The sequence below is a fragment of the Pigmentiphaga sp. GD03639 genome, from assembly GCF_029845405.1.
GTDB lineage: Bacteria > Pseudomonadota > Gammaproteobacteria > Burkholderiales > Burkholderiaceae_B > Pigmentiphaga > Pigmentiphaga daeguensis.
In genome coordinates this window covers 1-113,427 of the sequence record NZ_JAOCLR010000018.1, presented here as the reverse complement: position 1 = coordinate 113,427, position 113,427 = coordinate 1, and the positions used below count along the sequence as shown (strand labels likewise).

Here is a 113,427-nt window from a genome sequence, read left to right as displayed (position 1 = left end):
CCCAGCATCAGGAACGGACTGAGCCTCGTGTACATCAGCGTCAGCGTCGAGGCGGCCGCCACGCCCCAGGCCCAGGCGCCGCCCTCGGCGGCGCGCAGCACGGTGCACGAAGCAGCCAGAACCATGCCCGCCGCCACCGGCACCAGGCCCGCCTCGATCGCGCGTATGCACCGCGTGCCCTTGAACCGGGTCCACAGATGCGCCAGGGCGTACACCAGCAGCGAACTCGGAATGAAGATCGCGGCCGACGCCACCAGCGCGCCCGCCAGCCCCGCCGCCTGCCAGCCCACCAGCGTCACCAGCAGCGCGCCGGGACCGGGAATGATGCGCGACAGGGCATACAGGTCCATGAACTGCGGATTCGTCACCCAGCCATAGACGTCCACCGACTGGCGGTGGATGTCGGCCACGATGCTCTGCCCGCCGCCCACCGTCAGGAAGGACAGCGGAGCGAAGACCAGGACCACTTCCACCAGTTGCGCGAACCTCATGCCTGCCCGCCCGCGCGCAGGCGCAGATAGGCCAGCCCGATGGACAGCGGCGCCATCGCGCCGACCACCCACAGCAGGGGCAGCTTCAAAAGGAAGATCGCCACGAAGGTGACGACCATCACGGCCAGGGCGGGCAGGCCCCGCGCGGCCCGGCGCGCCGCCCGCAGTCCCGTCTGCAGCGACAGCCCCACGGCCGCGGCCGCCACGCCGGCCAGCGCCTGGTGCACCGAGTCGGACTTCGCCATCGTCGCGAACGCGGCCACCACGACCAGCGCCAGCACCATGGCGGGCACCACCAGCCCCAGCGCGCCGGCCAGCGCGCCCACGCCGCCCCGCAGCCGGAAACCGACCCAGATCGCCAGGTTGACCACGTTGACGCCCGGAAACGCCTGGGCCAGCGCGAGGCCGCTCAGGAACTCGGCCTCCGACAGCCAGTTCCGGCGCTGCACGAACTCCCGCAGCATCCAGCCGCTCAGCCCGCCGCCGAAGCTGGTCAGGCCGATCTTGGCGAAGGCAAGGAAGATCTGGAGCACGGAAGGAGGCGGGGAACCACTGTCGACGGAAACGGGCGGCAAGGTCTGGGGCATGGCGGGCCTATCGCGGGAAGTACCGTCATATTACGGATCCGGGTTGTCGAATAGCTTAACGCCCGGACCGGTCCGCCACCGGAGGCTAGAATACGGCCCCGCCTTCGCGCGGGCAGCCATTCCCTGCCTAGGAGGAAACGTCCTTGACCACTCGCCGCTCGTTCCATGCCCTCGTCCTTTCCAGCCTCGCCTGCGGCGCACGCGGCGCCTGGGCCGGCCAGCCGGCGGGCACCCTGCCGGTCGCGGCGCGCAACGCCGCCCTGGACGAGCTGGCGCGCCTGGAGCGGCTGATCGACGGGCGGCTGGGCGTGTGCATCGTCGATACCGCCTCCGGCGAGGAACTGGGCCGCCGCGCCGACGAACGCTTCCAGATGCTCAGCACCTTCAAGCTGCTGGCCGCCGGATTCGTGCTGGCCCGGCATGACCGGGGCGAAGATTCTCTGGACCGGCGGATCCGCTACACCCGGCAGGATCTGGTCAATTGGTCGCCCGTGACCGGGAAACACGTGGGCGATCGCGGCATGACCCTGGCCGAGCTCTGCCATGCCACCGTGACCACCAGCGACAACACCGCCGCCAATCTCATCCTGCGCAGCTTCGGCGGCCCGGAGGCGCTGACGCGTTTCATCCGGGGCCTGGGCGACGGCGTCACGCGCTGCGACCGCTACGAACCCGAGCTGAACGTGCCTCATGCCACCGGCATGCTCGACACCACCACGCCCCACGCCATCACGCGCACGCTGGGCAGGCTGACGGTGGGCGAGGCCCTGTCGCCCGAGTCGCGCGAACGGCTGCAGGCATGGCTGGTCGGCAATACGACGGGCGACAAGCGGCTGCGCGCGGGCATACCGGCCGGCTGGCGCATCGGCGAGAAGACCGGCACCTATTCCAAGGTGGGCGCCAACGACATCGGGCTCGCCTGGCCGCCCGCACGGCCCGCGATCCTGATGTCGGTCTACGTCGCCAGCACGCGGGCCCCGGACGAGGTCAAGGAGCAGGTCATCGCCAAGGTGGCGGAACTGGCGGGGCGGCTCTACGGCCGGCCGGAAAACAGATAAGCTAACTCGAATTCATTGGTTCCCCGCCCAGGGGGTGCATGCCTATAGTGGCGCCCTTCCCACGCCACGCTTTTCTTCATCATGCATCTCCCGCGGCTGATCCCGCTGCTCGTCCCGTTCGCCGGCCTGATCGCGCCGGCAGCCGGACACGCGCAAACCTATCCCTCGAAACCCATACAGATCGTCGTCCCGGCGGCCCCGGGCGGCAGCCCCGACATTCTCGTGCGCCTGCTCGCGCCGTCCCTGGCCGCGCAACTGGGCCAGCCCATCACCATCGAGAACCGGCCCGGCGGCGCGGGCAACATCGCCTCGCAACACGTGGCGCGCGCCGCGCCGGACGGCTACACGCTGCTGTTGGCCACCGACATCATCTCGATCAACCAGTCGCTGTTCACCAAACTGCCGTTCGATGCGCGCACCAGTTTCGCGCCCATCGTCCACGCCATCTCCTCGCCCCAGGTCTTCGCGGTGAACCCGGCCGTACCCGCGCGTAGCGTGCAGGAATTCCTGAAGCTGGCAAAGGCCGCGCCAGGCAAGTATTCGCTTGCCTCGCCCGCCATCGGCACCACCGGCCAGTTGGGCGTGCTGCTGCTGCAAAGCCAGGCCGCCATCGAGGTCAAGCCGGTGGTCTACCGCAGCGCCCAGCCCGCGCTGACCGACGTGCTGGGCGCCCACGCCGACGGCATCATCGTCACGATCGCGCCCGCCCTGCCCTTCATCCGCGAAGGCCGGCTGCGCGCGCTGGCCGTCTCCACCGCCAGGCGTTCGGCCGCCCTGCCCGACGTGCCCACCTTCGCCGAACAGGGCCTGCCCGATTTCGTCTTCGACTCGTGGCAGGGTTTCGTGGCGCCGGCAGGCACCAGCCCCGAGATCATCGACCGGCTCAACCGCGCCTTCAATGCCGTCCTGCGGGAACCCGAGATCCGCAGGCAATTGCAGGCCCAGGCCTTCGATCCGGCCGGCGGCTCTCCCGATGCGCTGCGCAAGGTGATCGACGACGGAATCGTCAACTGGGGCAAGGTCATCCGGGCTCACGACATCCGCGTCGAGTAACGCACCGCCGACAGGAGCAAGAACATGCCCAGCCCGGACATCTCCCGTATCGACCGCCTGTGGTACACCCGCTGCCCGGTGCCCAGCGCCTCGGGCATCGCCATCCACCACGGCTGGATCGATGCCGAATTCGCGCCGGACGGCATCGCTGTCTCGTCGCTGCGCGCCTCGCCCAGCCGGGCCGTGCGCGAATCGCATTTCGACCACCGCCAGGCCAACTCCTTCCGCCAGGGCGGCAACGCGCCACCCATCTGGTCGCGCTCGGAAGGCCAGGACGTCGTGGTCGTCGGCCTGACCTGGCTGCCCCAGTACCAGGCCATCCTGGCCCTGCCCGGCGCTGGCATCCGCGATGTCCGCGACCTGAAGGGCAAGCGCCTGGCGCTGCCGCGGCGGGTGAATGAAAAGATCGATTTCTGGCGCGCCTCGGCGCTGCAAGGCTATCTGCAGTCTCTGGCCGCGGCGGGCCTGGGCGCTGACGATGTCAGTTTCATCGATCTGCCGGTCGAGGCGCCGTACATAGGCGACCAGGCCGCCTCATCGTCCGGCCCGCTATTCGACGCGCGCCAGACCGCCAGCCAGTCGCGGGCCGAGGCCTTGGCGCTGATCCGCGGCCAGGCCGATGCCCTGTACGTCTACGGCGCGCACGGTCCCGCCCTGCGCGAATTCCTCGGCGCCGACATCGTGGTCGACATCGGCCACCACGCCGACCGGCGGGTCGCCATCAACAACGGCACGCCCAACGTGCTGTCGGTCAGCGGCGAACTGGTACGCACCCGTCCTGACCTGGTGGCGCGCTACCTCGCCCAGGTCCTGCGTGCCGCGCAGTGGGCGCGCGAGCACCGCGCCGAAGCGGCCGGCATCATCGCGCGCGAAGTGTCCGTGGTCGAGGAGTGGGTGCCGGCGGCGTTCGGCGCCAGCCTGTATGAAAACCTCGAACCCAGCCTGGCCCCGGACCTGATCGAGGCACTGTCGATCCGCAAGGATTTTCTCCATCGCCACGGATTCATCCGCCACGATTTTTCCGTGGACGACTGGATCGATCCGGCGCCGCTCGCCCAGGCACGCGAACTGCTGCGCCGGACCGAACCGCTGGCGGCCGCCGGGCGTTGAGGCCTTCGTCATCCGTGCGCGGCGGGTGACCGCGCGTGCGCGCGGTGCGCCAGCAGGGCCAGCATCACGTCCAGCATGGGCGTGTCCACGCCGGCCGACCGGGCCAGGTCCTGGACCGCGAATAGCTGGGCGTCCAACTCCAGCGGACGTCCGGCCAGCAGGTCCTGCAACATGGAGGGCGGATGCGGGTTCGATCCCGTGGCCGCCACCTGCCCCTCCAGGTCGAACGCCATGGCGACGCCATGGCGGGCCGCCACCGCGCGCGCCTCCCGGGCCAGGCGGGCATACAGTTCGCGCGTGGCGGGATCCGCAAACAGGGCCGACGATGGCGAGTGGGTCAGGCTGGACAGCAGCGAACTGGGAACGTTGAGCAGGAGCTTGCCCCAGATCTCCCGGCCGATGTCCCCGGTGGCCGCCGCGCCCGGCAGCCCGCGCCGCATCAGCGCCACCACCTGCTCGAGCCGCGGCGACAGCGCGCCGCCGGGCTCGCCCACCACGAAACTGCTGGCGCGCGAATTGTTGCGCACCACGCCGGGCGCGACGACCTCGTTGGGCGAACGGATCACGCAGCCCAGCGTCCGCGCCAGGCCCAGTTCGCGCGCCAGCGTGCCGTCGGGATCGAGCCTGGACGCGGAGGGAGCACCGCCGCGCAGGTTCGCCAGGTACCACCACGGAATGCCGTTCACCGCGAAGACCACGGGCGTATCGGGTCCCAGCAGGGCCCGCATCGATGACGCGGCCGGCGGCAGACCGTGGGCCTTGAGCGTGGAGATGACCAGATCCTGCGGCCCCAGGTCGGCGGGACGGTCGCTGGCCGCCACGCGCACGGTGAACTCGCCGTCGTGGCCGATGAGCCTCAGACCGTCGCGGCGTATGGCCGCCAGGTGCTCGCCGCGGGCGACGACCGACACGTCGACGCCAGCCCGGGCGAGATGAGCCGCCATGTATCCGCCCACCGCCCCGGCGCCGAAGATGCAAACCTTGTTCATGATGAAAAAGTATCCAGAGAATCTATGCCTCGGCCTCGACGAAGACCTGCCGCCGCCTGGCCTTGATGAACGACAGGCTCATCAGCGCAAGCGTGCCCGCGCAGATGGCCAGGAACGTCGCCGACAGCGGGCGCTGGACGAACACCGACCAGTCGCCGCCCGACAGCGTCAACGACCTGCGCAGGTATTCTTCCATGTCGCCGCCCAGGATGAAACCCAGCATGAGCGGCGCACCCTCGAACTGCAGCCTGCGTGCGGCATAGCCGAAGAAAATGAAGAAGGCCAGCAACAGGACCGCGAACGCGCTGTTCGAGATGCAATAGACGCCTATCGTGCAGAACAGCACGATGGCGGGAAACAGCCATTTGTACGGCACGGTCAGCAGCCGTATCCAGATGCCGATCAGCGGGTAGTTCAGGATCAGCAGCATGAAATTGCCGATCCACATCGACGCCACCAGCGCCCAGAACAGGTCGGCGTTGCGGGTGAGTATCTGCGGCCCGGCCTGGATATCGTGGATGGACAGGGCAGCGATCATCAGCGCCATGACGGGACCCGACGGGATGCCCAGCGTCAGCATGGGAATGAAATTCGTCTGCGCCCCGGCGTTGTTGGCGGACTCCGGTCCCGCCAGCCCACGCAGGTTGCCCTTGCCGAAATCGGGCTCGCCCGGCTTGGGGCCGAGTTTTTTCTCGACCGTGTAGGACGCGAAGGACGCCAGCACGGCGCCGCCACCGGGCAGCACGCCGAACAGCGTACCGATGGCCGACCCGCGGAAAATGGCGGGCATGGCGGCCTTCATGTCCTCCCGAGAGATCCTGAGCCGGGAAACCCGCTGCGGCGCGACGTGCCGGGAGGGATCGGCATTGTGCAGGTTCCAGATGATTTCGCCGAAGCCGAACCAGGCCATCGCGACGATGGCGAACTCCAGTCCATCCTCGAGATCCAGCAAGCCGAACGTGAAGCGGGTCTCGCCCGAGGTGACGTCGCTGCCCACCATGCCGAACAGCAGGCCCAGCACCGTCATCGCCAGGGCCTTGAGCATGTCGCCCGAAGACAGCGCGATGGCGCCGATCAGGCCCAGGCACATGAGCGAGAAATATTCGGGCGCCCCGAAGTGGAAGGCCACCTTGGCCAGTTGCGGCGAAAAGGCCGCCAGGATCAGCGTTCCCACGCAGCCGGCGAAGAACGATCCGACGGCCGCCAGCGCCAGCGCCGTGCCGGCCTTGCCCTGGCGCGTCATCTCGTAGCCGTCCAGCGTCGTGATCAGCGACGACGACTCGCCGGGAAGCTTGATCAGGATGGCGGTGGTCGAACCGCCGTACTGCGCGCCATAGTAGATGCCCGCCATCATGATGAGACCGGGAATCGGGTCGAGCGCGTAGGTGGCCGGCAGCAGCATGGCGACGGTGGCCACGGGCCCCAGGCCCGGCAGCACGCCCACCAAGGTGCCCAGCAGGCATCCCGCCAGCGCGTACATCAGGTTGGTGGCGGAAAGGGCCAGCGAAAAACCGGTGGCGATGTTGTGCAGCAGGTCCATGGGTAGTCCGGTTCAGTACGACCACGGCCACAGCGGGATGGCCAGGCCGAACAAAGCGACGAAAATCACCAGCGAGATCGCGGTCAGCAGCGCCGAGAGCAGCAGGTTCTCCCTGAACGACAGTTGCTGATTGGCAAGCCCCGTGATGAACACGAGCACGAACATGGCGGGCACCAGTCCGGCGCCCCGGAATCCCAATGACCGGCCGCCGCCCAGCAGCACCGCGAACACGATCAGGCCGCCGATGATGCAGGCGAGCGGCCGCACCGGCCACCGGCCGATGGCAGCCGCCTCCCGCCGCCCCCGGAATTCACGCACGGCGATGGCGGTGCCCAGGACGGTCAGCAATACGCCGAGGATCATCGGGAAGTAGCCCGACCCCGGCTCCAGCGAATTGCCGATGCCGTAGCCGATCGACACATGGACGGCGCCCGCCCCGACGAGGACGAGAAACACCGCTGCATAGACTCTTTCCACTCGACTGCCTTGAAATGTGATGGATGGATCGCCGCGCGCCGCCCGGCCGCGCTAGCGCCTCAGGACCCTCAGCCCTCGCAGGTCCGCCAGCGTGGGCGTGCCCAGCAGGGCCATGTTGGTGCGGATCTGCCCCCGCAGCGCGGACAGATAAGCCGCCAGGCCGGTTTCGCCATCCAGGGCATACGCGTACAGGTAGGCGCGGCCCAGGGCCACCACGTCGGCCCCCAGCGCCAGTGCCTTGAGCACGTCGTTGCCGGTCTCGAAGCCCCCGTCCACGATCAGCGTCGCGCTGCCGTCCAGCGCCCGCGCGATCGGGCCGAGCAGAGCCAGCGTCCCGGCGCCCTGGTCGAACTGCCTGCCCCCGTGGTTGGAGACATGGATGCCTGCCACGCCCAGATCGCGGGCGCGAACGGCATCGTCGGGATCCTGGATGCCCTTGATGAAGAACGGGATGCCGGGATGGGCGACAACCAGCCGCCGCAGCGCGGCCCAGTCGAAGGAGCGGCGATGCGTGCCGGTATCGCGGACGCTGCGCAGCGCAGCGTGATTGCCGGTCCGCACGTCGGCGGGACGCACCGGGAACACCGGCGCATCCACCGTGATGACGATGCCCGAATATCCCCTGTCGATGGCGGCCGCGCACTGCTCGTGCAGCCAGTCCTGGTCGCCGTCGACGTAAAGCTGGAACAGCGCGCAGGCCCCCGGCGCCACGCGCAGCGCACCCGCGTCCGGCAGGGCCGACCCGAGCGCATAGGCCACGCCCGCCGATTCGGCAGTGCGCTGCACGCCCGCGGCGCCCTGCTCGTGCACCGTGTGCAGCGACCCCACCGGCGCCAGCATGATCGGGCAAGGCAGGACGTGACCCAGCAGGGTCGCCGTGCACGCGACTTCCGACACGTCCACCAGCACGCGGGGAACCAGCGCCACGGCGTCCAACGCGTCGCGATTGCGGCGCAGCGCCGCGCCGGTTTCCGCGCCCCCCGACAGATAGGCCCACAGTTCGGCGGGCAGCGTCCGGCGCGCGCGCTCGGCGCGATCCTCGACGAAGCTGCGATCCGGCGCGGCGTCCCCGTTCACGTCCGCGCGCTCACTTCGCGCCGTGCGTCCGGTAGAAGGCTTTCCAGAAGTCGATGTCCTCCTGGGTCTTCTTCGTGGCGTAGGCGGGGCCGGCGGTCAACAGGACGCCGCCGGAGTTGCGCACGAAGGCAGCCACCGGGCCGGCATCGTGGATGGTCCCGGCCGCCTTGACCAGCGCGTCCTTCACCGGGGCCGGCAGCCCCTTGGGCGCGAAGATGCCGAACCACGACGAACCGACCGGCGCAAGATCGGGATAGCCGGCCTCGACGATGGTCGGTACGTCGGGGTAGATCTCGCTGCGCTGGTCCGAGACGATCGCGATGGGCCGCAGGGTCTTGCCCTCGACGTAGGGCTTGATGAAGGCCGACGTCAGGTAGCCGGAAGCCAGTTCCCCTGACATCACGGCCAGGGCCTGCGCGCCGCCTCCCTTGTAGGGTACGTGGACCAGCTTGATGCCGGCGCTCTTCTCCAGCGTCTGGCCGATGATGTGTGCCGAGGTGTTCGGCCCCACGCTGCCATAAGTCAGCTTGCCGGGATGGCGTTTCGCGTACTCGACGTAATCCTTGATCGTCGTGATCGGACTGTCGGGCTTGACGTAGAGCAGGAAGGCCTGCGACGTGATGGCGGTGATCGCCTCCAGTTCGGCGAAGGTATCGAACCGCCCCTGCGCGGTCTCCTGCGTCAGGCCGGACGTCACGACCAGCGTATAGCCGTCGGCCGGCGCGCGCGCCGCGTACTTGCCGCCGATCACCCCGCCCGCGCCCGGCTTGACCTCGACGATGACGGACTTGCCCAATACCTTCTCGAGTTCGGTGGCGTACAGCCGTCCTAATTGTTCGGTGATGCCGCCCTGGTAGGGGATGACCAGCGTGACGGGCTTGGACGGATAGTCCTGCGCCAGGCCGGGCAGGGGCAGCGCGCCGGCCGCGACGCCGGCCGTGGCGGCGGCAAGCAGCCGGCGCCGTGCGATGTTGGTATTCATGTGAAGAACCTCTGATGCATCCCGGATGGGGATCTAGTCGATGTCGAAATAGGCTTCGGGCTGGGAACCGGCGATGGTCACGCGGTTCAGGTAGCGCGGATAGTCGCCGTAGTCATGCACGGCGTAGTGCGTCGTACAGCGGTTGTCCCAGATGATCGCGTCGCCCGCCGACCACCGGTGCCGGTAGCTGAACGCCGGCTGGCCGTTGTAGCGGCGCAGCCAGTCCAGCAGCAGCGCGCTCTCTTCCCTGCCTATCCCTTCCAGGTGCTCGGCGTGGGCGCTCAGGTAGAACACCGGCCGGCCGCTGACCGGATGCCGGATCACCAGCGGATGCGCAAAGCCGGGCAGGTCGTCGCGGCTCGCGCCGGTGCGCACCTTGACCTGTCCGCGGTTGTAGTGCACCGCGCGGATCCGCTTGATGAGCCGTTTCACGCCCTCCGGCAAGTACTCGTAGACCAGGTACTGGTTGCACCACATCGTGTCGCCCCCGAGCGGCGGCAGATCGATCGCCGTCAGGAACGACAGGTATGGAGGAAACTGATCGTAGGTGCTGTCGGCGTGCCAGCGCTCGGAAATGGCGAGCGCCTTGCCGTTGTTCTTGATGGGAATCGCATGGCGATGCCCGTCGATGGGCTTGAGGAAGGAACCCAGCCAATGTTCGCCGAAGCGTCCGGCGAAATCCTCCAGGCCGCCGGCGTCCAGGAACTGGCCGGGCAGATGGATCACGCAATGCTCGGCGATGAGGGATTTCAGCCGTTCGACGTCGGACGGCGTCGCCTCGGACGCCTTGAAATCGGTAATGCGCACGCCTACGGTCGGCGTCAGGGCCTGGACTTCCATGAATCTGTCTGTCGTCGTTGCGAAGACCGGCAAGCTTAGTCAGCTTGTCCGTTGAAGCGAACAAATAAGATCGACTATCGACATGCGTTTTTCGCACCGGCCCGGCATGCCCGGAAGCGGATAAGGTCATGCGCAATCCTTCGTTCGCCGCGACCTGCGCCGCGTGCATCATGCGGGCTCCCCATGTCGTTTGCCGCGATGCCCGGCCCCGGGCGCCGCACGAGGCCTCATCCGCGTGTCCGCACCAGACTCCCCCTCCTTCCCCGCGCCGGCGGACGACGGCCTGCGCATGCCGCGGCGCGCCGTGGCGGTCGGCGCCATCACCCTTGCCGCCATCCTGAGCGTGCTGGACGGCAGCATGCTCAACGTCGCGCTGCCCTTGATCTCCGCCGAGACCGGCATGTCTCCCGCGGCATCCGTCTGGCTGCTCAACGCCTACCAGCTCACCATCGTGGCCAGCCTGCTGCCGCTTGCCGCGGCGGGAGAACGCGTGGGCTATGCCCGCGTCTTCCGGCTGGGACTGCTGCTGTTCACGCTCAGCGCGCTGGCCTGTGCCTTCGCGCCCGATGTCCGGACGCTGGTGTCGGCCCGCATCGTCCAGGGCCTGGGCTCGGGATGCATCATGAGCAGTGCCGCGGCGCTGCTGCGCGCCGCCTACCCCGCACGCCTCTTCGCCACCGGCCTGGGCATCAACACCATGGCCGTGACGCTGGCCGCCGCCGCGGGCCCCGCCCTGTCGTCCGCCATCCTCGCCGTCGCGCATTGGCGCTGGCTGTTCTCGATCGCCCTGCCCGCCGGCACCCTCGCCTGGTTCTGCGCTTTCGCCCTGCCCGCGACGCCTCGCCGCCCGACCCGGCTCGACCTGCCCAGCATGGCCCTGAACGTCGCGGCCCTGAGCCTGACCGTCATCGGCCTGGACCGGCTGGGCGTCCACCCCGCCACGGGCCTGGCCGTCCTGCTCGCGGCGGCGGCCGCCTGGCAGGCCTGGATACGCCGGGATGCCCGCCGCTCCCGCCCCCTGCTGCCGCTGGACCTGTTCGCCATCGTCCGCTTCCGCCTGTCCATCTTCACGTCCCTGCTGATGTTCGCGACGCAGATGGCCAGCCTGATCGCGCTGCCCTTCCATTTCCACGGCGACCGGGGCCTGACCCTGCCGCAGGCGGCGCTGCTGCTGACCGCATGGCCCATCGGCGCCACCGTCACCACCTTCTTCGCCAGCCGCCTGCTCGCGCGCTTCGGCGCGGCCACGCTGTGCGCCACGGCCGCCATCGTCATGGTGGCCGGCCTGTCGTGGATACTGCTGGCCCCGGACCACCTCTTCCTGCTGCTGGCGCCGGGCCTGGCGCTGGGCGGCATCGCCGTCGGCCTGTTCCAGGCGCCGAACACGCACGACATGCTGTCCAGCCCGCCGCGCGACCGGGTCGGCGCGGCCGGCGGCATGCAGGCCATCGCCCGCGTGGGCGGCCAGTCGCTCGGCGCCACGCTGGCGGGCATCGGCCTGGCGCAATCCGACCGCATCGGGCCGACCCTGGCGATCGCGTTCGCGATGGGATTGGCGCTGATGGTGCTGGCGGTGAACCTGCGGCGGCGGCGCTTACTGCCGGCCATGGAACGGACCGGGACGATGGCCCGCCCTTGACATCATGATGTCATGCCGTCATGATCACTACACATCATGACGGCATGACCTACGCATGAACCTTCCCAATCCGCTGCTTGCCGAAGGCGGCGCACCGCTGTACCGGCAGGTGGCCGAGCACCTCATCCAGCGCATCGCCAGCGGCCAGCTCGCCCCCGGGGATGCCCTGCCCCCGGAAGACAGCCTGTGCCGCGAGTTCGGCGTCAGCCGCATCACCGTCCGCAAGGCCGTCGAGGAACTGCTGGCCCGCCACCTGATCGTCCGCCGCCGCGGCGTCGGCACCTTCGTCAACGATCCGCGCCGGGCCACCAAGGACGTGACCTTGGTAGGCGTGATCGACGAGGTCCTGCCGCGCAACCAGGTCACCGTCGTGGACGAGGCCTGGACGCCCCTGCCGGCCAGGCTGCGCGAACTCTTCGGCCTGGGCACGCAGCAATGGAAATGCGTGCGCGCGGTCAACCACGTGGCGCCCGCCGAACCGCTGGACTACGCCCACTTCTACTTCGCCGAACACGTGGCCGACGGCATAGGCGCCGCCGAGGTGGCCGGTCCGCTGCCGCCGGTCAAATACCTGCAGACCCGCCTGAACGTCCGCATCGACCACGCCGACCAGCTCGTCGAGCCCCTGGCCGCCACCCGAGAGATCGCCGCCCGCCTGGGCATCCCCCGGAACACGCCGGTGCTGCGCGCCACCCGCATCTACTACGACATACAGAACCGGCCGGTGGAGATCGTCGATGCGGTCTATCACCCCGAACGCTACCGATACACGGCCACCCTCTATCCCAAGACGGGAGCCGGCAACTGATTCCTCGTCGTCTTTCCAAGGACACGCCATGCGCTCGAGCAGATGGAACGGCAAGTTGTCGAAGTGGTCACGCTACCTGTTGCTGGGGGTAGCCATAGGAAGCAGCCAGGCGGCCGCGCAGGACTATCCGGCGCGACCGGTCAAGCTGGTCAGTCCGTGGGCGCCCGGCGGCGCCAACGACATCTTCTGCCGGGCGCTGGCGCAGAAGCTGACCGAATCGCTGGGCCAGCCCGTGGTCGTGGAAAACCGCCCCGGCGCGGCCGGCACCATAGGCTCGGACTACGTGGCCAAGGCGCCGGCCGACGGCTACACCCTGGTCATGGGCAGCTCGCCCACCCACTCCATCGCGCCCGGCCTGTATCCCCGGCTGCCCTACGATCCCATGCGCGACTTCGCGCCCGTTACGCTGGCCGCCGTGGTGCCCAACATCCTCGTGGTCCATCCCTCGCTGCCGATCCGGTCGGTGCCCGAGCTGATCGACTATGCCAAGGCCCACCCCCGCCAGCTCAACTTCTCGTCCACCGGCAACGGCTCCTCGCAGCACCTGTTCGGCGAACTCTTCAAGTACCTGGCCCGCGTCGACATCGTCCACGTCCCCTACAAGGGCACGGGCCCGGCGCTGAACGACCTCCTGTCCGGCCAGGTGCAGATGGCCTTCGAGAACCCGCCCGCCCTGCTGCCCCACATCCAGGCCGGCCGCCTGCGCGCGCTGGCGGTGGCGGGCACCAAGCGGTCGGCGTCGCTGCCCGACCTGCCCACGGTGGCCGAGGCGGGCCTGCCCGGCTACGACGTGGCCGTCTGGTTCGGCATCTTCGCGCCGGCCGGCACGCCCAGGCCCATCGTCGAACGGCTGCACAAGGACATCGCCGCGGCGCTTGCCTCGCCCGACATCAAGACGCGCATGGACGGCTTCGGCGCCGAGATCATCGGCGCCGGCCCCGGACAGTTCGATGCCTACCTGCGCGCCGAAATCCCCAAGTGGGCCGCCATCATCAAGGCGGCCAACGTCAAGGTCGACTAGCCACCACCCCGCCCCAAGGAGGTATCCATGACGTTTTCCGTGATCGCCCGCTGCCCGCGCACGGGCATGTTTGGCATCGCCATCGCCACGCGTCCCATGGCCATCGGCGCCAAGTGCCCGTTCCTGCGGCCCGGCACAGGGGGGCTGGTCGTACAGGCCAACGGCGACCCCCGCCTGGGGCCGCTGGGCCTGTCGCTGCTGGAACAGGGTTATTCCGCCCGCAAGGTGCTGAACGACATCATCGAGAGCGACGGCGAGGACAACATCGCCTGGCGGCAGATCGCCGTCATCGACAAGGACGGCCGGACCGCCGCCGTGACCGGCAAGGACAACGAGGACTGGAAAGGGCACATCGCCAAACAGGACTATGTCGTGCTGGGCAACCGCCTGACCAGCGAACGCACGCTTACCGCCATGTCCGAGGCCTTCGAGCGGCACACCGATCTGGAACTGGCCGACCGCCTGGTGCGCGTGCTGGAAGCGGCGCGCGACGCCGGCGGCCAGGTGGCCGGCCAGCACTCCGCCGCGCTGCTGGTGCACAACAGGAAATCCTATGCCTGGGTGGACCTGCGGGTGGACGAACACGACGAACCCATCGGCGAGCTGCGCCGCCTTTACGGCCTGTATGTGCCCCTGATTCCGTACTACGACCGGCGGCCGGCCAACCCCAGCATGCCCCGGGACGATGTATGGAGAAAGGAAACCGGCATCCAGGGAGGACCAAGATAAGGGTTCCTGACAATACCGTTCCACCACGTCAAGGATCGATCATGCGATTACACTTTTGAAGCCAGACCGTAATCCGCCGCGCCGGGGGTGAGGAGTCGCACCTTCCGCGCGGGAACGTATGAACACCCTGTTCCCCCTCCTTTTGTCCGCCTTGACTCCGATCGCGCTGACTTCGGTCTATGTCGCGCTCAGGGCGTGGCTGCCCGGCGGCAGGCAGGGGAACCTCCACATGTCGGTGCTGTTCGGCGCCGCGATGTGGCTGGCCATGATGTCCTCGGTCCACCACGGCCAGCACACCATCGCCGACATGCGGGGCGCCATCCTGGTGCTGGCCTACCTGTTCGGCGGCCCCCTGCCCGCGGTCGTCGCCCTGGCCATCGGCGCCGTCACCCGCTTCTGGATAGGCGGCCCCGTGGCGCCCATAGGCGTGGCCGTCCTGGCCACCATCTTCCTGGGCATCGTCTTCCTGGCACGCTGGCGCGGCCTGGTACCCGAGTCCGGCGCGGTCTCGGCGCGCGCCCTCGCCACGATGGGCGCCTGGGCCTCGCTGAACCAGATCGCCGCGCTGTGGCTGGCCCAGGTGCACGGATCGCTGCTGATCGTCATGCCGCTTTCCCAGTTCTGCGTGACCATGATCGCGGGGGGCATGCTGATACTCATCCAGCAGAAGACCAACCTGGGCCTCAAACTCAACGAACAGCAGGACCTGGTCAGGACGCTGCTGGTCCGGGATCGCGCCTCCGGCCTCCTGAACCGGGCCGGCTTCTGGCTCGAACTGGATGCCGCGCTTCGAAAACTCGCCGGCTCCGACGACAAGATCGTCGTGCTGCTGATATCCATCCGCAGGCTGCGCAACGTCAGCGTGACGCTGGGACCGCGCCTGTCCGAGTCCCTGCTGACCGAGGCGGCCCGCCGGCTCGAGGCCGTGGTGAAGAACCCCACCCTGGCGCGCTTCGACGACGGCACCTTCGGCCTGTTCGTCATGGCCGATCCCCTGGACGAGACCGTCGCGCTGGTCGACGACGTCTTCGCCGCCTTTCGCCGCCCCTTCCACTCCCATGGCCGCGACCTGCACCTGAGCCTGAACATCGGCATCAGCTCGTCCTCGGGCGACCACGATGCCCTCGAAACCCTCATCGCGCACGGCAACCAGGCCCTGGCGCGCTCCATCACGCTGGGAGAAAACCGGCTGCAGGTCTACGACGAAAACACCGTCGTACAAGCCGTCCGCCCCATGAAACTGGAGGTGGAACTGCGGCGCGCGGTCGAGACCGGCAACGAATTCCTCCTGCAATACCAGCCCAAGGTCCACCTGGACACCGGCAAGCTCCACGGCGTCGAGGCACTATGCCGCTGGCATTCACCCGCCCTCGGCAAGGTGGCTCCCGACGAATTCATTCCCGTGGCAGAAACCTCGGGCCTGATCGTCCCGCTGGGGGAATGGGTGCTCCAGGAAACCTGTCGCCAACTCGTCGCGTGGCGCCGGCATGGCTTCACTCCGCCGGTAACGTCCGTCAACCTGTCCGCCAAACAGCTGCTCGACAGCGAATTTCCCGAGCGGGCATTGCGCTGCGTGCTGGGCCACGGCCTGAGCCCGTCGCAGATCGAATTCGAGCTGACGGAATCTTCCGTGATGACGGATCCGAGCCTGTCCATCAACGTACTCAATCGCATCAAGGCCCTGGGCTTCCCGCTGTCCCTGGACGATTTCGGCAGCGGCGCCTCGAACATCGGCCACCTGAAATCCCTGCCCTTCGACTGCATCAAGATCGACAAGAGCGTCATCGACGACCTGGGCACCAGCAATGACGCGGAAATCGTCTGCCGGGCGATCTACGGACTGGGGTGCGCGATGCATCTGGAGATGGTGGCCGAAGGCATCGAAACCGAGGCCCAGCGCAACCAGTTGCGGGAGATCGGGTTTACCTTGGGACAGGGGTTTTATTTTTCGCCTGCGCTGAGCGCGGATGAGCTGGCCGCGGGGTGGTTGGCACGAGACTACAGGAGCCAGGACGCGGAATCGGCCCTATAAGCTCAAGAAGGCCGGTCCGCTCAAGTACATGGAACTGGTGGCGCATTTGAAGTCGGAACATCAACTGGGTCACGGGCATGCCAATGCGCTGGTGGCACGGTATCTGGCATAGCCCGCCCCTGAGCGGGCTTTCGCACATTCAACGTATGAAAATGTGCGAGGAAAACCATGTCAGGAAAAGCGGAACGGCGCGCCGCTCGCGCCAGGCTGCTGCGAAAGCGGGCCTATTGGTGGGGTCACAAACTGACCGGAGAAGCTGAGCGGAGCAAGGTCATCGATACCCCAACGCCATGTAGCTGCTGGATGTGCGGAAATCCTCGCCGCCACTCGGGAACGCGCACGGTACAGGAACGTCGATGGCTCCAAGACCTATGAAAGATGGACGGATTTTTGACGGCTCCTGATGGCACCGAAGTAGCGTTGGGGGCCTGTCAGTAATGGCGGGTCTTTTTTACCTGAAAAGAAAAAGCCCGCCGTCGTGAGACAGGCGGGCTTTGTCTGGCCGCAACGCTTGCGAGCTTGGCGAAAAATGCCACGTTTTTTTACGTCTTTTGCACAAGGTGCCGTGCCCGGTGATCCCGGAGCCAGTCCCGCAGCGCGTCATTCATCCTAGACTGCCAACCTGGCCCGCTGGATTTGAACGCGTCCACGACCTCCTGGTCGTAGCGGACAGTGAGCTGGACTTTCGCTTGGGCCGCGCGCGGGCGCCCAACTTTCCGCAGTTGCTTGAACTCCTGTGCGCCCAGCTCGTAGGTGTCAGGGTCCGCGGCGATGCCGGCGTTGATCGCCGCATCCTCTTCTGGGGTGGGCATGATGAGCCCTTTCTTAAGCTTCGGCATAAGCCTTCACCTCCCTAGAGTTCGCCATAATCGTGCCGGATATCAGGTTTCGACATCACTTCGGGCCAATCGATCCGAGCAGCCCGGCCGCATCCAGCACCTCGGTAATCGCTTGCATGGCCCGGGGCTCCATCCCCGGCCAGCCCGACCAGGTTCGAGGACTTCCACATTCACGACCTGCGGCACACCTGGGCGAGTTGGCACGTTCAGCGCGGCACGCCGCTCATGGTGCTCAAAGAGCTGGGCGGCTGGGAATGGATCGAGATGGTGCAGAAGTACACGCACCTGCCACTTCGCACCTCGCCGCGCACGCGGAAAATGTCGAATTTTGGTCAAGCGGCATCGCGCAAAAAGAAACGCCACCTATCACGGTGGCGCTAAATGCTTGATACCTGAGTAATTCTTTGGTGGGCCCCCTGGGAGTCGAACCCAGCACCAACGGATTATGAGTCCGCTGCTCTAACCAGGCATGAGCTAGAGGCCCGAGGGCGCAATTCTACACCGACTCGCGCCCCCGGGCCCGGCCCCGGTCAGATCACGTACAGATCCACGTACTCATGCACCGGCATGGCCTCCAGCGCCTGCTGGTCCAGCGACACGCCCAGGATGGTGTCCTGCTGCTTGGTCGGGAAGCGGCGGGCCAGGTTGGTCCGGAACTTGGCTTCCAGCAGCGGGATGCCGTCCTTGCGGCGGCGCTTGTGGCCGATGGGGTATTCGCAGACGATTTCCTTGAGCTTCTTGCCGTCCTTGAATTCCACGGTCAGCGCGTTGGCGATGGAGCGCTTCTCGGGGTCGTGGTAGTCCTTGGTGAAGGCCGGGTCCTCGACGCAGACGATCTTGTCGCGCAACTGGTCGATGCGTGGGTCCTTCGCCACCTCGTCCTCGTAGTCGCCGGCGGTCAGGCGGCCGAACAGGATGGGCACGGCCACCATGTACTGGATGCAGTGGTCGCGGTCGGCCGGGTTGTCCAGCGGGCCCTTCTTGTCGATGATGCGGATGCAGGCCTCGTGGGTGCGGATGGTGATCTTCTTGATGTCGTCCGCGCTGCGGCCCTGCTTCTGCAACTGCTTGTGGATGTCCATCGCGCATTCGACGGCGGTCTGCGAGTGGAACTCGGCCGGGAAGGAGATCTTGAACAGCACGTTCTCCATCACGTAGCTGCCGTAGGGGCGCTGGAACTTGAAGGGCTGGCCCTTGAACAGGACGTCGTAGAAGCCCCAGGTCTTGGCGCTCAGCACCGAGGGATAGCCCATTTCGCCGGTACGCGCGATCAGCGCCAGGCGCACGGCGCGGCTGGTGGCGTCGCCGGCGGCCCAGCTCTTCCTCGAGCCGGTGTTGGGTGCGTGGCGATAGGTGCGCAGGCTCTGGCCGTCGACCCAGGCCAGCGACACGGCGTTGATCAGTTCATCGCGGGTCAGGCCCATCATCTGGCCGACCACGGCGGTGGAGGCGACCTTGACCAGCACCACGTGGTCCAGGCCGACGCGGTTGAAGGAGTTCTCCAGCGCGATGCAGCCCTGGATTTCGTGGGCCTTGATCATGGCGGTCAGGACGTCGCGCATGGTCAGCGGTTTCTTGCCCGCGGCAACGGCCTGGCGCGACAGCCAGTCGGCCGTGGCCAGGATGCCGCCCAGGTTGTCCGAGGGATGGCCCCATTCGGCGGCCAGCCAGGTGTCGTTGAAGTCCAGCCAGCGGATGATGGTGCCGATGTTGAAGGCCGCCTGCACGGGATCGATCTGGAACTGGGTGCCGGGCACCTTGGCGCCGTTGGGCACGACGGTGCCGGGAACGATGGGTCCGAGCAGCTTGGTGCAGGCCGGGTATTCCAGCGCCTCCAGGCCGCAGCCCAGGGTGTCGATCAGGCAGTTGCGGGCGGTCTCGTAGGCCAGCTTGCTGGTGATGCGTTTTTTCAGGACGTAGTCGACGATGTCGACCAGGACCTGGTCGGGCTTCGGACGAACGGTAGAGATAGCGGAAGACATGGGGCTCCCCCCTACGCGCTTCGCGCGCCCCCCAGGGGGCGGCACTGGCGGACCGGCGGAGCCGGATCCACTGTGCCCTGGGTCGGGCGGCTTGGCACGAACTGGGTTTGGTTGATGAAAGGTGGTTGTTCGATACTGCTTACTTGCGCTTGGCCAGCGGCACGAACTTGCGGTCTTCGGGGCCGGTGTAGTTGGCGCTGGGGCGGATGATCTTGTTGTCGATGCGTTGTTCGATGATGTGGGCCGACCAGCCGGCGGTGCGGGCGATCACGAACAACGGGGTGAACATGGCGGTGGGAACACCCATCTCGTGGTAGCTGACGGCGCTGAACCAGTCGAGGTTGGGGAACATCTTCTTGACGCTCCACATCACCGATTCCAGGCGCTCGGCGATCTCGTACAGCCGCATGTTGCCGGACTCCTTGGACAGGCGGTGCGCCACGCCCTTGATGACCTGGTTGCGCGGGTCGGACACGGTGTAGACGGGGTGGCCGAAGCCGATCACCACTTCCTTGTTCTCGACGCGGCGACGGATGTCGGCCTCGGCCTCGTCGGCCGTCTCGTAGCGGCTCTGGACCTCGAAGGCGACTTCGTTGGCGCCGCCGTGCTTGGGTCCGCGCAGCGCGCCGATGGCGCCGGTCAGGGCCGAGTACATGTCCGAGCCCGTGCCGGCGATGACGCGGGCGGTGAAGGTGGAGGCGTTGAATTCGTGCTCGGCGTACAGGTTCAGCGAGGTGTGCATGGCCCGCACCCACGAGGCGGGCGCCGGCTTGCCGTGCAGCAGGTGCAGGAAGTGCCCGCCGATGCTGTCGTCGTCGGTATCGACGTCGATGCGCTCGCCGCGATGGCTGTAGTGGTACCAGTACAGCAGCATCGACCCCAGCGAGGCCATGAGCCGATCGGCGATGTCGCGCGCGCCGGGCAGGTTGTGGTCGTCCTTCTCGGGCAGCACGCAGCCCAGGGCGGACACGCCGGTGCGCATCACGTCCATGGGGTGGCTGGCCGCGGGCAGCCATTCCAGCGCCGCCTTCACGTTCGCGGGCAGGCCGCGCAACGCCTTCAGCTTGGTCTTGTAGGCCGCCAGTTCGTTGCGGTTGGGCAGCTTGCCGTGCACCAGCAGATAGGCGATCTCCTCGAACTCGCACTCATCGGCGATGTCCAGGATGTCATAGCCGCGATAGTGCAGGTCGTTGCCGCTGCGGCCCACCGTGCACAAGGCGGTATTGCCCGCCATCACGCCCGACAGGGCCACCGACTTCTTCGGCTTCGGCCCCGCGGCCGGCTGGTCCTTCTGATTCGATACCGTTGCGCTCATCGTCTCACTCGCTCCATTTGGCAGTTGTTACTACTGTTGAGGTCCACCCCCTGGCGGCCTTCGGCCGCTCCCCCTCAAGGGGGCGGCGCTGGCGGACCGGCAAAGCCGGATCCGCGGCGCCCTGGGGGGACGCGTCAGCGCGTAGGAGGTACTACTTCTTAGGGCCCCCTTTTTTGAATAACGCATCCAAATGCTGTTCGAACGCGTGATAGCCAATGCGATCGTACAACTCCTCGCGCGTCTGCATCATGTCGATCACGTTCTTCTGGTGCCCGTCGCGGCGGATGGCCGTGTAGACGGTTTCCGCGGCCTTGTTCATGGCGCGGAAGGCGGACAGCGGGTAGAGCACCATGGACACGTCGGCGCTGCGCAGTTCCTCCACCGTGAACAGCGGCGTCTGCCCGAACTCGGTGATGTTGGCCAGCACCGGCACCTTCACGGCGTCGACGAACTTGCGGTAGGTGGGCAGGTCGTAGGCGGCCTCGGCGAAGATGCCGTCGGCGCCCGCTTCCACGCAGGCCTGGCCGCGCTCGATGGCGGCGTCCAGCCCCTCCACCGCGATCGCGTCGGTGCGCGCCACCAGGAAGAAGTCGGGATCGGTCTTGGCATCGGCCGCCGCCTTGACGCGGTCCACCATTTCCGCGGCCGAGACGATTTCCTTGCCCGGACGGTGGCCACAGCGCTTGGCGCCGACCTGGTCCTCGATGTGGCAGGCAGCGGCGCCGGCCTTGATCAGGCTCTTGACCGAACGCGCGATGTTGAAGGCCGAGGGGCCGAAGCCGGTATCGATGTCCACCATCAGGGGCAGGTCGCACACGTCGGTGATGCGGCGCACATCGATCAGCACGTCGTCCAGCGTGTTGATGCCCAGGTCGGGCATGCCCAGCGAGCCGGCTGCCACGCCGCCGCCCGATACGTAGACGGCGCGAAAGCCCGCGCGCTTGGCCAGCAAGGCGTGGTTGGCGTTGATGGCGCCGATGATCTGCAGGGGATGTTCTTCGCGCAGCGCCTGGCGGAAGCGGGCGCCGGGCGAGGCAGGTCGTGAGGAGGTCATGGCGATGACTCGGACTAGGGAAAACTCAGCTTACTGCAAAGACCGTGCCATGCGTGGGCCAGGGCCGCCCCTTCCCCGCGCCAGGCCGCATGGCCACAGGCTTTGCCCGCGGCGTCCCAGGCGTCGACGGACTCGCCCGCCCGCCTTTGACGGCAGATTCATTTCACATTTGAAATCTATATAATCAAATCTGCAATACGGATCTTGCCATGGACCTCCCTGCCGCGCTTCCCCCCCGCTCGCAATCCCGGCCCGTCATCTGGACCATGGGCATCAGCCGCGTCTCCCGCGCCTTCGCCGAACTGGCTCCGGCATATGCCGGACAAGCCGATTTCCGCATCGTCGACGAAGGCTTCGAGACGGCGGCCCGCTCGATCAACGAGGCGGCGCGCCAGGGCCTGGTCGATGCGGTGGTCGCGGGCGGCTCGAACGGCGCCTACCTGCGCCAGCACGTGGACGTGCCGGTCATCCTGATCAAGGTCACGGGCTTCGACGTCATGCACGCCCTGACCACCGCCAGGCAGTTGTCCAGCCGCCTGGCCCTGGTCACGCACGCCTCCACCTTTCCCGAGACCGAAGCCTTCAAGCAGGCCTTCGGGCTGGACTTCCCCAGCCACAGCTACGTCACGACCGAGGACGCCGCCGCGCAGGTCAAGGCGCTCAAGCGCGCCGGACTGGAGGTCATCGTCGGCCCCGGGCTGGTTTCGGACCTGGCCGAGCAACAGGGCCTGGCCGGCGTCTTCCTTTACTCCAGCAATTCGATCCGCGTCGCAATGGAAGACGCCATCGAGGCGGCCCGGCTCGCGCGCATCGAACAGCGCCGCCGCGAATACCTGAACACGGTGCTGTCCCACCTGAACGAAGGCGTGGCCGCGGTCGACGCCGAAGGCCGCATCCAGTCGCTCAATCCGCCCATGGAGCGGCTGCTGGGCCTGCGGCGCGAACAGGCCATCGGCCTGCCGCTGGAGGAAGCCGCGCCGGCCATCTCGCTCGACGGCCCCCTGCGCCACGGGCAGAAGGAACTGGAGACCATCCAGAAGGTGCGCGACAAGGTGCTGATCCTCAACCGCATCCCCATCCTGAGCGGCGGCGAACTGCTGGGCGCGGTGGTTACGGCCCAGGATGCCCAGGCCATCCAGCGGGTGGACCGCAACCTGCGTACCGGCGCGCCGGCGCGGCCGTCGGGCACGCGCTACGACCTGGACGACCTGCTCGGCAGCTCGGGACCCATGCAGCGGGTGCGCGAGCTGGCCCGGCTGTACGCCGGCGTCAGCTCCACGGTACTGATCGAGGGCGAGAGCGGTACCGGCAAGGAGGTGCTGGCGCAGGGCATGCACCGCGCCAGCCCCCGCCGCGACTTTCCCTTCGTCGCCATCAACTGCGCGGCCTTCCCCGAACCCCTGCTGGAAAGCGAACTGTTCGGCTACGAAGAAGGAGCCTTCACCGGCGCGCGCAAGGGCGGCAAGACCGGCCTGTTCGAGGCCGCCCACAACGGCACGCTGTTCCTGGACGAGATCGGCGACATGCCCCTGGCGCTGCAGGTGCGCCTGCTGCGCGTGCTGCAGGAGCGGCAGGTGCTGCCGGTAGGGGCGCTGGAGCCGGTGGCGGTCAACGTACGGGTGATCGCGGCCACCCACCGCGACCTGCAAGCCATGGTGCGCGCCGGCGACTTCCGGCAGGACCTGTTCTACCGCTTGAACATCCTGCGCATCGCCATGCCGCCGCTGCGCGAGCGCGAAGGCGACATCGACGAACTGGCCGAGGAACTCTACGCCCGCGCGCAGCGGCGGCTGGGCATGGCCCGGCCCGTGCGCCTGCCGGCCTTCGTCCGATCACGGTGCGCGCAATACGCCTGGCCCGGCAACCTGCGGGAGATGGAAAACGTGCTGGAACGGGTGGCGGTATCGCATGCGGGCCGCAAGATCGGCCGCAAGGAACTGGAGCTGGAACTGGAGATCACCGTGCCCGAGCTGTACGGCGGCGCGGACGAGGCGCCCGCCGCCGGAGGCGAGGCCGCCTTCGCGCCGCTGGACGAGATCGCCCGGACCAGCCAGGCCGCCCACGCACGCCGGGTGCTGGACGCCTGCCATGGCGACCGCGCGGCGGCGTGCCGGATACTGGGCATCAGCCCCGCCACGCTGTGGCGCAAGCTGAAAGAGGCGCCGCCCGGCGCCTCGTAAGGCCTAGCAGAAGGCCTGGATGCCCGTCTGGGCGCGGCCCAGGATCAGCGCATGGATGTCGTGCGTGCCTTCGTAGGTGTTGACCACCTCGAGGTTGACGACGTGGCGGATCACGCCGAACTCGTCGGAAATCCCGTTGCCACCCAGCATGTCGCGCGCGACGCGGGCGATGTCCAGCGACTTGCCGCAGGAGTTGCGCTTCATGATGGAGGTGATCTCCACCGCAGCCGTCCCTTCGTCTTTCATCCGTCCCAGGCGCAGGCAGCCTTGCAGGCCCAGCGTGATCTCGGTCTGCATGTCGGCCAGTTTCTTCTGCACCAGTTGGTTGGCGGCCAGCGGACGGCCGAACTGCTTGCGGTCCAGCACATACTGGCGGGCGGTGTGCCAGCAGTACTCGGCGGCCCCCAGCGCGCCCCAGGCGATGCCGTAGCGTGCGGAGTTCAGGCAGGTGAACGGCCCCTTCAGGCCGGCCACGTTGGGCATGTAGTTCTCTTCCGGCACGAAGACCTCGTCCATGACGATCTCGCCGGTAATGGACGTGCGCAGGCCGACCTTGCCGTGGATGGCGGGGGCCGACAGACCCTTCCAGCCCTTCTCCAGGATGAAGCCGCGGATGTTGTCCTTACCGTCCTCGTCCTTGAGTTTGGCCCAGACCACGAACACGTCGGCAATCGGCGAGTTGGTGATCCACATCTTGGCGCCGCTCAGGCGGTAGCCGCCGTCCACCTTGGTGGCGCGGGTGACCATGGAGCCGGGATCCGAACCGTGGTTGGGCTCGGTCAGGCCGAAGCAGCCGATCAGCTCGCCGGTGGCCAGCTTGGGCAGGTATTTCTGCTTTTGCGCCTCGGTACCGAACTCATGGATGGGGACCATGACCAGCGAGGACTGCACGCTCATCATCGATCGGTAGCCGGAATCGACGCGCTCGACCTCGCGCGCGATCAGGCCGTAGCTGACGTAGTTCAGGCCGGGGCCGCCGTATTGTTCGGGAATGGTGGGCCCCAACAGGCCCAGCTCGCCCATCTCGCGGAAGATGGCGGCATCGGTGCGCTCGTTGCGGAACGACTCCAGCACGCGCGGCATCAGCTTGTCCTGGCAGTATGCCGCCGCCGCTTCCCGCACCATGCGCTCGTCGTCGGTCAGCTGCTGGTCGAGCAGCAAGGGGTCGGCCCAGTTGAATTGTGCAGGCTTGTGCATAAGATTCATGTCTCGCAAGTAGTTGGGGAAACAGGAGACACCGTGTCCTCCCGGCGAATTTCCTGCAAGATATACGGATTCGAGCACCACGCCAAACGAGTTCTTTTCACTTATCTGTGCGTTTTCCGCACTTGGTAAAGTAGAGACTGACGATTCCGGGGCCCCCCTCATGCGCCGCAAGTTGCCCAGCACCGCCGCCCTGGCCGCCTTCGAGGCAGCCGCGCGCCACCAGAGCTTCACCAAGGCCGCGGCCGAACTGGCCCTGACCCAGAGCGCCGTCTGCCGCCAGATCGCCGGCCTGGAATCCTTCCTGGGCCTGAAGCTGTTCCGCCGCACCCGGCGCGGCGTCACCCTGACCCAGGCCGGCCAGACCTACGGCGAGACCGTGGCGCGCCGCCTGGACGAGGTCGAGCGCGACACCCTGGACCTGATGGCCCGGCGCGGCGAAGGCGGCGTGCTGGAACTGGCGTCCGTGCCCACCTTCGCCACCCGCTGGCTGCTGCCGCGCCTGGCCGACTTCGAACGCCACGCCCCCAACATCGTCCTGAACATCACTCCGCAAAGCCGGCCCTTCCTGTTCGAGGGCACCCCCTTCGACGCCGCCATCTACGCCGGCGACGGCCCCTGGCCGGGCACCGAGGCGGTCTTCCTGATGCCGGAGAAGCTGGTCCCCGTGTGCTCGCCCAAGCTGCTGGGCGTGCGCAAGCGCATCATGCCCGGGCAGTTCTCGGCCTACCGGCTGCTGCAGCAAAGCACCCGCCCCTACGCCTGGCGGCAATGGTTCGCCGCGCAAAACGTCAGCCATCCGCACGACCTGGGCGGGCCGCGCTACGAACTGTTCTCGATGCTGGTGGAAGCTGCCGTGCACGGCCAGGGCATCGCCCTCGTGCCACGGCTGATCGTGGAAGAAGAACTCGCATCGGGCCGGCTGATCGTCGCCTGCGAACGCGAATCGGTGCGGGACAAGAACTACTACCTGGTCCTGCCCGAGTGGAAGGCCGACCACGAACCCCTGCACCTGTTCACGCAGTGGCTGGCCGCCCAGGCGGCCCAGTACCGGGCGCAGCATGGGCTATAAAAAACCCCACCCCCTACGCCCTTCGGGCGCCCCCTCAAGGGGGCGGCGCTGGCGGACCGGCAAAGCCGGATCCGCGGCGCCCTGGATCAAAGCAGCCATGCGGTGCTCCGCACCGTTGATATCACTGGGCAGCCAGCGAAGCACCGGCGCCACAACCCGAGATAAAGGAACTAGGCACAGGATGCGGTGGATCCGGCTCCGCCGGTCCACCCGCATCGCCCCCTGGGGGGCGCCCGTAAGGGCGTAGGGGGGGGGACCCCTCTACTGCCCTTCCAGGAAGCTCTTGAGCTTGTCGGCCCGGCTCGGATGGCGCAGCTTGCGCAGCGCCTTGGCTTCTATCTGGCGGATGCGCTCGCGCGTCACGTCGAACTGCTTGCCCACCTCTTCCAGGGTCTGGTCGGTGCTCATCTCGATACCGAAACGCATGCGCAGCACCTTGGCCTCGCGCGGCGTCAGCGAATCCAGCACTTCCTTGACGACGTTGCGCATCGAACCGTGCAAGGCCGCGTCCGAGGGCGCCAGCGTGGCGGTGTCCTCGATGAAGTCGCCCAGGTGCGAATCGTCGTCGTCGCCGATGGGGGTCTCCATCGAGATCGGCTCCTTGGCGATCTTCAGGATCTTGCGGATCTTGTCCTCCGGCATGTCCATCTTCTGCGCCAGGGTGGCGGGATCGGGCTCGGCGCCCGTTTCCTGCAGGATCTGGCGGCTGATCCGGTTCATCTTGTTGATCGTCTCGATCATGTGCACCGGAATGCGGATGGTGCGCGCCTGATCGGCGATCGAACGGGTGATGGCCTGCCGGATCCACCACGTGGCGTAGGTCGAGAACTTGTAGCCGCGACGGTATTCGAACTTGTCCACCGCCTTCATCAGGCCGATGTTGCCTTCCTGGATCAGGTCCAGGAACTGCAGGCCGCGGTTCGTGTACTTCTTGGCGATCGAGATCACCAGGCGCAAGTTGGCCTCGGTCATCTCGCGCTTGGCCTTGCGGGCCTTGGCCTCGCCGGTGGCCATCTGCTTGTTGACGTCCTTGAGGTCCTTCAGCGGCAGCACCACGCGGGCCTGCAGGTCGATCAGCTTCTGCTGCAGTTCCTGGATGGCCGGGATCTGGCGCGACAGCGTCTCGGAATAATCGTGGCCGGCGTTGACTTCGCCAAGCACCCATTCCAGGTCGGTCTCGTGCCCGGGGAAGGCCTTGATGAAGTGCGTGCGCGGCATGCCGGCGCGGTCCACACAGATCTGCATGATCGCCCGCTCGAGCTTGCGGACTTCCTCGACCTGCGCGCGCAGCGTGTCGGCCAGCCGCTCGACCATCTTCGCGGTGAAGCGGATGCCCATCATTTCCTCCAGGATGGTTTCCTGGGCGGTGATGTAGGCTTCCGACTTGTAGCCCTCGCGCTCGTAGGCCTGGCGCATCTTGTCGAACCAGCGCTTGACGCTTTCGAACTTCTCCAGCGACTTCACGCGCAGCTCTTCGACCTGCTTGCTGCTCATGCCGCCGGCGGGAGCGTCGTCGCCCTCTTCGTCGTCATCGTCGGACGACGAGGTGACGCCCGAACCGGCATATTCCTCGCCATCGTTCGGATCGATCAGGCCGTCGACGATCTCGTCGATCTGGATCTCGGAGGCGCGGACGCGGTCTGCGTGCTCCAGGATCTCGTTGATCGTGGTCGGGCAGGCGGAGATCGCCATCACCATGTGCTTGAGGCCGTCCTCGATGCGCTTGGCGATTTCGATTTCCCCTTCGCGGGTCAGCAGCTCGACCGAGCCCATCTCGCGCATGTACATGCGCACGGGGTCGGTGGTGCGGCCGAAATCGGAATCGACCGTGGACAGGGCGGCTTCCGCCTCTTCCTCGGCATCGTCGTCGGACGAGGCGACCGGAGCGTTCTCGTTCAGCAGCAGGGTTTCGGCATCGGGCGCCTGGTCGTAGACCGAGATGCCCATGTCGTTGAACGTGCTGATGATGCCGTCGATGGCTTCGGCATCGACCAGGTCATCGGGCAGATGGTCGTTGATCTCGCCATAGGTCAGGTAGCCGCGGTCCTTGCCGAGCTTGATCAGCAGCTTCAGGCGATTGCGGCGCGCCTCGTATTCCTCGGGCGTCACGGGTCCGCGGGCGATCAGGTCCTTGGGATCCGCCTTGCCGCGCTTGCCCCGTCCCTTGGGGATCTTGATTTCGGGAATCGGTTCGGCGTCGACGTCGCCATCGCCCACATCGTCGAAATCGCTGCCGGAGGACTCGGCCTGCTTGGCGTCCTTGGGCGGACGGCCCGGCCGCCGGCCCGCCGGCTTGGCCAGCAGTTCAGCCAGCTTCTTCTCGGCGTTCTTCTTGTCGGCGGCGGTCGCGGTCTTGGCCGCCGTCTTGGTGGCCTTCTTGGCCGCCTTGGCGGCGGGCTTGGCCTTCTCGGCGGGCTCGGCCACGGCGTCGAAGTCGGCGTCGACCGTCGGGGCGGCGGCTTGCGGGTCCAGCAGCTTGGTGCGGGCCCTGCCAGCCGACTTGACCGTCACCTTGACGCCGCTGGCGGCCGCCGTCTTGGACGCAGCCTTCTCCTTGGCCTTGTCTTGCCCTTCGGCTTTGGATTTGTTCACAGTCAGCGTCTTGCCTGTCGTTTTCGCCATGGTCGGTCAACCACTCCTAATATTTCATCCGGTGGCTGGATCGCTCCAGCCCCCAACCCGCGGGTCGGCACTCGTGCACCGATCTCGGCCGCCGCCGGGTACACGCGGCATACAACACTCGGCCTGCTACTGCTTGGATACATCCCGGCCGGATATCGGACAAGGCGTCTGGCAACCGCCGCGCCCCACGCATCCGGCAAGGGTCTCTGGCAAGATTGCGCATAGCAAAATCCATACCAGAAAACGGGAAAAAATTCTCCCGATCTAACCTACGGTAAACCCTCTATTCTAACACCCTCGGCTTCTTCAACTCTAGGATTCTTTCGGTCAGGGCAAGATAGCGGGCCTTGTCCTGCTCATCCTTCAGGCCCGAGGCCGCCAATTGCTGCTGTTCCGCGACGGCGGCGTGCAAGGCCACCATGCGTAGCGCGTCGTGCAGTTCCGCGTCGGGATTGGGCAACTCTTCTTCATAGATGGTGGCCGTCGACGCCATCACAAGAGTCTGCGACAGCTTGCTGCCCTCGGCCGCCTGCAACAGCGCGCCCGCATGCTGGGCGCCGGTCTCGCGCACCAGCGTCAGCAGCGCCTTGACCGATTCGTATCCTTGGTTGGCCTCCAGCAAACGTTCGGCATCTTCGTCCATGTGCCGGACCAGGCCTGGATGCGTCAGCAGCAGCTGAAGCAAACGCCCCGCTATCGGAATCACCCTGGCCCGCGGGCCCGTATAGCCCTGCGGCCGCTCGTCGCCATAGCGACCGTCGCGGTCCCGGAAGCGCCCGCTCTTGAAGCGCCCCGGCCGGAACCCGCCACCCGCGGCCGGCCCGGCGGGCCGATCATGGAAATCCGGGGCAGGTTCGTAGAAATGGTCGTCAGGCGGTTCGTGGTCGGGCCCCCAATCCGGGGCGTCGGCACTGTCCTGCACGCCATTATTAGACTCTGAGCGGGCCGGCACCGGGGAAGTTCCCCGCATCTGGGCGGGGGTCTGTACCAGTGGCCCGCTGGGCACGTCCTGCAACGGAACCAACTGGGCCAGCTCTTCGGTGGTCAGGCGGGTCAGTTGCGCCAGTTCCCGCTGCACCTGCATGCGCAGCGCGCCGGCCGGCATGGCCTGCAGCAGGGGCTTCGCGTCATGCACGCAGCGCGCCCTGCCTTCGGCCTCGTCCATCTGGTGCCGCTCGACCAGCTCGCCCAGCATGAACTGGGACAAGGGCATCGCCTCGCGCAAGGCCTTGCGGAAGCGTTCGGCGCCGAATTCGCGCACGTACGAATCAGGATCGTGCTCGTCCGGCAGGAAAAGAAAGCGGATCGATATATCGTCGCGCAGCAGCGGCAGGCAGGCCTCCAGCGCGCGCCAGGCGGCCTTGCGTCCGGCCTTGTCGCCGTCGAAGCTGAAAATCACGCTGTCGCTGGCGCGCAGCAGCTTCTGCACGTGCACCGGCGTGGTTGCCGTGCCCAGGGTGGCCACCGCGCATTCGATGCCGAGCTGCGCCAGCGCCACCACGTCCATATAGCCCTCGACCACCACCACCATTCCTTCCTTGCGGATGGCCTGCCGTGCTTCCCAGAGTCCGTACAGCTCGGATCCCTTCGAGAAGATGGGTGTTTCGGGGGAATTGAGGTATTTGGGCTCGCCCTTGCCGATGATGCGGCCGCCGAAGCCGATCAGGTGGCCCCGGGCATTCCGGATGGGAAAGGTGACGCGCTCGCGGAACCGGTCGTAACGTCGGCCGTCTTCGCTCAGGATGACCAGTCCGGCCTCGACCAGCAGCGGATCGTCGTAATTGGGCAGGACCGCCGACAAGCCCTGGCGCTCGCCGCCGGCCCAGCCCAGCCCGAACCGGGCCGCGATCTCGCCGGACACGCCGCGCCCCTTCAGGTAGGCCACGGCCGCGCTGGCACCACGCAATTGCTGGCGGTACCAGGTATTGGCGGTTTCCAGCACCTGGCTGTGGCGCGACACCATGGCTTCGCGCTGCTGGCGCGCGGCCCGCTGCCGCGGGCTGCGCTCTTCTTCGGGCACCGACATGCCCACCATGCCCGCCAGCGAGCGCACCGCCTCGGGAAAGCCGGCGCCGGTGTGCTCCATCAGGAAGCGGATGGCCGTGCCATGGGCACCGCACCCGAAGCAGTGATAGAACTGCTTGGTGGGGCTGACCGTGAAAGATGGCGATTTTTCGCCGTGGAAGGGGCACAAACCCAGCAGGTTGGCACCCGCCTTGCGCAACTGCACGTGCTGGCCCACGACATCGACGATGTCGACACGGGCCAGCAGATCCTGGATGAATGACTCGGGGATCATGCGCGCGGCACGAAGGAAGAACGCACGGCCTGCCGGCTCAACCCAGGCGGGCCTTGATCAGCTTGGACACTTCGGCCATGTCCGCACGGCCGGCCAGTTTAGGCTTGACCAGTCCCATCACCTTGCCCATGGCCGCGCCGCCGGTGACGCCCTGAGCCGAGACCTCGGCCACGGCGGCCGCGACCACCGCCTCGATCTCTTCCTGGGGAGCGGCCTGCGGCAGGAACTCCTGCAGGACCGCCATTTCCGCACGCTCCTGCTCGGCCGACTCGGTCCGGCCGGCCTGCTCGAACGAGGCGATCGACTCGCGGCGCTGCTTGACCTGCTTCTCGACGATGGCAACGATGTCGGCATCCGCCAGTTCGCGGCGCTCGTCCACTTCCTTCTGCTTGACCGCGGCCGACAGCAGCCGCAGGGTCCCGAGACGCTCGGTCGCCTTGGCGCGCATCGCGCTCTTGATTTCATCGGACAGGCGGGCTTTGAGGGTATCTGCGCTCATGAGGGATTCCGCGATAAGAAGAAAAGCCGGGCGCCACGACGGACGCGAGCCAGGACAGAGGATAACGGCAAAAACGCCAAAAGCCGCCCGGCTCGTGCCGTAGCGGCTCTGACAACTACTTTGCGAAACTACCGGAAAGCTTACTTCGCGCCAAGGGCGCGGCAGCAATCAGTACAGGCGCTTGGGCAGCTGCTGGCTGCGGATGCGCTTGTAGTGGCGCTTGACGGCGGCGGCATGCTTGCGTTTGCGCTCGGCCGTGGGCTTTTCGTAAAACTCGCGCGAGCGCAGTTCGGTCAGCAAGCCAGTCTTTTCAATGGTGCGCTTGAAACGACGCAGGGCGACCTCAAACGGCTCATTTTCTTTAACGCGAATTGTCGGCATGTAACGATTGCCTCGGGGTTGCTAGGGGTTGATCAAGCCTGCCAATATAGCAGATCCTTTTCCACATTGCCAACCCTTCCGCAGCCTCGGTGCTACACTGCCGCTAGGGTTAACTCTGATCATAATCGCGTCCACGCGTATTTTTCAATGATTGTCCTCGGCTTCGAAAGCTCCTGCGACGAAACCGGCGTCGCCGTCGTCAGTGCCGAACGCGGCTTGCTGGCCCACGCGCTGTACTCGCAGGTCGACATGCACCAGGCCTATGGCGGCGTGGTGCCGGAGCTGGCCTCGCGCGACCACGTGCGGCGGGTGCTGCCCCTGACCCGGCAGGCCCTGGACGACGCCGGCCGGACCCTGGACGACGTGGACGCCATCGCCTACACCGCCGGGCCGGGCCTGGCCGGCGCCCTGCTGGTGGGCGCCAGCGTGGCGCAGGCCATCGCCTGGGCCCGCGACCTGCCCTCCATCGCCATCCACCATCTGGAAGGGCACCTGCTGTCGCCGCTGCTGGCAACGCCCCGGCCCGAATTCCCCTTCGTCGCGCTGCTGGTCTCCGGCGGGCACACCCAGCTCATGCGGGTGGACGGCGTGGGCCGCTACGAATTGCTGGGCGAGACCCTGGACGATGCCGCCGGCGAAGCCTTCGACAAGACCGCGAAGCTGCTGGGCCTGGGATATCCCGGGGGACCGGCGCTGTCCCGGCTGGCCGAATCCGGCGACGCCGGCCGCTTCGACCTGCCACGCCCGAAGCTGCACAGCCCGGACCTGGATTTCAGCTTCAGCGGCCTGAAGACCGCCGTGCTGACCCGCATGAAGTCCTTGGACCCCCACGACGCCCAGGCCCGCGCCGACCTGGCCGCGGCCACCCAGGATGCCATCGTCTCGGTACTGGTCGCCAAGGCCGCCAAGGCCCTCGAGGCCACGGGCCTGAAACGCCTGGTGGTGGCCGGGGGCGTGGGCGCCAACCGGCTGCTGCGCGAACGCCTGGCCGCCCACCTCGCGCGCCTGCGCGCGCAGGCCTTCTTCCCGCCGCTGGAATTGTGCACCGACAACGGCGCCATGATCGCCTTCGCCGCCGCCCTGCGCCTGCAGGCCGGCCTGGCCGACCCCACCGAGCGCCACATGAGCTTCACGGTCCAACCGCGTTGGCCACTGGAGCCCCCCCCTACGCGCTGATGCGCGCCCCCCAGGGGGCGATGCGGGCGGACTGGCAAAGCCAGATCCGCCGCATCCTGGGTCTAGTGGGATCATCTTGGGTCGTGGCACGGTTGCCACCGCTGGCTGCCAGCGATGGCAAGTGCGCGGCGTGCCAAGAAACGGGCGCTAGATCGAGGGCGCAGCGGATCCGGCTTTGCCGGTCCGCCAGCGCCGCCCCCTTGAGGGGGCGCCCGAAGGGCGTAGGGGGTAAGCTTTCCCTCAGCGCGTAGGGGGGGGACTCTTCTTCTCGAGCTTGCTTTCCTTGCCGGCCATCAGCTTGGAGATATTCTGCCGGTGGCGGTAGAGCAGCATCAGCGCCATCAGGCCGATGGCGGTGCCGATGCGGGAGTCGGCGGTCCAGGCGACGCCGTGGCCGAACACGTAATAGATGGGTGCGAAGATGGCCGCGACGATGGCGGCCAGCGACGAATAGCGGAAGAACACCGCCACGATCAGCCAGGTCGCCAGCGTCGCCACGCCCAGCCAGGGTTGCAGGCCCAGCAGCACGCCCAGCGCGGTCGCCACGCCCTTGCCCCCCTTGAACCGGAAGAACACCGGGTAGAGGTGGCCCAGGAATACCGCCAGCGCCACCACCGCGATCGTGGTGTCGCCAAAGCCAAGGCGATACGCATAGACCTGGGCCAGCCAAACCGCCACCCAGCCCTTGAAGGCATCGCCGATCAGCGTCAGGATCGCGGCGGCCTTGCTGCCGGAGCGCAGCACGTTGGTGGCGCCCGGATTTCCGGAGCCGTAGGTGCGCGGGTCGTCGAGCCCCATTACCCGGCTCACGACCACAGCGAACGAGATGGAACCGATCAGATAAGCGATGACGGCGGCGGCGACGGAGATCATGGATGGAAAACCCTTGGGCCTATGTGGCCACGTCACGGTGACGGTGGCATGACAGGCGGCGATTCTACCGGTTGGGCAGGGCACTGTCCCGCTGCAAGCGCACGAAAGCCGCCGCGCGTCCGCGTCACAGCGCGGCGGCGACCGGGACGGCCTTCAGCAGGCGGACGAGTTCGGCCGGATCGATGCCGACGAGATATCCCCGGCGCCCACCGTTGATCAGGATGCGCGGCAGTTCGAGCACGCTGCCTTCCACGTACACCGGCATGGCCTTGCGGGTCCCGAAGGGCGAGGTGCCGCCCACCTGGTAGCCCGAATGCCGCTGGGCCACCTCGGGCTTGCAGGGGGCCACTTTCTTGACGCCGATCTGCCGCGCCAGGTTCTTGGTCGATACTTCCTTGTCCCCGTGCATCAGGATGACCAGCGGCCGGGTGGCCTCGTCCTCCATGACCAGGGTCTTGACCACGATGTGCTCGTCCTCGCCCAATTGGCGCGCCGATTCGGAGGTGCCGCCGTGCTCGACGTAGTCGTAGGCATGTTCGGTGAAGGCGACGCCGTGCTTGCGCAGGAACTGCGTGGCGGGTGTTTCTGAAACGTGTCTGGCTTTGCTCATGGTGAAGGGCGGCCTCAGCCGCGCGGGTGATGCCGCGCGTGCAGCAGTTTAAGCCGCTCGCGCGCGATGTGCGTGTAGATCTGCGTGGTGGAGATGTCGGCATGCCCGAGCAGCATCTGCACCACTCTCAGGTCCGCGCCGTGATTGAGCAGGTGCGTGGCGAAGGCGTGCCGCAGCACGTGCGGCGACAAGGCGGCGCGCACGCCTGCCCGGACCGCGTACTTCTTGACGATGAGCCAGAAGCTCTGCCGGGTCATGGGAGCGGCGCGGGCGGTCACGAACAGCGCGTCGCTGACCTTGCCGCCCAGCAGCGCGGGACGCGCTTCTTCCAGATAACGCGTGATCCAGTGCGCCGCCTCGGCGCCCAGCGGCACGAGGCGGTCCTTGCCGCCCTTGCCCATGACCACGCGCACCACCCCCTCGTTCAAGCCGACGTCCAGGGACTTCAGGTCGACGAGTTCGGACACGCGCAGGCCCGTGGCGTACAGCGTCTCCAGCATGGCGCGGTCACGCAGCCCCAGGTCGGTGTCGAGGTCCGGCGCGCTCAGCAGGGCTTCGACCTGGGCCTCGGACAGCGTCTTGGGCAAGCGCGGCGGCTGCTTGGCGGCACGCAGGGTCAGGCAAGGATCGGCCTGCACGCGGTGCAGGCGCAGGGCCCATTGGAAATAGCGGCGCAGCGTCGCCAGCCGCCGGTTGGCCGTGGTGGCCTTGCTCTGGTGGTGGACCGCCGCGAACCACGCCTCGATGTCGTGCGCCTGGGCACGGTCCAGGGCCGAGGCGCGCTTGTCTTTCAGCCAGGCGTCGAAGGCCGACAAGTCCTGGCGGTAGGCGCGCAGGGTGTTGCCGGACAGTCCGTCCTCCAGCCACATGGCTTCGAGGAACGCCGCGATGCCGGGATCGTCTCCCGGACGGACCACCCCCTGCCTGGACCTGGCCCGGCCATCCCGCGCCGCATTCATGCCGCGCGTCCCCGGCTCCGCCGCCGCGTGCCGGCGCCCGGTGGCGCAAGCAGCGCCACCTCCAGGACAGCCAGCACGTCGTCGCCGGTACGGGATGCGAAGGCGGGAACCGACTGCCGGCCGCGCCAGCCGTCGAGCCGGCCTTCGAGCAGCAGGGTCGCGAAACCATGGACCGCGGACCATGCCAGCAACAGCCGGCGCTCGAAATCCTCGCCCTGCCCGTCCAGCCCCCGTTCGGCCAGCGCGCCGGCCAGCGTGCTGGACAAATGGCCGGCGGCCTCGCTGCCCGCCTGCTCCAATCCCGGATCGCCGGGAGACAAGCGGTCGTAGCGGAACATCAGCTGGAACTGGGCGCGATGGCCGATCGCGAAATCGATGTAGGCCAGCCCCACCGCCCGCAGCTGGGCCTGCGGCGAGGCGGCGGCCTTGTCGCGATAGGCCCGCATCATGGCCGACAACTGCCGGAAGCCGGCAGCGGCGAACGCCGTCAGCAGCCCGGCGGCATCGCCGAAGTGATGCGCGGGCGCCGCATGGGAAACCCCCGCGCGCCGCGCGCATTCGCGCAGCGTAAAGCCTTCCAGGCCGCGCTCGTCGAGCAGGGATCGGGCCGCGTCGAGCAATGCCTGGCGCAGGTCGCCGTGGTGATAAGAACCCGCCTGGCGGGCAACGGTGCGACGGGGGCTCTTGCCACCCGGGGGAAGATCAGCTCGCATGCCCCATCTTCGCAAAGAAATCTTTACGCCGTCAAATTGACGGACAGCCTTCCCGGATTATTCTTGACAGTGTAAACATCGGAAGCTATCGTGGCGCTTTCTCATCTAGACAGCGTCAAGACCATGATTGCCGATTTCATTCTCGCGTGGATGCACCATCTCTGTTTCCTGGGCATGGCCGCGGCACTGGCCATGCAATGGACGCTCCTCAACCCTGCCCGTCCGAGCATCCCCCTGGCCCTGCTCGGCAGGACCGACGCCTGGTACGGCAGCCTGGCCATGCTGATCCTGGCCATCGGCGCGGCACGCGTCGCCTGGGCCCCCAAGGGCGCGGCCTTCTACCTGGACAACCCCGTCTTCTGGGCCAAGATCGCGGTCTTCCTGGCCGTCGGCGCCATCTCGGCCCTGCCCACCATCAACTACCTGCGCTGGCGCCAGCAAGCCCGCCACGACGCGGACTTCCAGCCAGCAGCCGCCGACGTAAGCAAAGTCCGCAAGGCCATCCGCCTCCAGTTCCTGGGCTGGCTAGCCCTCCCCATCCTGGCCGCCGCCATGGCTCGGGGGGTTTAACCCCCCCTACGCGCTTCGCGCGCCCGGCATGGTGAACCCCCAGCCGCTACGCGGCAGCCCCCCGAGGGGGCGGGGACCCGCCTTGGGGCGGCCCGGCGCCGGGTCCCGGGGCGATGCGAGTGAACCGGCAAAGCCGGATCCACCGCATCCTGGGGTACCAACAGGCTGGCGGAGGACAGGCGTTCTTGCCTCTTGTCAGCACAAATGCGAACGGCCTTGCATCATGATGCAAGGCCGTTCCCGTATTCGCGGTGGTCCCAGACCCAGGGCACAGCGGATCCGGCTCTGCCGGTCCGCCAGTGCCGCCCCCTGGGGGGCGCGCGAAGCGCGTAGGGGGGGCCTTACTCCAATTTGATGTTTTGCTTCTTCACGACTTCCTTCGCCTTGTTCAGTTCCTTCTCGATCTCGGTGCGGAACTCGGCGGGCGTGTTGCCGACGGCGGCGGCGCCCTGCTTGGCCAGGGTGTCCTTCACCTGCGGATCGGACAGCACCTTCACCGCAGCGTCGCGCAGCTTGTTGATGATGTCGGCGGGCGTACCGGCGGGAGCCAGCAGGCCGTACCAGGCCGGGTCGTTCATCAGCGGCAGGCCGAGTTCCTTGAACGTGGGCACGTCGGGCAGGCCATCCACCCGCTTGTCCCACGCGACCGCCAGTGCCTTGAGCTTGCCGGCCTGGATGTTGGGCATGGACGAAGGCAGGTTGTCGAACAGCATCTGCACCTGGCCGCCCACCACGTCGGCGATGGCCGGTCCCGAACCGCGATAGGGAATGTGGACGATCTTGGCGCCCGTGCCCAGCTGGAAGAGTTCACCCAGGAAGTGATTGATGCTGCAAGTGCCCGAGGTGGCGAACGAGAACTTGCCGGGCTCTTTCTTGGCCAGTTCCAGGAACGACTTGAAGTCGTTGGCCGGGACCTTGGGATTGACGGCCAGCACGTTGGCCGTGTGGGCGAAGTTGGTGACCGGCTGGAAGTCCTTGAGCGGGTCGTAGCCCAGCTTGGGGTTGCAGGCAGGGTTGATGGCCATCGTCGAGACGGTGGCGATGCTCAGGGTATAGCCGTCCGGCGCGGCGCGCGCGGCTTCGCTGGCGCCGATGGCCCCGCCGCCGCCGCCGCGGTTCTCGATCACGAAGGGCTGGCCGAGTTCGCGGCCCATGCGCTCGCCCACGAGCCGGGCGATGATGTCCGTCGAGCCGCCCGGCGCGAACGGCACGATGACGCGTACGGGCTTGTTGGGATAGGACTGGGCGGCGGCCGTGCCAGGCACGGCGAGCATGGCGGCGGAAACGGTCAGCCCCGCCAGCGAAGCGGCGATTCTTGCTGCTTTCATGCGTACTCCTCTTGTGGATGGTCCTTCACGGAATCGGCCCGTGCCGCAACGATGCGGAGGCGTCTGCGCGCCGGTCTCGATGCTGCGCGTTTCTAATGCTGTCTTGACCTCATGGGCTCAAGTGGGCCTGGCCAAAAGAATAGCAAACAGGTTTGACACGCTGTACATGTCACACCTCTCGTTTTCCCCGACTCTGGCGCTCCAGCGCCCAGCGCACGTGTTCCCGGACCAGTCCGCTGGGGTGGTCGGCGCGCTCGCGCAGCGCCGCGCGCGCCTGGTCCGAGGCCGGCGCGTTGCCCAGCGCCACCGCCAGGTTCCGCAGCCAGCGCTCGTAGCCGATGCGGCGGATCGCGCTGCCCTGGGTACGTTCGTCGAAATCCCGCTCGCTCCAGGCGAACAGGTCCAGCAGCGAAGCCGTGTCCAGTCCATGGCGCGGCGCGAAATCCCCCTCGGCGCAGGCGCGCGCGTATTTGTTCCAGGGACAGGCGGTCTGGCAGTCGTCGCAGCCGTAGACGCGCGTGCCGATGGCCGGCCGCAGCGCCTCGGGGATGCTGCCCTTGAGCTCGATGGTCAGGTAGGAAATGCAGCGCCGGGCGTCCACCACGTAGGGCGCCACGATGGCGCCGGTCGGACAGGCGTCGATGCAGCGGCGGCATTGCCCGCAATGCGGCGTCTCCAGGCTGTCTGCCGGCAGGGGCAGGTCGGTCAGGATCTCGCCCAGGAAGAACCAGCTTCCGTCGCGTGACAGCAACAACGTATGCTTGCCGCGCCACCCCAGGCCGGCCTTGCGCGCCAGCTCCACTTCCATGACCGGCGCCGAATCGGTGAAGACCCGGTAGCCGAAGGGGCCGACGTGCTCGGCGATGCGGTCGGCCAGCCGTTGCAGGCGCTGGCGCAGGACCTTGTGGTAGTCGCGGCCCAGGGCATAGGTGGCGACGACCGCCCGGCCGCCGTCCTCGAGGGCCTGGCGCTGGCGCGCCGCCAGCGCGGGCCCGTCCAGCGGGGCATAGTCCATGCGTACCATGATGGCCGAGCGCGCCCCCGAGACCAATCGGGTCGGATCCTGCCGCAGCGGCAGGTGGCGCTCCATATAATCCATCTCGCCATGCATGCCCTCGGCCACCCAGGCGGCCAGCCGCCGGCCCGCCTCTTCCAGGTCGAGGTCGGCGAATCCCACCGCGGAAAAACCCAGCTCTCGGCCCCAGCCGCGTATGGTCTCGGCCAGCGCGGCCAGGTCGGGGCCGTCGTGGGTGGAAACGGGGGCAAACGGGGGCGACGCTGACATACTGTCATGGTAGCCCATGCCCATGAACCCTGCCCTTCATCCCGCCATGCCCGACTCCCGCCACGCCCATCTGCCCGACGAATCCGCCACCGAAGCCCTGGCCGCCCGGATGGCTCCGCTGGTGGCCCACGGAGGCCGCATCCACCTCCACGGCGACCTCGGAGCGGGCAAGACCAGCTTCGCCCGGGCACTGTTGCGCGGAGTCGGCGTTACAGGTCGAATCAAAAGTCCGACGTTCACGCTAGTTGAACCTTACAAAGTTTCGAACTTATACTGCTATCACTTTGATTTTTATCGTTTTACCGATCCACGCGAGTGGATCGACGCCGGATTCCGGGACGCCCTGCGCGATGACGCCCTCGTGCTCATCGAATGGGCGGAACGCGCAGGCGGTGCGCTTCCGGTCCCGGACCTGGACATCGCGCTGTCTTATGAAGGCGCAGGACGCGGGGTGACGCTCGACGCCCACACCGCAAAAGGGCAGGCATGGCTGAACACACTTTTTCCCGACACGACGGGCTAGAACCCGACCCCGACCTTCCGGCCGGCACACCGGCCCTGTCCTACGCCCAGGCCCAAGGGGTGCTCGCGCCCCGCGGCGTCTCGCGCCGCCGGCTGGTGGCCGGCCTGGCCGCCACCCTGGTGGTGCCCCTGGTCCCAACGGCCACCCGGGCCGCCGAACTGGTCGCGGTGCGCCTGTGGCCCGCCCCCGACTACACCCGGCTCACGCTGGAGCTGGACGCCGAGCTCAAGACCGAGCACTTCGTGCTGGACAATCCGGACCGCGTGGTCCTGGATATCGAAGGCGTGGAAATGAACGCCGCGCTGCGCGACCTGGTGTCCAAGGTCCGGCCGGACGACCCCTACATCGCCAGCGTACGCGTCGGGCAGAACCGCCCCAACGTGGTACGGCTGGTGCTGGACCTGAAGCAGGAAACCATTCCCCAGGTCTTCAGCCTCAAGCCCGTGGGCGAATACAAGCACCGCCTCGTGCTCGACCTGTATCCGAAGGCGGCCCAGGATCCCCTGGTCGCGCTGGCGAACAAGGGTAGCAGCGACCCGATGGCGCAGATGCTGGACAACCTGCAGTCCGAGCGCGACGCCATTCCCGCGCCCGGTACGGGCTCGGCCGCCAACGGCGCACCCATCCCGGAAGCGGTGCCCGAGGCGCCGCCGTCCATCCGCCGGCGCTCCGATCCCGCGGTCGCGCGCATGATCACCGTCGCGCTGGACCCCGGCCACGGCGGCGAGGACCCCGGCGCCATCGGCCGCGGCGGCACGCGGGAAAAGGACGTCGTGCTGCGGATCGCCCGCGGGCTCAAGGCCATGATCGACCAGCAGCCCAACATGCGCGCCATGCTGACCCGCGACGGCGACTACTTCGTGCCGCTGCACGTGCGCGTGGCGAAGGCGCGCCGGGTGCAGGCCGACCTGTTCGTGTCGGTGCACGCCGACGCCTGGATCAAGCCGGATGCGCGCGGCTCGTCGGTGTTCGCGCTGTCGGAAAGCGGGGCCAGCAGCAGCGCGGCGCGCTGGCTGGCGGCCAAGGAAAATGCTTCCGACCTGATCGGCGGCGTCAACATCGGCTCGCACGACAAGCAGATCGCCCGGGTGTTGCTGGACCTATCCACCACGGCCCAGATCAACGATTCGCTCAAGCTCGGCCGCGCGGTGCTGGACGAACTGTCCAACATCAACCGCCTGCACAAGCCGCGGGTCGAGCAGGCCGGCTTCGCCGTGCTGAAGGCGCCCGACATCCCGTCCATCCTGGTCGAGACCGCCTTCATCAGCAATCCGGAAGAGGAAAAGCGCCTGTCGGACGTGTCCTACCAGAGCAGCATGGCGACCGCCATCATGCAGGGCATCCAGCGCTATTTCGCGAAGAACCCGCCGCTGTCGAAGAACAAACTGACGTAGGGGTCCCCCCCTACGCGCTTCGCGCGCCCCCCAGGGGGCGGCGCTGGCGGACCGGCGGAGCCGGATCCGCGGCGCCCTGGCAACCTACCGGTTGGTGGAGGGGTGGGGGCTTTACAAAAAAACGGCCTCACACGAGGCCGTTTCGTTTTTCAGGCGCGTTTCGATCGCAGCCCGCCTATCAACTTCCATAGGCCGCCCAGTACGACCGGGACGATGGCGGCGGCCAGGCCTATCAGGACGATGGTGTTCAGGTGTTCGCGCACCAGGGGCAGGTTGCCGAAGAAGTAGCCGGCCAGGACGAGCAGGAGCACCCACAGCAGCGCGCCGATGACGTTGAAGAACTGGAAGCGGGCGACGGTCATGTAGCCGACGCCGGCGACGAAGGGAGCGAAGGTCCGGACCACGGGCAGGAAGCGGGCGATGATCAGGGTCTTGCCGCCGTGCTTCTCGTAGAAGGCGTGGGTCTTGATCAGCGCCGCGCGGTCCAGGAAGCGGATGTTCTGCGAGAAGACGCGGGGGCCGATGTAGCGGCCGACGTAGTAGTTGACGGTGTTGCCCGAGACCGCCGCGATCAGTAGCAGCACGATCAGCAGCCCGGGGTGCATGCTGCCGGTGGCGGCGAAGGCGCCGGCGATGAACAGCAGCGAGTCGCCAGGCAGGAAGGGCAGGACGACCAGACCGGTCTCGGCGAAGACGATCAGGAACAGGATAAGGTAGATCCAGGCGCCATATTGCGCGACCCATACGCCCAGGGTCTGGTCGATATGGATCAACATCTGAAGGAATTCGAGCATGGGAAACCGGCGGTGAGGGACGAGAGAAAAGGCGAGCGGGCACTATAGCCGACGCACGCGTTTCCGCGCATGTCAAAGCATGACAGGATCCCTGCGCCCGGGAGGGGCCACTATAATCCGCCCATGTCCGAACGTCGCCCCATCGCCCAGCTTCCCGACCTCCTGATCAGCCAGATCGCGGCGGGTGAAGTCATCGAGCGCCCTGCCTCGGTCCTGAAGGAATTGATGGAGAACGCCATCGACGCCGGCGCGCGCGCGATCGACGTGCGACTCGAGGGTGGCGGCATCCGGCGGATCGCCGTCAGCGACGACGGCGGCGGCATTCCTCCCGACGAACTGCCGCTGGCCGTGGCCCGCCATGCCACCAGCAAGATCCGGTCGCTGAACGAGCTCGAATCGGTGGCCTCGATGGGATTCCGCGGCGAGGCGCTGGCCTCGATCGCCTCCGTTGCCCGGCTCACCCTGATTTCACGCACGGCCAGCGCGGACCATGCCTGGCAATGGGAAGACGGGCAGGTTTCCCCGGCCTCCGGCCCTCCGGGCACGACGGTGGACGTGCGCCAGTTGTTCGACCTGGTGCCGGCCAGGCGCAAGTTCCTGAAATCGGAAGCGACGGAATTCGGCCATTGCGTGGAGGCGTTCCAGCGCATCGCGCTCGCGCACTGCCATATCGCCTTCCGCCTGTTCCACCACGACCGTGCCTACCAGCAGCACCTGCCCGCCGACCCGGTGCGCCGCATCCATGACGTGCTGGGCGCGGAGTTCGGCCAGGGCGGCCTGCCGGTGCAGGCCGACGCCGGCGCGATCCGCCTGCGCGGCGTCGTCTCGCGCCCCACCGCCTCGCGCGCCCGCGCCGACCGCCAGTACCTGTACGTCAACGGCCGCTTCGTGCGCGACCGCACGGTCAGCCACGCCATGCGCGCCTCCTATGCGGACGTGCTGCACGGCGACCGCCAGCCGGCCTACGTGCTGTTCCTGGACCTGGACCCCGCTGCGGTGGACGTCAACGTCCATCCGGCCAAGCACGAGGTGCGCTTCCGCGAAAGCGGCGCGGTGCACCGCTTCGTGACGCAGATCATTGGCCAGACCCTGGCTCACGCCGCGGGCGCCGCGCCCGGCATGGACACGGCCGCCGAGGCGCCGCCGTCCGAGGCGGTCCTGGCCGGCGGCATGCCCGCCCCGGCCGTTCCCCATGCCATCGGCCCGGGCGCCGCGCCGGTACCCTCCTCGTCCGAGCCGGCCTTCGCGCGCCCCGTGGCGCCCGCGCTGGCCTCGTCCTCGCAATTGCCGTTCCGGCTGCAAGATGCCGCGCCCGCCTATCGCCCCGAGCTGGGCGCGCGCATCCTGGCCCTGCACGAGCCCCTGGCCCCCTCGCCCGCCGCCCCGCCCGGCGCCGCCGGCGTGGCCCAGGCCCTGGCCGGCGGCCGCCCCCGCCCTCTGCCGGACGGCACCGAGCTGCCGCTGGGCATGGCGATCGCCCAGTTGCACGGGATCTACGTGCTGGCGCAGAACGCGCACGGACTGGTCGTGATCGACATGCACGCGGCCCATGAACGCATCGTGTACGAACAGCTCAAGAATGCGCTGGATGCGCGCGAGATGCCGCGGCAGAACCTGCTGGTGCCGGTGGTGTTCCGGGCCTCGGAAAGCGACGTCGCGCTGGTCGAGGAGCAGCAGGAAGCCCTGTCCGACCTCGGCTTCGAGCTGCGGCCGGCCGGACCGGCGTCGATCGCCGTGCGCGCCGTTCCCGCGCCGCTCGCCCAGGCCGACATCGAGACCCTGGCGCGGGAGGTACTGCGCGACTTCGCCGAGGTGGGCGCGTCGCGCCTGCTGACCGAGCAACGCAACGAACTGCTGGCGACCATGGCCTGCCATGGCGCGGTTCGCGCCAATCGCCGGCTCAACCACGACGAGATGAATGGCCTGCTGCGGCAGATGGAAGCGACCGAACGCGCCGACCAGTGCAACCACGGCAGGCCGACCTGGGTACAGCTGAGCGTGGGCGACCTCGACCGCCTGTTCCTGCGCGGGCGCTGAGTCCGCACCGAAGATGGCCGACCGCAGCTCCCCTCCCGTCCTGTGCCTGATGGGCCCCACCGCCGCCGGCAAGAGCGCGGCCACGCTGGCGCTGGCCGACCGTTGGCCGCTCGAGATCGTCAACGTCGATTCCGCCACCATCTATCGTGGCATGGACATCGGCACGGCCAAGCCCAGCCAGGAGGAACGCCTGCGCGTGCCGCAACACCTGCTGGACATCCGCGATCCCGCCGAAAGCTTTTCGGCCGGCCAGTTCCGCGCCGAGACGCTGCGCCTGATCGCCGACATCCGCGGCCGCGGCCGCATCCCGCTGCTGGCCGGCGGCACCATGATGTATTTCAAGGCGCTGCGCGAAGGTCTGGACAACCTGCCGCAGGCGGACGCCGTCCTGCGCGCGCAATTGAACGCCCGCGCGGCCGACATCGGCTGGCCCGCCATGCATGCCGAACTGGCGCGCGTCGATCCGGCCACCGCCGCGCGGCTCTCGCCCAACGACAGCCAGCGCATCCAGCGGGCACTGGAAGTCCACGCGCTGACCGGACAGCCGATGTCGGCCCTGCTGACGGGCCAGGTCGCGCCGGACGCCACCGAGCAGCGCTACGTCAATCTCAGCCTGGAACCATCGGAACGGGCCGGCCTGCATGCCAGGATCGAACAGCGCTTCGACTCCATGCTCGAAGCCGGCCTGGTGGACGAGGTACGCCGCCTGCGGGCGCGCGGCGACCTGGGCCCCGAGCTGCCGTCCATACGATGCGTGGGCTATCGCCAGGTATGGAGCTACCTGGCCGGGGACATCCACGGCGCCGAGATGCGGGGCCAGGCCATCGCCGCCACCCGGCAACTGGCCAAGCGCCAGATCACCTGGCTGCGCGCGCTGCCGGACCGGCTGGCGGTGGACTGCCTGGCGCCGGACAGCACCGCGCGCGTGATCGACGCGGCGGCCGCGACGCTGGACGCCGCCGTCGCGGCGACCGCCAACCCACGCTGACGGCGCACCCGCGCCACGCCGCGCCAGCCGCGGCGTGCGCCGGGACGCCGGCCCTGCTATGCTGGATGCGTGCGCGGCCCGTTGCCGCGCTTTGCGCTTTCGACGACACGATTCATGAACAGGTACTGGAGCCGCGTCACTCAGCAACTGACGCCCTATGTCCCCGGCGAACAACCGCAGATAGACGGACTCGTCAAACTCAACACGAACGAGAACCCGTACCCGCCCTCGCCGCGCGCCCTGGAAGCCATACGCCAGGCCACCAACGAGGCGCTGCGGCGCTATCCCGACCCCGACGCCAACGTGTTCAAGGCGGCGGTGGCGCGTTTCCACGGCGTGCCGGTCGATCATGTCTTCGTCGGCAACAGTTCGGACGAGGTACTGGCCCATGTGTTCGTCGGCCTGCTCAAGCACGACCTGCCGCTGCTGTTCCCGGACGTGACCTACAGCTTCTATCCGGTTTACTGCGGCCTGTACGGCATCGATTACCGCACCGTGCCGCTGGCCGACGACCTGTCGCTGCGCGTGCAGGACTACGGCCAGCCGAACGGCGGGATCATCTTCCCCAATCCGAATGCCCCCACCGGCCGCCTGCTGCCCCTGGAGGACATCGAGGCGCTGCTGAAGGCGCATCCTGATTCGGTGGTCGTGGTGGACGAAGCCTACGTCGATTTCGGCGGCACCTCGGCGGTGCCGCTGGTGGCGGTCCACCCCAACCTGCTGGTGGTGCAGACGCTGTCCAAGGCCCGCTCGCTGGCGGGCCTGCGGGTCGGCTACGCCATCGGCCAGCCGCATCTGGTCGAGGGGCTGGAACGGGTCAAGAGCAGCTTCAACTCCTATCCGCTCGACCGCCTGGCCATAGCCGGCGCGACCGCGGCCATGGAAGACACCGCCTACTTCGACCGTACCCGCCAGGCCGTCATCGCCTCGCGCGTGCGCCTGACCGCCAAGCTGGAAGAACTGGGCTTCGAAGTGCTGCCGTCGGCCGCCAACTTCGTCTTCGCGCGCCACCCCGGCCACGATGGCGCGGCCCTGCAGCAGGCGCTGCGCGAACGCAAGGTGCTGGTGCGGCACTTCAAGCAGCCGCGCATCGACCAGTACCTGCGCATCACGGTCGGCACCGACGCCGAATGCGATGCGCTGCTCAATGCACTGAAGGATCTCCCCCCTACGCGCTGAAGGGAAGCTCACCCCCTACGCCCTTCGGGCGCCCCCTCAAGGGGGCGATGCGGGTGGACCGGCAAAGCCGGATCCACCGCATCCTGGGTCTATCAGATCACTTCGGTTTGGGCGGCGCCGGGTTGTTGGTCGATGATTTCGCCCAGGCGGTAGACGGTTTCGCCCTGTTCGCGCAGCGTCGCTGCCACGGCGTCGGCCTGGTCGGCGGAGACCACCACCACCATGCCGATGCCGCAGTTGAAGACGCGGTGCATTTCGGTGTCGGCCACCTGGCCTTCGCGTTGCAGCCAGGTGAACAGCTCGGGCATCGTCCAGGCGTCGCGGTGCAGGCGCGCGGCCAGGCCGGGACGCAGGATGCGCGGCACGTTGTCCAGCAGGCCGCCGCCGGTGATGTGGGCCAGGCCCTTGATCTCGTGCTTGGCGATGGCCGCCAGTACCTGCTTGACGTAGATGCGCGTGGGCGCCATGACGACGTCGCGCAGCGGCTGGCCGTGGAAGTCCTGGTCCGGCGTGGCGCCGGCGCGTTCGATGATCTTGCGCACCAGCGAGTAGCCGTTGGAGTGCGCGCCGCTGGAGGCCAGGCCCAGCACGGCGTCGCCGGGCTGGATGCGGCTGCCGTCGATGGCCTGCGACTTCTCGACCGCGCCGACGGCGAAGCCCGCCAGGTCGTATTCGCCGTCGGGATACATGCCGGGCATCTCGGCGGTTTCGCCGCCGATCAGTGCGCAGCCGGCCAGTTCGCAACCCTTGGCGATGCCGCCGACGACCGTGGCGGCGGTGTCCACCGACAGGCGGCCGCAGGCGAAGTAGTCCAGGAAGAACAGCGGCTCGGCGCCCTGCACCAGGATGTCGTTCACGCTCATGGCCACCAGGTCGATGCCCACGGTGTCGTGCTTGTTCCACGAGAACGCCAGGCGCAGCTTGGTGCCCACGCCGTCGGTGCCCGACACCAGCACGGGCTCCCGGTACTTCTTGGGCACCTCGAACAGGGCGCCGAATCCGCCAATGCCGGCCAGCACTCCTTCGCGCATGGTGCGCTTGGCGAGGGGCTTGATGCGCTCGACCAGGGCATCGCCCGCGTCGATGTCGACGCCCGCGTCGCGGTAGGTTAGAGAGGAAGCGCTGGGTTGTTGTGCGGACATGGGATGGACCGAAAAGTGGATGGGCGCGGGCTTTCGCGGCAAAAAAACCAGCCGGGACCGCCTGAAAGCTATAATTTTACGATGATTGGTATTCCCATGCAGCGGACAGGGATTTACATCGGGACAACTCCCGGTGGCACCCGCCGCGCCCCGCATTCCTTTTCTGCCTGCGCAGCCTTGCCCGGCCCGACCTGTCGCCACCCAACGCCATGATCGTCCGACGCTGCGGGTCTCTTAGCCGCCCCTCATGAAGCAGTTGCTACTCGACGTTCTTGCCGCGCCGGCTCCGTCCCTGGAAAACTATGTCGCGGGCCCCAATGTCGAGGCCCTGGCGACCCTGCGCGCCCTGGAGCCGGGCCGCGCCGTCTACCTCTGGGGACCGGCGGGATGCGGCCGCACGCACCTGCTGCGCGCCCTGTCCGACCGGCCGGGCGCGGTCTACCTGGACAGCCACAGTCCCGTGTCGGCCTACCGGCGCGCCGCCCAGCCCGAGGAATCCGACGTCCGCCCCGCGCTGATCGCCATCGACGACCTGCATCTCCTGGACGAACCGCGGCTGGCCTGCGTGTTCTCGCTGTACAACCGCTGGCGCGAAACCTCGGCCACCGACATCGCCCTGTCCCTGATCGTCGCCGGCGAGCGGGCCCCGGGCCAGCTGGAGATCCGCGAGGACCTGCGCACCCGGCTGGGCTGGGACCTGGTATTCCGGCTGGAGGTGCTGTCCGATGCCGAAAAGACCGACGCCCTGATCCGCCAGGCCGCCAGCCGCGGGCTGCAGCTCGCCCCCGAGGTGGTGAACTGGATTCTTACCCATTACGAGCGGGACATGCGCCAGCTGGCCGCCCTGCTCGACGCCCTGGACCGCTATTCGCTGGCGGCCAAGCGCCCGATCACGCTGCCGCTGTTGCGCGCCATGCTGGCCGAACAGCCCCAACCGTCCACCATTCAGTCGTATTCTTCGTTGTCATGACCCCCACCCAAGCGCCGCCTTCCCGCCTCGCCCTGTTCGACCTGGACCACACCCTGCTGCCGCTCGACAGCGACTACCGGTGGGCCGACTTCCTCGCCCGCGCCGGGCACGTCGGCGACCCCGCCGCCGCCTGCGCCCGGAACGAGGAACTGATGCGCCGCTACGACGAAGGCAAGCTGACCGCGATGGAGTCGGCCGAATTCATGCTGGGCCTCCTGGCCCGCAACACGCCCTACGACCTGGCCCGCTGGCACGAGGATTTCATGGCCGAGGTGATCCGTCCGGCCATCTCCGCCCAGGCCATCGCCCTGGTGCGCGAACACCTGGAAGCGGGCGACCTGTGCGCCATCGCGACCTCGACCAACACCTTCGTCACCGCGCCCATCGCGCGCGCCTTCGGCATCCCCGTGCTGCTGGCGACCGAACCGGAATACGTCGCCGGCCGCTACACCGGCCGCATCCAGGGCATTCCCTGCTTCCGCGAGGGCAAGGTCGTGCGCGTCAACCAGTGGCTGGCCGGCCACGGCTGGCAGTTGTCGGATTTCCGCCAGTCTTTCTTCTATAGCGACTCGATGAACGACGTCCCGCTGCTCGAAGCGGTGACCGACCCGGTCGCCGCCAACCCATCCGCCGCGCTGCGCGAACTGGCGCGCGAACGGGGCTGGCGCATCACGGACCTGTTCGCATGATCAAGAAGCTCATCAGTAAGCTATTCACCCCCCGCGCCGCGCGCCCCATCCTGAGCGTCAAGCGGCATGCGCCCCTGCGCGTGCCCCAGGCCAAGCACGGCATCGACCGCCGGCTGGTCTCGCGCCATGCGATCAAGGTCTGCGATGTGCTGCACGAGCACGGCTTCGAGGCCTACATCGTCGGCGGCGCGGTGCGCGACCTGATCGTGGGCGCCCAGCCCAAGGACTTCGACGTGGCCACCAACGCCACGCCGGAACAGATACAGCCGCTGTTCCGCCGCGCCCGCATCATCGGCCGCCGCTTCCGCCTGGTGCACGTGGTGTTCGGCCAGGAGATCATCGAGACCTCCACCTTCCGCGCCTCGGGCTCGGACGAACAGACCACCGACGAACACGGCCGCATCCTGCGCGACAACGTCTTCGGCACGCTGGAGGAAGACGCCGCGCGGCGGGACTTCACGCTGAACGCGCTGTACTACGACCCGGCCACCGAGATCGTCATCGATTACCACGACGGCGTGGCCGACCTGAAGAAAAAGACCGTCAGCATCATCGGCGACGCCTCCAAGCGCTACCGCGAGGACCCGGTCCGCATGCTGCGCGGCATGCGCTTCGCCGCCAAGCTGGGCTTCACCATCGCGCCGGCCACGCTCGCGCCCATCCGCGAGATGGCCCACCTGATCGAGAACGTGCCCGCCTCGCGGCTGTTCGACGAGATGCTGAAGATGCTGACCTGCGGCCACGCGCTGGACTGCCTGCGCCGGCTGCGCGCCGAAGGCCTGCACAAGGGCCTGCTGCCGCTGCTGGACGTGGTGCTGGAACAGCCCGGGGGCGAACGCTTCGTGAAGCTGGCCCTGGAACGCACCGACGTGCGCGTGCGCAGCGGCAAGTCGGTCAGCCCCAGCTTCCTGTTCGCCGCGCTGCTGTGGCAGCAGGTCAACCAGCGCTGGCAGCAGTACCGCGCGGATGGCGAGCTGCCCATGCCCGCCCTGGGCATGGCCGTGGATTCCGTGCTGGACGACCAGACCGAGAAGCTGGCCATCCAGCGCCGCTTCGTCTCAGACATGCGCGAGATCTGGTTCATGCAGCCGCGCTTCGAACGGCGCCAGAGCAAGGGCGCCTGGCGCATGCTCGAACAGCCGCGCTTTCGCGCCGCCTGCGATTTCCTGCAACTGCGCGCCGCCGCCGGCGAGGTGGACAGCGCCCTGGCGCAATGGTGGATGGACCTGGCCGACGCCAGCGATTCGGCGCGCGCCGAGATGCTGGAAGAACTGGCCCGCCAGCCGCGCGCGGCCGGGGAAGCCGCGGCCCCCCGCAAGCGCCGCCGGCGCAGCGGCCGCTCGCGCCAGGGAGGCCCCGCCGAGGGCGGTCCGGAAGGCGGCACCCCGGTAGCGGGATGAACGCGCCCGCCTGGCAGACGGCCTGGGTGGGATTGGGCGCCAACCTGGGCGACCCGGCCGCCACCCTGCGCGCGGCGCTGGCCGCGCTGGCTGCCCATCCCGAGGTACGGCAGGACGCGCTTTCGCGCTTCTACCGCACCGAGCCGATCGACTCCAGCGGTCCCGACTACGTCAACGCCGTCGTGCGCCTGCGCACCACGCTGCCCCCTTTGGCGCTGCTGGACCTGCTGCAGGACATCGAACGGCGCCACGGCCGCGAACGTCCCTATCGCAACGCCCCCCGCACCCTGGACCTGGACCTGCTGGCATACGACGGCCAGCGCCTGGATACCCCTCGGCTGACCCTGCCCCACCCCCGCATGCACCAGCGCGCTTTCGTGCTGCGCCCCCTGTCGGACATCGATCCGGACATGGCGCTGCCCCAGGGGCGGGTGGAGGAACTGCTGCGGGCCTGCGCGGACCAGGCGGTCCTGCCGCTGGACTAAGGCCTGCTCACGCCAAAAGAAGGCTCGCACAGGCCGGGAATGGGGCCTAGGCGGTCTTGCCCCGCGTATTGCCTTGTTACGCGGCGGCGAGTGCCTCGCGCTATCCTGGAGGCTCGGGCAACCAACCGCCTACCGCCATGAACACGACCCCGCTCTTCCCCCTCGGCCGGGCGCTGTATCCCGAGGGCGTCCTGCACTTGCGCATCTTCGAGATCCGCTACCTGGACATGATCAAGCAGTGCATCGCCGATCAGTCCTCGTTCGGCGTCGTGCCGCTCCTGGCCGGCCACGAAGTCCGCACGCCGGAAGGCAAGGAAGTCCTGGCCGACTTCGGCACCATGGCGAGGATAGAACAGTGGGACGCACCCATGCCGGGCCTGCTGCAACTGCGCTGCGTGGGGACGACGCGCTTTCGCCTGGTGGCGAGCGAACAGCGCAAGTACGGTCTCTGGGTCGGGCAGGTCGAGCCGCTGGCCGACGACCCCGTGGTCCCCATCCCGGCTGCCCTGCAGCCCGCGGCCAATACGCTGGGCCGCCTGATAGCCGAACTCCAGCAGCAGCGCGCAGCCGGCCCCGACCTTCCCATCGAGCCGCCCTTCCGGCTGGACGAATGCGGATGGGTCGCGAACCGCTGGGCGGAAATGCTGCCGCTGCTGCCGCCGCAACAGCGCCACCTGCTGGCCGACGATGACCCGGAAAGCCGCCTGGACCAGATCCAGGACATCCTGAAGCGGCGCAAGCTCCTGGCCGAATGAGATGAGATTCCCGGGCGGGAGCCCGGCAATGTGCGGCGTGGGCCTGATCGGCGTCGCCTACCGGCGCGACACCATGCTGTCTACCGCCAGCAAGGCCCTGATCCAGGAGATCCGCCACCTGACGGACGACCTGCTGCAGCAGGAAATCACGACCGACATGCGAACAGGGGCCGCCATTGCTCCAGCTTCTGCTCGAAGCTATACATCGCGGCCGCCGGCGACGAAGAAGCCAGCCGGAACACGCGGTAGCCGTAGTCGGCCAGGTGATGGCCCAGCTTCCAGGACAGGCCGCCGTTGAAGCCGATGCGTTCGAGCAGCGGCGCATGTTCCTTCAGGTAGGCCGCAAGCGGATTGACCTCGGCCTCGGTCACGGCGGCATCCAGGCTGCCCTGGCGCCGGCAACTGGCGACGACGTCCCAGATGCCCACGCGGTGCCGGATGGCAACGCGCAGTCGTTCCTCGTAGGGCACCAGGTGCAGTGCCTCGACCTCCAGGCAGGCGCCCAGCAGGCGCCAGAACTGGTTGCGCGGATGGGCGTAGTACTGGCCCACGTTCAGCGACGCCACGCCCGGGAAACTGCCCAGCAGCAGCACCGTGGCGTCGGACGCCAGCACCGGCGGAAAGCCGCTGAGCTGGGGCTGCGCCGCGGCGCTCACAACCGCCCCAGCTCCGGCGCCAGCGAACGCGCCCATTTGCGCGCCGGCAGGCCGTAGCGGTTCTCGACCTCCTCGGCGCGCGCCAGCAGCGCCTGCGCGTCGATCCGCAAGGCCGGGCCGGCCAGGGCGATCGCCACCCGGTTGCCTTCCTCGATTTCGGGCAGGACCGCCACGCGCCCCTCGAACGCCTCGTCCAGATTGCGGCGGTTATGTTCGTAGCTGTCGTGCGCGCCGAACAGGTTGACGGTCACGACACCCGCCTGGCTGGCGTTGGCGCTGACCACCCGCCGGCAGCCGCGATAGAACTCGACGGAATCGCGCACCGGGCCGCGCGCGGCATGGTCGTACAAATCCACCATCAAGGCGCGGCAACTGCCGCGATTGGCTATGTCCTCCACCCACGCGCCCGCGTCATCATGGGTGACCATGAATCGCTCGTTGTCGGCGGGCAGGCGGAAATAGGCGCGGCAGGCGGCGGTCACGCTGGGGTTCCATTCCACGACGCGCACCAGGCTGTCGGTGTGCTTCAGGCAGAAGCGCGTCAGGGATCCCGCGCCCAGCCCCAGCGTACCGATGGCCTGCTCGCCGCCGGCCTGCGGCGGATCGAGGAACAGCAGCCACGCCATCATCTGGCGCGTGTACTCCAGCTCCAGCGAAAAAGGGCTGCGTATCCGCATCGCGCCCTGGATCCAGGGGCTGCCGAAATGCAGGTAGCGAACGCCCTGCTCTTCCGAGAACGTCGGCTCGTCGAGCTCGCTGGGGCCGGCGGCGCGCCGCCGGTCCGGCCCGGGCCGTTGCGCCTTGCGGCTCAAGAGGACTGGCTCAGCAACAGGCTGTTCATGCTGCGCACGAACGCGGCCGGATCCTCCAGCGGCGCGCCCTCGGCCAGCAGGGCCTGGTCCAGCAGCAAGCGGGCCCACTGGCCGAAGTCGGCATCGCCGGCCTGCCGCACGCGCGCAATCAGCGGATGGCCCGGGTTGATCTCCAGGATGGGGCGCGACTCGGGCGCGGCCTGTCCGGCCGCCTTGAGCAGGCGCTGCAAGTGCTGGCTCATGTCCTGCTGGTCCACCACCACGCAGGCGGGGGAATCGACCAGGCGGAAGGTCACGCGCACGTCCTTGACCGCCTCGCCCAGCGCCTCCTTCAGCCGCTCGACCACCGGCTTGAGCTCTTCCGAGACTTCTTCCTGCTGCTTCTTCTCTTCCTCGTCTGCCAGCGCGCCCAGGTCCAGGCCGCCCTTGGCGATGGAGGCCAGCGGCTTGCCGTCGAACTCGTTGACGAAGGACAGCATCCATTCATCGACGCGGTCCGTGAGCAACAGGACCTCGATGCCCTTCTTGCGGAAAATTTCCAGGTGCGGGCTGCTGCTGGCCGCGGCGAAGGTCTCGGCCGTGACGTAGTAGATCTTGTCCTGGCCTTCCTTCATGCGGGCCACGTAGTCGGCCAGCGACACCGTCTGCGCGGGGGTGCCGTCCTGGGTGGAAGCAAAGCGCAGCAGCTTCAGGATGCGCTCCAGGTTGGTCGCGTCCTCGCCCACGCCTTCCTTGAGCACCTGGCCGAACTCGGTCCAGAAGGTCGCGTAATCGTCCTTGCGGTTCTCGGCCAGGTCCTCGAGCAGGCTCAGCACGCGCTTGGCGCTGCCTTCGCGGATGGCGCGCACGTCACGGCTTTCCTGCAGAATCTCGCGCGAGACGTTCAGCGGCAGGTCGGCCGAATCGATGACCCCGCGCACGAAGCGCAGGTAGGCCGGCAACAGCTGTTCCGCGTCGTCCATGATGAAGACACGCTTCACATACAGCTTGACCCCGTGCTTCCTGTTGCGGTCCCACATGTCGAACGGCGCGCGCCGCGGCACGTACAACAGCTGCGTATACTCGCTGCGGCCCTCCACCCGGTTGTGGCTCCACGCCAGCGGCGCCTCGAAGTCATGCGCCACGTGCTTGTAGAACTCGGTGTACTGCTCGTCGGTGACCTCGGACTTGCTGCGCGTCCACAGCGCGCTGGCCTGGTTGACGGTCTCTTCCTCGTCGCGGGTGACCTGCTCGGATTTCTCGGCGTCCCATTCCTCTTTCTTCATCAGGATGGGCACGGAGATGTGGTCCGAATAGCGGCGCAGGATCTCGCGCAGCTTCCACGACGACAGGAAGTCGTCCTCGCCCTCGCGCAGCGTCAGGATGATGTCCGTGCCCCGCCCGGCCTTCTCGGCCGCCGAGATCGTGAACTCGCCGTCGCCGGCCGACTCCCAGCGTATCGCCTGGTCCGCCGGCTGGCCCGCGCGGCGGCTGACGACGGTGACTTTCTGCGCGACGATGAACGACGAATAAAAGCCCACGCCGAACTGGCCGATCAGTTGCGCATCCTTCTGCTTGTCGCCGGTCAGCTGCTGGAAGAACTCCCGCGTGCCCGAGCGGGCGATGGTGCCCAGGTTGGCAATGGCCTCGTCCCGCGTCATGCCTATGCCGTTGTCGGAAATCGTGATGGTCCGCGCGGCCTTGTCGAAGCCCACGCGGATGGCCATCTCGCCCTCGCCTTCCAGCAGTTCCGGCCGGTCGATGGCCTCGAAACGCAGCTTGTCGCAGGCGTCGGACGCATTGGAGACCAGTTCGCGCAGGAAGATTTCCTTGTTGCTGTACAGCGAGTGGATCATCAGGTGCAGCAACTGCTTGACTTCGGTCTGGAAGCCCAGGGTTTCGGAGGTGTTGGTCTGACTCATGGCAATAACAAGGCCCATCCCGGCGCGCACGGTTCAGGCGCGCCAGGCATGGCGGTTGACGAAAGGAAGTTGTCCGGTTGGAGCAAAAAGCTCACGCGGCGTAGATAGGGCCGCGCGCACCTTTTTCAAGCATAACAGCCCCCACCCGCATCGCCCCCCGGGACCCGGCGCCGGGCCGCCCCAAAGCGGGTCCCGGCCCCCTTTGGGGGGCTGCCGCGTAGCGGCTGGGGGCCCACCATTCTGGGCGCGCGTCAGCGCGTAGGGGAGGGTCCTAATCTGCTGGTGATAGGTACGCCCGCCAGCAGGAACTCCATCTGGTCGGCCAGGATGCGGCGATTGCGCAGGATCATGCCTTCCCAGCGGTTGGGCCGGTACGGCAGGTAGAGCAGCGGCATGCCGGCCTGCTCGGGGGTGCGGTTGCCCTTGCGCTGGTTGCACGAGCGGCAGGCCGTGACCACGTTTTCCCAGGTATTGGCGCCGCCGCGCGACTCGGGGCGGACGTGCTCGATGGTCAGTTCGGACTCGGGGAAACAGCCGCCGCAATAGGCGCAGACGTGCATGTCGCGCGAGAACAGGCGTTCACGGCTGATGCTGATGGAGGCGGAACGGTCGCCGCGGAACTCGCGGCCGCGCACGGCGATGATGCTGGCGGTGCTGACGGTGGACACCTGCCCGGTCAGCCGGTTCGTGCCCCCGCGGTAGGTGACGGTGGTGTCCCCCAGTTCCCATGCCACCCTTCCCGCCACGTGCAGGCAGATGGCTTTTTCGATATCCACCCAGTGCACCGGCGTGCCGGCGACATCGAGCGCGAGAACCAGATGAGCCACAGTTTTCTCCTGAATGGATTGCCTATCGCTATCTTTCACTGGTTTTTTATACAGCGCCTCAATGACCAAATCAAGACAAATGCCGATTCCGCACAACATTCCCCTGCCCACCAAGACAAACAACCCAGGCCCAGGATGCGGTGGATCCGGCTCCGCCGGTCCACCCGCATCGCCCCCTTAAGGGGGTGCCCGAAGGGCGTAGGGGGTGGGCTTCCCTTGCGCGCGTAAGCGCGTAGGGGGGGTCAATCAGTCGGAGCGCGGATCAGCCAGCGGCCATCGCGCCAGACCCGGCTCTCGCCGTGGTGCATCACGAAGAACTCGTCGGGGGCGACGCCCGCGTAGCGGCGTGCCCGCGCCAGGTCCCGGGGAGGCTGGTCCAGCGCCTCGTCGGTCAGCTCGAACGTGCCCCAGTGGATGGCGACGGAAGCCCTGGCACCCAGGTCGCGATGCGCCTGCACGGCCTCGGTGGGATTCATGTGATGGCCGCGCATGAACCAGCGCGGCGCATAGGCGCCTATCGGCAGCGCCGCCAGGTCGAAAGGCCCCATGCGTTCGCCTATGGCGGCGATGTCCTTGGAATAGCCGAAGTCGCCGCCGAACAGGAAGTTGAACGCGGGCTCGCGCGTCCGGACCGCCCAGGCGCCCCACAACGAAACGTTCCGGTCGAAGGGCGTGCGGGCGCTCCAGTGCTGCACGGGCAGCAGCGTCAGGATGGCATCGCCCACCACCGTCTGGCCCCACCAGTCCAGCGGCCGCAAGTCGGTGGCCTCGGGCACGTTCTGGCGGAACCAGACGTCCACGCCCAGGGGCACCATGAAGACGGGCGGACCGCCGGGCTGCGCCGCCAGCGCCTTGACCGAGGCGAAATCCAGGTGGTCGTAGTGGTTGTGCGAGATCACCACGGCATCGATGTGCGGCAGGTCGGCCAGCGCGACGCCGGGTGGCTGGTGGCGCTTGGGCCCCATGAACCCGAAGGGCGAGGCGCGTTCGGAGAACACCGGATCGGTCAACAGGTTGAAGCGGCCCAGCTGCACCAGCAGCGTGGAATGCCCGACCCAGCTGACCCGCACGTCCGGCGAGGCCTCCTTCAGCCAGGCGGTGTCCGCCACGACCGGCGACAGGGACTCCGTCGGAGGCGGCGGCAGGCCCTGCGCCCACCGGTCGAACTGCCAGCGCCAGAAGTCCAGCGTGCCCGGCTGGGCATACGAATACAGGTTGCGGAATCCATGCGGCGTATGGTGCGGCTGGGCGGCATCGTAGTACGGGTTGACGGGGGAGCACCCCGCCACCGCGCAGGTCGCCAGGACCGCCGCCAGCCCCCGCCGCATCATGGCCTTACAGCACCGGCGACAGCACGGGCTGCTTGGGCTTGGCGTCCAGCAGCCGGCCCTTGCGGGCCCGCTTGCCGACGTAGACCGCCAGTCCGCCGCCGGACAGGATCTCTTCATGCGGCTTGTTGCGGTAGATGCCCGTGATCCGCAGCCCCGCCGGCCCGACCGGCACCACCTGGGCCAGGGTGTCCTTGGGATCGATGTCCATCAGCGCCGTGCCGCGACCGCCCGAGGACAGCGCCTTGACCTCGGCCAGGCCGAACACCAGGAAACGGCCCTTGTCGGTCAGCAGCGCGAGCGAATCGGCGCCGTCGAACACCGGCACGGGCCGCAGCGGGCTGTCGCCCTCGTCCAGCGTCATGAATTGCTTGCCGCCACGCTGGCGCGTGGCCATGTCGCCCAGGCGGGTGACGAAGCCGACGCCGCGCTCGGTGGCCAGCAGCCACCGGCTTTCGGGGGCCGCCGCGATCATGTGCAGGATGCGGGATCCGGCTTCCAGGTCGATCAGCGTGGTCACCGGCACGCCATCGCCGCGCGCCGACGGCAGCGCGCTGACGGCCACCGAATAGACGCGACCGTTGCTGCCCAGCGCGATCAGCGTATCGGTGGTCCGGCATTCGAACGCGCCGTACAGCGCATCGCCCGCCTTGAACGTGAACAGGCTGGCATCGTGGCCGTGGCCCTGGCGGGCCCGCAGCCACCCCTTCTGCGACACGATGACGGTGACCGGCTCGTCGATGACCTTGGCCTCGACGGTGGCGCGCTCGGCCGCTTCGATCAGCGTGCGGCGATCATCGCCGTACTGTTTGGCGTCGGCTTCGATTTCCTTGACGATCAGCCGCTTGAGCGAATTCGGATTGGCCAGCAGTTCCTCGAGCTTGCCCTGCTCGTCCTTCAGGTCCTTCAGTTCCTGCTCGATCTTGAAGCCTTCCAGGCGCGCCAGCTGCCGCAGGCGCATCTCCAGGATGTCCTCGGCCTGGCGCTCGGACAGCTTGAAGGCCTGCATCAGCGCGGGCTTGGGTTCGTCCGACTCGCGGATGACCTTGATCACCGCGTCCACGTTCAAGTAGACCACCATGCGGCCTTCCAGCACATGGATGCGGTCCAGCACCTTGTCCAGGCGATGGCGCGAACGCCGCGTGACGGTCTGGGTGCGGAAGACGAGCCACTCGTCCAGGATCTCGCGCATGGACTTCTGGCGCGGCCGCCCGTCGTTGCCCACCGCCACCAGGTTGATGGGCGCGCTGCTTTCCATGGACGTATGGGCCAGCAGCGTGTTGACGAACTCGTCGCGGTCCACGCGCGAGGTCTTGGGCTCGAATACCAGCCGCACGGCCGCGTCCTTGCCCGACTCGTCGCGCACCGCGTCGAGCAGGCTCAGCAAGGCCGCCTTGGTCTGCTGTTGTTCGTTCGAGAGGCTTTTCTTGCCCGCCTTCACCTTGGGATTGGTGAGTTCCTCGATCTCTTCCAGCACCTTCTGGCCGGAGGTCGACGGCGGCAGTTCGGTGACCACCAGTTGCCACTGGCCGCGCGCCATTTCCTCGAACTTCCAGCGCGCGCGCACCTTGATCGAGCCGCGGCCTGTGCCGAGTATCTGGGCGATCTCGGACCGCGGCGTGATGATCTGGCCGCCGCCGGGATAATCGGGTCCGGGCAGCAGGCCGTAGAGCTCGTCGTCGGCGATCCTGGGATTCTTCAGCAGCGCCACCGCGGCCTGCGCCACTTCGCGCAGGTTGTGCGGCGGGATCTCGGTGGCCATGCCCACCGCGATGCCCGAGGCGCCGTTCAGCAGCACCACGGGCAGGCGCGCCGGCAGTTGCCTGGGCTCCTGGTACGAGCCGTCGTAGTTGGGAATGAAGTCGACCGTGCCTTCGTCCAGCTCGTCCAGCAGCAGCCGGGCGATGGGCGTGAGCCGCGCCTCGGTGTAGCGCATGGCCGCGGCGCCGTCGCCGTCGCGCGAGCCGAAGTTGCCCTGTCCGTCGATGAGCGGATAGCGCAGCGAGAACGACTGCGCCATGCGCACCAGCGCATCATAGGCCGCCTGGTCGCCGTGGGGATGGTACTTGCCCAGCACGTCGCCCACCACGCGGGCCGACTTCACGGGCTTGGCGTTCGCGCCCAGCCCCATGGCCTGCATGGCATACAGGATGCGCCGCTGCACCGGCTTCTGGCCGTCGCTGACGTCCGGCAGCGCCCTGCCCTTGACCACCGATACCGCGTAATCCAGATAAGCCTGTTCCGCATAGCGCGCCAGCGTGATCGCGGCGTCGCCGCCCGGCCGCTCGAACAGGCCGGGTTGTTGTTCGTCCGTCATCAAATATCCACCTCGGCGAGGTCGCCTTTCTCTTCCAGCCACGAGCGCCGCTGCGCGGCCTCACCCTTGCCCATCAGCATGTCGAACATGCGCGTGGTCTCGTCCGCGCCGAGTTCGCCGTAGGTGACCGGCAGCAGGCGGCGGGTGTCGGGGTTCATCGTGGTTTCCCAAAGCTGCTCGGGGCTCATTTCGCCCAGGCCCTTGAAGCGGCTGATGCTCCAGGACCCCTCGCGCACGCCTTCCTTGCGCAGCTTGTCCTCGACCGCGGTCAGCTCGCCCTGGTCCAGGCAATAGAGCTTGCGCGGCGGCCGCTTGCCCTGCGCCGGCACGTCCACGCGGAACAGCGGCGGGCGCGCCACGTACACGTGCCCGGCCTCGACCAGCCTGGGAAAGTGCCGCAGGAACAACGTCAGGAGCAGCACCTGGATGTGCGATCCGTCCACGTCCGCGTCGGACAGGATGCAGACGCGCCCGTAGCGCAGCCCGGACAGGTCGGGATCGTCGCCCGCGCCATGGGGATCGACGCCGATCGCCACCGCGATGTCGTGGATCTCGTTGTTGGCGAACAGGCGGTCGCGCTCGACCTCCCAGGCGTTGAGCACCTTGCCGCGCAGCGGCAGGATGGCCTGGAATTCCTTGTCGCGCCCCATCTTGGCCGAACCGCCCGCCGAGTCGCCCTCGACCAGGAAGACCTCGGTGCGGGAGGCGTCGCTGCTTTCGCAATCGGTCAGCTTGCCGGGCAGCACGGCCACGCCCGAGCTCTTGCGCTTCTCGACCTTCTGCGTGGCCCGCACGCGCGACTGCGCCTGGCGGATGACCAGCTCGGCCAGCTTCTTGCCGTATTCGACGTGGGAGTTCAGCCACAGCTCCAGCGCCGGCTTCGAGAACCCGCCCACCAGGCGCACCGCGTCGCGGCTGTTCAGTCGTTCCTTGATCTGGCCCTGGAACTGCGGGTCGAGCACCTTGGCCGACAGCACGAAGCTGGCGCGCGCGAACACGTCCTCGGGCAGCAGCTTGACGCCCTTGGGACTGAGGTTGTGCAGTTCGACGAAACCCTTGACCGCGTTGAACAGGCCGTCGCGCAGCCCGGCCTCGTGCGTGCCGCCGGCCGGCGTCGGGATCAGGTTGACGTAGGACTCGCGCACGACGTTGCCGTCCTCGGTCCAGGCCACCACCCACTGCGCGCCCTCGCCCTCGGCGAAGTTCTCGTTGTCGCCGCCGGCGTACTGCTCGCCTTCGAACAAGGGAATGAGCAGTTCGGCGCCGGCCAGCGCCTCGGTCAGGTAGCCGCGCAGGCCCTGCTCGTACAGCCAGGTCTGGGTCTCGCCGGTTTTCTCGACCCGCAGCGTGACCTTCACGCCGGGCAGCAGCACGGCCTTGCTGCGCAACAGGCGCGACAGCTCGCCCATGGGGATCGTGCCGCTGTCGAAATACTTGGGGTCCGGCCAGCAGCGCACGCGCGTGCCGCTCTTCTTGCGGGCGGGATCGGACACCTGCGCCAGTTCCTCGACCACGTCGCCGTGCTGGAACACCAGCCGGTGGGCCGCGCCGTCGCGCCAGACCGTGACTTCCATGCGCGACGACAGCGCGTTGGTGACCGAGACGCCGACGCCGTGCAGGCCGCCGGAGAACGAATAGGCGCCGCCGCCCTGCTTGTCGAACTTGCCGCCGGCGTGCAGGCGGGTGAAGACCAGTTCGACGACCGGCGCGTTTTCCTCGGGGTGCAGGCCGACGGGAATGCCGCGGCCCTCGTCCTCGACGGTCACGCTGCCGTCGGCGTGCAGGGTGACCTGCAGATGTTTGCCGTAGCCGGCAAGCGCCTCGTCGGCGCCGTTGTCGATCACCTCCTGCACGATGTGCAGGGGGTTTTCGGTTCGAGTGTACATGCCCGGGCGCTGCTTGACGGGCTCCAGCCCCTTCAGCACCCGGATGGAAGCTTCGTTGTAGCGAGTGGCCAAGTTATCCCCAGCGACTGTGGAAAATGAAGGGTATTTTACGGACGGAGGGCCTGGCCATGCGGGCCGGCGTGGCACGCCCATTTTTTGGGCACCCCTGCCTTGCCCGGCGGGTGGCGGTCACAGGCCGCACAGGGCCATGAGCCCTTCCCATCCGACGACGAGTTGCGGGCGCAAATAGCCCAGGAAGGCTACCGCAAGCACGGTGCCAAGCAAAGCATAGGCAAGGACCGCCCGCCAGGCGCGCCCGCGCCTCCCGGATTGCCCCTGCCGGTTGCGATCGGCCATGGACCTGCCTCCTGTTCCCGGCCGTGTTCATGCCGGCACCAATGCGCGCTCGCGCACGGGCATACACAGCGCCGCCGCGACCAGACCGAGCGCGACCGAAATCCACCAGACCGCATCGTAGCTGCCGGTGGCGACGTACAGCTTGCCGCCTAGCCAGACACCGACGAAGCTGCCGATCTGGTGGCCGAAGAATACGATACCGGTCAGGGTCGACGCATAGCGCATGCCGTAGATATGTCCTACCAGCGCGGTGGTCAACGGCACGGTCCCCAGCCAGACCAGCCCGATCAAGGCCGAGAACGCATACAGCACCGCCGGCGTCAGCGGCAGCAGGATCAGCAGCATGATCGCCGCCGAGCGCGTCGCGTACAGCAGCGCCAGCAGGTGCTTCTTGCTGTGGCGGCCGCCCATCCGGCCGGCCCAGTACGAGCCGAACACGTTGAACAGGCCGATGAGCGCGATGGCCAGCGCGCCGTCCGAGGCCTTCAGGCCGCCGTCCACCACGAAGGCCGGCAGATGCAGCGTGATGAAGGCCGTGTGGAAGCCGCAGACCGCGTAACTCCAGAACAGGAAGTGGTAGGAACCGTGCCCCATGGCCTGGCGTACCGCCGCGCCCAGCGACTGCGCGCCGGCGACATGCGCCGGCTTGCCCGTCAGCCGCGTGGCCAGCGGCAGCGCCAGCAGCATCAGCGCCGACAGCGCCCACAGCGCGCCGGTCCAGTCGAAATGATCGATCAGCAATTGCCCGGCGGGCACGACCACGAACTGCCCCATGGAGCCGCCCGCGCTGGCGATGCCCATCGCGGTGCTGCGGCCCTCGGGCGGCACGGCGCGCGCCACCACCGGCAGCAGCACGGCGAATGTCGTGCCGGCCTGCCCCAGTCCGACCAGCACGCCGGCGCACAGGTACAGCATGGCCTCGGACCCGGCGTAGCGCGTGCCGACCAGGCCCAGCGCGCACAACAGCGCCGATGCGACGATGGTCCGGCCCGACCCCCACTTGTCGGCCACCGATCCCATCAGGATGGCCGAGACGCCCCACACCAGGTTCTGGATGGCGAAGGCGAGCGAGAACACGTCGCGCCCCCAGCCGTGGACCAGCCCCATGGGCTGCATGAACAGGCCGAAGGTCGCGCGCACGCCCATCGCGAACAACAGCACGAGCGACGCGCAGACGACGATGCTTCCTGAGCGGGACGAGGGAGTCGGTGACGAAAGAGGCTGCGGCGGCATGAAGGACTGGATGATGGAAAATCGCGGCGCCGGTGCGTGCGCGACCGGCCACGGCCTGCGCATTGTAGTCGCACCGCTCCCGCTACGCCGGCTCGCGGCCCGGCGCCTGGTCCAGCAGGCGCTCGACGATGGCCAGGATCTGCCCCGCGGCGTCGCCGATGTGGCGCTCCAGCACCGATCGGGCCTCGTCGGCCCGGCGCTCGCGGCACAGCGAGACCAGGGCCAGGTGCTCCTGGTGGGCCTGCTGCCGGATCGGGGCGTTGACCACCTGGAAGCGGAAATAGCGCTCGGACTTCTCGTGCAGGCCGCGCACGATGGCCAGGGCGGCCGGCCGCTGGGCCGCCCGGTACAGGCCTTCGTGCAATTGCCAGTTCAACTGGCCCCACTGATCGGGCCCCGCCGTGTCCATGCGCGCCACGCATTGTTCGGCCCGCGCCAGTTCCTCTTCCGATATCCGCGCGGCCGCCTCGTGGATCAGCCAGGGCTCCAGGCGCAGGCGAATGTCGAACAATTCCTCGACCTCGGCGCGCGACAGCATGGAGACGAAGGCCCCCCGGTGGGGAATGGCGTCCACCAGGCCCTCGGCGCTGAGCTGGCGGATGGCTTCGCGGACCGGAATCCGGCTCACGCCCAATTCGTCGGCCAGCAATTCCTGGCGCAGCGGCGAGCCGGGAGGGATCGCCCCCGACAGGATGCGGTCGCGCAGCGCCTCGGCCACCAGTTCGGACGTGGTCCGGCGCACGAGCCGGTTGCCGGAGGACGGCCGGGCGGGAGGGGAAGACGGGGGCAGGTCGTTTCTGGGCATGGCGAAGGCAGAGATGACGGGGTCCAGGTAAACCCCGACAGACGCGCCACGGACACGGGGGTTTAAATAGAAGTATATTGGATCCACTATCCAACAGCCACCGGTCATCTACCGTTGGCTGATGACGGCCTTCATGGCCGTTTTTCGTAGACTTTCAAATTGGATCCAATATAAAGTAGTCAATATCCTCGAAAGATTCCAAGGAGTGTCCGCATGACCATCCGATGGCAAGGCGTGTTTCCCGCCGTCACGACCAAGCTCAAGCCCGACTATTCACTGGATGCCGACGCCATCCGCGCCGGCCTGGAACGCCTCATCGCCCGCGGCGTGAACGGCGTGCTGATGATGGGCATGGTGGGCGAGAACGCGCAGTTGTCGCCCCGGGAAAAGCAGGAAGTGCTGCGCATCGCGCTGGATACGGTGAAGGGGCGCGTGCCGGTGCTCTCCGGCGTGGCCGAGACCAGCACCGAGCGGGCCGCCGCCTTCGCCCGCGACGCCCACGCGCTGGGCGTGGACGGCCTGATGGTGTTCCCCGGCCTGACCTACAAGTCGGATGCCGACGAGACCGTGGCCTTCTACCGGACGGTGGCGCAGGCCTCGCCCCTGCCCATCCTGCTCTACAACAATCCCCGCGGCTACGGCGTGGATCTCACGCCCGACGTGGTGGCCCGCCTGCTGGAAGAGCCCACCATCGTCGCGCTCAAGGAAGAGTCCTACGACACCACGCGCGTCACCGATCTCATCACCCGCTTCGGCGATCGCCTGGCCGTGGTCTGCGGCGTCGACGACCTGGTGGTCGAAAGCGCCGCGCTGGGCGTCCGGTGCTGGGTGTCGGGCATGGCCAACGCGGTGCCGCGCGAATCCGTGGACCTGCTCGCGCTGGCCGCGGCGGGGGACTTCGACAAGGCCCGCCAGCTGTATCACGTGCTGACGCCGCTCTATCACCTGGATACCGTGGTCAAGCTGGTGCAGCACATCAAGCTGGCCGAGCACCTGATCGACGGCACAGCGGAAACCGTCAAGCCGCCCCGGCTCCCGTTGTCGGGCGCCGAACGGGAACGCACCATCGCCATCGTCCGCGAGACCCAGGCCGGCCTGCGCCGGCTGGGATACGACTACTGACTCCCCCGCCCCCAAGGCGCCTGGCGCCACCGGGGGCTTTCCCACAGCAGAAGGACCGCACCATGAACCTCGCCCGCCTGCTTTGCGCCTCGCTTGCCAGCCTGTCCATGCTGGCTTCGTCCTGGGCCGCCGGCTATCCGACCAAGCCCGTGGAGCTCGTCGTCGCCTACCAACCCGGCGGCGGCAGCGACAACACCGCCCGTGCCATCGCCGACGCGGTGCGCCCCATCTTTCCGCAGTCCGTCTACGTGGTCAACAAGCCCGGCGCCAGCGGCTCTATCGGCTGGTCCTACGTGGCCACCGGCCCGGCCGACGGGTACCGCCTGGTCCTCATGACGCCGGAGATGCTGGTCGTGCCGCTGATGGGCATAGGCAAGACCAGCGTGGACGAATTCCAGCCCATCGCCCGCTTCACCGACGATCCGTCGTCGATCACGGTACGCGCCGACGCGCCGTGGCACACCATCCAGGAGTTCCTGGCCTATGCCAAGGCCAACCCCGGCCGCGTCGCGATCTCGAACGCCGGCAACGGCACGGTGCCGCACATGGCGGCCGCGGCGCTGGGAGAATCGGTGGACATCGCGTTCACGCACGTCCCCTACCAGGGATCGGCGCCGGCCATCATGGGCCTGCTGTCGGGCGACGTGCAGGCCACCACGGTGGCCTACGCGGAACTGCGCCAGCATGTGGAAACCGGCAAGCTGCGCACGCTAGCGGTGATGTCGGAGAAGCGGATCGAGACGCTGAGCCAGGTTCCGACCTTCAAGGAACTGGGCCACGACCTGCTGTTCAGCGTGTGGCGCGGCGTGGGGGTCCCCAAGGGCACCCCCGCCGAGGCGGTGGAGAAATGGCGCGCGGCGGCCCGGACCCTGTCGCAGTCGACCGAGTTCCAGACCACCATGCGCAAGCAGAACCTGACGCCGGCCTACGCCGACCTGTCCGAGTTCTCGTCCGACGTGGCCAGGCAGGGCCAGGCCTTCAAGACCCTGGTGCCCAAGCTCAACCTCAAGCAGTAATGCGCGAAGGGCGGCCCGAAGAACATCCGGGCCGCCCGCGGGCCATCAGTCGATGATGATGTTGGCCTTCTGGATGACCGGCCGCCAGAGCTGGATCTGGTCCTTGATGTACTGGCCGAATTCCTCGGGCGTGTTGTACATCGGCTCCAGCCCTTCCTTGCGGAACTGCTCCAGGGTTTCCGGATTCTTCAGCACCGCCACGATCTCCTTGTTCAAGCGATCCACGATGGGCTTGGGCGTGCCCGCGATGGTCAGGAGGCCATACCACTGGCTGGCCTCGAAACCTTCGAGGCCCTTGGTCTCGCTGATGGTCGGCACGTCGGGCAATTGCGGCAGGCGCTTGGCGGTGGCCACGGCGATGGGGCGCAGGCGGCCGGCCTGGAAGAACGGCGCAAGCGGCGGATAGCCGGTCAGCACCAGCGAAGTCACGCCGCCGACCAGGTCGTTCAGCGCGGGCGCCGTTCCCTTGTAGGGCACGTGCTGGATCTGGATGTTGGCCTTGAGCTTGAAGTATTCGGTGGCCAGGTGGGCCGCGCTGCCGTTGCCGCCCGAGGCGTAGTCGTAGCCGTTGGGCTTGGCGCGCACGGCCTTGATCAGTTCGTCCACCGTGCGCACGTCCAGCTTGGCCGGGTTGACCGCCAGCACGTTGGGCACGCCGGCCACCAGCGAGATCGGGGCGAAATCCTTCACCGGATCGTAGGGCAGGCGGCGATACAGCGTGGCATTGGCGCCGAAGGTGCCGATGGCGCCCATGATCAGGGTGTAGCCGTCGGCCGGCTGCGACTTGGCGTACTGCGTGCCCACGATGCCGCCCGCGCCGGGCTTGTTCTCGACCACGATGGGCTGGCCGAGCGCCGCGCCCAGCTGCTTGCTCATGACGCGCGCGATGATGTCGGTGCTGCCGCCCGGCGTGAACGGGACGACCAGGGTGATGGGCCGGGACGGATAGTTGTCGGCCGCATGCAGCGGAGCGGCGAAAGCGGCGCAGATGATGGCCGAGGTGACGACTTGCTTGAACATGACGATGGGTCTCCTGTGTGTATTGATATATGGGCGGCGAGCCCGCCGCCCCGTGGCTCAGGGACGGGCGCCCCGGGCCTCGATGCGCCGCTGGCGCGCGATCAGCCTTCGGGCCCGTTCGATGACCGGAATGTCGATCATCCTGCCGTCCAGCTGGAACGACGCGCGGCCTTCGGCCTGCGCCTGCTCCGCCGCCTCGATGACGCGCGCGGCATGCGCGACGTCCTCGGGCCGCGGCCCGTACTCCTCGTTGACGATGGCGACCTGCCCCGGATGCACGCAGCTCGCGCCGTCGAAACCGAACTGGCGCGAGCGCCTGACCATGGCGCGGAACCGGTCCCAGTCGGAAAAATCGGCCACGGTGCCGATATAGCCCAGCGGCATGACGCCGGCGGCGCGCGCCGCCAGGATCATTCGCTGCTTGGGCATCAGCAGCGCCTCGTCGGTGGGCTCGAAGCCGCCGTTCAGGGCGAAGTCCTCGCCCCCTATGTTGATGGCCGCCACGCGCGGCGAGGCGCGGGCGATGTCGGTCATCTCCTCGAACGCCTCGGGCGTCTCGATCATGACCAGGAAACGGGTGTGTCCCATGGCCAGGCCACGGTCCGCCTCCAGCTCGGTCACCAGTTCGTCCAGCAGCCGCACGTGCGACGGGCCGTCCACCTTGGTGATGGCGATCCCGTCCACGTCCGCGCCCACGCTGGCCTCGACGTCGCGCACGCACAGGCCGAGCGGGCGGTTCACCCGCACCAGCACGTCGGCCCCGCCGCGCCGCACCTGCGCGGCGGCGGCCGCGACCGCTTCGCGCGCCACGGCTTTCTCGGAAGCCGGCACGCTGTCCTCGAGGTCGAGCATGATGGCATCCGCGCCGCGGGTGTGCGCCTTCTCGATGAAGCGCGGCACGTTCGCCGGCACATACAGCAGCGATCGCCAGACCGGCAGCTCGCGCTGCCTGGCTTGTTCGGCCATGCTCGTCATCGTGCCTCCTCCCGCGTGGCGGCGTGATCGACCGTGGCGCCGCTGGCCACCATGGCCTGGATGTCCTCCTCGCCCAGGCCGGCGTCGCGCAACAGTTCGATGCTGTGCTCGCCGATGTGCGGCGCGGGCCACTTGAGAGCCGGCTCGTAGGTCGAGAAACGGACCGGATTGCGCAGGTTGGTGATCGTGCCTTCGGTGGGATGCTCGACCTTCTGGAACAGCCCCGTGTCGGCCAGGTGCGGATCGTCCAGCACCGAATCCAGCGTGTGCAGCGGCATCGCGGGAATGTCGGCGGCCTCCAGGATCTCCAGCCATTCGGCCGTGGTCCGCGTCGCGAACACCTCGTTGCGGATGCGGAACATCTCGCCGATGTTCTCGAAACGGGCGCGTTTCTCGGCAAAGCGCGGATCGGTCCGCAACTCGGGGCGGCCCATCGCCTCGAACATCGCGAAGACTTGCGCGTCGGTATTGGCGGTCACGCAGATATAGCCGTCGGCGGTGCGGACCGGCCGCGAATTGGGGTCCAGCAGGCGCGAGTCGCCGGTGGCGCCCAGCGGCGGATCGAAGGTCTTCAGGAACATGTGCTCGGCCAGCACGAAGGCGGTCATGCTCTCGAACATGGGCACCTCGACCACTTGCGGGCCGCCGTGCCGCAACCGCTGCACCACCGCCATCAGGATGCTGTTGGCCACCATCACCCCCACGGTACGATCGGCGATGACCATGGGCACGAAACGCGGCTGGCCGTCGCCGCCGTTGTTGATGGCAGCCAGGCCCGAGGCGCCCTGGATGATGGAATCGTAGGCGGGCTTGTCGCGGTAGCGACCTTCCTGGCCGAAGCCCACCACGCTGCAATAGATCAGGTCGGGCTTGAGCCGGATCAGGTCCTCGGCCGACAGGCCCAGGCGCGCCGCCGCCGACGGCCGCATGTTGTGCACCACCACGTCGGCCGACGCGATCAGCTTCTTCAGGGCATCGAGCGCGCCGGGTTTCTTCAGGTCCAGCGCCAGGCTCTTCTTGTTGCGGTTCAGGTGCAGGTATTTCGCCGCCATGCCGGGCGTGGGAGAACGCCCGCCTATCCAGCGCGCCAGATCGCCCGAGGGATGCTCGATCTTGATGACCTCGGCGCCGAAGTCCGCCAGGAACTGCGTCGCGTAGGGCCCCACCACCACCTGCGTCAGGTCGACGATGCGCAGGCCTTCCAGCGGCGCGCGGCCCGCCTGCTGCGATACGGATGCCGTCATGCCGACTCCTTCGTGGCCGAGCCTTGCAGCGTGGTCTTGCCCGCTTCGGTCACGACGCGGAACTCGATCGCGCCGGGCGCTTCGCCCGCGCGGCTCTCGACGCGGAAGGGCACGCCCTCGAACAGCGGCGAGGTATTGCGGGTGGTCAGGCTCGACAGGCGCGCGCCGCCCCAGGCCTCGTGCAGGTGCTCGGCGGCGCAGAGCGCCCCCAGGCCGCCGTTGACCACCAGGCCGGGATAGCCTTCGACCTGGGTGGCATAGGGCTGGTCGTAGTGGATGCGGTGGCCGTTGAAGCACAGCGCGCTGTAGCGGAAGATCATCACGGCATCGGCCACGATGGTGTCGGACCGGTGCAGGGCCTCGAAGGCGGGCGCGGCGGCAGCCTTGGCCGCGCCGCCGTCCTTGGCCAGGGTGCTGTCGCGGTAGACCACGTCCTGCTCCTCGACCACCACGGTGCCGGCGGCATTGCTGACGACGTGGCGCACGGTAACGAACACCAGCGGTCCGGAACTGCCCTGCTTGGGGGTGATCGAGGCGATGGTGGACACCCGCTCGAGTTCGTCGCCGATGCGGATGGGCGCGACGAACTGGATGCGCTTGCCGGCGAACATGCGCTTGGGCAGCGGCACGGGCGGCAGGAAGTCGCCCAGCGCCGGATGGCCGTCGCGGCCGAGCTGGGAGCGCGGCACGACGCGCGGGAAGAGCACGCTATACCACATCTGCGGGAATTCGGCGCCCCGGGCGAACGCGGCGCCGCGCGAGGACTCGATGGTGGCCGACAGGCGTTCGGCCAGTTGGGGGGTGACGACGTCGGCGTTCGTCTCGCTGCGGCCCACCCAGGCTTGCAACGCGTCGAGTGCCGCGGGCGTGGTGTCGGAGGTCACGATGGTGTCTCGCTGGAGTTCTGTAGTACGGCGCCCATCGTAGACCCGCCCCTCGTTTCCGAGAAATGATAAATTGCGGATGTCTATTCCATTTTGGAAACGTACTCCTGGAATACCCCCATGAAACTCCAGCAAGTGCGCGCCTTCTGCGCCGTCATCGACCATGACATGAGCGTGTCGCGGGCGGCGCGGGCCCTGCACACCACCCAGTCGGCGGTCAGCAAGCAGATCGGCCAGTTGGAGGACAGCCTGGGCGTGGCGCTGCTGATTCGCGCCAAGAGCCGCATCCTGGGGCTGACCGACGTGGGCCGGCAGGTGCTGCAATGCATGCGCGGCATCCTGGCGGCGACCGAGGATATCTCGCTGATCGTGGCCGACCACCGGCGCGAGGCCGGCGGCCGGCTGGCCATCGCCACCACGCACACGCACGCCCGCTACGCGCTGCAGGACATCGTGCCGGGCTTCACCCGGCGCCACCCGGGCGTGGGCCTGCACCTGGTCCAGGCCACGCCGTCCGAGATCGCCGACCTGGTGGCCACCGGCGAAGTCGACCTGGGCCTGTCCACCGCGCCGCAGATCCTGCCGCCTTCGCTGGCCACCATCCCCTGCTACCAGCTCAAGCACGTGCTGATCGGCGAGCGCGGCCATCCCGTGTTCGAGACGTCGCCCTTGACACTGGAGGCCATTGCCCGCCACCCGCTCATCACCTACAGCGAACAGCACGCCATCGGCCGGCGGGTGAACGAAGCCTTCGCCGCCGCCGGCCTGTCGCCCAAGATCGCCATGCGCGGCACCGACGTGGAGATCATGAAAAGCTATGCGGCCACCGGCGTGGGCCTGGCCGTCATCCCGCTGATCGCCTATTCCCGCACGCGCGACCGCAAGCTCGACGCGCGCCCGGTGGACCACCTGTTCCCGACCAGCATCGTCTACGCGCTGGCCCGGCGCGGCGCGTACTGGCCGCGCCACCTGTACGAGTTCGTCGGCAAGCTGGCGCCGGACCTGACGCCCGCCGCGATCGAAGAGGCGTTGCTGAGCACCGAGCCGCCGGCCTGATGCGCATTCCGCATGCAAAAGCGGAAAAATGAAAATGGTTTTTGGAAACGGTTGTTTTCGCGTGGCGGCGATCCTAGAGTGATTTCCGACGGCGGCCATCCCGGGCCGCCCCCCCGGATATCGCCCACGCCATGCGCCGCCGCACCCAGCCGCCCGCCAACGTCACCGCCCTGGAACGCGGATTCGCCGTACTCGACTGCTTCGCGCGCGCCGCGGGCCCGCTGGGCAACGGCGACATCGCCGAAGCCACCGGCATACCCCGCCCCACCGCCTATCGCCTGATCTCCACGCTGGTCGCGCTGGGCCAGCTGCGACCCTGTCCGGACTCCGACAAGTACGAACTGGCCGCCGGCGTGGTGCGCCTGGCGCAATCCTTCCTCGGCGCGATCGACGCCCGCCGCCTGGTGCGGCCGCACCTCGTGGCGCTGGCCGAGGCATGCGGCGCCTCGGCTTTCCTGGGCCTGCGCGACGGCACCGACATCCTGGTGGTCGAGGCGGCCCGCGCGCGATCGGCCGTGGCCTTCCTGGGCGCCGACGTCGGCACCCGCATGTCGCTGGCCAGTTCGGCGCTGGGACGGGCCTGGCTATCGGGCGTGGATGCGCTGACCTGCGCCACCGTCGGCGCCGATACGCTGGCCGCCGGCAGCACCGTGACCGCCTCGCGCCTGGACGCGGCGCTGCGCAAGGCGCGCCGGCTGGGCTACGCGGCCTCGCAGGGCGAATGGCACGCACAGATCAATGCCGTGGCCACGCCGGTGCGCGCGCCCAGCGGCGAGGTCTTCGCCATCAATTGCGGCGGCCCCTCGTTCCTGATCACGCCCGACAAGCTGCACGACCTCGTCATTCCCCGGCTGCTGCGCGCGGCGGCCGACTTCGCCGACGAAATCGGCGGCATTTCCGGCCCCGCGCTGACCGCGGCCGTGCCGCCCGTTCCCCGCAAACGGATGGCCGCCTCGTCGGCGTAGGGCCATCCGCCCCCCACGACCAGAAAACAGAAGGAGACACCCATGCCCGACTTTCCTCCCCGCCCGGGGCGGCGCACCGCGCTTGCCGCGCTGCTCGCCGCGGCGGCCGCGCCCCGCCTCTCGGCCGCCCAGGACGAGAACTGGCCCAATCGCCCCGTCAAGCTCATCGTGCCCTTCGCGCCCGGCGGGCCGACCGACACGATCGCCCGCATGCTGGCCGAGAAGATGCAGGCCGCCTGGCAGCAACCCGTCGTGGTCGACTACAAGCCGGGCGGCGGCACCATCACCGGCACCAATACGGTCGCCAAGGCGCCGGCCGACGGCTACACGCTGGGCATGGCCATCAGCGCGCTGATGATCAATCCCAGCATGCAGCCCTCGCTGCCCTACGACACGCGCAAGGACCTGGCCGCCGTCTCGCAGGTCGCGCTGACGCACTTCGGCCTGTTCGCGCACCCCTCGCTGCCGGTCGACACCGTGCCCGAACTGATCGCCTATGCCAGGAAGAACCCGGGCAAGCTCAGCTACGCCACGCCGGGCGTGGGCACGGGCACGCACCTGGCCGGCGAACTGCTGGCCCACATGGCGGGCATCGAGCTGGTGCACGTGCCTTACAAGGGCAGCAGCCCGGCGCAGCAGGACGTGGTGGGCGGACGCGTGCCGCTGCTGTTCGACGTGATGTTCTCGGCCATGCCCTACGTCGAGGACAAGCGGCTCAAGCTGATCGCGCTCGCCAGTCCCAAGCGGGCCGCGAGCCATCCCGACATTCCGCTGATCGCCGAGACCGTGCCGGGCTTCTCGGCGATGAGCACGATCGGCATCGTCGAGCCCGCGGGCGTCCCCGCCGCGCTGCGGCGGCGCGTCGGCGCGGACATCGGACGCATCGTGAAGGCACCGGACCTGGCGGCGCGCATGCAGCAGCTGGGCATGGAGCCGGTGGGCTCGACCCCCGAGCAATACGCCGCGCTGATCGACGCCGAAATCGACAAATGGGCCAAGGTGGTCAAGACCGCCGGCATCAAGATCGAATAGATTCCCCACAAGGAGAAATCCATACCATGGCACTTACGCTCACGCCCCTGACGCCCGGCTTCGTCGCCGAAGCCTCGGGACTGGACCTCGCCCGGCCGCTGGATGCGGCCGCCGTCCGCGCCATCGAAAAAGCGATGGACGACTACGCCGTGCTGGTGTTCCGCGACCAGCCGCTGGACCAGGACCAGCAGATCCGCTTCGCCAAGAGCTTCGGTCCGCTGGACCTGGGGCTGCGCAAGGTCAAGGGCGGCGCCCACCGCTTCGACCACGCGGAACTGGCGGACATCTCGAACGTCACCGTCGACGGCTCGGTCGCCGGCCGCGAACACGCCAAGATCGTCGGCAACATCGCCAACCAGCTCTGGCACAGCGACAGCTCGTTCCAGCGCCCGCGGGCCAAGTATTCGATGCTGTCGGCGGTGGTCGTGCCGCAGGACGGCGGCCAGACGGAATTCGCCGACCTGCGCGCCGCCTACGACCATCTGCCGGAGGCCATGAAGGCCGCCATCGGCGACCTCCAGGCCGTGCACTACGCCCTGCACTCGCGCTTCCTGCTGGGCGACACCGACTATACCGAGGCCCAGCGCAATGCCCTGCCTCCGGTGCGCTGGCCGCTGGTGCAGACCGATCCGCGCTCCGGCCGCAAGATCCTGTTCGTGGGCATCCACGCCTGCGAAGTCGTGGGCATGACCGTGGCCGAGGGCCGCATGCTGCTGCTCGACCTGCTCGAACACGCGACCCAGCGCGAGTTCGTCTACCGCCACGCGTGGCGCGTGGGCGACCTGGTCATGTGGGACAACACCGCCACCCTGCATCGCGGCCGGCGCTTCGACTTCGCGCAGCGGCGCGAGCTGCGGCGCGCGACCACCGAGGAAGTGCAGTTGTCGGCCGAGGCGCGCGCGGCGGCCTGACCCTGCCGCTACTTGCCGTGCTCGGCCGCGATCGGCCGGGTCTCGCCGGTCTCCACCAGGCTGCGGGTGGCGTCCGGCGAGCCGTAGATCCACAGGATCTTCATCGGCCGCGTCGCCGACAGGTTGCGGAAGCGGTGCGGCACGCCCGGCGGAATGTAGGTCGCGTCGTGCGCCTTGAGCGGGTGGGACTCGCCGTCGATGTCGAGCACGGCCTCGCCCTCGATCAGCACGACGCTTTCCTCGCAGTTGTGGAAATGGAAGGGAATCTGCGCGCCGGCCTCGAATTCGGTGTAGCCGGTCAGGAAACCCTGGGCGCCGACCTGGCGCCCGACCAGCGGCGTGGTGCGCGCGCCGCCGCCGCGGTCGTGGACGGGCAGTTCGGCGGCCTTGAGCAGGACGGCCCGGGATGGCGTGACGTTCATCGTGGGTTCCTCGGCCTCAGTTGGACTGGATGTTGCCGTCGCGGATCAGTTGCTGGTACAGGTCGAAGTTGCCGCGCGTGGCGGCGCCGAATTCGTCGGGGCCGATGCCGCGCAGGGTCATGCCCAGCGGCGCCAACTGCGCCTTCACGTCGGACGCGGCCAGGGCCTTCACCACGCTCTGGTGCAGGCGGTCGACGATGGGCCGGGGCGTCCCGTGCGGCGCGACGATCGTGGCCCACGAGTCGAAGAAGAACCCGGGCAGGCCGGAGGTGTCCACCGTCGGCACCCCGGGGAACTGCGCCAGCGGCTCCTTCGTGGATACCGCCAGCAGCTTCACCTTGCCGCCCTGGATCAACCCCGCCACCGTTCCCAGCCCCTGGAATCCCGCCTGCACTTCCTTGCCCGCCACCGCCACGGCGCCGGGCGTCGCGCCCTTGTAGGGCACGTGCACGATGTCCAGGCCGGCCTTGCGGGCGAACAGCGCCATCGCGATGTGCTGCGGACTGCCGTTGCCGCCCGAGCTGTAGTTGATGCGGCCGGGGTTGGCGCGCGCATCGGCGATGAAATCGGCCGCGGTCTTGTAGGGGGAGTCGGCCGGCACCACCAGCCCCCACTCGACCGTCGCCACCAGCGACACCGGATCGAAGTCCTTCAGGGGATGCCACGGCATGCTGGGATAGATGTGCGGGATCATGGTGAGGATGCTGTCGTTGAAGCCGCCCAGCGTGTAGCCGTCCGGCGCGGCCTTGGCCACCTTGTCCGCGCCGATCAGCCCGGACGAGCCGGGAATGTTCTCGACCACGAAGGGCTGGCCCAGGTCCTCGGACATCTTCTGGACCACGATCCGGACCGCCTTGTCCACCGCGGAGCCCGCGGCCAGCGGGATCACCATGCGGACGGGCTTGGCGGGATAGGCGTCGGCTGCCCGCGCGGGGGTGCCCGCGCAGACCAGCAGCGCCATGCCCACGCTTGCGATGATGGACTTCATGTCTGTCTCCTCCCCCGTCTGTGCGGGTGGTGTCTGGGAACGAATCTGCGGTCAGCTGGCCAGGAGCGGAATCTCCAGTTCCCTGGCCAGCTGGTCCAGCTCGGCCGCCACGCCGCGGGAAACGGGAATGCCCGTTTCCCGGTAGTGCCGGCGGCGCACGTGGCTCTGTTCGCCGGGCATCCAGATGCGCTCGGTGCCGGGCATGCGGGCGCTGCCGCGCAGGTCTCCCACCAGCCGGTCGACCGCCTCCTTGAAGCCCTGCACCGGGCCGAAGGCGGCCAGGTTCAGGACCAGCATGGCCTGGCCGGTATTGGTCGGCGTGACGTGGTCCTTGTTGAAATCGACGACGTCCCGCCCCATCGCGGCACCGTTCAGCGTGCCGGCCAGCAGGCCAACCATCAGGGCCAGGCCATAGCCCTTGTGGCCGCCTATGGGCATCAGGAAACCCTCGTCCGAACGCGTGGGGTCAAGCAGCGGCCGGCCCTCGCGGTCGATCATCCAACCCTCGGGCATCATCTCGCCGCGCTTGGCCTTGGCCTTGACCTTGCCATAGGCCGCCACCGTGGTCGCCATGTCCAGCACCACCGGCGGCTCGTCGCCCGCCGGCACGCCGACCGAGATGGGATTGGTCGACAGCAGCATGTCGGTGCCGCCCCAGGGCGGCAGGTGATTGGCGTTGCCCACCGCGAAATAGATGCCGACCATGTCGTGCCGCAGCGGCATGGCCGAGTACAGCGAGGCCGGGCCGGCATGGTTGCTGCGGCGCGTGCCCACCCAGGCCGCACCCTGGGTCCTGGCCTTGTCGATGGCGATTGCGGTCGCGCGCGACACCACCAGGTGTCCCATGCCGTTGTCGCCGTCCACGACGGCCATGCCCGGCATGTCGGCCACCACCCGGATGTCGGGCCGCACGTTGATGCCGCCCGACCGGATCCGCCTGACGTATTGGGGCAGGCGGATGACGCCGTGGCCGTCCGAGCCCTGCAGGTCGGCCTGGGCCATCAGGCCCGCCACGGTGGCGGCATCGCCCTCGGGCAGCCCCGCTCGCCGCAGCGCCGCGGCAATGAATCGCTCCAGTTGTTCCAGGGAAACCGATATCGAATTGCTATCTACACCCATGTCCGTCCATGCCACAGCGCGTTGACGGCCAATGCTAGAGAGCGCCAGGGCGGAAATCCAATACAGAATTCGCTCCGGGCCATATCATCCTGATATGGTTTATCGGGGGCAGCCATGAATCTGCGCACCTTGCGGTACTTCGTCGCCATCGTCGACGCCGGCAGCCTGAGCGCGGCCGCGCAGGCCATCTCCATCGCCCAGCCCGCGCTCAGCCGCCAACTGCGCGAGCTGGAACGGGAAATGGGCCAGCCCCTGCTGATACGAGGCGCGCGCGGCGTGCGGCTGACGGCCGCGGGGCTGACGCTGTACGAGTCCGCGCAGCGCATGCTGGCCGAGGCGGCCCGGCTGCGCCGGCAGATGACGCAGCGCCCGGCCAGCGCCGCCACCACGGTCACCATCGGCATCTCGCCCACCCTGGCCGCGGTGCTGGTGCCGGGCCTGTTCGAACAATCGCGGCGGGGCCTGGACGGCATCCGCATCAAGGTGCGCGAGGCCTTCACGCCCTCGCTGCTGGAATGGGTGGAACGTGGAATGGTGGACATGGCCGTGGTCACCAACCCCAGTCCAGGCGGTGCGCTGGCCCTGCAGCCGCTGCTGGGCGAACCCTTCGCGCTGGTCGCCAACGTCGCGCTGGGCCTGGGCCCCGTCATCCCGGCCACGCAGTTGCATCGCATGCCGCTGCTGATGACCTCCTTGCACCGCGACATCGTGGACAGGCAATTGATGCCGCTGGGCGTGGACCTGCGATTGGAGGCCGAGATCGACTCGGTCGACGCCATCCGGGAACTCGTCTGCCGGGGCCGCTGGGCCACCATCATGCCGATCTCGGTGTTCAAGGACCTGGTTGCCGCGGGCCGGGTGACCGGCTCGGAAATCACCGGCGTGCAACTGAACCGCATGCTGGTGCTGGCGCGCCGCATCGAGCGGGACAGCCCGGCGGCCTACGACGCGGTGCAGGACCTGCTGCACGCGGAATTCGCGCGGCTCAATCGCGCCAATGTATTCGGCATATCGAACCTGGGCGGGCCATTCGCTGGCGAACGGGATGCCATGCGGGCAGGAGAGTGACGGGGAAAGGGCGCAGGAACGACGAGGGGCGGCGGGTGGCGTCCCCACCAGGAATCGAACCTGGATCTGATTCTTAGGAGGAACCTGTTCTATCCATTGAACTACAGGGACGCAAGCCCGCTACTGTAACAGCAGAAAGGCCCCCGGGACAAGAATCGCCTTGCCGGTGCAAGCCATGTGAGAATGCGGTCAACGGACCGGGCGAGAACGCGCCGACACCACATCCAGCGAGGTGCCCATGGACCTGTTCCGCGTCAAGAGCATAGACAGCATGCTGGCGCAGCGCGAGACGGCGGGCTTGCGCAAAAGCCTGTCCACCTTCGACCTCGTCATGCTGGGCGTGGGCGCGGTCGTCGGCTCGGGCATCTTCATCCTGACCGGCACCGGCAGCCTGATCGCCGGCCCCGCGCTGTCGCTGTCCTTCGTCCTGGCCGCCATCGCCTGCTTTTTCTCGGCGCTGTCCTATGCCGAATTCTCGTCATCGCTGCCCGTATCGGGCTCGGTCTACACCTATGTCTACGCCACGCTGGGTGAACTGCCCGCCTGGCTGATCGGCTGGATCCTGATCCTGGAGTTCGGCCTGGCGGCCTCGGCCGTCGCCGCTGGCTGGTCCGGCTACCTGCAATCGCTGATCGCCGGCTTCGGCCTGCACCTGCCCGAGGCGCTGCGCGCCGCGCCGGGCGCGGTGGCCGGCAGCGCGTCGCTGTTCAACCTGCCGGCCTTCCTCGTCCTGGCCGCCATCACCGCCCTGCTCTCGCTCGGCGTGCGCCAATCCAAGCGCGTCAACAACGCGATGGTAGTGATCAAGATCCTGGTGGTGGTGCTGTTCATCGCCGCCGGCGCCACCCACGTGCGAACCGAGAACTGGACGCCCTTCATGCCCTACGGCATGAGCGGCGTCTATGCCGGCGCCGCGCTGATGTTCTATGCGTTCATCGGCTTCGACGCGGTCGCGTCCTCGGCCGAGGAAGTCAGGAATCCGCAGCGGTCGCTACCCCTCGGCATCCTGGGCTCGCTGCTGATCTGCACCGTGCTGTACGTGCTCGTGACCCTGGTCATGACCGGTATCGTGCCTTACCAGGACTTCACCGCCAATTCCGACCACCCGGTCTCGCTGGCCTTGCAGCGCACCGGGCAGCTGGGCCTGGCCGGCGTGGTCGACCTGGGCGCGATCCTGGGCATGACGACGGTCATCCTCGTCATGAGCTACGGCCTGACGCGCATCCTCTACGCCATGGCGCGCGACGGCCTGCTGCCACGGCGGCTGGCCAGCCTGCATCCGCGCCATGCGACGCCCTTCACGTTGACGTGGACCGTCGGACTGGCCTTCGCGCTGATCGCCGGGCTCATCCCCCTGGCGGTGCTGGCCGAGCTGATCAACATCGGCACGCTGACCGCCTTCGCGCTGATCTCGCTGGCGGTCATCGTCCTGCGCAGGACCCATCCGGAACTGCGCCGCGGCTTCCGCTGCCCCGGCGTCCCCTACGTCCCGCTCGCGGCCGTCGTCTGCTGCGTCTTCCTGATCGCGCACCTGGACCGGATCACCTGGCTGGCCTTCTGCGTATGGCTGCTGGCGGGCCTCGCGGTGTATTTCCTGTATTCGCGCCGCAAGGCCGTGCTGGCCGGCGAACCGGTCACGCCGCCTGGACGCTGATCGCCGGCACCTCGAAGGCTTCCACCCGCGGCGCCTCGCCTTCCCACTTGCGGATCTCCACCAGCGCCGACAGCGCGCTGGGCGCCTGCGCCAGGCGCGAGGTACCCGCGTCCAGGGTCAGCACGTTGGGATTGCCATGCCGCTCCAGCGCCGCATCCAGGGGATCGAACCACGCGCCGGTGGACATGATGGCCACGCCGCGCATCACGTCGTCCTGCACGGAGGCCGCCGCGATGCAGGCGCCGCGGTCGTTGTAGACCTTGACGAGGTCGCCGTCCCGGATCCCGCGCGCCGCCGCGTCCTCGGCCGCCATCCGCACGCGCTCGCGCCCGTGCAGCTTGTTGGCGGTGGACACGATGCCGGCGTCCAGCTGCGAGTGCAGCTTGTCGCCCGGCTGCGATGTGACCAGGTGCAGCGGAAAGCGCGCGGCCAGGTCCGCGCCCAGCCATTCGGCCGGCGGCACCCAGGCCGGATGGGGCGGGCAGTCGTCGTAGCCGAAGCCGGCGATGCGCTCGGAATAGATTTCTATGCGGCCCGACGGCGTCTTGAGCGGATGGGCGGCGGGATCGCGGCGGAACTCCTCGAACAGCACGAACTCGCGCGTCGGCTCGGGCAGTTCCAGGTGTCCCGCGCGCCAGAAGTCCTCGAAACCGGGCGCCTCGAATCCCGCCTCGCGCCACCCCGCGGCCATGCCGTCATAGATGTGGCGTATCCACTGGAACTCGTCGCGGCCGCCGGTGAAGGCCTGCTCGTAGCCGCCCATGGCGGCCAGCTCGCGATAGATGTCGAAGTCGTTGCGGCTTTGCGCATGCGGCGCCAGCGCCTGATGCATGGCCAGCACGAAGCGGTCGCGCGAGGAACCGCCGATGTCGTTGCGCTCGAGCGTGGTGGTGGCCGGCAGCACGATGTCGGCGCGGCGCGCGGTGGGCGTCCACCAGCTGTCGTGCACGACGATGGTCTGGGGCTTGCTCCAGGCGCGCACCAGGCGGTTCAGGTCCTGGTGGTGATGGAAGGGATTACCGCCCGCCCAGTAGATCATCTGGATGTCGGGGTAGACGTCCTTGCGGCCGTTGAACTCGAAAGGCTCGCCGGGCTGCAGCAGCATGTCGGCGATGCGCGCCACGGGAATCGAGCGGCCGATGGGGTTCGCTCCCGAGGACATCTCGGGCGAGGCCGCGGCCGGCCGCGGATTGCCCACGCCGTTCATGGAACCGTGGCCGAACGCGAAGCCGCCGCCGGGCAGGCCGATCTGCCCCAGCGCCGCCGCCAGCGCGATCGCCGCCCAATAGGGTTGCTCGCCGCGGTGCGCCCGCTGCAGCGACCAGGTGCAGGTCAGCATGGTGCGCGTGTCGGCCGCGCGCCGCGCCAGGGCGCGTATGTCGGCCGCCGGCACGCCGCACAGCTCCTGCGCCCACTCGGGACTCTTGGCCTGGCCGTCGGCCCTGCCCAGCACGTAGTCGGCGAAGCGGTCGAAGCCGGCGCAATGGGTCTGCACGAAATCGGCGGCGTGCCGGCCCTCGGCCAACAGCACGTGCACCATGGCCAGCATCAGGGCGGCATCCGTGTTGGGCCGGATGGGGATCCAGCGCGCATCGATGCCTTCCGGCACGTCCGCCCGGGTGGGGCTGACGACCACGAATTCGACGCCCGCTTCCCTGGCGCGCGCCAGCCAGCGCGGCGTGGAATGCTCGCCGGCGCCGCCCGAGGTGATCTGGGTATTGCGCAGCGGTATCCCGCCGAAGGCCACGAGCAGCCGCGTGTGCGCGGCCACGCTGTTCCAGTCGGTGACCCGCCCGGTGACCGGCGAATAGGTGCCGATGATGTGCGGCAGCAGGAATTGCGCCGCGCCCCAGCTGTAGTTGCCGGCCTGGTTGACGCAGCCACCGCCCGCGTTCAGGAAACGGTGGGTCTGCGTGCGCGCATGGTGCAGGCGGCCGGCCGAGGACCAGCCGTACGATCCGCCGAAGATCGACGCATCGCCATGCGTGGTCCGGATGCGCGCCAGTTCGTCGGCCACGAGCTTCAGGGCCACGTCCCATTCCACTTCCACGAACCGGTCGCCGCCACGCGCGCTGCGATCGGCGCGTTCGCGGTCGCGCAGCCATCCCTCGCGCACGGCGGGGCGGGCGATGCGCAAGGGCGAGTGGACCATGCCGGGCATGGACCGCAGGATGGGCGACGGGGCCGGATCGAGCGCGAACGGCTCGCAGGCCTGCAGGCGACCGTCGGCGACGACGGCGGTGAAGGCGCCCCAGTGGGACAGGGACGGAAAGCGTTTGACATCTACGGCCATGGCGGTCTCGGCAGGATCAAGCGTAGTCCAACGGCAGCGCCGTCGTGTATTTCAGTTCTTCCATCGCGAAACTCGAGCTGACGTCGAAGAGTTCCACGACCTGTATGAGTTTCTTGTACACCATATCGAAGCCCTGGATGTCCGGAACCACGACCTTGAGCAGGTAATCGATCTCGCCGCTCATCCGGTAGAACTCGACCACCTCGGGCATGTCGCGCACCCCGGCGGCGAATTTCTGCAGCCATTGCAGGTCGTGGTGGTTGGTCTTGACGGCCACGAACACGGTCACTCCCACGCCCAGCTTGCGGTTGTCGAGCAGGCACACCTGCTTGCGGATCACACCCTCCTGCGTCAGACGCTGGATGCGTTTCCAGCACGCGGTGGGGGACAGGCTGACCCGCTCGGCGATCTCGTTGACCGAGAGCGTGGCGTCTTCCTGGAGGATAGAAAGAATATTGCTGTCTTTTTTATCCATGGGGAATCAATCACTATTCTAGAGATTGGAGGATAAATAATTTTCCCATTTTTTGACAAACCGGTGTCAATAAGGAAAAAAATTTAATCCCCTTCCCCCCTACACTTTCTCCATGCCCGACCGTATCGCGGATGGGGTTCGGCGCCGCCGGCGCCGTCTGTGCATTCGAGGACAAACGCAGCAATGAAAGAGAAGACCAGGCTGGTTACCGCCGGCAGGCATCCCGAGCGTTTCGCCGGGCTCGTGAATACCCCGATCTTCCGCGGATCGACCATTCTTCACGGGTCGATGGCCGAATGGGAGGAAAAGAAGAAGCGGCGCGCCGCCGACGAGCCGGGCGCCACCACCTATGGCCGCTTCGGCACGCCCACCCACCACGCGCTGGAAGAAGCCATCGCCGAACTGGAAGGCGGCCACCGTTCGCAGGTGTTCCCGTCGGGGCTGGCGGCCTGCGCCACCGCGCTGACCGCCCTGCTGGCCGCCGGCGACCACGTGCTGCTGACCGACAGCGCCTATTCCCCCACGCGCACCTTCCTGACCCGCGTGCTGGGCCGTTTCGGCGTGGAAGTGACCATCTACGACCCGACCTCGGGCGGCGGCATCGAAGCCAGCATGCGGCCCAACACCCGCGTGGTCTACGTCGAGTCGCCCGGATCCGAGACCTTCGAGATCCAGGACATCCCCGCCATCGCGGCCGTGGCCCATCGCCACGGCGCCAAGGTGGTCATGGACAACACCTGGGGCACGCCGCTGTTCTTCAAGCCCTTCCAGCACGGCGTGGACGTCTCCATCCAGGCCGCGACCAAGTACATCGTCGGCCACTCCGACGCCATGCTGGGCATCGTCACCTGCACCGAGGAAACCTGGCCGCTGATCAAGCGCACCACCCAGGACCTGGGCCAGACCGCCGGCCCCGACGACGTCTATCTCGCGCTGCGCGGCCTGCGCACCATGAACGTGCGCCTGCAGCAGCACTGGAAGTCGGGCGTCGAGGTGGCTTCGTGGCTGGAGACCCGGCCCGAGGTGGAAAAGGTGCTGCACCCCGCGCTGCCCAGCCATCCCGGCCACGCGCTGTGGAAACGCGACTTCCTGGGCGCCGCCGGACTGTTCGCGGTGGTGCTCAAGCCCGCATCGCCGGCCGCGGTGGAAGCCTTCATCGACAGCCTGCAGTTGTTCGGCATCGGCGTATCGTGGGGCGGCTACGAAAGCCTGGTCATCCCCTTCAACCCGTCGGGCGACCGCGTCACCGCCAAGTGGCCGTACACCGGCCAGGCGCTGCGGCTGCACATCGGGCTGGAGGATCCGGCCGACCTGATCGCCGACCTGGAAGGCGGCTTCGCCGCACTGGCCGAAATCGATTCGGCCCCCGTCGCGCGCCGGGCCTGACCGGGAAACCCAGGTCTCGCGCGGGGAACGAGGGTTTCCCCGCGGAGTATCATGTAACAGTTAATCAATCGGTGGAATCGCCATGGCTAAGATGAAAATCGAAGGGTCGTTCGTCGCCCTGATCACTCCTTTCAATCAAGACGGCAGCGTCGATTTCGAAGGCTTCCGCACCCTGCTCAAGTTCCATGAGGACAACGGCACCTCCGCCGTGCTGATCATGGGCTCGACGGGCGAGGTCTCGATGCTGTCGCAGCAGGAGCGCCAGCAGATCATCGCCGAGACCGCCAAGATGAAGAACGGCAAGATGAAGTTCTTCTATGGCTGCACCGGCAACAACACCGCCACCACCATCGACTACCTGCGCTTCGCCCACGCCAACGGCGCGGACGGCGCCATCCTGGCCGCGCCGGCCTACATCTGCGGCCCCGAGTCCGACATCGAGGACTACTTCCTGGAAGTGGCCGACGCCACCGACCTGCCGCTGGGCATCTACAACAACCCGCCGCGCGTGAAGACCGACCTGCACTGGGACAACCTGCTGCGCATCTTCAAGCATCCCAACTACGTCGTGCACAAGGAATCGACCACCCGCGTGGGCCAGGTCGCCCAAGTGCTGCGCGCCCGCCCCGACGTGGCCGTGATGTGCTGCGACTCGCCCAACCTGGGCCTGGTCGTCCCGACCATGAGCCTGGGCGGCCACGGCACCGCCAACATGACCGGCAACATCGCCCCGGCCGAGATCGCCACGATCTCCAAGCCCTGGAAGACGCCGGAAGTGTCCGAGAGCTTCCGCGACATGTACCTGCACATGCTGCCCATGCTGCACTTCTCGTATTCGGCCATCAATCCGGTGGCGATCAAGTCGCTGATGAAGGCCGTGGGCCTGCCCGCCGGCGACCTGCGCAAGCCGCTCAAGGGCCTGGCCCCCGAGGCGCTGCAGAAGGGCCTGCGCGTGGTGCGCGAGCTGGAGCTCGACAAGAAGTACGGCTGGAGCTCGCCCGAGCTGAAGTCGGCCTGACGGACGGACGCGACTCATGGACCTCGGCATCCAAGGCAGGAGCGCGCTGGTATTCGGCGGCAGCCGCGGCATGGGGCGCGCCTGCGCGCACCAGTTGTCGCAAGAGGGCGTGCTCGTGACCATCGCGGCGCGCACCCAGGCCACGCTCGAGAAGGCGGCGGCGGAGATCACCGCGCAGACCGGCACGCCGGTACGCTACGTGGTCGCCAACATCACCACCGAAGCGGGACGCGACGCGGCGCTGGCCGCCTGCCCCGCTCCGGACATCCTGGTCAACAATGCCGACGGCCCGGAGCCCGGCGATTTCCGCAAGTGGACGCTGGACGACTGGCACCAGGCGCTGGACTCGATGATGCTGGGTCCGATCGAGATGATCCGCCGCACGGTGGATGGCATGGTCGAACGCAAGTTCGGCCGCATCGTCAACATCGTGTCGCGCAGCGTGAAGACGCCGCAGATCGAGCTGGGCCTGTCCAACGGTGCGCGCTCGGGCCTGGTGGGCTTCGTGGCGGGACTGGCGCGCCAGACCGTGCGCCACAACGTCACGATCAACAACCTGCTGCCGGGCGTGTTCGCCACCGACGCCCAGCGCCGCCACATCGAGGGCATGCTGGAGGACACCGGCAAGACCTTCGACCAGTTGTGGGAAGAACGCGGCAGCAACAACCCCGCCGGCCGCTATGGGCGCGCCGAGGAACTGGGTGCGCTATGCGCCTTCGTGTGCTCGGCGCACACGGGCTACATCACCGGCCAAAGCCTCCTGATCGATGGCGGCGGCTACCCGGGCACGTTCTGACGGGCACCTGGACAGCGATCCGGGAACAAGAAGGAAAACAGGAGAACAACAAGGCGTCCGCGCCGTCCCGCTTGCGGAACGGCCCAGGATGCGCGGGCTCCGGCCCACCCCGACAGGGGAAGGCCGGAGCATTTTCTAATAACCGCAAAATATATAGAAAACGGAGACAATTCTGTTTTTCGAATATGGGGAAATCATGAACCGCACGACCCGCCGCACTTTCCTGCACACCTCCCTGGCCGTCGCCGGCCTGGCCGGTGCCGCAGCCCTGGCCAGCCCTGCCCATGCGCAGGGCGATTATCCGTCCCGTCCGATCACCATCGTCGTCCCGCACGCCCCTGGCGGCGCGGTCGACAACACGGCGCGCCTGTTCGCCGACAAGCTCAGGGACGAGCTCAAGCAGTCGATCGTGGTCGAGAACCGCGCCGGCGCGTCGGGCATGATCGGCGCCGCCTATGTCGCGCGCGCGGAACCGGACGGCTACACGCTGTACTTCAATGCCTCGATCCACGCCATCAATCCGCTGCTGTACAAGAAGAACATCAAGTTCGACGCGGTCAAGGACTTCGCCCCCGTCAGCATGCTGGCCCAGGGCGCGCTGATCTTCAGCGTCCATCCCTCGGTCCCGGCCCACAACGTGCAGGAGTTCGTCTCCGTCCTGAAGGCCAACCCCACCAAGTACACCTTCGTGACCAGCGGCTTCGGCTCGGCCGGCCACCTCGGCGCCGCGCAGTTCCTGCACGAGGCCCACCTGACGGGCGACATCCCCATCGTGCTGTACAAGGGCGCCGCCCCGGCGCTGCAGGATCTGGTGGGCGGCCAGGTGTCGGCCATGATGGATCCCATGCTGTCGTCGCTGCCGCACGTGAAGGCCGGCAAGCTGCGCGCCCTGGCCGTGACCGGCCGCGAACGCAGCCCGCTGCTGCCCGACGTGCCCACCATGCGCGAATCCGGCTTCAAGGACTTCGAGTTCTACTCCTGGTATGGCCTGTGGGCGCCCGCCAAGGTGCCGGCCCCCATCCTGAAGAAGCTGGACGCCGCCACGGCCAAGATCATGGCGTCGCCCGACATGAAGGAACGCCTGTCGTCGCTGGGCTTCGAATCGGCCTACAAGAATTCGGCCGACTTCGCCAAGTACATCGACTCGGAGATGGCGCGCTACCAGAAGATCATCGACGCGGCCAAGATCACGGTCGAATAAGCGGCAAGGTTCATGAAAGTACTCGTGCTGGGCGCCGGCGTGGTCGGCGTCGCGACCGCCTACTACCTGTGGAAGGACGGTCACGAAGTCACCGTGGTCGAGCGCCAGCCCGGCCCCGGCCGGGAAACGAGCTACGGCAACGCGGGCGGATTGTGTCCCAGCTTCGCCGGCCCCTGGGCCGCGCCGGGCATGATCTCCAAGGTGCTGAAGCTGTCGGTCCAGCGCGATTCCCCCATCCGGTTCTCGCCGCTGCCCGAGCCCCGCAAGGTGGCCTGGGTGCTGCAATGGATGCGCAATTGCAATGCCGAGCGCTTCCGCGTCAACAAGCTGCGCATGCAGCGCGTGGCGCACTACAGCCTGCAATGCCTGCGCGAGATCGCCAGCGGCGAGGACCTGCCCTCGTTCGACTTCCATGAAGGCGGCACGCTGCAGATCTTCCGCACGCCCGCCGAGCTCGACCTGGGCCGCCTGTCGGCCAAGGCGCTGGAGGAATACGGCGTGCCCTGGCGCATCCTGGATGCCGCCGACATCAGCGCCCTCGAACCGGCCATGGCGCATAGCCGCGCCACGGTGGCGGGCGCGCTGCACATGCCGGCCGATGCCTCGGGCGACAGCTACAAGTTCTCGCAAGGGCTGGCCGCCTTCCTGCAGCAGCGCGGCGTGGATTTCCGCTACGGCGTGCGCATCGACGCGCTGGAGCGCGAGGGCGACGCCATCGGCGCCGTCCGCACGTCGCAGGGCCCGCTGCGCGCCGATGCCTACGTCGTCGCGCTGGGCAGCCATGCGCCGTTCCTGGTGCGGCCGCTGGGCCTGAACCTGCCGGTCTATCCGCTCAAGGGCTACTCCATCACCGTGCCCGTGTCCGACCCCGACGCGGTCCCGCGCATGGCGGTCATGGATGAGCACAACAAGATCATGATCTCGCGCCTGGGCAACCGCATACGCGCCGCCGGCATGGCCGAGCTGACCGGTTACGGGCTGGGACTGAACCCCGCGCGCAAGAAGCTGCTGGTCGACGTCGTGGGCGAATTGTTCCCGCGGGGACTGGACTGGGACCAGGTGGAGTTCTGGGCCGGCCTGCGGCCCATGACGCCGGACGGCCCGCCCATCCTGGGCCGCACGCGCTGGAGCAACCTGTTCCTGAACAGCGGCCATGGCTCGAACGGCTGGACGCAATCCTGCGGCACCTCCCGCATCGTGGCGGACATCGTGGCCGGCCGGCAACCCGCCATCGACCTGGACGGACTGACGGCGGAACGTTTCCACGCCTAGAACCTAGGGCCGCTTACGTCTTTTACCTCGCGTAGGACACTTGGGCGCCCGCTTGTTGCATGCTATGGCCCGGCTCGTAGCGGAAGAAGCAGCATGGCGAACGGACTTTATCGACTTGCCGAAGGCCACCCCTATCCCCTGGGGGCGACATGGGACGGACGAGGCACCAATTTCGCGCTGTTCTCGGCCCATGCCACCAAGGTGGAGCTGTGCCTGTTCGACGCGCACGGCCATGAGACCGAACGGATCGAACTGCCCGAGTTCACCGACGAGATCTGGCACGGCTACCTGCACGGCCTGCAGCCGGGCACGCTGTACGGCTACCGGGTGCATGGTCCCTATGTCCCCGACGAGGGGCATCGCTTCAATCCCAACAAGCTGCTGCTGGACCCCTACGCCAAGGCCCACGCGGGCCAGTTGAAGTGGTCGCCGGAGGTGTTCGGCTACCGCGTGGGCGATCCGGACGCGGACCTGTCCTTCGACGAACGCGACAGCGCGCCCTTCGTCCCCAAGTGCATCGTGGTCGACTCGACGTCGGGAAGCCGCCCCGAACGGCTGCGCGTGCCCTGGGACCTGACCGTCCTGTACGAGATGCATGCGGCGGGCTACACCCGGCTGCACCCGGCCGTGCCGCCCGAACTGCGCGGGACCCTGGCCGGGCTGCAGCATCCCGAAGTCATCTCCTACCTGCGCGGCCTGGGCGTGACGTCGGTGGAACTGCTGCCGGTGCATACCTTCGTCAACGACAACCACCTCCTCGAAAAAGGACTGACCAACTACTGGGGCTACAACACCCTGGGCTTCTTCGCGCCCGACCCGCGCTATTTCGCCGGCGAGGCCGTGCAGGAATTCAAGGGCATGGTGGACCGCTTCCACGATGCCGGCCTGGAAGTCATCCTGGACGTGGTCTACAACCATACGGCCGAAGGCAATGAAATGGGGCCGACGCTGTCCTTCAAGGGCATCGACAACGCCTCGTACTACCGCCTCCTGCCCGACCAGGCCCGCTACTACATCAATGACACGGGCACCGGCAACACCTTGAACCTGAGCCATCCGCGCACGCTGCAAATGGTGACGGACAGCCTGCGCTACTGGGTCGCGGAGATGAAGGTGGACGGCTTCCGCTTCGACCTGGCCACCATACTGGGGCGCGAGACCCATGGCTTCGACGAAGGCGGCGGCTTTCTCGACAGTTGCCGCCAGGATCCGATCCTCTCCAGCGTCAAGCTCATCGCCGAACCCTGGGATTGCGGCCCAGGCGGCTATCAGGTCGGCGGCTTCCCGCCCGGCTGGGCCGAATGGAACGACCGCTTCCGCGACACCGTGCGCGGCTTCTGGAAGGGCGATGCCGGCACGGCCGCCGACTTCGCCACCCGGATCACCGCGTCGGGCGACCGGTTCAACCGCCGCGGACGCAAGCCCTGGGCCAGCGTGAACTTCATCACCGCGCACGACGGATTCACGCTGAACGACCTGGTGTCCTACAACGACAAACACAACGAAGCCAACGGCGAGGACAACCGCGACGGACATTCGGACAACCGATCGTGGAACTGCGGCGCCGAAGGCCCGACCGACGACCCCGACATCCGCGCGCTGCGCGAACGCCAGAAGCGCAACATGCTGGCGACCCTGCTGCTGTCGCAGGGCACGCCCATGATCCTGGCCGGCGACGAGTTCGGCCGCACCCAGCGGGGCAACAACAACGCCTATTGCCAGGACAACGAGATCAGCTGGGTGGATTGGGAAGGGGTGGACGACGACGCCCGCGCGTTGCAGGAGTTCGTGCGCAAGCTCCTGTACCTGCGCCGGCGCCTGCCGGTCCTGCGGCGCAACCGTTTCCTGACGGGAGAGTACAACGAAGCCCTGGACGTCACCGACGTACAGTGGCTCTCGCCCGCCGCGACGCCGCTGACCGGCGAACAATGGGCCGACGAATCCATGCGCTGCTTCGGCATGCTGATCGACGGCCGCGCCCAGGCCTCGGGCATCAAGCGCCCGGCCTCGGATGCGACGCTGCTGCTGGTCTTCAACGCCCATCACGACACGGTCAACTTCACGCTGCCGGACGTCCCCGGCCCCGATGCCTGGACCTGCCTGCTGGACACCAACATGCCGGTGCGCGAAGACCTGCCGGTATTCAACGCAGGGGACGTCTACCAGGTCACCGCGCACTCCCTGCTGCTGTTCGCGCTCGAGGCCAAGGGCGCCTCGGCACGCGTGCTGGCCAACATCGAGACCCGCCTGACCGACGCGCCGGAATAGACCAAATTGGTTCTTGCATGGCCGCGCCGATTCCCAGCCCCGGGGGAAGCCGGTACAATCCGGCGCGGCTGCCACAAGTAACCCTTTATTTCAATTGATACCAAGTTCCAATGTCGGCTGACCGAGCAAGCGCCCAGGCAGGCGACGCCGGAGCCGCTGCCCCCGCCCAAGTCCGCCTTCCCGTCCGTGGACGGGGCCTGATATACGGATGCTCCGCGCTGGCCCTGCTGGCCTGCGCGGTCACCGGCGGCCTGCAATGGCCCATCGCCCTGCCGTTGATCTCCACGCTGGTCGCCGGCGTCATCGTGCTACCCCTGCGCGAATCGACGCTGCTGTCGGCGGCCTCGGTGGTCTTCACCTCGCTGCTGGATTTCTGGAACTGGATGATCGGTCCGCTGCCGCTGGTCTGGCGTCTGCCCGACGTCCCGGTCGCGCCGCTGTTCGCCGTGACCACGCTGCTGTCCGTCGCCGTGGTTCACCTCTGCCTGTCGGCATCGCAGGCGGCGGGCCAGCGGCTGGCTGCGCGAGCGGCCCTCGACCGCCCCGCGCGGCCGGCCACGCACATGGAGCCGCTGCTGGACCGCCTGCCGCACGCCATGGCGATCGCCGGCGCCGACGGCGCGCTGGCCTATGCCAACGGCCCCTACCTGGCCCTGATCGACAAGCCCGCCGACGTCGCGCTGGGGCGCACCATGCGCGAGCTGTGGCCGCGCCGCGCGGCCTCGCTGTGCGCGCCCCACCTGGAACAGGCCGCCCAGGGCAAGGCCGCGAGTTTCCGGCTGCCCTTCACCACGCCCGACAACGTCAAGCGCGAATTCGACGTCTTCCTCTCGCCCCACGCCGATACGGACGGGGGCACCCAGGCCACACTGATGATGCTGGTGGACGTGACCGACGCGGTACGCGCCAAGCATGGCCTGATCGAACGCGAATCGATGTACAAGGCCGTCATCGAGCATGCTCCCATCGGCATCCTGACCCAGGTCGACGGCCTGCTGATCTATGCCAACCCCGCGGCGCTGCTCATGCTGTCGGCGGACTGGTCGGGCCGCGCCATCGGACGGCCGTTCTCGGACTTCATCGTCGACAAGGACCGCGAAAAGGTCCGCCGGCGCATCGAGGAACTCGCCCAGGCCCCGGGCTTCGCCGAGTTCAGGCCCTATCGGCTGGTGGCGCTGGACGGCCAGAAGCGCGACGTCGAGCTGGCCGCGATCAGCGTCACCCGGGACGGCAGACAGCGGGTCGAATTGTTCTGCGTCGACGTCACGGAACACCGGCTGGCCGAGGACAAGATCCGGCAGTTGAACGAAACCCTGGAACTGCGCGTGGCCGAGCGGACGGCCGAACTCGAGGCGTTCACCAGTTCCGTCAGCCACGACCTGCGTGCGCCGGCCCGCCAGATCATGTCGGCCGCCGATATCATGCTGCGCAAGGCCGGACAGCCGGGCGGCGACATCAAGCCCATGCTGTCGGCCCTCCTGACCACCGCCGAGCGCATGAACCGCACCATCGACGCGCTGCTGGAGCTGTCACGCCTGGGACGCGCCGGCATCGTGCCCTCGCTGTGGCCGCTGGGCACCATGGTGCAGGAAATCCAGTCGGAAATGGCCGCCAACGTGGCGGACCGCACGGTCTCGTGGCGCATCGACAAACTGCCGCGCGTGTTCGCCGATCCCCACCTGATCCGGCTGGTCATGGTCAATCTGCTGGACAACGCGGTCAAGTTCACCCGCTATACCCCCAACGCGCTGATCGAGGTCTGGGCGGACGAGTACGAGCAGACCATCGCCATCAACGTACGCGACAACGGCGCCGGCTTCGACATGCGTCAGGCCGGCAAACTCTTCACCATGTTCAGCCGGTTGCATTCCAACCGGGATTTCGAAGGCACCGGCGTCGGATTGGCGCATTGCCGCCGCATCGTCGAGCGCCACGGGGGGCGCATCGTCGCCCATGGCGAACCCGGCAAGGGCGCCACGCTCCGGTTCACGCTGCCGCACGAACCCCATTCCGTATAAACCCGGAGGCGCGCCCTTCGGTACCTGTATCCGTATGTAAAACGCCACTGCAACATTACATTGCGGAAATGTTTACAGGATGCAACACCGAAAACATAGAATAAACGGTCCCTATTCCTCGCTTTCGAGGTGCCATGACCACCCTCGCCTACAGTTCGCTCGCGGTTGCCTTCCTGCTGGGCCTGCTCAAGTTCCGCGCGTCGTGGCGCAAGCGGCGCCGGCTGCGGGAGATCGAGCTGCGAGGCGGGTCACTGTGCATGGAATGCGGCCGATACCTGAAGCCGCACGCCCGTTACTGCCCGCATTGCCTGGCCGAACAGCGCGGCTAGGAACGGCGGTCAGGCCGGGCCCACGCGGCTTCGGATCTCTGCCAGCGTTTCGATCTGGCGGCCCTGCCCGTCGAAATTGGCGGGGTCGAGCCATCGCCCATACGCCGCATGCAGGGCCGGATAGTCGCTGTCGATGATCGAATACCATGCCGTATCGCGATTGCGCCCGCGCGTGACCACGGCCTGGCGGAAAATCCCTTCGAAGGTGAAGCCGTAGCGCGAAGCCGCCGCGCGTGACGGGGCGTTCAACGCGTCGCACTTCCACTCGAAACGGCGATAGCCGAGGTCTTCGAACACATGCCCGAGCAGGAGCGCCATCGTTTCGGTGGCGATGCGCGTGCGCTTCATGCGCGGCGAATAGGTGACGCTGCCCACTTCGATCACGCCGTTGGGCGCATCGATGCGCATGAGGGCGATCGTGCCCACCGCCCGTCCGCTGGCGAGGTCGATCACGGCATGATGCATGGGATCGTTCAAGCCCGCGACCGTTTCCAGATAGCGGCGATAGGCATCCAGCGAGTCGAACGGGCCGACGGAAAGATAGGTCCAGTCGCGCCAGTCGGGCGCATCGCGATACGCCTCGTAAAGCTCGGCCGCATGGCGCTCCGGATCGATGCGCTCGATCCTGCAATAGCGCCCCGCGAGCGTTCGGCCCTCGGGAAGCCGGGCGCCTTGCCAATCCGGCAGGGCCGCACCGACCGGCTGTTGGAATTCGTTCAATCTGGCCGTCACGTCGTTCCCGCCTCTGCCTGGTGTACAACGCTCCAAGATAAGCCAAGCCCGGCCTTTCCAAAAGCCCCATGACAAAAGGCCTCCCGGGAGGGAGGCCGCCTGCGCGGTCTTTCAGGCCGCACGGACCTGCCGGCGCCGCAGTTCGTCCTCGACGAATTCCATCCGGTCTTTACCCCAGAACAACTCGTCGCCCACGATGATCATCGGCACGCCGAACACGTCGCGCTCGATGCCCTCGTTGGTGCTTCGGGCCAGTTCCTCGGCGATCTCGTCCGAGGCGCTCACGCGCTCGAACTCGTCCGGATCCACCCCCAGCGCCTGGGCGATGGGCCGCAGGCCGGCATACTCGGCAATGCTGGCGTCGCCCTGCTCCCAGTAGCACTCCATGACCCGTTCGACGAACGCCAGTTCCTTGCCGTGGCGGCGCATGGCCAGCGATCCGCGCAAGGCGCGGCTGGACTTGATCGGGAATTCGCGCGGCATCTGGAATGGCAGGCCGTACTTCTCGGCCCAGCGCATCAGGTCGCGCTTGCGGTTGCGCAGCTTCGCCTTGGGCTCCTTCATCAGTTCGTAGTTGTTGCTGCGGAACACGTAGCCCAGGTTGAACGGGTGCAGCACCAGCTCGGCTCCGTAGCGCGCCAGCAGTGGCTTGATCAGCTTGATGGCGAAATAGGTATTGGTGCTCCCCACGTCCCAGTACATCTCGATCTTCATCGCGTCTTGCTCCAGAAAAAACCGCGTCCGTGCTATTGCGCCAATCCCTGCGACTGCTGGATGAGCGGTGTCCACGTAGCCACCTGGCTCTTGAGCTTCTGCTCCAGCGCAGCGGGCGTCGCACGCTCGGCACCCACGGGCATGGCGCCCAGTTTCTTCATGCTGTCGACGAAGGCCGGATCCGACTGGGCCGCCTGCAAGGCCTGCTGCAACCGGCCGATCACGGCCGGCGGCGTGGCGCGCGGCGCGTACAGGCCGTGCCAGACGGTGACCTCGAAGCCGGGCAGGCCTTGCTCGCTCAGGGTAGGCAGCTCCGGCAGCGAAGGCAGGCGGACCGCCGTGGTGCTGCCATAGGCCTGCACGCGGTTCGTCAGGATGGGTTGCTGCGTGGTCGTGATCTGGTCGCACAGCAGGTCGACCTGACCGCCCTGCAGGTCTGTCATGGCCGGCGCGGCGCCCTTGTACGGGACGGTCGTCAGGGTCACCTTCAGGCGCGTCATCAGCATCAGCCCGCATAGATGGGAAGCGGTGCCGACACCGGCGTTGCTGAGGTTGATGCGCGAGCCCTGGCTTTTCAGGTAGGCAGAGAGCCCCTGGAAATTCCTCGGAGGCAGGTCTTTCTTGCCCACCAGGGTCATGGGTACATCGACCACTTCGCCCACATAGCCAAAGTCATGCACCGGATCGAACTTGATCTCAGGGGACAAGGCCTTCACGGTGGACATGCCAATGTTGTGGATCATCAGCGTGTAGCCGTCGGGTGCGGCGCGCAGCAGCGCTTCCGCGCCGACGATGCCGCCCGAGCTGGGGCGGTTGTCCACCACCACGGTCTGGCCCAGGTTGGCGCCCATGGCCAGAGCCAGATGGCGCGCGACCACATCCGTCGGTCCGCCGGCCGAGAAAGGCACGATCATCGTGACGGGCCGCGTCGGAAAGGTCTGCGCCGATACCGGTCCGGCCGCCACGGCCAATGCCGCCGCAAGCATGAATGTCCGCATGGTTCCTCCTCCTTGGATGGATGACTCGTCAGGCCGCCCCGCGTCTGCCGCGCGCGATCAGCCTGTCCTGTACCAGGACCTCCTGCGCGTAGAGCGTCTCGATGTCCTCGGGCCCCAGCCCCAACACCTCGCTCAACACGTCTTCGTTGTGCTCGCCCAGGGCATCGGCGCGCAGCTCGCTCGCCGGCTCCCAGGCGGAAAACCGGACAGGCAGTCCGGGGATGTCGAAATCGCCCAGCACCTCGTCCCGGACGCGCCGCACAGTGCCGCGCTCGCGCAGGTGCGGGTGCGCCATCGCCTCGTTCAGGGTCAGGACGGGTGCACAGGGAATGCGATACGCTTCCAGGGCGGCAATGGCCGCCTCACAGGAATCGAAGCGCGCCAGCCACCGCTCCAACAAGATCTTGAGCGCGGCATTGTTATCGCGCCGCAGGGCCGGCGTGGCAAAGCGCGGATCGGCCAGCAGCTCGGGCATGTCCAGCGCGCGGACCAAGGCTTCCCATTGGTGGGGCAGCGTGGCCAGGGCGATGTAGCGGCCATCGCCGCAGCGGAACAATCCGGTCGGACCGCCGTCGGGATGCTGCGAGCCAGTGCGGCGCGGCGTGTAGGCGGGACGCAGCGACACGCGCGGCACCGCCACCTCGTGCATCTGGAAATAGGTATCCAGCAACGAGGCCTCGACGTGCTGGCCTTCGCCTGTGCGTTCGCGATGCAGCAGCGCGTAGCCCACGGCCATCGCAGCGGCCAGGCCGGTGGCCGTATCGCCCACGGCCATCGTGATCATCGCTGGATCGCCATCCGGCTCGCCGATCAGGTCCGTGACCCCGGCATAGGCCTGGGCGACATAGTCGTAGCCGGGCTTGCGGCTCAGCGGCCCGTGCTGGCCCGCCAGCGAGATCGAGCACATGACCAGCCCCGGATTCGCTTCCCGCAAGGTTTCATAGGACAGCCCCGCGCGCTCCATGACACCCGGACTGAAGTTCTCGACCAGCACGTCGCAGCGCGCGGCCAGTGCCTTGATCAGCGCCACGCCGCGCGGATGCTTCATGTCCACCGCCAGGCTGCGCTTGGAATGATTGTGCTGGAAGTAGTAGGTGCTGCGGCTGGAGTTCTTGAGCAGCGGATCGCGCGAACGCAATCCGCCTATGCGGGTACGGTCGCCGAATGGCGCGAGTTCGAGCTTGATGACGTCGGCGCCTAGTTCGGCCATGATGCGCGAGCAGGTCGGCCCGGCCACGATCTGCGTCATATCCAGGACGCGGTATCCCTTGAGCATGGGCAAGGCGGCGGACATGGGACTCCTTCGGTGTGATGGTTCTCAGGCGCGGCGTGCGCCGAACTGGGCGTCGCCGAACAGGTTGTTCCAACGCTCGCCCCGGGGCGGCGCGCCGCTGCGGTCCACCTTGCCGGCCATTACCGCAAGCCCGCGCTGCACGGCCGGGCGGGCGCGGACCGCCGCGTACCAGCGTCTCAGGTTGGGCCAGGCATCGATGTCCTGGCCCTGCCACTTATAGGGGCGCAGCCAGGGGTAGGTGGCGATGTCGGCCAGTGTGCAGGCGTCTCCGGCCAGGTACTCGGCCTCGCCCAGGCGGCGGTCGATCACGGCGTACAGACGGTGTGCCTCGTTGGTGTAGCGTTCCACCGCGTATGGGATGGTTTCGGGCGCGTACTTGCGGAAGTGATGCGCCTGGCCCAGCATGGGGCCCACGCCGCCCATCTGGAACATCAGCCATTGCACGGTGGCATAGCGTCCGACAGGGTCCGCGGGCAGCAAGGGGCTGGCGAACTTCTCGGCCAGATACATCATGATCGCGCCCGATTCGAACATGGCCAGCGGCCGCCCACCCGGGCCGTCATGGTCCACGATGGCGGGCACCTTGTTGTTGGGGCTGATGGCCAGGAAGGCAGGATCGAACTGCTCGCCCTTGCCGATGTGCACCGGCACGACGCGATAGGGCTGTTCCAGCTCCTCCAGCAGGATAGAGACCTTGTAGGCGTTGGGAGTGGTCCAGAAATAGAGGTCGATCATGATGTCCGTGCCCTTGCGCGACTTCGCCGGGAATGGGAGCCATGGTAGGGACATCGATCCGTCGGGAATAATAGGACATTGCGATCCCGGTATACGCGGAACCTATGGTCTACAGTGTTCCGCCTCGAGTACGAAGGAAGGACATGGAGCTGAGACAGTTGCGGTACTTCGTTCGCATCGTTGAACTGGGCAGCGTGTCCCGCGCCGCCAAGGATCTCTACATCGCGCAACCGGCCCTGAGCGCGCAACTGGCGAACCTGGAATCCGAACTGGGTGTGCGGCTGCTGGCGCGCAGCGTGCGCGGGGTCACGCCCACGGCGGGAGGCAAGACCCTGTACCTGCATGCCCAAGCCGTGCTGCGGCAGGTCGATCGCCTGCGCCGGGACGTGGCCCATGCCGGCGCTCTGCCCGGCGGCCCGGTATCGGTGGGCATGCCCACCAGCGCCGCGAACGTACTGGCCGGCCCGCTCATCGCCGCCGTGCAGCAGCGCTATCCCGACATCCAGCTCAGCCTGGTCGAAAGCCTGAGCGGCCATCTGCGCGAACTGGTGGGCAACGGCCGCCTGGAAATGTCCCTGCTATTCGAGCCGGCTCCGCCGCCGGGCGCCATCGCACGCGAAGGCGGCGACCTACCCCACATCCACCGGGTTCCTCTGGTCGAGGAAGAACTGTTCCTGCTGTCGACCACGCCCGCCCCGGGCGCCCGCGGTGGCCGCGTCAGCCTGGAGGATGCCGCGGCGATGCGGCTGGTGCTGCCCGGACGCTCCAACATCACGCGCCAGCTCATCGACCAGATGTTCGCCGCGCGCGGGCTGGCCGCCCAGGTCATGGCCGAACTCGATTCGCTGTCCACCATCCAGACCATCGTCGAGCGCGGCCAGGCGGCCACCATCCTGTCGCTGTCCTCGCTGGTCGGAGAAGGCGCGCGCGACCGACTGTCGGCGCTGTCGGTGGGCGATCCGCCCATCGTGCGGCGGCTCTCGCTGTGCAGCCCGGACATCGTCGCCATGGGCTCCGCCGCGGAAAGCGTGGCCGTGCTGATCCCCGAGCTGGTGCGGGACATCGTCGCGGCGGGCGGCTGGCCCGGCGCAACGACGCTTGCTGCCACGGAGGGTCCATAGCTGCGGGATATGTCCCCCGCGCAAAGTCCTATGACGTCGGCATCGCCGGTTCCGCTTAGACTGCCCGCCATGAACCAGATTACGCAGAAGCTATTGTCCGGGACCCTCGTCTTGGATCTGACCCGCTTTTTCTCGGGTCCGCAGGCCACCCTGTTCCTTGCGGGTCTGGGCGCGCAGGTCGTGAAGATCGACGATCCCGCCACGGGCGATCCCACCGCGTTTTCCCCCCCTTATGCCGGACCCGGCGGCGTGTCCTTCCAGCGGACGTCGGACGCGGACATGGGCCTGGCCTACCTGAAACGCGCGCGCGGCAAGCAATCGGTCATGCTGGACCTGAAATCGGAAGCGGGGCGCGAGGTGTTCCTGCGCATGGTGGCCGGCGCCGACGTCGTGATCGACAATTTCAGCGCGGGCGTGGCGGACCGGCTGGGAATAGGCTATGACGCGCTGGCGGCGGTCAACCCCGGCATCGTCTATTGCTCCCTGACGGGATACGGCGCGACCGGCTCCGATCGCCACCTGAAGGCCTACGACCTGATGGTGCAGGCGGCGGTGGGCCTGATGAGCGTGACCGGGGAAGCCGGCGGGCCCCCGGTCAAGACCGGCTCGCCGCTGTCGGACGCCATCGCCGGCGTGTTCGCCGCGTCCGGCATCCTGGCCGCCCTGCTGCACCGCCAGCACACGGGGCGCGGCCAGGCGGTGGACGTCTCGATGGCCGACTGCCTGTTCTCGCTGATGTTCGACGAACCCTTCGACTGCTACGAGCGACTGGGCCTGCCCCACCGCCAGGGCAGCCGCATCATGCGGTTCTCGCCCTTCAACGTCTACCGCTCGCGCGACGGCTGGGTAGTGCTGGGCGCGGCCACCGCCGCCGACTGGACCGCCCTGCTGGGCGCGATGGAGCGGCACGACCTGACGGGCGATGCGCGGATGAACGACCTGGGCTGGCGCATCGCCCACAACGCGCAGGTCGACGCCATCGTGTCCGCCTGGACCGAGGCGCGCACCACCCTGGACATCGTCCAGGCCCTGCACGCGGCCAAGGTTCCGTGCAGCCCGGTGCGCAGCATCGACGAGGTCATGCAATGGCGACAACTGCGCGAGCGCGGCATGGTGGTCCCGGTGCACAACCCCATGACCGGCACCGACATGGCCGCCAGCGCCCCCGGCTTCCCCATCAAGTTCAGCGCCGGCCAGGCCGGCTACGACGCGCCGGCGCCGCTGCCCGGCGCCCACACGCAGGAGATCCTGGAAACGCTGGCCGGGCTGTCGCCCCAGCGCATCGAGGAACTGGCGGCGCGCGGGATCGTACGGCGCGCGCAAGTGCCGCCCTCCCAATGAAAAAGACCTCCCGTCGGGAGGTCTTCTGCCTGGCACAAACGCCGCCTTACTTGCCGGCCTTCTGATAACGCTCGATGCTGCCGACGATTTCCTGGCGGGCGGCTTCCGGGCCATCCCAGCCCTTGACCTTGACCCACTTGCCCTTCTCCAGATCCTTGTAGTGCTCGAAGAAGTGCTGGATACGCAGCAGGTATTCGGGCTGCAGGTCTTCCGGCTTCTGCCAGTGGCGATAGATGGGCAGGACCTTGTCCACGGGAACGGCCAGCAGCTTGGCGTCGCCGCCCGCTTCGTCGTCCATGTTCAGGATGCCGATGGGGCGGCAGCGCACGACGGCGCCGACGGTGACCGGATGCGGGGTGATGACCAGCACGTCGACGGGGTCGCCGTCGTCGGACAGGGTCTGCGGCACGTAGCCGTAATTGCACGGGTAGTGCATGGCCGTCATCATGAAGCGATCGACGAACAAGGCTCCGGTTTCCTTGTCGACTTCGTACTTGATCGGATCCGCGTTCATCGGGATCTCAATGATGACGTTGAATTCTTCCGGCGCCTTTTTGCCGGGACCGACTCGATCGAGATTCATAACTGCCTGGAAGGTTGGAAAAAACAGGTGGACCGGCCCGGGGCCGGCACGACATCGAAAAAAACCGCTGCGCTAGAGGCCGGCCGCGCGATCGGGCGCCACGTCCTCTTCGCTCTCGAACTGGGGCCGCGCGGCGGCGGGGGCGAACAGGACGGCTTCGTCGGCCTTCAGGACCGGCAGGCCGATCACCGCCTCGGTGGCCAGGCGCCAGTGCCGCACGGCCTCGACGGCGCGGTCGGTGCGATCGTACAGGCTGGCCAGCAGCGCATGCGTGCGCGGGTCGTCGCGCTCGCTCAGGCTGCGTTCGAGATATCGCTGCGCCGGCCCCCACAGGCGCCCGCACAGGCACAGCGTGCCCAGCGCCTGCAGCAGGTCGGGATCGTTGGGGTGCTGGCGCAGCCAGCTCTCGGCCTTCTCCAGCCGCGGGGGTATCTGTTCGGGGCTGCAACGGGCATAGGCCTGAAGCAGGACGGGACTGAGCTGGGCGTCGAGCGCGGTCTCGAGGATGCGGCGGGTCCGCAGCTCGTCGCCATCGGCCTCGAACACCGCGGCGCCGGCCTGCGCCACTTCCGGCAGGACGCGTTCGTCGTCCTTCAGGTCCTTCCAGATCGCGCGCCGCGTGGCGGCATCGCTGGCCGACCGCAACAGCTCGGCCGCGGCGGTGGCGATCATGCGCGTGGCGGCGGCCGGATGCAGGGCATTGCGCTTGGACAGCGTGCGCGCCAGCTTCAGGACCTCGGCCCAGTGCCCCAGGTCGCGATGGGCGCGCAGGGTGAGCCGCAGCGAATGCATGTGCTTGGGGCCGCCTTCGTGCAGTTGCGACAGCAAGGCCAGCGCTTCCTCGGGCCGCTGCTGGTCCAGCAGCATGTCGGCCTCGACCAGGACGACGGCGGGCTTGAGCCCGGCATCGGCGTCGGCGGCCTCGCGGGCCTGCGCCAGCAGCAGGTCGCGGCGGGCGAACTCCTGCATGGCATGCGCCGCCCGGGCGGCCGACAGGTTGGCCAGGACGCGGCGCGACGGCACGTCGGTCTGTCCGGCCACGCTGCTCATGTCGGCCTCGGCCTTGGCATAGCGGCCTTCCAGAAGGTTGATCCAGCCGCGCTCGAGCAGTTCCTGCTGCTGCGCCAGCGCGCGGCGCGCGCGCCAGCGGCGCACCCGCACGGGCAGGTCCAGGGTCCAGGAGATGGCGCGCAGCGCGGCGTACAGCACCGCGAACAACGCGACCAGGATCAGCGCGGCCAAGCTGGCGGACAGCTCCACCCGGTAGGGCGGCAGCAGCAGCGCGACGTTGCCGGAGTGATAACGCAGCCCGACGGCCAGCCCGACGGCGGCCACCAGCAGCAACAGGGTCCAGAACCAGGTGCGCATGCCTTACCTCTGCGCGCCGGGGACGGCATTGCGCGGCAGCACCGACCGGACCGCGGCCAGGCTGTCATTGAGATTCGGCAGCTCGATGGAGATGTCGGTCTCGCGGATCTGCCGCAGCAGCGTCTGGGCATTGCGCGTGAGCGGCGCGTTCGCATCGAAATAGGCGGGCAGGGCCTGGCCGACGGCGTCCAGGTCGGCGCGCCAGGCATGCTCCTGCCGGGACAACAGGGCCAGCCGGGCATTGAGCAGCCTGAGCTTGAGATTCTCGCGCACCATGGCGCCCTGCTCGGGGGATACCAGCAGGGCGTCGGGCTTGTCGATGCGGCGGATGCGGATCAGGTCGCGCATGTCGCCCAGGAAACCGTCCCGCAGCGGCCGCCACCACGCGGTGGCGCGCTGCCACCAGGGCGCGTCGCCCGCCGGCGCCTGCGCCGTCTCGGCCGCGGCCGGCGCGGGCTGGCCATCGGCCTCGTGGGCCGGCTGCACGCTGGCCAGCAGCGGCAGGCGGTCGAGCAGGCCGATCAACTGGTCGATCTTGACCACCAGGCCGGACACGTCCACCGACGGCAGTCCGCGCAGCCGCTCGAGGTCCTGCGCGATGGCGCGGCGCACGGCGGTGAACTGGGGCCGGTCGGCGCGCGCCAGCCGGGCGTCGGCCACCTGCAGCGCGGCGATGGAGTTCTGCACGTTGCCGGCCAGTTGCAGCTGCTGGGCGGCGATGGACAGGGCCTGTTCGACCTCGATCAAGGTCCATTCGTCCTCGCCGCGCGACAGTTCCTGATAGAGCTGCTCCAGCGCGGCCTGCTGGCTTTGCGACTCCAGCACCTTGGACTCGAGCACGGCCAGCTTGTCGGTATTGCCCTGGGCGATGGACAGGGCCTGGCGGGCGCGGGCCTGGGCATCGCGGGAGAAGGAGTCGATCTCGTTGAAGCGGCGCGCCGATTCGCGGCCGATGGCATCGACCAGCTGCTGCTGGCGCCACAGCGCGGCAGCCAGCACCACGATCACGATCAGCGCTAAGGCGAGCACCGTTCCGAGCCAGGGGAAGGAGCGGGTGGACGCCCTGCCCTTGGGGGCACGGCCGGCGCGCTCGGTTGCGGAACGGGTATCGTTGGGCGCAGGACCCTGCGCGGATGCGGGAGATGCGTTCTCGGATGCAGTCATGACACCGATTCTATCGCGGCCAGGATGTCCTCATCCCGGGGCGCGCAAGTTTGTAACATTGGCGGGTCGCCGCGAGCGGGCAATGCTTCGGCGATCACCGTTATTAAATGCCGGGCGATCCGTGGATGGGTTGCAACGAGACGACAATCGGCCCACCAGTCCAGCAATCCCAGGGCTGCCAGGTGGCCGCGTACCGCGTCCACGCCCTCGGCGCTGGTCAGCAGCCAGGCGGTGGGCGTGCCCGCACGGGCCAGTTGGCGCAGGCCCTCGGCCTGGTGCGGCGTCCAGGCCGCGGGAACCCGCCTGTACGCGCGGTGCAGGGTGACGGTGGCGCCGGCCTCGCGCAGGCGGCCGGCCAGCCAGTCGCGGCCGGTGCCCTGTTCGCCCCGGCCGCCGCGCACGATCAGCACCCGGGACGGCAGCGGCGCAGCGGACAGGACGGCCCATAGCGCCTCGGAATCGAAATGCGGGCTGTCGGGCGCGGGCTGAACCAGCCGCGGAGCCTGGCCGAAGGCCGGATGTTCGCGCAGCGCCCGTGCGCTGGCCGGCCCGACGACCGCGGCGGCCGTGGCATCGGGCCAGGCGCGGCCCCGGCCGGCGGCCTCGCGCCATGTGTCCAGGAACATCCTCACGGCGTTGCCGCTGACGAACACGACGAGATCGAAATCGGCGGGATCGGGCACCGGGCCGGCCTCGGGGGTCAGCCGCAGCGCCGGCAGGTCCAGCGCCCGCCACCCCCGCGCCTCGAGCGCCCGCGCCAGGCCCCCGTTCTGGCCGGCGGGACGGGTCAGGACGACGGCTCGCGCGCAAGCCGGCGCGGATGGCTGGGCCGGCATCGCGGCTCAGCCCAGCGTATCGAGAATGTCCGCCGCGCCGGCCGCCAGGAGTTCTTCGGCCACGGCCAGGCCCAGGGCCTCGGCGTCCTTCGCGGTGCCGGTGCGCTCGGCGCGGACGATGCGCCCGCCGTCGGGCGTCGCCACCAGGGCACGCAGGCGCAGCGATTCGCCTTGCGCCTGCGCGTAGGCGGCCAGCGGCACCTGGCAGGAGCCGCCCAGGCGCCGCGATACGGCGCGTTCGGCCAGGGCCTCGGCGGTGGTGGCGGCATGGGCCAGCGGCGCCAGCACCGCGCGCAGGTCGTCGCGATCGGCGCGGATCTCGATGCCCAGGGCGCCCTGCCCCGCGGCCGGCAGGCTGTCCTCGGGCGCCAGCAGGGTCCGGATGCGCTCGCCCAGGCCCAGCCGGCGCAGGCCGGCCGCGGCCAGCACGATGGCATCGTATTCGCCGCGATCGAGCTTGCCCAGGCGAGTCTGCAGGTTCCCGCGCAGGGGCCGCACCTGCAGGTGCGGATGGCGCGCCCGAATCTGCGACTCGCGCCGCAGGCTGGAGGTGCCGATGACGGCGCCGGCGGGCATCTCGGCCAGTTCCGCGTAGCGCGCCGACACCAGGGCGTCGCGCGGATCCTCGCGCTCCATGATGGTGGACAGCAGGAACTCCGGCGCCAGGTCCACCGGCACGTCCTTGAGCGAATGCACGGCCAGGTCGGCGCGGCCGTCCTGCAGGGCGGTTTCCAGTTCCTTGACGAACAGGCCCTTGCCGCCGACCTTCGACAGCGTGCGGTCCAGGATGCGGTCGCCGCGGGTGGTCATGCCCAGCAGCTCGACGGAGCACTGCGGATACAGCGCGCGCAGCCGCGCCTGTACATGCTCGGCCTGCCAGAGCGCCAACTGGCTTTCGCGCGTGGCGATGATCAAACGATCGTTTTTCAAATGCGGGGATCTCGATTGCGATGCGAACAGGCTTCCGCTCTCGCGGCGCCCCCCTTCGGGATTATAGAAGTATTCGATATGGGCTCTTTTTTCATGGCATGCTTTCGGGGCGCCCGCACCGCGTTCTTTTGCCTTTCGGGCCCGTCTCCAAGCATTTGCAGCAGCCGACTCCAACGACAACACGCGCGACGCTCCATGACCTCATCGCTTCAAGATCCCGACCTACCTCTTCGCAACGACATCCGACTGCTGGGCCGCCTCCTGGGCGACGTGATCCGCGCCAGCGAAGGCGCGGGCGTCTTCGACACCATCGAGACCGTGCGCCGCACCGCGGTGCGCTTCCGCCGCGACGGCAACGCCACCGACGGCCGCGCGCTGGAGAAGCGCCTAAAGCTGCTGGCGCCCGACGAGACCAACTCCGTGGTCCGCGCCTTCACCTACTATCTGCACCTGGCCAACATCGCCGAGGACCGCGACCAGAACCGGCGCCGCCGCGCCACCCTGCTCCAGCAGGACGCCCCCGCGCGCGGCAGCCTGCAGGACGCCGTCGCCAGGCTGCGGGCGGCAGGCATCGGCAACGCGCGCATGCGCCAGTTGCTGGACGAAACGCTGATCTCGCCGGTCCTGACGGCCCACCCCACCGAGGTGCAGCGCAAGAGCACGCTGGACGTGCACAAGGAAATCGCCCATCTGCTGCAGGAGCGCGACGACCCGCGCACCACGGACGAATCCTTCGAACAGACCCTGGCCCTGCTGGGGCGCATCACCACGCTGTGGCAGACGCGCATGCTGCGCAATTCCCGGCTGACGGTGGCCGACGAGATCGAGAACGCGCTGTCCTATTACCGCAGCACCTTCCTGTCCGTCATCCCGCAGTTGTACGGCCATCTTTCGCGCCTGCTCGGCCGCGAACCGGCCGATCCGTTCGGCCCCCACCCGGCGCCGCTCAAGTCCTTCCTGCGCATGGGCAGCTGGATAGGCGGCGACCGCGACGGCAATCCCAACGTCGACGCCGAGACGCTGAACCTGGCGCTGCTGCGCCAAAGCACCACGGCCTTCGAGTACTACCTGGACGAAACCCACGCGCTCGGCGCCGAGCTGTCCCTGAGCGCGCTGCTGACGCCCGCCTCGCACGCGCTGGCCGCGCTGGCCGAGCAGGGCGGCGACCTTTCCGAGCACCGCCGCGACGAACCCTACCGGCGCGCGCTGGTCGGCATCTATGCCCGCCTGGCGGCATCGGCGCGAGCGCTGACCGGCCGCGACCTGGCCCGCCGCGAGGCCCCGCCCGCCCAGCCCTATGCCGAGCCGGCCGAATTCGCCGCCGACCTGGCGGTGATCGCCGACTCGCTCAACGGCCACCACGCCTCGCCCATCGCCCGGCTGCGCCTGTCGGCGCTGCGCCAGGCGGTGGACGTGTTCGGCTTCCACCTGGCCACCATCGACCTGCGCCAGAGTTCCGACGTGCACGAACGCACGGTGGCCGAGCTGTTCGCGCGCGCCGGGGTGCAAGCCGACTACGCCAGCCTGGACGAAGCCGCCCGCATCGAGCTGCTGCGGCGCGAGTTGCAGGAAGTCCGCCCGCTGGTCTCGCCCTGGCTGCGCTACAGCGAGGAAACCACCCGCGAACTGGACATCTTCCGGGCGGCCGCCAGCGCCCGCCAGCGCTTCGGCGCGCAGGCCGTGCACCACGCCATCGTGTCGCACACGGAAACCGTGAGCGACCTGCTGGAAGTCCTGGTGCTCCAGCAGGAAACCGGGCTCATCGCGCCCGGAGGCGGCTCGGCGAACGGACACGTTCCGGCCGACGGCGAAGGGCTGATGGTGGTGCCGCTGTTCGAGACCATTCCCGACCTGGCCAACGGCCCCGGCATCATGGCGCAGTTCCTCGACCTGCCCGAGGTCAAGGCCCGCGTGCGCCATGCCCAGCGCGGGGTGCAGGAAGTCATGCTGGGCTATTCCGACAGCAACAAGGACGGCGGCTTCCTGACGTCGAACTGGTCCCTGTACCAGGCCGAACGCGCGCTGGTCGAGGTCTTCCGCGCCCGCAAGGTCAGGCTGCGCCTGTTCCATGGCCGCGGCGGCACCGTGGGCCGGGGCGGCGGCTCGAGCTTCGATGCCATCCTCGCCCAGCCGCCCGGCACGGTGGCCGGCCAGATCCGCCTGACCGAACAGGGCGAGGTCATCCAGAGCAAGTACAAGGACGCCGACATCGGCCGCTGGCATCTCGAACTGCTGACCGCCGCCACGCTGGAGGCCAGCCTGGCCGACCACACCGAAAGCGCCTCCGCCGAGGACGCGCTGTTCGCCAGCTACGGGCAGACCATGGACCGCCTGTCGGCCACCGCCATGCGCAGTTACCGCGCCCTGGTCTACGAGACGCCCGGGTTCGCCGACTACTTCTTCGCCTCGACGCCCATTTCCGAGATCGCCGGCCTGAACATCGGTTCGCGTCCGGCCTCGCGCAAATCCACCGGGCGCATCGAGGACCTGCGGGCCATTCCCTGGGGCTTCTCGTGGGGCCAGTGCCGGCTGCTGCTGCCTGGCTGGTACGGCATGGGCGCGGCCATCGACGACTACCTGCGCCATGGCGAAGGCACCCGGCGCGAGCGCATCGAGCACCTGCAGGCCATGGCGCGCGACTGGCCGTTCTTCCGCACGCTGCTGTCCAACATGGAAATGGTGCTGGCCAAGACCGACCTGGTCATCGCCTCGCGCTATGCGCAACTGGTGCCGGACACCGCGCTGCGCAAACGCATCTTCGGCGCGATCAGCGACGAATGGAAGCGCACCATGAGCGCGCTGAAGCTGATCACCGGCCAGCGCCAGTTGCTGGCCGACAATCCGTCGCTGGCGCGCTCGATCCGCGACCGCATCGCCTACATCGATCCGCTCAACCACGTGCAGATCGAACTGATCCGCCGCTATCGCGCCACCCGTGGCAAGGCGGGCCGCGCCAAGGCGGATCCGGCCGGCCGCACCCAGAACGGCATCCACCTGACCATCAACGGCATCGCCGCGGGCCTGCGCAACACCGGCTGACGCCGCGCCCAGGCGGGCCGCCTGCCGGCCCGCCTGCTTCCCTCCCCTACTGCGCCGGCCTTCGCTCGGCGCCTCCCCCGCTCCCCCCCTTTCCGACGTGCGCCGCTTCCGATGCGCGCGCTGTCGCTTTCGTGGCTTCCCCCTATTGCCTCCATCCTCCGGTAGGTTTTATATTCAAAAAAAGTTTTTCCATACAAAACATCCAGGAAGGAAAGCATGACGGAAGTCGACATCGCGATCGTCGGGGCGGGCATAGGCGGCATGGCCGCGGCCATCGCCCTGCATCGCGCGGGATTCAAGGTGGGGGTCTACGAACAGGCGCCCAGGTTCGGGCGCGTGGGCGCGGGCATCAACCTTACGCCCAACGCGGTCAAGGTGCTGGACGGACTGGGCGTGGGCACGGTGCTGCGCGCCACGGCCTACGAACCCACCTGCCGCATCAGCCGGCTCTGGGACAGCGGCCGGGAAACCTCGCGGCTGGAATTGCACGCCCAGGGGGCACGGCGCTACGGGGCGCCCCAACTCACCATCCATCGCGCCGACCTGCTGTCGGCGCTGGAGGCCGCCCTGCCGGCCGGCTCGGTCCGCCTGGGCGCCAAGGTGGCCGGCGTCGGCCAGGACGAGCGCCATGCATGGCTGGAACTGGCCGATGGAACGCGGGTATCGGCGCGCGCCGTGGTCGGCTGCGACGGCATCCATTCGGTGGTCCGCGAAGCCATCGCCGGCCCCGCAGCCCCCTGCTTCACCGGCAAGGTCGCGTTCCGCTCCATCGTGCCCACCGCGCCGCTCGCGCGCTACGACCTGACTCCCACCACCAAGTGGTGGGGTCCGGATGCCTCCAGCCAGATCTTCACCTTCCTGATCGACCGAGGCCAGCGCGAGTTGTTCGTGTTCGCCACCGTGCCCGAGACCGAATGGACGCACGAGTCCTGGTCGATCCAGGGACACAAGGACGAACTGCTGCGCGCGTACGCAGGCTTTCACGAGGAAGCGCTCGCCATCCTGGAAGGCTGCGACGTCGTCCTCAAGACGGCGCTCTACGCGCGCGACCCCATGGTGCGCTGGACCCATGGCCGCGTCACCCTGCTGGGCGACGCCTGCCATGCCATGCTGCCCTTCATGGCCCAGGGCGCCGCCATGGGCCTGGAGGACGCCGCGGTGCTGAGCCGCTGCCTGGGCGAGGCCGGGAACGACGTGCCCGCCGCCCTGCTGCGCTACGAACAGGCCCGACTGGAACGCGCCAGCCGGATCCAGCGCGGCTCGCTGCAGAACGACTGGCTGCGCTCGGACACGAACGCCGACTGGGTCTATGGCTACGACGCCTGGACCGAACCCCTGCCCGAGCGGGCGCACTGAACCCTTCCCTTTCCAGCGGAGTCCTTGCCATGCACAGACGACATTTCCTCGGCACCATGATCGCGGCGGCGGGCGCCGGCGCGGCCCCGGCCACGCGCGCCCAGTCCGGCTTCCCCTCGCGCCCCATCCGCATGCTGGTGGGCTTCGCGCCCGGCGGCGCCACCGACGTCGCGTTCCGCGTCCTGGCGCAGAACGCGGCCGCCATCCTGAAGCAGCCGGTCGTGGTCGAGAACAAACCGGGCGCCGGGATGGTGATCCCCGCCCAGATGATGCAGACCACCGCCCCCGACGGCTACACGATCGCGCAGATCGCCGTATCGGTGTTCCGCACGCCCTACCTGGTCAAGACCGCCTGGGATCCGCTCAAGGACCTGAAATACATCATCGGCCTGGCGGCCTACCCCTTCGGTCTCGTGGTGCCGGCTTCCTCGCCCATCAAGACGGTGGCCGACTACATCGCCTACGCCAAGGCCAACCCCGGCACGATGACCTACGGCACGCCGGGCACCCTGTCCTCGCCCCACCTGACGATGGAAGACCTGGCCTTCCAGGCCGGCGTGAAATTCAACCACGTGCCCTACAAGGGCGGCGCCGAAGCGCTGGCCGCGCTCCTGGGCGGCCACATCATGTCGCTTGCCGACGGCCCAAGCTGGGCGCAGTACGTCGAGTCGGGGCAACTGCGCCTGCTCGCCACCGGCGGCGAAACGCGCAGCGCGCGCTTCTCGGCGGCGCCCACGCTCAAGGAACTGGGCTACGACATCGTGCAGAACGCCCCTTTCGGGCTGGCGGCCCCGCGCGACACCGATCCGGGCGTGGTCCGCATCCTGCACGACGCCTTCAAGCAATCCATGGACATGGACAACTACCGCGCCGCGCTCAAGCAGTACGACCTCGAGCCCGCCTACCTGAGCAGCGAACAGTTCACCCGCTTCGCGGCGGACACCATGCAGAAGGAAAAGCTGTTGATCGACCGGATAGGGCTGCGCAGACTATAAAATGACCGGGCGCAAGGCGCTCCGCCTTGCGACCCGTCCCATCTGGCCCCTATGACCGAACCCCAGCTGCCGGCTACCGACGACGGCGACGACGCGCCCGACCATGCTTCCGCTCCCCGCAAGGACCCGTACTGGGTCGATGCGCTCGCCCAGGGCCTGTCCGTGCTCGAAGCCTTCGATTGCGAACAGCCCTCGCTCACCCTGACCGAACTCGCGCAGCGGCTGGGCTGGAGCCGCAGCAAGCCGTATCGCTTCGTGCACACGCTGGAGAAACTGGGTTTCCTCGAACGCGAGGAAGTCGGCCGGCGCTACCGCCTGACCGCGCATGCCATGAAGCTCGGCTTCGCCTACCTGAACCGCCTGCCGCTGGTCGAGCTGGCGCAGCCGATCATGAACCGGCTGCGCACCGAGGTCGGCGCCTCGGTGCACATGGCCATCCTGGACCGCGACGAGCTGGTCTACGTGGCGCAGGCCCGCATCCCGCTGCCCACGTCGATCGACATCCACGTCGGGTCCCGCATGCCGCCGCACTCGTCCTCGATCGGACGTATCCTGCTGGCCTACAAGCCCCAGGCGGACATCGCCCGCATCCTGGACGGCGCGCCGATTCCCGCGCTGACCGAAAAATCCACGGTGGATCCCGCCGCGTTCCGCGCGTTGCTGGATACCGCGCGCGAACGCGGCTACGTCTACAACGACGAGGAATTCCACCGCGGCGTGCGGTCGATCGCCGCGCCCGTGCTGAACGCACAGGGGGAAGTGGTGGCGGGACTGAACGCGACCTCGATGATCTACACCTTCACGGACGAGGTCGTGGCCGGGACCGTGATCCCGGCCGTCGTGCGAGCGGCGCGGGAATTGTCGCTGGCACTGGGCTACCGCGAGCGGTAGCCCCGGGCGATTCAGCGCAGGTACGACACCGCGACCGCGATCACCACGCCGACGGCGCCGATCAGCACCAGCATCTGCATCAGCGTCAATCCTTTCTGCAAGCTCTTCATTCCATCCTCTGGCGCCGCCCCGCGGGGCGGCAATAAGAAAACACGCGTCGAAATCCGACGGGGCATTAGGTTAGCCTGTTTCACGCCGCCCGATGGCGCGGGCGCCCCGGAATGAACATGGTCGCCCACCGAGCGACCAGCCTCCGGTGTGGCGGGTCTATATTTGCAGATTGAGCCCAGTATCCACCCATATCGCTTGCGTCGAATTCAACAATGAAGACCACCCTGGACGAGTTGCAGGCCTTCGTGGCCGTCGTGGATACGGGGTCGATCACGGCGGCCTCGGAAGTGCTCGGGCTGACCATTTCCGCCACCAGCCGCACCCTGGGACGGCTGGAGGAGAAGCTCCAGACCACCCTGCTGCGCCGCACGACCAGGCGGCTGGAGCTGACCGAGGAAGGCTCGACCTTCCTGCGCCATGCGCGCGCCATCCTGGCTTCGGTCGACGAAGCCGAGGAACAGATGGCGGCCCGGCGCCTGCACCCGGCAGGGCGGTTGCGGGTCGATGCCTCCACGCCTTTCATGCTGCACGTCCTGGTGCCGCTGCTGGACGGTTTCCGCGCCCGCTACCCCAAGGTTGAACTGGAGCTCGATTCGAACGAAGGCATCGTCGACCTGATCGAAAAGCGCACCGACGTGGCCTTCCGCATCGGGGCCTTGAAGGATTCCACCCTGCACGCCCGCCCCGTCGGCACCAGCCGCATACGCGTGCTTGCCAGTCCCGGCTACCTGGCGCGCCACGGTTCGCCGGCCGATCCGGAACAGTTCGAATCGCACACGCTGCTGGGTTTCACCCAGCCCGAGACGCTGAACGACTGGCCGGTGCGCGACGCGGACGGAAACACCTTGCGCATCCGGCCCACGATCGCCTCGTCCAGCGGGGAAACGCTGCGGCACATGGCCCTGGCGGGCCTGGGCATCGCCTGCCTGTCGGATTTCATGACCGGCGACGACCGCCGGCAAGGACGCCTGGTGCAATTGTTTCCCGGGCGGACGCTGGACGTGCGCCAGCCGATCAACGCGGTCTACTACCGCAATACCGCCCTGGCCTCGCGCATCACGGCTTTCGTGGACCACGTCGTCCAGGCGCTGGGCAAGCGCCCTTTCGACGCATGATGCGCTCCAGAACGACAACGCCCTGCCGAGGCAGGGCGTGCCGCGCACCGGGCCTGGCGGCCCCGCGCTCCGATCAGGCGTGGCTGGCCTGCGCCGCCTTCTTCCGGCGAGCCAACCACATCCCCACGCCGACGACGACCAGCGCGCCTATGATTTCCGCGGCATAGGTGATCTGCGTGTTGTAGGCCGCCAGCGAGGTCGGCTGGATCACGTGCGACTGGACCGCGACGTCGGTCGCCAGCATGCCGCCGGCAATCCATCCCAGCAGCGCGCCGCCCAGCGTCACCACGATGGGGAAGCGGTCGATCAGCTTCAGGACCAGCGTGCTGCCCCAGATGATGATGGGCACGCTGACCAGCAGGCCGAAGATGACCAGCCCGATCTGGTGGGACTCATCCGCCTGCTGGGCCGCGCCCGCGATGGCGATGACGTTGTCCAGGCTCATGACGAAGTCGGCGACGATGATGGTCTTGATCGCCCCCAGCAGCGTAGCGCCCCCTTCGATGTTGTCGTGCGACTCGTCCTCGGGCACCAGCAGCTTGATGCCGATCCAGAACAGCAGCACGCCGCCCACGACCTTCAGGAAGGGGATCTGCAGCATCGTGACCGCGAAGGCGATGAGCACGACGCGCAGCACGATCGCGCCCGCCGTCCCCCACAGGATCCCCTGCATCCGCCGCTTGGCCGGCAGATTGCGGCAGGCCAGCGCGATGACCACCGCGTTGTCCCCGCCCAGCAGGATGTCGATCAGAATGATTTGAAATACGGCCGCCCAGCTGAGCGTCTGGAGAAATTCAAGCACGTGTAGCTCCCTAAGCCAGATCCGGACGAGCGAATCTTCCTGTGCGGAAGATTGGCTCTTCCCTTTTTTTGAATTCACGACACCTTTCGGAGGAAGCTCCCACACACCCGCATGCTGGAAGACTTCCCGCCCCGAAGGCGAAACCGGCCCGGCATCCCATGCCAGGCCGGCGTACTACGATGATGAAGCGTTGCCGGCCGTCAAGCGGGCTGGTCGCCGGAGCGGCGCCGCGACATCAGCACCTTGCCCACGACCAGCACGATCAGGGCCCCGACCACGCCCGCGGCAATCTCGGCGCCATGATGGCTCAACCCCATGGACGCCTCGACGGCCTCGGTATGCAGCGCGGGATCGTTGACGAACAGTTCGCCGGCGATGAACCCCAGCAGCGCGGCACCCAGCCAGACGATCAGCGGGAAGCGCTCGATGACCTTCAGCAGCAGCGTGCTGCCGAAGATCACCAGCGGGATGCTGATGGCCAGGCCCAGGACCAGGAGCACGGTATTGCCCATGGCGGCGGCCGCCACGGCAATCACGTTGTCCAGGCTCATGACCAGGTCGGCGATCAGGATGGTGCGGATGGCGGCCATCAGGCCGTCCTTGGCCAGCTTGCCTTCGTCCTCTTCACCTTCCGGCAGCAACAGCGAAACACCGATGTACAGCAACAGCAGCGAGCCGATCAGTTTCAACCAGGGCAGTTGCAGCAACTGGGCCGCAACCAGCGTCAGGATGATACGCATCACGATGGCGGCCGCAGAGCCGATCACGATTGCTTTCTTTTGTTGATGGGCCGGCAGCGAACGAGCCGCCAGCGCGATGACCACCGCGTTGTCCCCCGACAACAGGATGTTCACCCAGATGATTTGAATGAGAGCCAGTACGAAGGCCGCTGAACCAAA

101 protein-coding genes, 2 tRNA genes and 2 pseudogenes (1 of these 105 only partly in view) are annotated in these 113,427 nt (G+C 68.1%); 47 read left to right on the top strand and 58 right to left on the bottom strand.

Going from position 1 to position 113,427, the window contains the following annotated elements; all coding sequences use genetic code 11:
- Window positions 1–491, bottom strand: partial view of a chromate transporter gene (locus N5K27_RS18760; RefSeq protein WP_087840824.1) — the 5' portion only. Its footprint begins 37 nt before the window's first position; the window shows 491 of its 528 coding nt (coding positions 1–491); its start codon is at window positions 489–491; its stop codon lies off the left edge, out of view.
- Window positions 488–1,078: a chromate transporter gene (locus tag N5K27_RS18755; RefSeq protein WP_279818050.1), complete on the bottom strand. Its 591-nt coding sequence runs from the start codon at window positions 1,076–1,078 to the stop codon at window positions 488–490. The genes N5K27_RS18760 and N5K27_RS18755 overlap by 4 nt, the downstream gene beginning before the upstream one ends.
- 143 nt (window positions 1,079–1,221) lie before the next feature.
- On the opposite strand from N5K27_RS18755, the gene bla reads away from it, so the two are divergent.
- From bla to N5K27_RS18740, 3 genes are all read left to right on the top strand, one after another.
- The gene (gene bla, locus N5K27_RS18750) at window positions 1,222–2,136 is read left to right on the top strand and encodes a class A beta-lactamase (protein WP_279818048.1); all 915 of its coding nucleotides are present in this window, start codon (window positions 1,222–1,224) and stop codon (window positions 2,134–2,136) included.
- Window positions 2,137–2,217: 81 nt separating this feature from the next.
- Window positions 2,218–3,189, top strand: coding sequence for a tripartite tricarboxylate transporter substrate binding protein (locus N5K27_RS18745; RefSeq protein WP_087840826.1), 972 nt, complete (start codon window positions 2,218–2,220; stop codon window positions 3,187–3,189).
- Between the two features lie 24 nt (window positions 3,190–3,213).
- Window positions 3,214–4,299 carry an ABC transporter substrate-binding protein gene (locus N5K27_RS18740; protein ID WP_279818046.1) on the top strand — a complete coding sequence of 362 codons (1,086 nt, stop codon included), beginning with the start codon at window positions 3,214–3,216 and terminating at the stop codon, window positions 4,297–4,299.
- 8 nt (window positions 4,300–4,307) lie between these two features.
- Here N5K27_RS18740 and N5K27_RS18735 read toward each other — a convergent pair whose 3' ends face one another.
- The 6 genes from N5K27_RS18735 to N5K27_RS18710 form a co-directional block, all read right to left on the bottom strand.
- Window positions 4,308–5,288, bottom strand: coding sequence for a 2-dehydropantoate 2-reductase (locus N5K27_RS18735; RefSeq protein ID WP_279818044.1), 981 nt, complete (start codon window positions 5,286–5,288; stop codon window positions 4,308–4,310).
- Between the two features lie 22 nt (window positions 5,289–5,310).
- Window positions 5,311–6,828 carry a tripartite tricarboxylate transporter permease gene (locus N5K27_RS18730; RefSeq protein WP_279818043.1) on the bottom strand — a complete coding sequence of 506 codons (1,518 nt, stop codon included), beginning with the start codon at window positions 6,826–6,828 and terminating at the stop codon, window positions 5,311–5,313.
- A 12-nt stretch (window positions 6,829–6,840) separates the two neighbouring features.
- Entirely contained in the window at window positions 6,841–7,284 is a 444-nt protein-coding gene (locus N5K27_RS18725; RefSeq protein ID WP_279818041.1) for a tripartite tricarboxylate transporter TctB family protein, read from the bottom strand.
- Between the two features lie 72 nt (window positions 7,285–7,356).
- Window positions 7,357–8,382, bottom strand: a complete 1,026-nt coding sequence (locus N5K27_RS18720) for an alpha-hydroxy acid oxidase (RefSeq protein ID WP_279818039.1) — start codon at window positions 8,380–8,382, stop codon at window positions 7,357–7,359.
- Window positions 8,383–8,392: 10 nt separating this feature from the next.
- Window positions 8,393–9,364: a tripartite tricarboxylate transporter substrate binding protein gene (locus tag N5K27_RS18715; RefSeq protein ID WP_279818038.1), complete on the bottom strand. Its 972-nt coding sequence runs from the start codon at window positions 9,362–9,364 to the stop codon at window positions 8,393–8,395.
- Between the two features lie 33 nt (window positions 9,365–9,397).
- Window positions 9,398–10,204 (bottom strand): TauD/TfdA family dioxygenase, encoded by an 807-nt coding sequence (locus N5K27_RS18710; protein WP_087840833.1) that lies wholly within the window; start codon window positions 10,202–10,204, stop codon window positions 9,398–9,400.
- Between the two features lie 235 nt (window positions 10,205–10,439).
- On the opposite strand from N5K27_RS18710, the gene N5K27_RS18705 reads away from it, so the two are divergent.
- From N5K27_RS18705 to N5K27_RS18680, 6 genes and pseudogenes are all read left to right on the top strand, one after another.
- Window positions 10,440–11,843: an MFS transporter gene (locus N5K27_RS18705; RefSeq protein WP_279818036.1), complete on the top strand. Its 1,404-nt coding sequence runs from the start codon at window positions 10,440–10,442 to the stop codon at window positions 11,841–11,843.
- A 55-nt stretch (window positions 11,844–11,898) separates the two neighbouring features.
- On the top strand, window positions 11,899–12,651 hold the full coding sequence (locus N5K27_RS18700) for a GntR family transcriptional regulator (RefSeq protein ID WP_087840835.1): 753 nt from the start codon (window positions 11,899–11,901) through the stop codon (window positions 12,649–12,651).
- A 28-nt stretch (window positions 12,652–12,679) separates the two neighbouring features.
- Window positions 12,680–13,672, top strand: coding sequence for a tripartite tricarboxylate transporter substrate binding protein (locus N5K27_RS18695; protein ID WP_087840836.1), 993 nt, complete (start codon window positions 12,680–12,682; stop codon window positions 13,670–13,672).
- Window positions 13,673–13,699: 27 nt separating this feature from the next.
- Window positions 13,700–14,401, top strand: a complete 702-nt coding sequence (locus tag N5K27_RS18690) for a DUF1028 domain-containing protein (protein ID WP_279818033.1) — start codon at window positions 13,700–13,702, stop codon at window positions 14,399–14,401.
- Between the two features lie 118 nt (window positions 14,402–14,519).
- Complete coding sequence (locus N5K27_RS18685; RefSeq protein WP_279818031.1) at window positions 14,520–16,433, top strand: EAL domain-containing protein; 1,914 nt, start codon at window positions 14,520–14,522, stop codon at window positions 16,431–16,433.
- A 1-nt stretch (window position 16,434) separates the two neighbouring features.
- A pseudogene (locus N5K27_RS18680) lies at window positions 16,435–16,545 on the top strand (DUF4287 domain-containing protein); the annotation flags it as partial.
- Between the two features lie 430 nt (window positions 16,546–16,975).
- Here N5K27_RS18680 and N5K27_RS18675 read toward each other — a convergent pair.
- A complete protein-coding gene (locus N5K27_RS18675; protein WP_243724447.1) occupies window positions 16,976–17,272 on the bottom strand; it encodes a BrnA antitoxin family protein in 297 nt (98 codons plus the stop codon).
- Window positions 17,273–17,431: 159 nt separating this feature from the next.
- On the opposite strand from N5K27_RS18675, the pseudogene N5K27_RS18670 reads away from it, so the two are divergent.
- Window positions 17,432–17,661, top strand: a pseudogene (locus N5K27_RS18670) (tyrosine-type recombinase/integrase); the annotation flags it as partial.
- A 16-nt stretch (window positions 17,662–17,677) separates the two neighbouring features.
- Here the strand turns inward: N5K27_RS18670 and N5K27_RS18665 are convergent.
- From N5K27_RS18665 to prpB, 4 genes are all read right to left on the bottom strand, one after another.
- A tRNA-Ile gene (locus tag N5K27_RS18665) sits at window positions 17,678–17,756 on the bottom strand.
- A 46-nt stretch (window positions 17,757–17,802) separates the two neighbouring features.
- Window positions 17,803–19,254 carry a bifunctional 2-methylcitrate dehydratase/aconitate hydratase gene (locus N5K27_RS18660; RefSeq protein WP_279818028.1) on the bottom strand — a complete coding sequence of 484 codons (1,452 nt, stop codon included), beginning with the start codon at window positions 19,252–19,254 and terminating at the stop codon, window positions 17,803–17,805.
- A 139-nt stretch (window positions 19,255–19,393) separates the two neighbouring features.
- Window positions 19,394–20,569 carry a 2-methylcitrate synthase gene (prpC, locus tag N5K27_RS18655; protein ID WP_087840841.1) on the bottom strand — a complete coding sequence of 392 codons (1,176 nt, stop codon included), beginning with the start codon at window positions 20,567–20,569 and terminating at the stop codon, window positions 19,394–19,396.
- Window positions 20,570–20,720: 151 nt separating this feature from the next.
- The gene (prpB, locus tag N5K27_RS18650) at window positions 20,721–21,623 is read right to left on the bottom strand and encodes a methylisocitrate lyase (protein WP_132979395.1); all 903 of its coding nucleotides are present in this window, start codon (window positions 21,621–21,623) and stop codon (window positions 20,721–20,723) included.
- A gap of 209 nt (window positions 21,624–21,832) precedes the next feature.
- On the opposite strand from prpB, the gene prpR reads away from it, so the two are divergent.
- Entirely contained in the window at window positions 21,833–23,803 is a 1,971-nt protein-coding gene (prpR, locus tag N5K27_RS18645; protein ID WP_279818026.1) for a propionate catabolism operon regulatory protein PrpR, read from the top strand.
- Between the two features lie 3 nt (window positions 23,804–23,806).
- Here prpR and N5K27_RS18640 read toward each other — a convergent pair whose 3' ends face one another.
- Window positions 23,807–25,000 (bottom strand): acyl-CoA dehydrogenase, encoded by a 1,194-nt coding sequence (locus tag N5K27_RS18640; protein ID WP_279818023.1) that lies wholly within the window; start codon window positions 24,998–25,000, stop codon window positions 23,807–23,809.
- A 169-nt stretch (window positions 25,001–25,169) separates the two neighbouring features.
- Between N5K27_RS18640 and N5K27_RS18635 the strand changes: the two genes are divergently transcribed.
- On the top strand, window positions 25,170–26,078 hold the full coding sequence (locus N5K27_RS18635; protein WP_087840845.1) for a LysR family transcriptional regulator: 909 nt from the start codon (window positions 25,170–25,172) through the stop codon (window positions 26,076–26,078).
- 261 nt (window positions 26,079–26,339) lie between these two features.
- Here N5K27_RS18635 and rpoD read toward each other — a convergent pair whose 3' ends face one another.
- The 4 genes from rpoD to rpsU form a co-directional block, all read right to left on the bottom strand.
- Entirely contained in the window at window positions 26,340–28,700 is a 2,361-nt protein-coding gene (gene rpoD, locus N5K27_RS18630) for an RNA polymerase sigma factor RpoD (protein ID WP_243724448.1), read from the bottom strand.
- Window positions 28,701–28,983: 283 nt separating this feature from the next.
- Window positions 28,984–30,999 (bottom strand): DNA primase, encoded by a 2,016-nt coding sequence (dnaG, locus tag N5K27_RS18625; RefSeq protein WP_279818019.1) that lies wholly within the window; start codon window positions 30,997–30,999, stop codon window positions 28,984–28,986.
- A gap of 37 nt (window positions 31,000–31,036) precedes the next feature.
- Window positions 31,037–31,498, bottom strand: coding sequence for a GatB/YqeY domain-containing protein (locus tag N5K27_RS18620; RefSeq protein ID WP_087840847.1), 462 nt, complete (start codon window positions 31,496–31,498; stop codon window positions 31,037–31,039).
- A gap of 168 nt (window positions 31,499–31,666) precedes the next feature.
- Window positions 31,667–31,879 carry a 30S ribosomal protein S21 gene (gene rpsU, locus N5K27_RS18615; RefSeq protein WP_087782307.1) on the bottom strand — a complete coding sequence of 71 codons (213 nt, stop codon included), beginning with the start codon at window positions 31,877–31,879 and terminating at the stop codon, window positions 31,667–31,669.
- Window positions 31,880–32,026: 147 nt separating this feature from the next.
- Here rpsU and tsaD point away from each other — a divergent pair, with 147 nt between their 5' ends.
- A complete protein-coding gene (gene tsaD, locus N5K27_RS18610) occupies window positions 32,027–33,055 on the top strand; it encodes a tRNA (adenosine(37)-N6)-threonylcarbamoyltransferase complex transferase subunit TsaD (RefSeq protein ID WP_279818016.1) in 1,029 nt (342 codons plus the stop codon).
- Between the two features lie 240 nt (window positions 33,056–33,295).
- On the opposite strand, the gene plsY is transcribed toward tsaD, so the two are convergent.
- From plsY to N5K27_RS18590, 4 genes are all read right to left on the bottom strand, one after another.
- Window positions 33,296–33,928, bottom strand: coding sequence for a glycerol-3-phosphate 1-O-acyltransferase PlsY (gene plsY / locus N5K27_RS18605; protein ID WP_279818014.1), 633 nt, complete (start codon window positions 33,926–33,928; stop codon window positions 33,296–33,298).
- 124 nt (window positions 33,929–34,052) lie between these two features.
- Entirely contained in the window at window positions 34,053–34,538 is a 486-nt protein-coding gene (gene ybaK / locus N5K27_RS18600) for a Cys-tRNA(Pro) deacylase (protein WP_087840850.1), read from the bottom strand.
- Window positions 34,539–34,552: 14 nt separating this feature from the next.
- Window positions 34,553–35,497, bottom strand: a complete 945-nt coding sequence (gene xerD / locus N5K27_RS18595) for a site-specific tyrosine recombinase XerD (protein WP_087840851.1) — start codon at window positions 35,495–35,497, stop codon at window positions 34,553–34,555.
- Complete coding sequence (locus N5K27_RS18590) at window positions 35,494–36,210, bottom strand: TetR/AcrR family transcriptional regulator (protein WP_087840852.1); 717 nt, start codon at window positions 36,208–36,210, stop codon at window positions 35,494–35,496. The genes xerD and N5K27_RS18590 overlap by 4 nt, the downstream gene beginning before the upstream one ends.
- Window positions 36,211–36,300: 90 nt before the next feature.
- Here N5K27_RS18590 and N5K27_RS18585 point away from each other — a divergent pair, with 90 nt between their 5' ends.
- The gene (locus N5K27_RS18585) at window positions 36,301–36,780 is read left to right on the top strand and encodes a DUF2214 family protein (RefSeq protein ID WP_132979400.1); all 480 of its coding nucleotides are present in this window, start codon (window positions 36,301–36,303) and stop codon (window positions 36,778–36,780) included.
- A gap of 341 nt (window positions 36,781–37,121) precedes the next feature.
- Here the strand turns inward: N5K27_RS18585 and N5K27_RS18580 are convergent, their stop codons facing one another.
- A complete protein-coding gene (locus tag N5K27_RS18580; protein ID WP_087840854.1) occupies window positions 37,122–38,108 on the bottom strand; it encodes a tripartite tricarboxylate transporter substrate binding protein BugE in 987 nt (328 codons plus the stop codon).
- A 169-nt stretch (window positions 38,109–38,277) separates the two neighbouring features.
- Window positions 38,278–39,393 (bottom strand): tRNA epoxyqueuosine(34) reductase QueG, encoded by a 1,116-nt coding sequence (gene queG, locus N5K27_RS18575; protein ID WP_132979401.1) that lies wholly within the window; start codon window positions 39,391–39,393, stop codon window positions 38,278–38,280.
- A 22-nt stretch (window positions 39,394–39,415) separates the two neighbouring features.
- On the opposite strand from queG, the gene tsaE reads away from it, so the two are divergent.
- Complete coding sequence (tsaE, locus tag N5K27_RS18570) at window positions 39,416–39,916, top strand: tRNA (adenosine(37)-N6)-threonylcarbamoyltransferase complex ATPase subunit type 1 TsaE (RefSeq protein ID WP_243724449.1); 501 nt, start codon at window positions 39,416–39,418, stop codon at window positions 39,914–39,916.
- Entirely contained in the window at window positions 39,880–41,310 is a 1,431-nt protein-coding gene (locus N5K27_RS18565) for an N-acetylmuramoyl-L-alanine amidase (RefSeq protein ID WP_087840856.1), read from the top strand. The genes tsaE and N5K27_RS18565 overlap by 37 nt, the downstream gene beginning before the upstream one ends.
- A 149-nt stretch (window positions 41,311–41,459) precedes the next feature.
- Here the strand turns inward: N5K27_RS18565 and N5K27_RS18560 are convergent, their stop codons facing one another.
- Window positions 41,460–42,104 (bottom strand): VTT domain-containing protein, encoded by a 645-nt coding sequence (locus tag N5K27_RS18560; protein ID WP_087840857.1) that lies wholly within the window; start codon window positions 42,102–42,104, stop codon window positions 41,460–41,462.
- Between the two features lie 123 nt (window positions 42,105–42,227).
- Between N5K27_RS18560 and mutL the strand changes: the two genes are divergently transcribed.
- The 3 genes from mutL (at window position 42,228) to hisC (ending at window position 46,308) form a co-directional block, all read left to right on the top strand.
- Window positions 42,228–44,141 carry a DNA mismatch repair endonuclease MutL gene (gene mutL, locus N5K27_RS18555; protein ID WP_132979402.1) on the top strand — a complete coding sequence of 638 codons (1,914 nt, stop codon included), beginning with the start codon at window positions 42,228–42,230 and terminating at the stop codon, window positions 44,139–44,141.
- Window positions 44,142–44,154: 13 nt separating this feature from the next.
- Window positions 44,155–45,129 carry a tRNA (adenosine(37)-N6)-dimethylallyltransferase MiaA gene (gene miaA / locus N5K27_RS18550; RefSeq protein ID WP_279818009.1) on the top strand — a complete coding sequence of 325 codons (975 nt, stop codon included), beginning with the start codon at window positions 44,155–44,157 and terminating at the stop codon, window positions 45,127–45,129.
- Between the two features lie 114 nt (window positions 45,130–45,243).
- Window positions 45,244–46,308, top strand: coding sequence for a histidinol-phosphate transaminase (hisC, locus tag N5K27_RS18545; protein ID WP_087836876.1), 1,065 nt, complete (start codon window positions 45,244–45,246; stop codon window positions 46,306–46,308).
- Window positions 46,309–46,400: 92 nt separating this feature from the next.
- Here the strand turns inward: hisC and purM are convergent, their stop codons facing one another.
- The gene (gene purM / locus N5K27_RS18540; protein ID WP_087836877.1) at window positions 46,401–47,450 is read right to left on the bottom strand and encodes a phosphoribosylformylglycinamidine cyclo-ligase; all 1,050 of its coding nucleotides are present in this window, start codon (window positions 47,448–47,450) and stop codon (window positions 46,401–46,403) included.
- A gap of 247 nt (window positions 47,451–47,697) precedes the next feature.
- On the opposite strand from purM, the gene hda reads away from it, so the two are divergent.
- From hda to N5K27_RS18515, 5 genes are all read left to right on the top strand, one after another.
- Window positions 47,698–48,420, top strand: coding sequence for a DnaA regulatory inactivator Hda (gene hda, locus N5K27_RS18535; RefSeq protein ID WP_087836878.1), 723 nt, complete (start codon window positions 47,698–47,700; stop codon window positions 48,418–48,420).
- Window positions 48,417–49,109 carry an HAD family hydrolase gene (locus N5K27_RS18530; RefSeq protein ID WP_087836879.1) on the top strand — a complete coding sequence of 231 codons (693 nt, stop codon included), beginning with the start codon at window positions 48,417–48,419 and terminating at the stop codon, window positions 49,107–49,109. The genes hda and N5K27_RS18530 overlap by 4 nt, the downstream gene beginning before the upstream one ends.
- A complete protein-coding gene (gene pcnB / locus N5K27_RS18525) occupies window positions 49,106–50,509 on the top strand; it encodes a polynucleotide adenylyltransferase PcnB (protein WP_087836880.1) in 1,404 nt (467 codons plus the stop codon). Before N5K27_RS18530 ends, pcnB begins: the two co-directional genes overlap by 4 nt.
- A complete protein-coding gene (folK, locus tag N5K27_RS18520; protein ID WP_087836881.1) occupies window positions 50,506–50,994 on the top strand; it encodes a 2-amino-4-hydroxy-6-hydroxymethyldihydropteridine diphosphokinase in 489 nt (162 codons plus the stop codon). Before pcnB ends, folK begins: the two co-directional genes overlap by 4 nt.
- Window positions 50,995–51,131: 137 nt before the next feature.
- Window positions 51,132–51,749 (top strand): LON peptidase substrate-binding domain-containing protein, encoded by a 618-nt coding sequence (locus N5K27_RS18515; protein WP_087836882.1) that lies wholly within the window; start codon window positions 51,132–51,134, stop codon window positions 51,747–51,749.
- Window positions 51,750–51,895: 146 nt separating this feature from the next.
- Here the strand turns inward: N5K27_RS18515 and N5K27_RS18510 are convergent, their stop codons facing one another.
- The 10 genes from N5K27_RS18510 to N5K27_RS18465 all read right to left on the bottom strand — a co-directional run bounded on the left by N5K27_RS18510 (window position 51,896) and on the right by N5K27_RS18465 (window position 63,871).
- The gene (locus N5K27_RS18510; protein WP_243724450.1) at window positions 51,896–52,405 is read right to left on the bottom strand and encodes a DNA-deoxyinosine glycosylase; all 510 of its coding nucleotides are present in this window, start codon (window positions 52,403–52,405) and stop codon (window positions 51,896–51,898) included.
- The gene (locus N5K27_RS18505) at window positions 52,402–53,217 is read right to left on the bottom strand and encodes a spermidine synthase (RefSeq protein WP_087836884.1); all 816 of its coding nucleotides are present in this window, start codon (window positions 53,215–53,217) and stop codon (window positions 52,402–52,404) included. The genes N5K27_RS18510 and N5K27_RS18505 overlap by 4 nt, the downstream gene beginning before the upstream one ends.
- Window positions 53,214–55,118, bottom strand: a complete 1,905-nt coding sequence (gene htpG, locus N5K27_RS18500) for a molecular chaperone HtpG (RefSeq protein ID WP_087836885.1) — start codon at window positions 55,116–55,118, stop codon at window positions 53,214–53,216. The genes N5K27_RS18505 and htpG overlap by 4 nt, the downstream gene beginning before the upstream one ends.
- A gap of 251 nt (window positions 55,119–55,369) precedes the next feature.
- Window positions 55,370–55,936: an HNH endonuclease gene (locus N5K27_RS18495; protein ID WP_243724467.1), complete on the bottom strand. Its 567-nt coding sequence runs from the start codon at window positions 55,934–55,936 to the stop codon at window positions 55,370–55,372.
- A 251-nt stretch (window positions 55,937–56,187) separates the two neighbouring features.
- Entirely contained in the window at window positions 56,188–57,276 is a 1,089-nt protein-coding gene (locus N5K27_RS18490; RefSeq protein WP_132979405.1) for an MBL fold metallo-hydrolase, read from the bottom strand.
- Between the two features lie 4 nt (window positions 57,277–57,280).
- Complete coding sequence (parC, locus tag N5K27_RS18485; protein WP_132979406.1) at window positions 57,281–59,590, bottom strand: DNA topoisomerase IV subunit A; 2,310 nt, start codon at window positions 59,588–59,590, stop codon at window positions 57,281–57,283.
- Window positions 59,590–61,548, bottom strand: a complete 1,959-nt coding sequence (gene parE, locus N5K27_RS18480) for a DNA topoisomerase IV subunit B (RefSeq protein WP_279818001.1) — start codon at window positions 61,546–61,548, stop codon at window positions 59,590–59,592. Before parE ends, parC begins: the two co-directional genes overlap by 1 nt.
- Before the next feature lie 117 nt (window positions 61,549–61,665).
- Window positions 61,666–61,833 carry a hypothetical protein gene (locus N5K27_RS18475; protein ID WP_165963071.1) on the bottom strand — a complete coding sequence of 56 codons (168 nt, stop codon included), beginning with the start codon at window positions 61,831–61,833 and terminating at the stop codon, window positions 61,666–61,668.
- A 27-nt stretch (window positions 61,834–61,860) separates the two neighbouring features.
- Window positions 61,861–63,066: an MFS transporter gene (locus N5K27_RS18470; RefSeq protein WP_132979408.1), complete on the bottom strand. Its 1,206-nt coding sequence runs from the start codon at window positions 63,064–63,066 to the stop codon at window positions 61,861–61,863.
- 82 nt (window positions 63,067–63,148) lie between these two features.
- The gene (locus N5K27_RS18465; protein WP_132979409.1) at window positions 63,149–63,871 is read right to left on the bottom strand and encodes a GntR family transcriptional regulator; all 723 of its coding nucleotides are present in this window, start codon (window positions 63,869–63,871) and stop codon (window positions 63,149–63,151) included.
- A gap of 213 nt (window positions 63,872–64,084) precedes the next feature.
- On the opposite strand from N5K27_RS18465, the gene N5K27_RS18460 reads away from it, so the two are divergent.
- Both N5K27_RS18460 and N5K27_RS18455 read left to right on the top strand, forming a co-directional pair.
- A complete protein-coding gene (locus tag N5K27_RS18460) occupies window positions 64,085–64,993 on the top strand; it encodes a dihydrodipicolinate synthase family protein (RefSeq protein WP_087836891.1) in 909 nt (302 codons plus the stop codon).
- A gap of 62 nt (window positions 64,994–65,055) precedes the next feature.
- The gene (locus N5K27_RS18455) at window positions 65,056–66,009 is read left to right on the top strand and encodes a tripartite tricarboxylate transporter substrate binding protein (protein ID WP_087836892.1); all 954 of its coding nucleotides are present in this window, start codon (window positions 65,056–65,058) and stop codon (window positions 66,007–66,009) included.
- Window positions 66,010–66,054: 45 nt separating this feature from the next.
- Here N5K27_RS18455 and N5K27_RS18450 read toward each other — a convergent pair whose 3' ends face one another.
- From N5K27_RS18450 to N5K27_RS18435, 4 genes are read right to left on the bottom strand one after another with little or no spacing between them, the layout of a single operon-like run.
- Entirely contained in the window at window positions 66,055–67,029 is a 975-nt protein-coding gene (locus N5K27_RS18450) for a tripartite tricarboxylate transporter substrate binding protein (RefSeq protein ID WP_279817996.1), read from the bottom strand.
- Between the two features lie 57 nt (window positions 67,030–67,086).
- On the bottom strand, window positions 67,087–68,004 hold the full coding sequence (locus N5K27_RS18445) for a CoA ester lyase (RefSeq protein ID WP_243724452.1): 918 nt from the start codon (window positions 68,002–68,004) through the stop codon (window positions 67,087–67,089).
- The gene (locus tag N5K27_RS18440; protein WP_087836894.1) at window positions 68,001–69,248 is read right to left on the bottom strand and encodes a CoA transferase; all 1,248 of its coding nucleotides are present in this window, start codon (window positions 69,246–69,248) and stop codon (window positions 68,001–68,003) included. The genes N5K27_RS18445 and N5K27_RS18440 overlap by 4 nt, the downstream gene beginning before the upstream one ends.
- A complete protein-coding gene (locus N5K27_RS18435) occupies window positions 69,245–70,132 on the bottom strand; it encodes a MaoC family dehydratase N-terminal domain-containing protein (RefSeq protein WP_176400639.1) in 888 nt (295 codons plus the stop codon). The genes N5K27_RS18440 and N5K27_RS18435 overlap by 4 nt, the downstream gene beginning before the upstream one ends.
- A gap of 120 nt (window positions 70,133–70,252) precedes the next feature.
- Here N5K27_RS18435 and N5K27_RS18430 point away from each other — a divergent pair, with 120 nt between their 5' ends.
- The 4 genes from N5K27_RS18430 (at window position 70,253) to N5K27_RS18415 (ending at window position 74,096) form a co-directional block, all read left to right on the top strand.
- Window positions 70,253–71,188 (top strand): LysR substrate-binding domain-containing protein, encoded by a 936-nt coding sequence (locus tag N5K27_RS18430; RefSeq protein WP_087836896.1) that lies wholly within the window; start codon window positions 70,253–70,255, stop codon window positions 71,186–71,188.
- Window positions 71,189–71,319: 131 nt separating this feature from the next.
- Complete coding sequence (locus N5K27_RS18425) at window positions 71,320–72,153, top strand: IclR family transcriptional regulator (protein WP_087836897.1); 834 nt, start codon at window positions 71,320–71,322, stop codon at window positions 72,151–72,153.
- A 42-nt stretch (window positions 72,154–72,195) separates the two neighbouring features.
- Entirely contained in the window at window positions 72,196–73,185 is a 990-nt protein-coding gene (locus tag N5K27_RS18420; RefSeq protein WP_087836898.1) for a tripartite tricarboxylate transporter substrate binding protein, read from the top strand.
- 26 nt (window positions 73,186–73,211) lie between these two features.
- Window positions 73,212–74,096: a TauD/TfdA family dioxygenase gene (locus N5K27_RS18415; protein ID WP_087836899.1), complete on the top strand. Its 885-nt coding sequence runs from the start codon at window positions 73,212–73,214 to the stop codon at window positions 74,094–74,096.
- Window positions 74,097–74,104: 8 nt separating this feature from the next.
- On the opposite strand, the gene N5K27_RS18410 is transcribed toward N5K27_RS18415, so the two are convergent.
- The 3 genes from N5K27_RS18410 to N5K27_RS18400 are packed head-to-tail and all read right to left on the bottom strand — an operon-like array spanning window position 74,105 to window position 76,625.
- A complete protein-coding gene (locus N5K27_RS18410; RefSeq protein ID WP_087836900.1) occupies window positions 74,105–74,518 on the bottom strand; it encodes a cupin domain-containing protein in 414 nt (137 codons plus the stop codon).
- 16 nt (window positions 74,519–74,534) lie between these two features.
- On the bottom strand, window positions 74,535–75,506 hold the full coding sequence (locus tag N5K27_RS18405; protein WP_087836901.1) for a tripartite tricarboxylate transporter substrate binding protein: 972 nt from the start codon (window positions 75,504–75,506) through the stop codon (window positions 74,535–74,537).
- Between the two features lie 51 nt (window positions 75,507–75,557).
- A complete protein-coding gene (locus N5K27_RS18400) occupies window positions 75,558–76,625 on the bottom strand; it encodes an Ldh family oxidoreductase (protein ID WP_279817984.1) in 1,068 nt (355 codons plus the stop codon).
- A 114-nt stretch (window positions 76,626–76,739) separates the two neighbouring features.
- On the opposite strand from N5K27_RS18400, the gene N5K27_RS18395 reads away from it, so the two are divergent.
- Window positions 76,740–77,693, top strand: coding sequence for a LysR substrate-binding domain-containing protein (locus N5K27_RS18395; protein ID WP_132979413.1), 954 nt, complete (start codon window positions 76,740–76,742; stop codon window positions 77,691–77,693).
- A gap of 36 nt (window positions 77,694–77,729) precedes the next feature.
- Here N5K27_RS18395 and N5K27_RS18390 read toward each other — a convergent pair.
- A tRNA-Arg gene (locus N5K27_RS18390) sits at window positions 77,730–77,804 on the bottom strand.
- 127 nt (window positions 77,805–77,931) lie between these two features.
- Here N5K27_RS18390 and N5K27_RS18385 point away from each other — a divergent pair.
- Entirely contained in the window at window positions 77,932–79,347 is a 1,416-nt protein-coding gene (locus N5K27_RS18385) for an amino acid permease (RefSeq protein ID WP_087836904.1), read from the top strand.
- On the opposite strand, the gene N5K27_RS18380 is transcribed toward N5K27_RS18385, so the two are convergent.
- A complete protein-coding gene (locus tag N5K27_RS18380; protein WP_132979414.1) occupies window positions 79,328–81,640 on the bottom strand; it encodes a molybdopterin guanine dinucleotide-containing S/N-oxide reductase in 2,313 nt (770 codons plus the stop codon). The two genes, N5K27_RS18385 and N5K27_RS18380, sit on opposite strands and share 20 nt — an antisense overlap.
- A 16-nt stretch (window positions 81,641–81,656) precedes the next feature.
- Entirely contained in the window at window positions 81,657–82,115 is a 459-nt protein-coding gene (locus N5K27_RS18375) for an Lrp/AsnC family transcriptional regulator (RefSeq protein WP_087781515.1), read from the bottom strand.
- Between the two features lie 183 nt (window positions 82,116–82,298).
- Here N5K27_RS18375 and metC point away from each other — a divergent pair, with 183 nt between their 5' ends.
- The 8 genes from metC (at window position 82,299) to N5K27_RS18335 (ending at window position 92,403) form a co-directional block, all read left to right on the top strand.
- Window positions 82,299–83,501, top strand: a complete 1,203-nt coding sequence (gene metC, locus N5K27_RS18370; RefSeq protein ID WP_279817980.1) for a cystathionine beta-lyase — start codon at window positions 82,299–82,301, stop codon at window positions 83,499–83,501.
- An 82-nt stretch (window positions 83,502–83,583) separates the two neighbouring features.
- Complete coding sequence (locus N5K27_RS18365; RefSeq protein ID WP_279817979.1) at window positions 83,584–84,519, top strand: 4-hydroxy-tetrahydrodipicolinate synthase; 936 nt, start codon at window positions 83,584–83,586, stop codon at window positions 84,517–84,519.
- Between the two features lie 16 nt (window positions 84,520–84,535).
- On the top strand, window positions 84,536–85,315 hold the full coding sequence (locus tag N5K27_RS18360) for an SDR family oxidoreductase (protein WP_087836908.1): 780 nt from the start codon (window positions 84,536–84,538) through the stop codon (window positions 85,313–85,315).
- 196 nt (window positions 85,316–85,511) lie between these two features.
- The gene (locus N5K27_RS18355) at window positions 85,512–86,516 is read left to right on the top strand and encodes a tripartite tricarboxylate transporter substrate binding protein (protein ID WP_279817978.1); all 1,005 of its coding nucleotides are present in this window, start codon (window positions 85,512–85,514) and stop codon (window positions 86,514–86,516) included.
- 12 nt (window positions 86,517–86,528) lie between these two features.
- Window positions 86,529–87,788 carry a D-amino acid dehydrogenase gene (locus tag N5K27_RS18350; RefSeq protein WP_087836910.1) on the top strand — a complete coding sequence of 420 codons (1,260 nt, stop codon included), beginning with the start codon at window positions 86,529–86,531 and terminating at the stop codon, window positions 87,786–87,788.
- A gap of 93 nt (window positions 87,789–87,881) precedes the next feature.
- Window positions 87,882–90,056, top strand: coding sequence for a glycogen debranching protein GlgX (gene glgX / locus N5K27_RS18345; RefSeq protein ID WP_279817975.1), 2,175 nt, complete (start codon window positions 87,882–87,884; stop codon window positions 90,054–90,056).
- 110 nt (window positions 90,057–90,166) lie between these two features.
- Entirely contained in the window at window positions 90,167–92,074 is a 1,908-nt protein-coding gene (locus tag N5K27_RS18340) for an ATP-binding protein (protein WP_087836912.1), read from the top strand.
- 134 nt (window positions 92,075–92,208) lie between these two features.
- On the top strand, window positions 92,209–92,403 hold the full coding sequence (locus N5K27_RS18335; protein ID WP_087836913.1) for a hypothetical protein: 195 nt from the start codon (window positions 92,209–92,211) through the stop codon (window positions 92,401–92,403).
- A gap of 9 nt (window positions 92,404–92,412) precedes the next feature.
- Here N5K27_RS18335 and N5K27_RS18330 read toward each other — a convergent pair whose 3' ends face one another.
- From N5K27_RS18330 to N5K27_RS18310, 5 genes are all read right to left on the bottom strand, one after another.
- A complete protein-coding gene (locus N5K27_RS18330) occupies window positions 92,413–93,135 on the bottom strand; it encodes a GNAT family protein (protein WP_279817972.1) in 723 nt (240 codons plus the stop codon).
- A gap of 111 nt (window positions 93,136–93,246) precedes the next feature.
- Window positions 93,247–93,849: a 2-hydroxychromene-2-carboxylate isomerase gene (locus tag N5K27_RS18325; RefSeq protein WP_087836915.1), complete on the bottom strand. Its 603-nt coding sequence runs from the start codon at window positions 93,847–93,849 to the stop codon at window positions 93,247–93,249.
- Between the two features lie 32 nt (window positions 93,850–93,881).
- The gene (locus tag N5K27_RS18320) at window positions 93,882–94,847 is read right to left on the bottom strand and encodes a tripartite tricarboxylate transporter substrate-binding protein (protein ID WP_087836916.1); all 966 of its coding nucleotides are present in this window, start codon (window positions 94,845–94,847) and stop codon (window positions 93,882–93,884) included.
- 28 nt (window positions 94,848–94,875) lie between these two features.
- Window positions 94,876–96,141, bottom strand: coding sequence for a CoA transferase (locus tag N5K27_RS18315; protein ID WP_087836917.1), 1,266 nt, complete (start codon window positions 96,139–96,141; stop codon window positions 94,876–94,878).
- Between the two features lie 24 nt (window positions 96,142–96,165).
- Window positions 96,166–96,876, bottom strand: coding sequence for a glutathione S-transferase N-terminal domain-containing protein (locus N5K27_RS18310; protein ID WP_279817969.1), 711 nt, complete (start codon window positions 96,874–96,876; stop codon window positions 96,166–96,168).
- 143 nt (window positions 96,877–97,019) lie between these two features.
- On the opposite strand from N5K27_RS18310, the gene N5K27_RS18305 reads away from it, so the two are divergent.
- Together N5K27_RS18305 and N5K27_RS18300 are read left to right on the top strand one after the other, a co-directional pair.
- The gene (locus tag N5K27_RS18305) at window positions 97,020–97,997 is read left to right on the top strand and encodes a LysR substrate-binding domain-containing protein (protein ID WP_279817967.1); all 978 of its coding nucleotides are present in this window, start codon (window positions 97,020–97,022) and stop codon (window positions 97,995–97,997) included.
- 9 nt (window positions 97,998–98,006) lie between these two features.
- Complete coding sequence (locus tag N5K27_RS18300; protein ID WP_347945104.1) at window positions 98,007–99,338, top strand: CoA transferase; 1,332 nt, start codon at window positions 98,007–98,009, stop codon at window positions 99,336–99,338.
- Between the two features lie 46 nt (window positions 99,339–99,384).
- On the opposite strand, the gene ppa is transcribed toward N5K27_RS18300, so the two are convergent.
- The 5 genes from ppa to hemC all read right to left on the bottom strand — a co-directional run bounded on the left by ppa (window position 99,385) and on the right by hemC (window position 104,219).
- On the bottom strand, window positions 99,385–99,921 hold the full coding sequence (gene ppa / locus N5K27_RS18295) for an inorganic diphosphatase (RefSeq protein ID WP_132979419.1): 537 nt from the start codon (window positions 99,919–99,921) through the stop codon (window positions 99,385–99,387).
- A 72-nt stretch (window positions 99,922–99,993) separates the two neighbouring features.
- Window positions 99,994–101,289: a heme biosynthesis HemY N-terminal domain-containing protein gene (locus N5K27_RS18290; protein ID WP_087836924.1), complete on the bottom strand. Its 1,296-nt coding sequence runs from the start codon at window positions 101,287–101,289 to the stop codon at window positions 99,994–99,996.
- 3 nt (window positions 101,290–101,292) lie between these two features.
- Window positions 101,293–102,453 carry a uroporphyrinogen-III C-methyltransferase gene (locus N5K27_RS18285; protein ID WP_279817965.1) on the bottom strand — a complete coding sequence of 387 codons (1,161 nt, stop codon included), beginning with the start codon at window positions 102,451–102,453 and terminating at the stop codon, window positions 101,293–101,295.
- On the bottom strand, window positions 102,450–103,289 hold the full coding sequence (locus N5K27_RS18280; protein WP_132979421.1) for a uroporphyrinogen-III synthase: 840 nt from the start codon (window positions 103,287–103,289) through the stop codon (window positions 102,450–102,452). The genes N5K27_RS18285 and N5K27_RS18280 overlap by 4 nt, the downstream gene beginning before the upstream one ends.
- A gap of 6 nt (window positions 103,290–103,295) precedes the next feature.
- The gene (hemC, locus tag N5K27_RS18275) at window positions 103,296–104,219 is read right to left on the bottom strand and encodes a hydroxymethylbilane synthase (RefSeq protein ID WP_243724453.1); all 924 of its coding nucleotides are present in this window, start codon (window positions 104,217–104,219) and stop codon (window positions 103,296–103,298) included.
- Between the two features lie 195 nt (window positions 104,220–104,414).
- Between hemC and ppc the strand changes: the two genes are divergently transcribed.
- From ppc to N5K27_RS18250, 5 genes are all read left to right on the top strand, one after another.
- Window positions 104,415–107,258, top strand: a complete 2,844-nt coding sequence (gene ppc, locus N5K27_RS18270; protein WP_279817962.1) for a phosphoenolpyruvate carboxylase — start codon at window positions 104,415–104,417, stop codon at window positions 107,256–107,258.
- Between the two features lie 216 nt (window positions 107,259–107,474).
- A complete protein-coding gene (locus N5K27_RS18265) occupies window positions 107,475–108,614 on the top strand; it encodes an FAD-dependent monooxygenase (RefSeq protein ID WP_279817959.1) in 1,140 nt (379 codons plus the stop codon).
- 56 nt (window positions 108,615–108,670) lie between these two features.
- Complete coding sequence (locus N5K27_RS18260) at window positions 108,671–109,609, top strand: tripartite tricarboxylate transporter substrate binding protein (protein WP_243724470.1); 939 nt, start codon at window positions 108,671–108,673, stop codon at window positions 109,607–109,609.
- A gap of 51 nt (window positions 109,610–109,660) precedes the next feature.
- Window positions 109,661–110,500 (top strand): IclR family transcriptional regulator C-terminal domain-containing protein, encoded by an 840-nt coding sequence (locus tag N5K27_RS18255; RefSeq protein WP_087837299.1) that lies wholly within the window; start codon window positions 109,661–109,663, stop codon window positions 110,498–110,500.
- A gap of 323 nt (window positions 110,501–110,823) precedes the next feature.
- Window positions 110,824–111,726, top strand: coding sequence for a LysR family transcriptional regulator (locus tag N5K27_RS18250; protein ID WP_279817957.1), 903 nt, complete (start codon window positions 110,824–110,826; stop codon window positions 111,724–111,726).
- A gap of 73 nt (window positions 111,727–111,799) precedes the next feature.
- Here the strand turns inward: N5K27_RS18250 and N5K27_RS18245 are convergent, their stop codons facing one another.
- Window positions 111,800–112,528 carry a TerC family protein gene (locus tag N5K27_RS18245; RefSeq protein WP_087837301.1) on the bottom strand — a complete coding sequence of 243 codons (729 nt, stop codon included), beginning with the start codon at window positions 112,526–112,528 and terminating at the stop codon, window positions 111,800–111,802.
- Window positions 112,529–112,728: 200 nt separating this feature from the next.
- Window positions 112,729–113,427: TerC family protein (locus N5K27_RS18240; protein ID WP_279817955.1), on the bottom strand; the 699-nt coding region annotated here is incomplete at its 5' end.

Bases quoted from the DNA above. Each gene is read 5' to 3' on its own strand.
- N5K27_RS18590 (WP_087840852.1), bottom strand. From the start codon at position 36,210: ATGCGAGCTGATCTTCCCCCGGGTGGCAAGAGCCCCCGTCGCACCGTT.
- N5K27_RS18285 (WP_279817965.1), bottom strand. From the start codon at position 102,453: ATGACTGCATCCGAGAACGCATCTCCCGCATCCGCGCAGGGTCCTGCG.
- N5K27_RS18470 (WP_132979408.1), bottom strand. From the start codon at position 63,066: ATGCCGCCGCAGCCTCTTTCGTCACCGACTCCCTCGTCCCGCTCAGGA.
- N5K27_RS18675 (WP_243724447.1), bottom strand. From the start codon at position 17,272: ATGCCGAAGCTTAAGAAAGGGCTCATCATGCCCACCCCAGAAGAGGAT.
- N5K27_RS18290 (WP_087836924.1), bottom strand. From the start codon at position 101,289: ATGCGCACCTGGTTCTGGACCCTGTTGCTGCTGGTGGCCGCCGTCGGG.
- N5K27_RS18475 (WP_165963071.1), bottom strand. From the start codon at position 61,833: ATGGCCGATCGCAACCGGCAGGGGCAATCCGGGAGGCGCGGGCGCGCC.
- N5K27_RS18685 (WP_279818031.1), top strand. From the start codon at position 14,520: ATGAACACCCTGTTCCCCCTCCTTTTGTCCGCCTTGACTCCGATCGCG.
- ybaK (WP_087840850.1), bottom strand. From the start codon at position 34,538: ATGAGCAAAGCCAGACACGTTTCAGAAACACCCGCCACGCAGTTCCTG.
- N5K27_RS18395 (WP_132979413.1), top strand. From the start codon at position 76,740: ATGAATCTGCGCACCTTGCGGTACTTCGTCGCCATCGTCGACGCCGGC.
- N5K27_RS18735 (WP_279818044.1), bottom strand. From the start codon at position 5,288: ATGAACAAGGTTTGCATCTTCGGCGCCGGGGCGGTGGGCGGATACATG.
- N5K27_RS18250 (WP_279817957.1), top strand. From the start codon at position 110,824: ATGAAGACCACCCTGGACGAGTTGCAGGCCTTCGTGGCCGTCGTGGAT.
- N5K27_RS18560 (WP_087840857.1), bottom strand. From the start codon at position 42,104: ATGCTCGAATTCCTTCAGATGTTGATCCATATCGACCAGACCCTGGGC.
- N5K27_RS18420 (WP_087836898.1), top strand. From the start codon at position 72,196: ATGCCCGACTTTCCTCCCCGCCCGGGGCGGCGCACCGCGCTTGCCGCG.
- N5K27_RS18255 (WP_087837299.1), top strand. From the start codon at position 109,661: ATGACCGAACCCCAGCTGCCGGCTACCGACGACGGCGACGACGCGCCC.
- hisC (WP_087836876.1), top strand. From the start codon at position 45,244: ATGAACAGGTACTGGAGCCGCGTCACTCAGCAACTGACGCCCTATGTC.
- N5K27_RS18710 (WP_087840833.1), bottom strand. From the start codon at position 10,204: ATGGAAGTCCAGGCCCTGACGCCGACCGTAGGCGTGCGCATTACCGAT.
- hda (WP_087836878.1), top strand. From the start codon at position 47,698: ATGAAGCAGTTGCTACTCGACGTTCTTGCCGCGCCGGCTCCGTCCCTG.
- N5K27_RS18410 (WP_087836900.1), bottom strand. From the start codon at position 74,518: ATGAACGTCACGCCATCCCGGGCCGTCCTGCTCAAGGCCGCCGAACTG.
- N5K27_RS18530 (WP_087836879.1), top strand. From the start codon at position 48,417: ATGACCCCCACCCAAGCGCCGCCTTCCCGCCTCGCCCTGTTCGACCTG.
- pcnB (WP_087836880.1), top strand. From the start codon at position 49,106: ATGATCAAGAAGCTCATCAGTAAGCTATTCACCCCCCGCGCCGCGCGC.
- rpoD (WP_243724448.1), bottom strand. From the start codon at position 28,700: ATGGCGAAAACGACAGGCAAGACGCTGACTGTGAACAAATCCAAAGCC.
- N5K27_RS18445 (WP_243724452.1), bottom strand. From the start codon at position 68,004: ATGACGAGCATGGCCGAACAAGCCAGGCAGCGCGAGCTGCCGGTCTGG.
- tsaD (WP_279818016.1), top strand. From the start codon at position 32,027: ATGATTGTCCTCGGCTTCGAAAGCTCCTGCGACGAAACCGGCGTCGCC.
- N5K27_RS18355 (WP_279817978.1), top strand. From the start codon at position 85,512: ATGAACCGCACGACCCGCCGCACTTTCCTGCACACCTCCCTGGCCGTC.
- N5K27_RS18715 (WP_279818038.1), bottom strand. From the start codon at position 9,364: ATGAATACCAACATCGCACGGCGCCGGCTGCTTGCCGCCGCCACGGCC.
- htpG (WP_087836885.1), bottom strand. From the start codon at position 55,118: ATGAGTCAGACCAACACCTCCGAAACCCTGGGCTTCCAGACCGAAGTC.
- N5K27_RS18755 (WP_279818050.1), bottom strand. From the start codon at position 1,078: ATGCCCCAGACCTTGCCGCCCGTTTCCGTCGACAGTGGTTCCCCGCCT.
- tsaE (WP_243724449.1), top strand. From the start codon at position 39,416: ATGAACCCTGCCCTTCATCCCGCCATGCCCGACTCCCGCCACGCCCAT.
- N5K27_RS18695 (WP_087840836.1), top strand. From the start codon at position 12,680: ATGCGCTCGAGCAGATGGAACGGCAAGTTGTCGAAGTGGTCACGCTAC.
- N5K27_RS18260 (WP_243724470.1), top strand. From the start codon at position 108,671: ATGATCGCGGCGGCGGGCGCCGGCGCGGCCCCGGCCACGCGCGCCCAG.
- N5K27_RS18565 (WP_087840856.1), top strand. From the start codon at position 39,880: ATGGCTGAACACACTTTTTCCCGACACGACGGGCTAGAACCCGACCCC.
- N5K27_RS18335 (WP_087836913.1), top strand. From the start codon at position 92,209: ATGACCACCCTCGCCTACAGTTCGCTCGCGGTTGCCTTCCTGCTGGGC.
- parC (WP_132979406.1), bottom strand. From the start codon at position 59,590: ATGACGGACGAACAACAACCCGGCCTGTTCGAGCGGCCGGGCGGCGAC.
- N5K27_RS18300 (WP_347945104.1), top strand. From the start codon at position 98,007: ATGTCCCCCGCGCAAAGTCCTATGACGTCGGCATCGCCGGTTCCGCTT.
- miaA (WP_279818009.1), top strand. From the start codon at position 44,155: ATGGCCGACCGCAGCTCCCCTCCCGTCCTGTGCCTGATGGGCCCCACC.
- N5K27_RS18375 (WP_087781515.1), bottom strand. From the start codon at position 82,115: ATGGATAAAAAAGACAGCAATATTCTTTCTATCCTCCAGGAAGACGCC.
- N5K27_RS18405 (WP_087836901.1), bottom strand. From the start codon at position 75,506: ATGAAGTCCATCATCGCAAGCGTGGGCATGGCGCTGCTGGTCTGCGCG.
- N5K27_RS18360 (WP_087836908.1), top strand. From the start codon at position 84,536: ATGGACCTCGGCATCCAAGGCAGGAGCGCGCTGGTATTCGGCGGCAGC.
- N5K27_RS18465 (WP_132979409.1), bottom strand. From the start codon at position 63,871: ATGCCCAGAAACGACCTGCCCCCGTCTTCCCCTCCCGCCCGGCCGTCC.
- N5K27_RS18265 (WP_279817959.1), top strand. From the start codon at position 107,475: ATGACGGAAGTCGACATCGCGATCGTCGGGGCGGGCATAGGCGGCATG.
- N5K27_RS18425 (WP_087836897.1), top strand. From the start codon at position 71,320: ATGCGCCGCCGCACCCAGCCGCCCGCCAACGTCACCGCCCTGGAACGC.
- N5K27_RS18455 (WP_087836892.1), top strand. From the start codon at position 65,056: ATGAACCTCGCCCGCCTGCTTTGCGCCTCGCTTGCCAGCCTGTCCATG.
- N5K27_RS18440 (WP_087836894.1), bottom strand. From the start codon at position 69,248: ATGACGGCATCCGTATCGCAGCAGGCGGGCCGCGCGCCGCTGGAAGGC.
- folK (WP_087836881.1), top strand. From the start codon at position 50,506: ATGAACGCGCCCGCCTGGCAGACGGCCTGGGTGGGATTGGGCGCCAAC.
- N5K27_RS18430 (WP_087836896.1), top strand. From the start codon at position 70,253: ATGAAACTCCAGCAAGTGCGCGCCTTCTGCGCCGTCATCGACCATGAC.
- mutL (WP_132979402.1), top strand. From the start codon at position 42,228: ATGTCCGAACGTCGCCCCATCGCCCAGCTTCCCGACCTCCTGATCAGC.
- prpR (WP_279818026.1), top strand. From the start codon at position 21,833: ATGGACCTCCCTGCCGCGCTTCCCCCCCGCTCGCAATCCCGGCCCGTC.
- N5K27_RS18690 (WP_279818033.1), top strand. From the start codon at position 13,700: ATGACGTTTTCCGTGATCGCCCGCTGCCCGCGCACGGGCATGTTTGGC.
- N5K27_RS18620 (WP_087840847.1), bottom strand. From the start codon at position 31,498: ATGAGCGCAGATACCCTCAAAGCCCGCCTGTCCGATGAAATCAAGAGC.
- prpB (WP_132979395.1), bottom strand. From the start codon at position 21,623: ATGACCTCCTCACGACCTGCCTCGCCCGGCGCCCGCTTCCGCCAGGCG.
- N5K27_RS18745 (WP_087840826.1), top strand. From the start codon at position 2,218: ATGCATCTCCCGCGGCTGATCCCGCTGCTCGTCCCGTTCGCCGGCCTG.
- N5K27_RS18350 (WP_087836910.1), top strand. From the start codon at position 86,529: ATGAAAGTACTCGTGCTGGGCGCCGGCGTGGTCGGCGTCGCGACCGCC.
- N5K27_RS18635 (WP_087840845.1), top strand. From the start codon at position 25,170: ATGCGCCGCAAGTTGCCCAGCACCGCCGCCCTGGCCGCCTTCGAGGCA.
- N5K27_RS18315 (WP_087836917.1), bottom strand. From the start codon at position 96,141: ATGTCCGCCGCCTTGCCCATGCTCAAGGGATACCGCGTCCTGGATATG.
- purM (WP_087836877.1), bottom strand. From the start codon at position 47,450: ATGTCCGCACAACAACCCAGCGCTTCCTCTCTAACCTACCGCGACGCG.
- N5K27_RS18380 (WP_132979414.1), bottom strand. From the start codon at position 81,640: ATGGCCGTAGATGTCAAACGCTTTCCGTCCCTGTCCCACTGGGGCGCC.
- N5K27_RS18490 (WP_132979405.1), bottom strand. From the start codon at position 57,276: ATGATGCGGCGGGGGCTGGCGGCGGTCCTGGCGACCTGCGCGGTGGCG.
- N5K27_RS18305 (WP_279817967.1), top strand. From the start codon at position 97,020: ATGGAGCTGAGACAGTTGCGGTACTTCGTTCGCATCGTTGAACTGGGC.
- N5K27_RS18740 (WP_279818046.1), top strand. From the start codon at position 3,214: ATGCCCAGCCCGGACATCTCCCGTATCGACCGCCTGTGGTACACCCGC.
- N5K27_RS18320 (WP_087836916.1), bottom strand. From the start codon at position 94,847: ATGCGGACATTCATGCTTGCGGCGGCATTGGCCGTGGCGGCCGGACCG.
- N5K27_RS18580 (WP_087840854.1), bottom strand. From the start codon at position 38,108: ATGAAAGCAGCAAGAATCGCCGCTTCGCTGGCGGGGCTGACCGTTTCC.
- glgX (WP_279817975.1), top strand. From the start codon at position 87,882: ATGGCGAACGGACTTTATCGACTTGCCGAAGGCCACCCCTATCCCCTG.
- N5K27_RS18400 (WP_279817984.1), bottom strand. From the start codon at position 76,625: ATGGGTGTAGATAGCAATTCGATATCGGTTTCCCTGGAACAACTGGAG.
- ppa (WP_132979419.1), bottom strand. From the start codon at position 99,921: ATGAATCTCGATCGAGTCGGTCCCGGCAAAAAGGCGCCGGAAGAATTC.
- queG (WP_132979401.1), bottom strand. From the start codon at position 39,393: ATGTCAGCGTCGCCCCCGTTTGCCCCCGTTTCCACCCACGACGGCCCC.
- N5K27_RS18310 (WP_279817969.1), bottom strand. From the start codon at position 96,876: ATGATCGACCTCTATTTCTGGACCACTCCCAACGCCTACAAGGTCTCT.
- N5K27_RS18700 (WP_087840835.1), top strand. From the start codon at position 11,899: ATGAACCTTCCCAATCCGCTGCTTGCCGAAGGCGGCGCACCGCTGTAC.
- N5K27_RS18385 (WP_087836904.1), top strand. From the start codon at position 77,932: ATGGACCTGTTCCGCGTCAAGAGCATAGACAGCATGCTGGCGCAGCGC.
- N5K27_RS18280 (WP_132979421.1), bottom strand. From the start codon at position 103,289: ATGCCGGCCCAGCCATCCGCGCCGGCTTGCGCGCGAGCCGTCGTCCTG.
- prpC (WP_087840841.1), bottom strand. From the start codon at position 20,569: ATGAGCGCAACGGTATCGAATCAGAAGGACCAGCCGGCCGCGGGGCCG.
- N5K27_RS18660 (WP_279818028.1), bottom strand. From the start codon at position 19,254: ATGTCTTCCGCTATCTCTACCGTTCGTCCGAAGCCCGACCAGGTCCTG.
- N5K27_RS18640 (WP_279818023.1), bottom strand. From the start codon at position 25,000: ATGCACAAGCCTGCACAATTCAACTGGGCCGACCCCTTGCTGCTCGAC.
- N5K27_RS18450 (WP_279817996.1), bottom strand. From the start codon at position 67,029: ATGTTCAAGCAAGTCGTCACCTCGGCCATCATCTGCGCCGCTTTCGCC.
- dnaG (WP_279818019.1), bottom strand. From the start codon at position 30,999: ATGATCCCCGAGTCATTCATCCAGGATCTGCTGGCCCGTGTCGACATC.
- N5K27_RS18515 (WP_087836882.1), top strand. From the start codon at position 51,132: ATGAACACGACCCCGCTCTTCCCCCTCGGCCGGGCGCTGTATCCCGAG.
- xerD (WP_087840851.1), bottom strand. From the start codon at position 35,497: ATGAATGCGGCGCGGGATGGCCGGGCCAGGTCCAGGCAGGGGGTGGTC.
- N5K27_RS18365 (WP_279817979.1), top strand. From the start codon at position 83,584: ATGGCTAAGATGAAAATCGAAGGGTCGTTCGTCGCCCTGATCACTCCT.
- ppc (WP_279817962.1), top strand. From the start codon at position 104,415: ATGACCTCATCGCTTCAAGATCCCGACCTACCTCTTCGCAACGACATC.
- N5K27_RS18340 (WP_087836912.1), top strand. From the start codon at position 90,167: ATGTCGGCTGACCGAGCAAGCGCCCAGGCAGGCGACGCCGGAGCCGCT.
- N5K27_RS18460 (WP_087836891.1), top strand. From the start codon at position 64,085: ATGACCATCCGATGGCAAGGCGTGTTTCCCGCCGTCACGACCAAGCTC.
- plsY (WP_279818014.1), bottom strand. From the start codon at position 33,928: ATGATCTCCGTCGCCGCCGCCGTCATCGCTTATCTGATCGGTTCCATC.
- rpsU (WP_087782307.1), bottom strand. From the start codon at position 31,879: ATGCCGACAATTCGCGTTAAAGAAAATGAGCCGTTTGAGGTCGCCCTG.
- N5K27_RS18325 (WP_087836915.1), bottom strand. From the start codon at position 93,849: ATGAAGATCGAGATGTACTGGGACGTGGGGAGCACCAATACCTATTTC.
- metC (WP_279817980.1), top strand. From the start codon at position 82,299: ATGAAAGAGAAGACCAGGCTGGTTACCGCCGGCAGGCATCCCGAGCGT.
- N5K27_RS18730 (WP_279818043.1), bottom strand. From the start codon at position 6,828: ATGGACCTGCTGCACAACATCGCCACCGGTTTTTCGCTGGCCCTTTCC.
- N5K27_RS18415 (WP_087836899.1), top strand. From the start codon at position 73,212: ATGGCACTTACGCTCACGCCCCTGACGCCCGGCTTCGTCGCCGAAGCC.